69 protein-coding genes, 1 other RNA gene and 1 pseudogene (1 of these 71 running past the window's edge) are annotated in these 84,530 nt (G+C 59.6%); 37 read left to right on the top strand and 34 right to left on the bottom strand.

Going from position 1 to position 84,530, the window contains the following annotated elements:
- Nucleotides 1–340: 340 nt before the first annotated feature.
- From ACFIQF_RS15480 to ACFIQF_RS15470, 3 genes are read left to right on the top strand one after another with little or no spacing between them, the layout of a single operon-like run.
- The gene (locus tag ACFIQF_RS15480; RefSeq protein ID WP_393944182.1) at nt 341–1,498 is read left to right on the top strand and encodes a CaiB/BaiF CoA transferase family protein; all 1,158 of its coding nucleotides are present in this window, start codon (nt 341–343) and stop codon (nt 1,496–1,498) included.
- Between the two features lie 39 nt (nt 1,499–1,537).
- On the top strand, nt 1,538–2,515 hold the full coding sequence (locus ACFIQF_RS15475) for a Bug family tripartite tricarboxylate transporter substrate binding protein (RefSeq protein WP_393944180.1): 978 nt from the start codon (nt 1,538–1,540) through the stop codon (nt 2,513–2,515).
- 13 nt (nt 2,516–2,528) lie between these two features.
- Nucleotides 2,529–3,299, top strand: a complete 771-nt coding sequence (locus ACFIQF_RS15470) for an enoyl-CoA hydratase (RefSeq protein ID WP_393944179.1) — start codon at nt 2,529–2,531, stop codon at nt 3,297–3,299.
- A 75-nt stretch (nt 3,300–3,374) separates the two neighbouring features.
- On the opposite strand, the gene ACFIQF_RS15465 is transcribed toward ACFIQF_RS15470, so the two are convergent.
- Entirely contained in the window at nt 3,375–4,775 is a 1,401-nt protein-coding gene (locus ACFIQF_RS15465; RefSeq protein ID WP_393944177.1) for an aspartate ammonia-lyase, read from the bottom strand.
- A 451-nt stretch (nt 4,776–5,226) separates the two neighbouring features.
- Here ACFIQF_RS15465 and ACFIQF_RS15460 point away from each other — a divergent pair, with 451 nt between their 5' ends.
- Nucleotides 5,227–5,958 (top strand): GNAT family N-acetyltransferase, encoded by a 732-nt coding sequence (locus ACFIQF_RS15460; RefSeq protein ID WP_393944175.1) that lies wholly within the window; start codon nt 5,227–5,229, stop codon nt 5,956–5,958.
- Between the two features lie 22 nt (nt 5,959–5,980).
- On the opposite strand, the gene ACFIQF_RS15455 is transcribed toward ACFIQF_RS15460, so the two are convergent.
- Nucleotides 5,981–7,192: an MFS transporter gene (locus ACFIQF_RS15455; RefSeq protein WP_393944173.1), complete on the bottom strand. Its 1,212-nt coding sequence runs from the start codon at nt 7,190–7,192 to the stop codon at nt 5,981–5,983.
- A 163-nt stretch (nt 7,193–7,355) separates the two neighbouring features.
- Between ACFIQF_RS15455 and ACFIQF_RS15450 the strand changes: the two genes are divergently transcribed.
- Nucleotides 7,356–8,129: an AraC family transcriptional regulator gene (locus ACFIQF_RS15450; protein ID WP_393944171.1), complete on the top strand. Its 774-nt coding sequence runs from the start codon at nt 7,356–7,358 to the stop codon at nt 8,127–8,129.
- A gap of 19 nt (nt 8,130–8,148) precedes the next feature.
- Here ACFIQF_RS15450 and ACFIQF_RS15445 read toward each other — a convergent pair whose 3' ends face one another.
- The 4 genes from ACFIQF_RS15445 to ACFIQF_RS15430 all read right to left on the bottom strand — a co-directional run bounded on the left by ACFIQF_RS15445 (nt 8,149) and on the right by ACFIQF_RS15430 (nt 12,480).
- A complete protein-coding gene (locus tag ACFIQF_RS15445) occupies nt 8,149–9,312 on the bottom strand; it encodes a hypothetical protein (protein ID WP_393944169.1) in 1,164 nt (387 codons plus the stop codon).
- Nucleotides 9,309–9,908, bottom strand: coding sequence for a sigma-70 family RNA polymerase sigma factor (locus tag ACFIQF_RS15440; protein ID WP_393944167.1), 600 nt, complete (start codon nt 9,906–9,908; stop codon nt 9,309–9,311). Before ACFIQF_RS15440 ends, ACFIQF_RS15445 begins: the two co-directional genes overlap by 4 nt.
- 97 nt (nt 9,909–10,005) lie before the next feature.
- Nucleotides 10,006–11,043 (bottom strand): hypothetical protein, encoded by a 1,038-nt coding sequence (locus ACFIQF_RS15435; RefSeq protein WP_393944165.1) that lies wholly within the window; start codon nt 11,041–11,043, stop codon nt 10,006–10,008.
- A 222-nt stretch (nt 11,044–11,265) separates the two neighbouring features.
- Nucleotides 11,266–12,480: an ABC transporter substrate-binding protein gene (locus ACFIQF_RS15430; RefSeq protein WP_393944163.1), complete on the bottom strand. Its 1,215-nt coding sequence runs from the start codon at nt 12,478–12,480 to the stop codon at nt 11,266–11,268.
- Between the two features lie 481 nt (nt 12,481–12,961).
- Between ACFIQF_RS15430 and ACFIQF_RS15425 the strand changes: the two are divergent.
- Nucleotides 12,962–15,019, top strand: a pseudogene (locus ACFIQF_RS15425) (VC_2705 family sodium/solute symporter).
- A gap of 366 nt (nt 15,020–15,385) precedes the next feature.
- On the opposite strand, the gene ACFIQF_RS15420 reads toward ACFIQF_RS15425, so the two are convergent.
- From ACFIQF_RS15420 to rpoD, 4 genes are all read right to left on the bottom strand, one after another.
- Nucleotides 15,386–15,739: an FKBP-type peptidyl-prolyl cis-trans isomerase gene (locus ACFIQF_RS15420; RefSeq protein WP_393944161.1), complete on the bottom strand. Its 354-nt coding sequence runs from the start codon at nt 15,737–15,739 to the stop codon at nt 15,386–15,388.
- 121 nt (nt 15,740–15,860) lie between these two features.
- Nucleotides 15,861–16,166: a winged helix-turn-helix transcriptional regulator gene (locus ACFIQF_RS15415; RefSeq protein WP_393944160.1), complete on the bottom strand. Its 306-nt coding sequence runs from the start codon at nt 16,164–16,166 to the stop codon at nt 15,861–15,863.
- 238 nt (nt 16,167–16,404) lie between these two features.
- Nucleotides 16,405–17,271 (bottom strand): formate dehydrogenase accessory sulfurtransferase FdhD, encoded by an 867-nt coding sequence (gene fdhD, locus ACFIQF_RS15410; protein WP_393944158.1) that lies wholly within the window; start codon nt 17,269–17,271, stop codon nt 16,405–16,407.
- 155 nt (nt 17,272–17,426) lie between these two features.
- Nucleotides 17,427–19,700 (bottom strand): RNA polymerase sigma factor RpoD, encoded by a 2,274-nt coding sequence (rpoD, locus tag ACFIQF_RS15405; protein ID WP_393944156.1) that lies wholly within the window; start codon nt 19,698–19,700, stop codon nt 17,427–17,429.
- A gap of 58 nt (nt 19,701–19,758) precedes the next feature.
- Between rpoD and ACFIQF_RS15400 the strand changes: the two genes are divergently transcribed.
- The gene (locus ACFIQF_RS15400) at nt 19,759–19,965 is read left to right on the top strand and encodes a hypothetical protein (protein WP_393944154.1); all 207 of its coding nucleotides are present in this window, start codon (nt 19,759–19,761) and stop codon (nt 19,963–19,965) included.
- Between the two features lie 219 nt (nt 19,966–20,184).
- On the opposite strand, the gene dnaG is transcribed toward ACFIQF_RS15400, so the two are convergent.
- The gene (dnaG, locus tag ACFIQF_RS15395) at nt 20,185–22,245 is read right to left on the bottom strand and encodes a DNA primase (RefSeq protein ID WP_393944152.1); all 2,061 of its coding nucleotides are present in this window, start codon (nt 22,243–22,245) and stop codon (nt 20,185–20,187) included.
- A gap of 240 nt (nt 22,246–22,485) precedes the next feature.
- On the opposite strand from dnaG, the gene ACFIQF_RS15390 reads away from it, so the two are divergent.
- Both ACFIQF_RS15390 and ACFIQF_RS15385 read left to right on the top strand, forming a co-directional pair.
- Entirely contained in the window at nt 22,486–23,520 is a 1,035-nt protein-coding gene (locus tag ACFIQF_RS15390; RefSeq protein WP_393944150.1) for an acyltransferase family protein, read from the top strand.
- A gap of 249 nt (nt 23,521–23,769) precedes the next feature.
- Nucleotides 23,770–25,416, top strand: a complete 1,647-nt coding sequence (locus tag ACFIQF_RS15385; RefSeq protein ID WP_393944148.1) for an acyl-CoA synthetase — start codon at nt 23,770–23,772, stop codon at nt 25,414–25,416.
- 97 nt (nt 25,417–25,513) lie between these two features.
- Here ACFIQF_RS15385 and ACFIQF_RS15380 read toward each other — a convergent pair whose 3' ends face one another.
- From ACFIQF_RS15380 to ACFIQF_RS15365, 4 genes are all read right to left on the bottom strand, one after another.
- The gene (locus ACFIQF_RS15380; protein ID WP_393944146.1) at nt 25,514–26,329 is read right to left on the bottom strand and encodes a carbon-nitrogen hydrolase family protein; all 816 of its coding nucleotides are present in this window, start codon (nt 26,327–26,329) and stop codon (nt 25,514–25,516) included.
- Nucleotides 26,330–26,355: 26 nt separating this feature from the next.
- A complete protein-coding gene (locus ACFIQF_RS15375; protein ID WP_393944144.1) occupies nt 26,356–27,177 on the bottom strand; it encodes a serine hydrolase in 822 nt (273 codons plus the stop codon).
- A gap of 9 nt (nt 27,178–27,186) precedes the next feature.
- A complete protein-coding gene (locus ACFIQF_RS15370) occupies nt 27,187–28,596 on the bottom strand; it encodes a gluconate:proton symporter (protein ID WP_393944143.1) in 1,410 nt (469 codons plus the stop codon).
- 76 nt (nt 28,597–28,672) lie between these two features.
- On the bottom strand, nt 28,673–30,175 hold the full coding sequence (locus ACFIQF_RS15365; RefSeq protein WP_393944142.1) for an N-acyl-D-amino-acid deacylase family protein: 1,503 nt from the start codon (nt 30,173–30,175) through the stop codon (nt 28,673–28,675).
- A gap of 83 nt (nt 30,176–30,258) precedes the next feature.
- On the opposite strand from ACFIQF_RS15365, the gene ACFIQF_RS15360 reads away from it, so the two are divergent.
- Entirely contained in the window at nt 30,259–31,212 is a 954-nt protein-coding gene (locus ACFIQF_RS15360) for a LysR family transcriptional regulator (protein WP_393944140.1), read from the top strand.
- Nucleotides 31,213–31,303: 91 nt separating this feature from the next.
- Nucleotides 31,304–31,783, top strand: coding sequence for a cupin domain-containing protein (locus ACFIQF_RS15355; protein WP_393944138.1), 480 nt, complete (start codon nt 31,304–31,306; stop codon nt 31,781–31,783).
- A 12-nt stretch (nt 31,784–31,795) separates the two neighbouring features.
- Here ACFIQF_RS15355 and ACFIQF_RS15350 read toward each other — a convergent pair whose 3' ends face one another.
- From ACFIQF_RS15350 to ACFIQF_RS15340, 3 genes are all read right to left on the bottom strand, one after another.
- A complete protein-coding gene (locus tag ACFIQF_RS15350; protein ID WP_393944136.1) occupies nt 31,796–32,278 on the bottom strand; it encodes a MaoC family dehydratase in 483 nt (160 codons plus the stop codon).
- A 174-nt stretch (nt 32,279–32,452) separates the two neighbouring features.
- Nucleotides 32,453–32,593, bottom strand: a complete 141-nt coding sequence (locus tag ACFIQF_RS15345; RefSeq protein ID WP_393944134.1) for a hypothetical protein — start codon at nt 32,591–32,593, stop codon at nt 32,453–32,455.
- Nucleotides 32,590–34,026 carry a glycosyltransferase family 2 protein gene (locus ACFIQF_RS15340; protein WP_393944132.1) on the bottom strand — a complete coding sequence of 479 codons (1,437 nt, stop codon included), beginning with the start codon at nt 34,024–34,026 and terminating at the stop codon, nt 32,590–32,592. The genes ACFIQF_RS15345 and ACFIQF_RS15340 overlap by 4 nt, the downstream gene beginning before the upstream one ends.
- Before the next feature lie 83 nt (nt 34,027–34,109).
- Between ACFIQF_RS15340 and ACFIQF_RS15335 the strand changes: the two genes are divergently transcribed.
- Nucleotides 34,110–35,078 (top strand): ATP-grasp domain-containing protein, encoded by a 969-nt coding sequence (locus ACFIQF_RS15335; RefSeq protein WP_393944130.1) that lies wholly within the window; start codon nt 34,110–34,112, stop codon nt 35,076–35,078.
- Complete coding sequence (locus ACFIQF_RS15330; RefSeq protein WP_393944129.1) at nt 35,066–35,671, top strand: histidine phosphatase family protein; 606 nt, start codon at nt 35,066–35,068, stop codon at nt 35,669–35,671. The genes ACFIQF_RS15335 and ACFIQF_RS15330 overlap by 13 nt, the downstream gene beginning before the upstream one ends.
- Here ACFIQF_RS15330 and ACFIQF_RS15325 read toward each other — a convergent pair.
- From ACFIQF_RS15325 to gyrA, 11 genes are all read right to left on the bottom strand, one after another.
- Nucleotides 35,649–36,674 (bottom strand): PIG-L family deacetylase, encoded by a 1,026-nt coding sequence (locus tag ACFIQF_RS15325; protein ID WP_393944127.1) that lies wholly within the window; start codon nt 36,672–36,674, stop codon nt 35,649–35,651. The two genes, ACFIQF_RS15330 and ACFIQF_RS15325, sit on opposite strands and share 23 nt — an antisense overlap.
- Entirely contained in the window at nt 36,665–37,768 is a 1,104-nt protein-coding gene (locus ACFIQF_RS15320) for a hypothetical protein (RefSeq protein WP_393944126.1), read from the bottom strand. Before ACFIQF_RS15320 ends, ACFIQF_RS15325 begins: the two co-directional genes overlap by 10 nt.
- A gap of 558 nt (nt 37,769–38,326) precedes the next feature.
- Nucleotides 38,327–40,213, bottom strand: a complete 1,887-nt coding sequence (locus ACFIQF_RS15315; protein ID WP_393944125.1) for a gamma-glutamyltransferase family protein — start codon at nt 40,211–40,213, stop codon at nt 38,327–38,329.
- A gap of 91 nt (nt 40,214–40,304) precedes the next feature.
- Nucleotides 40,305–41,972 carry an alkaline phosphatase D family protein gene (locus ACFIQF_RS15310; RefSeq protein WP_393944196.1) on the bottom strand — a complete coding sequence of 556 codons (1,668 nt, stop codon included), beginning with the start codon at nt 41,970–41,972 and terminating at the stop codon, nt 40,305–40,307.
- A gap of 186 nt (nt 41,973–42,158) precedes the next feature.
- The gene (locus tag ACFIQF_RS15305; protein WP_393944123.1) at nt 42,159–42,494 is read right to left on the bottom strand and encodes an integration host factor subunit beta; all 336 of its coding nucleotides are present in this window, start codon (nt 42,492–42,494) and stop codon (nt 42,159–42,161) included.
- 124 nt (nt 42,495–42,618) lie between these two features.
- A complete protein-coding gene (gene rpsA / locus ACFIQF_RS15300; protein WP_393944122.1) occupies nt 42,619–44,301 on the bottom strand; it encodes a 30S ribosomal protein S1 in 1,683 nt (560 codons plus the stop codon).
- A 190-nt stretch (nt 44,302–44,491) separates the two neighbouring features.
- Nucleotides 44,492–46,597 (bottom strand): bifunctional 3-phosphoshikimate 1-carboxyvinyltransferase/cytidylate kinase, encoded by a 2,106-nt coding sequence (locus ACFIQF_RS15295; protein ID WP_393944195.1) that lies wholly within the window; start codon nt 46,595–46,597, stop codon nt 44,492–44,494.
- Between the two features lie 163 nt (nt 46,598–46,760).
- Nucleotides 46,761–47,651, bottom strand: coding sequence for a prephenate dehydrogenase (locus ACFIQF_RS15290; RefSeq protein ID WP_393944193.1), 891 nt, complete (start codon nt 47,649–47,651; stop codon nt 46,761–46,763).
- Between the two features lie 21 nt (nt 47,652–47,672).
- On the bottom strand, nt 47,673–48,773 hold the full coding sequence (gene pheA / locus ACFIQF_RS15285) for a prephenate dehydratase (protein ID WP_393944120.1): 1,101 nt from the start codon (nt 48,771–48,773) through the stop codon (nt 47,673–47,675).
- Between the two features lie 95 nt (nt 48,774–48,868).
- Nucleotides 48,869–49,972 carry a 3-phosphoserine/phosphohydroxythreonine transaminase gene (gene serC, locus ACFIQF_RS15280; protein WP_393944119.1) on the bottom strand — a complete coding sequence of 368 codons (1,104 nt, stop codon included), beginning with the start codon at nt 49,970–49,972 and terminating at the stop codon, nt 48,869–48,871.
- Between the two features lie 100 nt (nt 49,973–50,072).
- Nucleotides 50,073–52,937 (bottom strand): DNA gyrase subunit A, encoded by a 2,865-nt coding sequence (gene gyrA / locus ACFIQF_RS15275; RefSeq protein WP_393944117.1) that lies wholly within the window; start codon nt 52,935–52,937, stop codon nt 50,073–50,075.
- Nucleotides 52,938–53,165: 228 nt separating this feature from the next.
- On the opposite strand from gyrA, the gene ompA reads away from it, so the two are divergent.
- The 6 genes from ompA (at nt 53,166) to ACFIQF_RS15245 (ending at nt 57,877) form a co-directional block, all read left to right on the top strand.
- Entirely contained in the window at nt 53,166–53,822 is a 657-nt protein-coding gene (gene ompA / locus ACFIQF_RS15270; RefSeq protein ID WP_393944115.1) for an outer membrane protein OmpA, read from the top strand.
- 85 nt (nt 53,823–53,907) lie between these two features.
- Nucleotides 53,908–54,618 carry a bifunctional 2-polyprenyl-6-hydroxyphenol methylase/3-demethylubiquinol 3-O-methyltransferase UbiG gene (ubiG, locus tag ACFIQF_RS15265; RefSeq protein ID WP_393944113.1) on the top strand — a complete coding sequence of 237 codons (711 nt, stop codon included), beginning with the start codon at nt 53,908–53,910 and terminating at the stop codon, nt 54,616–54,618.
- Nucleotides 54,618–55,298, top strand: a complete 681-nt coding sequence (locus ACFIQF_RS15260; RefSeq protein WP_393944111.1) for an HAD-IA family hydrolase — start codon at nt 54,618–54,620, stop codon at nt 55,296–55,298. The genes ubiG and ACFIQF_RS15260 overlap by 1 nt, the downstream gene beginning before the upstream one ends.
- A 12-nt stretch (nt 55,299–55,310) precedes the next feature.
- Nucleotides 55,311–55,688: a transfer-messenger RNA gene (gene ssrA, locus ACFIQF_RS15255) on the top strand.
- Between the two features lie 92 nt (nt 55,689–55,780).
- Nucleotides 55,781–57,493: a DUF6538 domain-containing protein gene (locus ACFIQF_RS15250; protein ID WP_393944109.1), complete on the top strand. Its 1,713-nt coding sequence runs from the start codon at nt 55,781–55,783 to the stop codon at nt 57,491–57,493.
- A gap of 81 nt (nt 57,494–57,574) precedes the next feature.
- A complete protein-coding gene (locus ACFIQF_RS15245; protein WP_172727711.1) occupies nt 57,575–57,877 on the top strand; it encodes a hypothetical protein in 303 nt (100 codons plus the stop codon).
- On the opposite strand, the gene ACFIQF_RS15240 is transcribed toward ACFIQF_RS15245, so the two are convergent.
- Entirely contained in the window at nt 57,874–58,137 is a 264-nt protein-coding gene (locus ACFIQF_RS15240) for a hypothetical protein (protein WP_393944107.1), read from the bottom strand. The two genes, ACFIQF_RS15245 and ACFIQF_RS15240, sit on opposite strands and share 4 nt — an antisense overlap.
- A gap of 207 nt (nt 58,138–58,344) precedes the next feature.
- On the opposite strand from ACFIQF_RS15240, the gene ACFIQF_RS15235 reads away from it, so the two are divergent.
- From ACFIQF_RS15235 to ACFIQF_RS15190, 10 genes are all read left to right on the top strand, one after another.
- A complete protein-coding gene (locus ACFIQF_RS15235) occupies nt 58,345–59,763 on the top strand; it encodes a MobA/MobL family protein (protein WP_393944105.1) in 1,419 nt (472 codons plus the stop codon).
- Between the two features lie 119 nt (nt 59,764–59,882).
- Complete coding sequence (locus tag ACFIQF_RS15230; protein ID WP_393944104.1) at nt 59,883–60,500, top strand: Panacea domain-containing protein; 618 nt, start codon at nt 59,883–59,885, stop codon at nt 60,498–60,500.
- Nucleotides 60,501–61,184: 684 nt separating this feature from the next.
- Complete coding sequence (locus ACFIQF_RS15225) at nt 61,185–61,412, top strand: hypothetical protein (protein WP_334189740.1); 228 nt, start codon at nt 61,185–61,187, stop codon at nt 61,410–61,412.
- Nucleotides 61,413–61,617: 205 nt separating this feature from the next.
- The gene (locus ACFIQF_RS15220) at nt 61,618–62,799 is read left to right on the top strand and encodes a hypothetical protein (RefSeq protein ID WP_393944102.1); all 1,182 of its coding nucleotides are present in this window, start codon (nt 61,618–61,620) and stop codon (nt 62,797–62,799) included.
- A 428-nt stretch (nt 62,800–63,227) separates the two neighbouring features.
- Nucleotides 63,228–64,469 carry a tyrosine-type recombinase/integrase gene (locus ACFIQF_RS15215; RefSeq protein WP_011805660.1) on the top strand — a complete coding sequence of 414 codons (1,242 nt, stop codon included), beginning with the start codon at nt 63,228–63,230 and terminating at the stop codon, nt 64,467–64,469.
- A 226-nt stretch (nt 64,470–64,695) separates the two neighbouring features.
- The gene (locus ACFIQF_RS15210; protein ID WP_011805659.1) at nt 64,696–66,516 is read left to right on the top strand and encodes an ATP-dependent nuclease; all 1,821 of its coding nucleotides are present in this window, start codon (nt 64,696–64,698) and stop codon (nt 66,514–66,516) included.
- Nucleotides 66,513–68,273, top strand: a complete 1,761-nt coding sequence (locus ACFIQF_RS15205) for a UvrD-helicase domain-containing protein (RefSeq protein ID WP_011805658.1) — start codon at nt 66,513–66,515, stop codon at nt 68,271–68,273. Before ACFIQF_RS15210 ends, ACFIQF_RS15205 begins: the two co-directional genes overlap by 4 nt.
- A 777-nt stretch (nt 68,274–69,050) precedes the next feature.
- Entirely contained in the window at nt 69,051–69,320 is a 270-nt protein-coding gene (locus tag ACFIQF_RS15200; RefSeq protein WP_172734553.1) for a type II toxin-antitoxin system HigB family toxin, read from the top strand.
- Nucleotides 69,317–70,546 carry an ImmA/IrrE family metallo-endopeptidase gene (locus tag ACFIQF_RS15195; protein WP_011805656.1) on the top strand — a complete coding sequence of 410 codons (1,230 nt, stop codon included), beginning with the start codon at nt 69,317–69,319 and terminating at the stop codon, nt 70,544–70,546. Before ACFIQF_RS15200 ends, ACFIQF_RS15195 begins: the two co-directional genes overlap by 4 nt.
- Before the next feature lie 5 nt (nt 70,547–70,551).
- Nucleotides 70,552–71,655, top strand: a complete 1,104-nt coding sequence (locus tag ACFIQF_RS15190) for a beta family protein (protein ID WP_011805655.1) — start codon at nt 70,552–70,554, stop codon at nt 71,653–71,655.
- A 58-nt stretch (nt 71,656–71,713) separates the two neighbouring features.
- On the opposite strand, the gene ACFIQF_RS15185 is transcribed toward ACFIQF_RS15190, so the two are convergent.
- Together ACFIQF_RS15185 and ACFIQF_RS15180 are read right to left on the bottom strand one after the other, a co-directional pair.
- The gene (locus ACFIQF_RS15185) at nt 71,714–73,024 is read right to left on the bottom strand and encodes a HEPN/Toprim-associated domain-containing protein (protein WP_011805654.1); all 1,311 of its coding nucleotides are present in this window, start codon (nt 73,022–73,024) and stop codon (nt 71,714–71,716) included.
- 701 nt (nt 73,025–73,725) lie between these two features.
- Entirely contained in the window at nt 73,726–73,851 is a 126-nt protein-coding gene (locus ACFIQF_RS15180; protein WP_393944099.1) for a hypothetical protein, read from the bottom strand.
- 33 nt (nt 73,852–73,884) lie between these two features.
- Between ACFIQF_RS15180 and ACFIQF_RS15175 the strand changes: the two genes are divergently transcribed.
- From ACFIQF_RS15175 to ACFIQF_RS15150, 6 genes are all read left to right on the top strand, one after another.
- Nucleotides 73,885–74,874 (top strand): DUF932 domain-containing protein, encoded by a 990-nt coding sequence (locus ACFIQF_RS15175; protein ID WP_011805652.1) that lies wholly within the window; start codon nt 73,885–73,887, stop codon nt 74,872–74,874.
- A gap of 129 nt (nt 74,875–75,003) precedes the next feature.
- Entirely contained in the window at nt 75,004–76,032 is a 1,029-nt protein-coding gene (locus ACFIQF_RS15170) for a YqaJ viral recombinase family nuclease (RefSeq protein WP_313297042.1), read from the top strand.
- 84 nt (nt 76,033–76,116) lie between these two features.
- Entirely contained in the window at nt 76,117–77,208 is a 1,092-nt protein-coding gene (locus tag ACFIQF_RS15165; protein ID WP_011805650.1) for a recombination directionality factor, read from the top strand.
- Nucleotides 77,201–77,860, top strand: a complete 660-nt coding sequence (locus ACFIQF_RS15160) for a hypothetical protein (RefSeq protein WP_011805649.1) — start codon at nt 77,201–77,203, stop codon at nt 77,858–77,860. Before ACFIQF_RS15165 ends, ACFIQF_RS15160 begins: the two co-directional genes overlap by 8 nt.
- A gap of 247 nt (nt 77,861–78,107) precedes the next feature.
- The gene (locus ACFIQF_RS15155; RefSeq protein ID WP_393944097.1) at nt 78,108–78,455 is read left to right on the top strand and encodes a DUF4148 domain-containing protein; all 348 of its coding nucleotides are present in this window, start codon (nt 78,108–78,110) and stop codon (nt 78,453–78,455) included.
- A 159-nt stretch (nt 78,456–78,614) separates the two neighbouring features.
- Nucleotides 78,615–80,660, top strand: coding sequence for a heavy metal translocating P-type ATPase (locus tag ACFIQF_RS15150; RefSeq protein WP_313297052.1), 2,046 nt, complete (start codon nt 78,615–78,617; stop codon nt 80,658–80,660).
- Between the two features lie 36 nt (nt 80,661–80,696).
- On the opposite strand, the gene ACFIQF_RS15145 is transcribed toward ACFIQF_RS15150, so the two are convergent.
- Both ACFIQF_RS15145 and ACFIQF_RS15140 read right to left on the bottom strand, forming a co-directional pair.
- Complete coding sequence (locus ACFIQF_RS15145) at nt 80,697–82,082, bottom strand: heavy metal sensor histidine kinase (protein WP_313297055.1); 1,386 nt, start codon at nt 82,080–82,082, stop codon at nt 80,697–80,699.
- Nucleotides 82,079–82,768 carry a heavy metal response regulator transcription factor gene (locus ACFIQF_RS15140; RefSeq protein ID WP_313297239.1) on the bottom strand — a complete coding sequence of 230 codons (690 nt, stop codon included), beginning with the start codon at nt 82,766–82,768 and terminating at the stop codon, nt 82,079–82,081. Before ACFIQF_RS15140 ends, ACFIQF_RS15145 begins: the two co-directional genes overlap by 4 nt.
- 262 nt (nt 82,769–83,030) lie before the next feature.
- Between ACFIQF_RS15140 and ACFIQF_RS15135 the strand changes: the two genes are divergently transcribed.
- Together ACFIQF_RS15135 and ACFIQF_RS15130 are read left to right on the top strand one after the other, a co-directional pair.
- On the top strand, nt 83,031–84,365 hold the full coding sequence (locus ACFIQF_RS15135) for a TolC family protein (protein WP_393944094.1): 1,335 nt from the start codon (nt 83,031–83,033) through the stop codon (nt 84,363–84,365).
- A gap of 2 nt (nt 84,366–84,367) precedes the next feature.
- A protein-coding gene (locus tag ACFIQF_RS15130) for an efflux RND transporter periplasmic adaptor subunit (RefSeq protein ID WP_393944092.1) crosses the window boundary here: on the top strand, nt 84,368–84,530 show its 5' end (the start). It continues 1,154 nt past the right edge of the window; the window shows 163 of its 1,317 coding nt (coding positions 1–163); its start codon is at nt 84,368–84,370; the stop codon falls past the right edge of the window.

Raw genomic sequence — 84,530 nt, 5'->3', positions numbered from 1 at the left:
AACAGCCAACAGCCAACAGCCAACAGCCAACAGCCAACAGCCAACAGCCAACAGCCAACAGCCAACAGCCAACAGCCTGCGGGAGCTGTGCCATTTGGCTTCTCTTGCTGGTTGCTGAGCTTGGGGGCTCGGCCAAGCATGAGGGACGGCCTGCATCCAACTGACGGCACGATCTTCAAGGCCGCTTGCGCAGAGACCGCCAATGCGTGAGCGGCTATTTCCATGGCAGCCAGCCCGCATAGTCGGCTTGCAAAATCCACGAAGCAGGGCTGCAAAAATGGCCAATTGACCCCATGGGGCCAGGCGCCAAGAATAGCCAGCATGTTTTTGGAGACAAGCAATGCTGGTTGATGCACTCGAAGGCGTGCGGGTGGTGGATTTGTCGCGCATTCTGGCGGGGCCGTGGTGTACGCAGAACCTGGCCGATCTGGGGGCGCGGGTGTTGAAGGTGGAGCGGCCGATCAAAGGAGACGACACGCGCGCCTGGGGGCCGCCGTTTGTGCAAGCGGCTAGCGGCGAAAAGGTGGCGGCGTACTTTCTCTCCTGCAACCGGGGCAAGCACTCGGTCACGCTGGATTTTGCGCAGGCGGCTGAACGCGAATGGCTGCTGCGCCAGATTCAAGATGCCGATGTGCTGGTAGAGAACTACAAGGCCGGCACGCTGGCGAAATACGGCCTGGATTACGAGACGCTGGCCCGGCTCAACCCCGGGCTGGTTTACCTGTCGGTGACGGGCTTTGGCCAGAGCGGGCCGTATGCGCACAAGCCGGGCTATGACTACATTTTCCAAGGCATGGGCGGCTTGATGAGCTATACCGGCATTGCCGATGGCGAGGCCGGTGCCGGGCCTTTGCGCACGGGCGTGGCGGTGGTTGATTTGATGACCGGCATGTACGCCACCAGCGCAGTACTGGCCGCCTTGCTGCAGCGCGGCCGCACGGGCCGGGGGCAGCACCTGGACATTGCCTTGCTGGACGTGGCGGTGGCCATGAATGCCAACCAGGCGGCCAACTTTCTGGTGTCGGGCGAAAACCCCGAGCGCATTGGCAATACCCACCCCAATCTGGCGCCTTACGAGGTGTTCAGGTGTGCCGACGGCTACATCATTTTGGCCATTGGCAACGACACGCAATTTGCCGCCTTCTGCACGCTGATGCAGACGCAGTGGCACCTGGATGCGCAGTTTGCGACCAACGCCGGGCGGCTGACCCATATGCGGCAACTGCGGCCTTTGCTGCGTGCGGCGCTGCAAGCCTGGCCGGTAGCCAAGTTGGGTAGCGCGCTGGATGCCCAGGGCATTTCCTGGGGCAGCATCAACAGCTTGGAGCAGGTGTTTCAGCACCCGCAGGTGGTGCACCGGCAAATGCTGCAAACGGTGCAGCACCCGCAGCTGGGCGAGTTCAAGCTGGTGCGCAACCCCATGGTGCCAGCCAGTGCCGGCGCGAGCGTGGTGCCGCCGCCGGTGCTGGGCCCATCTGCTGTCCCAACCCTTGATTGACAGCGGCGGTGCGTCTTTGATTTGAAAAAGGAGATAAAAATGAAACCCCTGAAAAACCTGCTGGCCCTGGCCTTGTGTCTGAGCGCCGTTCCCATGGCGCATGCGGCTGGCGCTGCCAGCTACCCCGAGCGTCCGGTGCGGCTGATTGTTCCGTACGCGGTGGGCGGCGCTACCGATGTGATTGGCCGCGTGATGGCGCGCTACCTGGGCGAGGCGCTGGGCCAATCGGTGGTGGTAGAGAACAAACCCGGTGCCGGCGGCAGCACGGGCTCGCAGTTTGCATCCAAGCAGCCTGCTGATGGCTACACCTTGGTGATGATGGTGGAGAGCTCGCACGCGGTGAACCCCAACGTGTACGCCAAGCCTGCTTACGATCCGGTGAAAGACTTCACGCCCATCACCAATATCGCCAACGTGCCGGGCGTGATGGTGGTGAACGTGGCCTCCAGCTACCAGAAGGCGCAAGACGTGATCGATGCCGCCAAAAAAGCGCCGGGCAAGCTGAACTATGGCTCTTCCGGCAACGGCGGCCTGAGCCATTTGAGCGGCGCCTTGTTTGGTGCCAGTACCAACACGCAGATCACCCATGTGCCTTACAAAGGGCTGGGGCCGGCGCTCAACGATTTGATGGCTGACCAGATCGATGTGGTGTTTGACAACATGCCTTCCTCGGGTGGTCTGATCGCGGGCAAACAGCTGCGGCCGCTGGCGGTCTCCAGCCCCAAGCGCTTGGCCAGTTTGCCGGATGTACCCACTTACGCGGAAGTGGGGCTCAAGCCGATGAACGACATGTCCTGGTACGGCCTGGGTGCACCCGCCGGTTTGGATGCGGCGATTCTGGCCAAGCTCAGCGACGCGGCCAAGCGTGCTCTGCAGAACCCGGAGCTGGTCAAAACCATCGAGCAGCAAGGTGCGCTGGTCGACTTTCAGACGCCGCAGCAGTTCCGCGCCACGGTAGAGCGCTCCAACCAGGCCTGGGCCAAGCTGATCCAGGACATTCGCTTTGACAAACTCTGAGCCGAGGGTCCGCATGTATTCGCAAATTTCCTACCCCACGCCAACCACGGCGGTGCTGAGCATCAGCGACGCTGGTGTGCTGAACGTGTTGAGCACGCCCGTCATCCACGGGTTGATTGAGGCTTTGAACGAGCTGGCCGAGAACCCCGAGCTGCACTGCCTGGTGTTGCGCGGTTCGGGTTCGCGCGCTTTTGTGGCGGGGGCCGATATCAAAGAGCTGGCCACTTTGAACGCCAGCACGGGCCGCGTCTTTATCAGTGCGCTGCGCGACCTGTGCAATACGGTGCGCCATTTCCCGGTGCCGGTGATCGTGCGCCTGGAAGGGCACACGCTGGGCGGTGGCCTGGAGCTGGCCATGGCTGGCGATCTGCGCATTGCTGCCGACAACGCGGTGGTGGGCATGCCCGAGGTGAAAGTGGGCATCCCCTCAGTGATCCACGCAGCGCTGATGCCAGCACAGATTGGCACCACACGAGCAGCCTGGTTGCTGCTGACCGGGGAGAACATTCCTGCCAAGCAGGCCTGCGAATGGGGCTTGATCAACGAATGCGTGCCGCCAGACCAGCTCGATGCCCGCATTGCGCAAGTGGCTGCCGGATTGGCCGAGATTGGCCCGGAGGTATTGCGCCAGCAAAAGCGCTTGTTGCGCCGCTGGGAAGGCATGGGCCTGGATGCGGCGGTGGACGACAGCATTGCCGAGTTTGGCGCAGCTTTCAAGACCGGTGAACCTCAGCACCACATGCAGGCGTTTTTGCAGAAAAAAGCAGCTGGCGGCAGCGCATAGAAAGCACTGCGCGCCAGCCGTTCCGGGCCGTTCTGCCGTGCTGCTGCAGCACGGCAGAAGCCGTTGGCAAAGCGCTCAGACGGAGGTCAGCGCGCCGGCCTGGGTCAGCTTGTCGGCGACCAGGAGTTTTTTCATATCGGCCGCGCTCATGATGCCCAGCTCTTCGGCCACCACGGCAATCTGCTTGCCGTTGGCGATGGCGGTCTTGGCGATCTGGGCGGCTTTTTCGTAGCCGATCAGCGGGTTGAGCGCGGTCACCAGCGTCACCGATGCGGCGATGCGCTCGTCCAGCAGACCCTGGTTGGCCACAATGCCTTCAACGCAGTTGACTTGCAGCGTTTGGCAGGCGCTGCTCAGGTGGCTCAGGCTCTTGTGCAGGGCCCAGGCCATCAGCGGCTCAAAGGCGTTGAGCTGCAGTTGTCCGGCTTCCACGGCCATGGTGATGGCGGCGTCGTTGCCGATCACTTCAAAGCAGACCTGGTTCATCACCTCGGGGATCACCGGGTTGACCTTGCCCGGCATGATAGACGAGCCCGCCTGGCGCGCTGGCAGCTTGATGTCGCCCACACCGGCTTGCGGGCCGGACGAGAGCAGGCGCAGGTCGTTGCTGATCTTGGAGAGCTTGACCGCAATGCGCTTGAGAATGCCGGATATGTCGGCAAAAGCGCCGGTGTCGCCGGTGGCGGCAATCAGGTCACCCGCCTTGACCACGGGCACGCCAGAAATCTCTGCCAAGGCTTTGACCACGGCATCGGTATAGCCCACGGGGGCGTTGATGCCGGTGCCGATGGCGGTGCCGCCCATGTTCACTTCGCACATCAGGTAGGCCGATTCGCGCAGGCGCTTTTCGTCGTCGGCAATCATCGCGGCGAAGGCGGCAAATTCCTGGCCCAAGGTCATCGGCACGGCGTCTTGGAGTTGTGTGCGGCCGATTTTCAGGATGTGGGCAAATTCGCCGGCTTTGGCCTCAAACGCAGTGCGCAACGCGGCCAGGGCGGTCAGCAGCTTCTGGATGCCAGCGTAGGTGGCGAGCTTGACGGCGGTGGGGTAGGCGTCGTTGGTGCTTTGCGAGGCGTTGACGTGGTCGTTGGGGTGGATCACGTCGTAGCTGCCTTTGGGCAATCCCAGGTGCTCAAGGGCACGGTTGGCGATCACCTCATTGGCGTTCATGTTCGTGGAGGTGCCAGCGCCGCCTTGGATCACGTCGACCACAAACTGCTCGTGCAGCTGGCCGGCGATCAGCTCGTCGCAGGCATGGGCGATGGCGGTGGCTTGTTTCAGGTTGATGGCGCCAAACTCAAGGTTGGCTTGCGCGGCGGCTTTTTTGACAAAGGCAAAGGCGCGGATCAGCTCGGGCATTTGCGCGACCGAGTGTCCGGTAATGGGGAAGTTCTCCACCGCACGGGCAGAGTGAACGCCCCAGTACGCGTCGGGAGGGATGGTTTTGATGCCGATAAAGTCGTGTTCTTGACGCATGGGTCAGCTTTCTGATGGACAAAACAAAAGGCCAGTTGCGGCCAGCACAGCGGCTGCAGACGTGGCAATGCCCTGCGCCAGAGGTCTGCGGTTGCGCACTCGGGCCAGGGCATCGGGCTTTATTATGGATTCAAGTTATGCATACCGCTTAACGTTTTGTGCATAACGTGCCGCCTAGTGATGGGTGTCATCAAAAGCTGCCAAATCTCGTCAAAATGGAGGCATTGTTTGTCTTTTTTCGGTTTTTCCTTGTTGATGAAAATTCTTTAATTCGCACCAATTTGGTGCGAATTCGGCAGATGGGCGGCTTTGCTGCGTTGCTGCATAAAGTGGGCAGTGGGTTGGCGGGGCTTGTTGGCGGCGTGCGCTGTTAAATGCAGCTCAGTGGCAAGCCCGCCTTGGGCTTATGCTCGGCGCTTTCAAGCAAGCCGGCCTGCGGCCGGGTGTTGTCATGACCCAGAGATTGAATGAATTCCAGCAGCCCATAGGCGCTGCTTTGCCCGACTGGCAAGCGGCCCGGCGCCCTGGCGCTGCGTCTTTGTCGGGGCGTTATTGTCGGCTGGAGCGCATTGACGTGGAGCGCCACGCGGCCGAGCTGTTCGAGGCTTTTCAGACCGCCCCTGATCTGCGCCATTGGACCTATCTGTACGCCGGCCCTTTCCATAACCTGGACGATTACCGCGCCTACCTGGCCTCGCTGGTGCCGCTGGCCGATCCCATGCATTACGCGGTGATCGACCTGGCCAGCGGCAAGGCGGTGGGCACGTTAGCGCTGATGCGCATAGACCCGAACAATGGCGTGATCGAAGTGGGCAGCGTGACCTATTCGCCGCGCATGCAGCGCACCCGCATTTCGACCGACGCCATGGCCGTGTTGCTGCGCCACGTGTTTGGCGATCTGGGCTACCGGCGCTTGGAGTGGAAGTGCGATTCGCTCAACCAGCCATCGCGCACGGCGGCCTTGCGCTACGGCTTCAGCTTCGAGGGCATCTTCCGCCAGGCCATCGTCACCCGCGGGCGCAACCGCGATACCTCCTGGTACTCGATCATCGACAGCGAGGTTCCAGCGCTCTTGCAAGCCTACGAGCATTGGTTGGAGCCGGGCAACTTCAATGCCGCAGGCCAGCAGCGCCATACTTTGGCTTATTGCATCGAGCAGGCCAAGACCGCTTCTGTTCGCTGAGCTAGCAAAGCACGCCGAACGCTCAAGCCGCCCGCCGCGTATTCGGCAAAAACGCGGTAGCCAGGCCGAGCAGGGGCAGGAAAGCCACCAGCTGGTAGACCCAGACGATGCCGTGCCGGTCGGCCAGCTCGCCCAGGCCGGCTGCGCCAATACCGCCAATGCCGAACATGAGCCCGAACATCAGGCCCGAGACCATGCCCACGCGGCCGGGCACGGCCTCTTGCGCGTAAACCACCAGCGCCGCAAAGGCAGAAGACATGACCAAGCCGATGATGATGGCGAGAATGGCCGTGCCCACCAGCCCCACATGCGGCAACGCCAGCGCGAAGGGCGCCACGCCCAGGAAAGAGATCCAGATGACAGCCTTGCGCCCGATGCGGTCGCCCACCGGGCCGCCGGCAAAAGTGCCCGCCGCCACCGCGGCCAGAAAGATGAACAGAAACATCTGGCTGCTCTGCACGCTCAGGCCAAAGCGCTCGATCAGGTAGAAGGTGAAATAGTTGGTGAACGAGGCGATGTAGACGAACTTGGCAAACATCAGCACGCAGATCACCACCACCGCCTGCACCACGCCAGCGCGGCTCAGGCCGGGCGCATGGCTTTTGGCCAGGCTTTTGGCCTTGGCGCTGCCGTTGTGCAGCACCCAGACGGTCAGGCGGTAAAGCACAAAAATGGCAGCCAGCGCCACCAGCATGAACCAGGCGACAGCGCCTTGGCCAAATGGAATAACAATCGCTGCGGTCAGCAGTGGGCCAATCGCCGTGCCCGTGTTGCCGCCCACCTGGAAAGTGGATTGCGCCGTACCAAAGCGGCCGCCGGAAGCCAGGCGTGCAATGCGCGAAGCCTCGGGGTGGAAGGTGGCCGAGCCAATGCCCACCACCGCAGCGGCCAGCAGCAACATGGCGTAGCTGTGGGCGGTGGCGAGCAGGGCGATGCCGATCAGCGACATCACCATGCCTGCGGGCAGCAGGTAGGGCTTGGGGTGTTTGTCGGTGTACAGACCGATCCAGGGTTGCAACAGCGAGGCGGTAACCTGGTAGACCAGCGCGATCACGCCGATCTGGCCAAAGCTCAGCGCAAAGCTGGTTTTGAGCATGGGAAAGATCGCCGGCAGCATGGCCTGGATCATGTCGTTGAGCAGGTGGGCCAAAGCGGCGCCGCCCACGATGGGCAGCAAAAAGCCTTGTGGCGCGGGCGTGGCAGCAGGTGCAGCGCTGGCGGTGGTGGAGTTCATGGCAAAAGCAGAAGATAAAAGCAGGTAAATCGCATCAGTAAAGCGCCATGCGGGCTGCCATTAATTGCGGGAGCGCTTGCAGGGCTTGATCCGATGCTTGAGCGTATCCAGCTTGGGTATGGCTGTCTCGCGCTGATCTGCCAGCATCTGTAGAATTTCTGCCATGTCTGCCCATCCTTCTGACAAACACAAGCACTTCGACCAGCTGCCTTGGCCGGTGGTGGTGATGGAGAACCGCTGGCTCTCGGGCATGTCTACCGGCTGGCATGCACACCCGCGCGGGCAGTTGCTGTACGCCACTGAAGGCGTGATGGTGGTGCACACCGACGCCGGCTCTTGGGTGGTGCCGCCCAATCGGGCGCTGTGGATGCTGACCGGGCTGCGCCACATTGTCACCATGTCGGGCGATGTGCTGATGCGCACTGCTTATATCAACGTGGAGCAGGTGCCCGCGCTGCCGCAAGAGACTTGCGCCATCAACGTTTCGCCCTTGTTGCGCGAGCTGTTGGTGGAGGCGGTGCGCATCTCGCCGCAACAAGAGCCGCAAGGCCGCGATGCGCGTTTGCTGGCCTTGCTGATCGACGAAATCCGCATCTCCACCACCTTGCCTTTGCACTTGCCCATGCCGCAGGACGAGCGTTTGCGCACGCTGTGCGAGGCTTTGCTGGCGCAGCCTGCCAGTGCGGACAGCGCTGCGCAATGGGCGGCTTCCATCCATGTGGCAGAGCGCACCTTGCACCGTCTGTTCAGCAGCGAAACCGACATGGGCTTTGCCAAATGGCGCGAGCAGGCGCGCTTGCTGCACGCGCTGCGCCGCATTGCCAGCGGCGACAAGGTGATCGATATTGCGCTCGATTGCGGCTATGGCAGCGCCAGCGCCTTCACTGCCATGTTTCGCCGCCACTTTGGCGTAACGCCTTCGGCGTTTTACCGCTGAGGTATCAACGGCTGTCGTATCAGCGGCTGTCGATGGGCGGCGTGGGCGTTGGCACGGGGCTCAGCTTTTTTGGCCAGGGGCGGCAAGTTGGCGCAGGTTCGGGCAGCGGCTTATGGGCGGCCAGCGCATCGGCGCGGGCCTGGATGCGGCGCTCTTGCTCGGCCAGCGCTTGCTCGCTCATGGCGCTGTCGCAATAGGGCAGCTCGGCCTTGTTCGCTGTGGTTTTGGCGCTGGATTTGGCGGCGGCCGAGGGCGCGGCTTCGGCCAGCATTTCGGCCTTCACTTCGCCATTCACGCGGCTGTCTGCACGGCCTGCAACTGTTGCTTCTGCGGCTGCTGGTGCTGCCATGGCAGCGGGTGGCGCAGGCTTGCTGGCAGCGATTGCTGCGGTGCTGGGCTGCTTGGCGTCGCCCAACGCAATTTCGCGAGCGGGAGCGGCCGGGGCCGCTGGCGCGGGAGCAGGTGGTGCCGCTGCGATGGAGACGGACTTTTCGTCTTGGGCCATGGCCGAGCGGTCTTTGCCAAGGCTGGCTTCGGCGGCGCGGCTGCTGTTGGCATGGGAATCGGCGCTGGCTACCGCTGCGCTGCGGGCGCGGCGCTCGGCAGGCATGGTTTCTTTGGCGACTTCGGCAACGGCCTTGTCTTGCCCTGGCGCAGATTTGTCTGCAGAAACTGCAGCAATCTCGGTGGCGATTGTGGGCGCAGCATCTGCAGCCGCGTCTGCCGCTACTGGCGCGCTGGCTGTGGCAGCGGGTGCTGTGGCCGCAGGCGCTGGTTTGCCAGACGGCACTTGCGGTGCGCTGGCGGGTGCCGGGCTGTCGAGCTGTGGCGCACCGGGCTCGTCCAAATGGTGCAAGGTCAGCCAGCCCACCAGGCCAATAGCGGCCAGCCCGCCCAGCGCTTGGCGCAACCAGCGGCGGTCGTTGGCGGGCTCGCCGCTATAGCCCGTTTTTTGGCTGGGCGCTGTTGGCAGCTCAGGGCGTTCCACGGCGGCATCGCCTGCATTGGCGGCGCTGGCGGTGCGGCGCGCAGCTTGTGCGCGGGCATGGGCCAGAATGCGCTCGCTGGCGGCAGGGCTGGGGCCGGTGTTTTGCAGGTCTTGCGCGTTGGCCTCGTGGTAGAGCTGCAGCAGCGCATCGCTTGGCTTGTTGTCGGGGGTGTTCGGGGTGCTGCGGTCGGTCATGCGGGCACCTTTTGCGGTTCGGCGTCGTCGGCGCCCAGGGCTTGGCGCAGCTTGGCGCGGGCGTAGCGCAGGCGGCTTTTGGCGGTTTCGGCGCTCACGTCGGTGGCGGCGGCAATGTCAGCCACGCTCATATCGGCCTCGGCCTGCAGCAAAAAGGCTTCGCGCTGCTCGGGCGGCAATTGGGCCAACGCATCCAGCAGCGCCCGTGCCAGGTCTTTGCGGCCTTGCAGGCGCTCGGGGTCAAAGCCGGAATGGGCAAACAGGGTTTCGGCGAGGCTCATGCCCTCGGCGCTTTCTTCGTCCAGGCTGGCGTGCGCCTTGTGGCTGCGCCAATGGTCTACCAGCTTGTGGTGCGCCAGCGTGAAGGCCCAGGTGCTGAACTTGGCGCTGGGCTGGTAGCGCGGCGCGGCGTCGACCACGGCAAACCAGGTGTCTTGCGCCAGATCGTCAGCCAGTGCAGCGTTGCCGGTGTTGCGGAAAAAGTAGCGCCAAAGGCGCTGGCTGTGGCGGCTGTAGAGCGGCTCAAAAGCAGCGGCCTGACCGCTGGCATAAGCCAGCATCAGCGCTTCGTCGGTGGGTTGCTGCTCATCTGCCATCCAGCCGATTATGCAAAGCCCCAGCCGCTGCGCCAGCCGCTGTGGAGAAAAACGCACAAGCGGCACGGCCTGCCAGGGCCGGAGCGCGGTGCCGCCATCAGTAAGCGGGAGGGTCGGGAACATAGCTGCGCTGCGCGTCGGCCGGGAAAGCATTGGGGCTGCGCTCGGGCTGCGGGCGCGGCTGGCGGATCACGCCTTTGGCCACCAGGTTGGCGTAGCTGTCGTAGCGGATGCGCACCACCTGCTCGGGCCGCTGCGTGGCGCTATCGAATTCGACCGTGCGGGTATGCGATGTTTCCAGCGCGCCATGGCCGGTGCCCAGGCTGGGTGTGCGTGGCGCGCTGCTCGGTGCACGCTTTTCAGCACGCGCTGCTTTGCTGTCCGCATTAGCGGCAGAGGGCATGGCTGCTGAGTCAGCCGCTATTTCGGAGTTGGCTGCGGCTGGTGGCATGGGCTTGGCCGCTGGCGCTGCCTGCGGGGCGGGCATGGGGGCGGGTGTTGGCATGGGCGCTTCGGCTGCTACAGAGCTGGCCATGTCGGCGTTGGCCGAGCTGGATTTGTCAGACTCGTTCATGCGTGGGCTGTAGCGCTCGTCCACCGGGCTGCGGCGCGTGACTGGCGGTGGGCGCACCGGCTCGGGCATGCGCTCACGGAACAGGGCCACGCCAATCACGCCCACATCGCGTGGGCGGCCGGTGCGGCTGGCGTACGAGGCATCGCTTTCCGAAAAGTAGAACGCCGCCACCTGGCTGTCGCTCTTGCGCCAGCCGGTGATTGCCCAGCTCTGCCAGGGGTTGAGCACATAGCCGTCGTCCGGCGTGGCCGATGCGGTTTGGCCGTTCAAGGCATTCACGCCATCGACGCTGATCACCGCCAAGATGCGCTTGCCGGTGCGGTTGCTGATGTCTACCGAATAGCTTGCCCCCGGCCGGCCCGCCACCCAGTATTCGCCCTGGTGCTGGTACACCGTCAGGCGCTGGCCGGTGTTGCGGTCTACCAGCTTCACATCGGCCAGGGTGGCGCTGTAGCCCAGGCTGCTGCAACCCAGCAACAAGGCAGAAGACAGCGTGGCAAAAGCCCAGCGCGTGCGTTGTTGGGCGCGCTGGGCTGGCTGGAATGTAGAGACAGTTTTCATGGTGGCTTGCTCCGAAAGTGTTGGTTGACACTGGCTGAATCGAAGCAGCGCTGCGGATGGGGTTAAAGCGGCGGCGGCAAGTTGTGAGGGTTTGTAAAAAACAGCGTCGCTGCCAAGAAAAACGCCTCGCTGCAAGCGGCAGGCGAGGCGTTGGGAACTGCTGGCAGCAGTTGGGCGGCAACGGCCCAAAACGGGGAACCGAAAGCCCCCGTCAGGCAAGCATTATTTCTTGGTCACCAGCGAGCAGGTGCTCTTGGACAGCGGCTGGAAGGCTTTGTCGCCGGGGATGGTGTCCAGGATCTTGTAGTAATCCCAGGGGCCCTTCGATTCTTTAGGCGCTTTCATCTGGGCCAGGAACATGTCGTGCACCATGCGGCCGTCTTCGCGCACGTAGCCGTTTTGTGAGAAGACGTCGTTGATCTTCATCTTTTTGAGCTGGTTGGTGACGGTGAGGCCGTCGTCGGTGCCGGCGGCTTCTACCGCTTTGAGGTACTGGGTGACGGCCGAGTAGATGCTGGCCTGGTTCATGGACGGCATTTTCTTCATGCGGTCCTGGTATTTTTTCGACCAGGCGCGCGATTCGTCATTGCGGTCCCAGTAGAAAGCGGTGGCGAAGGTCAGGCCCTGGCCCAGCTCCAGGCCCATGGCGTGGGCGTCGTTGATGTAGACGAGCTGCGGCACGAAGGTGACGTTCTTGGTCATGCCAAACTCGCGCGCGGTTTTGATGGAGTTGACCGTGTCTTGCGTGGCATTGGCCAGCGCCACTACGTTGGCTTTGCTGGCCTGGGCCTGCATCAGGAAGGACGAAAAATCGCTGGCGTTGAACGGGTGGTAGACGGTGCCCAGCACCTTGCCGCCGCCTTCTTTGACGAAATCGGTCACCGTGGCGGCGGTGACTTTGCCGTAGGCGTAATCGACCGCCAGAATGAACCAGTCTTTTTTGCCCTGGGCCATCACGGCGTCGACCGCTGATTTGCCCAGCGAGTACGAATCCACCGTGTAGTGCACCGTGGTGGGCGCGCAGAATTCGTTGGTCAGGCCGGTGGAAAGAGCGCCCGTGCTGATAGCTACTTTGTTGCGCTCTTTGGCCAGCGTGAACACGGCGCCGGCAATGGCGGAGTTGTTCAGGTCGACGATCATGTCCACGCCTTCGGCATCCCACCACTGGCGGGCTTTGGTGCCGCCCACGTCGGCCTTGTTCTGGTGGTCGGCAAAGACCAGCTCGACCGGCTTGCCCAGCACTTTGCTGCCGTAGTCTTCAATCGCCATCTTGGCCGCCTCGACCGAGCCTTTCCCGCCCGAATCGGCGTACTGGCCCGACATGTCGGTGAGCACGCCGATACGGACCTTGTCATCCGACAGGCCGGCCGCCTGCACAGCAAAGCTGGTGGCGCAGGCCAAAAGGGCGGCTGCGGCCGTGGTGGTTAAACGGTACATGGGGTCTCCTTCGCTATAGGTTGGGATGCGGCTGGTATGCGCTTGCCTGCACCGATGGACGGCGCCTGGCGCAACAGTTGGCTAGACTATCAAGCGCGCCTTCCCGATGGAGTACGGTGCTTCCCCCTAGAAGCAGCCCCAAGCAGTCCCTTCTGCGACAAAATGGCGTGGGCAATCTGCGCATCATCCCAAGCTTCCACAGCGACACAACCATGGACCAGCACCACCATCACCACGCCGAAACCTCCGGTTTTGAGCCCATGCGGCTCAACGCCATGAAGCTGCTGGTGCTGGCCATTTTGCTGGGCAGCACTTTTGGCGTGCTGTACTTTGCGCCACAGCTCGATCGCTGGGGGGCGAGGGCACGGCGTATCGCTATGCAGCCTCTTTCTTGCCACTGTTGTATGTGGTGTTGGTGGTGGTCTATGCCTTGTACATGCGTATGCGGCCAGCCAAAGACGTGCAGTAGGCCGGGCCGCCCATGCTACGAAGCCACAAACTGTTTGCGCTCTACCTGCTGGGGCTGGCCGCCTTTATCGGGCTGATGGCCTGGGCCGAGCACGCCGGCCTGTCGCGCCAGTGGATAGGGCCGATTTTTCTGTTTGTGCCAGTGATGATGTATGCGGCCATTGGCGTGTGGGGGCGCACGGCCGACTCTGAAGAATATTACGTGGCCGGCCGGCGCATTCCGCCGCTCTACAACGGCATGGCTACGGCGGCCGACTGGATGAGCGCGGCCTCGTTCATCAGCCTCTCGGGGGCGTTGTATTTGCAAGGCTTTTCCGGCACCAGCCAGACCGCTGGCGGCCTGGCCTACCTGCTGGGCTGGACGGGCGGCTTTGTGATTGTGGCGCTGCTGATTGCGCCGCAGCTGCGCTCGCTCAATCTGTACACCTTGCCTGATTTTTTCCAGCTGCGCTACGGTGGCCGCTGGCCGCGCGTGATTGCAGCGCTGGCGGCAGTGTTGTGCTCGTTCTCTTACGTGGTGGCGCAGATTTACGCGGTGGGCCTGATCGCCTCGCGCATGACGGGTGTGCAGTTCGAGATCGGCATCATGCTCGGGCTGGGCGGGGTGCTGGTGTGTTCGTTTCTGGGCGGCATGCGCGCCATCACCTGGACGCAGGTGGCGCAGTATGTGGTGGTGTTGCTGGCTTTTCTGGTGCCGGTGTCGTGGCTGGCCTATCAGCGCCTGGGCAACCCGGTGGCGGTGGCCGCTTATACGCAAGAGCTGGGCAAGATTGCCGAAGTAGAAAAGCGCCTGCTGACTGACCCGGCCGAGCGCGAAGTGGCCCTGGTGTATTGGCAGCGCGGCACGGTGTACGAATCGCGTTTGCGCAATATTCCGGTGGCGCTGGCGGCCGAACGTGAGCGCCTGCGCGAAGTGGTGCACCAGCTGCGCATTAGCAATGCCGACTTGGGCCAGGTATTGGCCGCTGGCCGCTAGCTGGCCAACCTGCCGCAAGACGAAGCCACAGCCCGCGAGCAGTGGACGGCGGCCATGCAAGACAACTACGCCCGTGCTCGCGCCCTGGGCGGTGTGCCGCAGCATACGGTGCCGTATGCCGCCATCCCCGGTTTGAGTGGCGATGCGCAAGAGCAGGCCGATGTGTCGCGCCGCAATTTTCTGGCGCTGATGTTCTGCCTGATGCTGGGCACCGCCGGCTTGCCGCATTTGCTCACGCGCTACTACACCCTGCCCACGCCAGCGGCAGCGCGCAGCTCGGTGGCCTGGACGCTGTTTTTTGTGGCGCTGCTCTATACCAGCGCGCCTGCGCTGGCCGCTTTGGTGAAACTGGAGGTGATGCAAACCTTGGTGGGCAGCCAGTTTGATGCGCTGCCCACCTGGATTGCGCAGTGGACGCGGGTGGACAGCTCGCTGCTGTCGATTGAAGACGTGAACGGCGATGGCCGCGTGCAATGGGGCGAGATACGGCTGGGGGCCGATCTGATCATGCTCGCCACGCCTGAGCTGGGCGGCCTGCCATTTGTGGTGTCGGGCCTGGTGGCAGCGGGTGGTTTGGCGGCAGCGCTTTCTACGGCCGACGGGTTGTTGCTGACCATCAGCAACGCGCTGGTGCGCGACTTGTACTTGGTGGAGCGCGGCCACGCGGTTACGCCGCAGCAGCGGGTGATACTGTCCAAGTTCACCTTGCTGATGGTGGCGCTGGCGGCGGCGGCCGTGGCCTCGGTGCGCAGCTCGGGCATTCTGGTGCTGGTGTCGGCTTCTTTCTCTATTGCCGCTTCGGCTTTTGTGCCTGCCATGTTGTTGGGCCTGTACTGGAGGGGCGCAACCCGCCAAGGCGCCATCTGCGGCATGCTGGCCGGCTTGGGGCTGACGCTGTATTACATGGTGGTCAACACGCCCTCGCTACGCGCAGCGGCGTTGGACCAGGCCCATCCTGCGCATTTGTGGTGGGGCATACAGCCCACCTTGGCGGCGGTTTTTGGCGTGCCGCTGGGCGTGCTGGTGACCTGGGTGGTGAGCTGTTGCACGCGCCGCAAAAAACAAGCGATTCGCTCCAGCGCCGAGAACCCATAAAAAACTGCACCGGCCTTGCGGCCGGTGCAGTTATCGAATTCGCGGTTTGCCGGGAGAGAAGTTTGATCAGCCGGTATTTCAACAGCATGGCTTTGCAGTGAAGCGGGCGCTGGAATAGTTCACCGCAATGGTGAGATGGCCGCTTAGGCGCGACGCCGGGCGGCAGACAGTACCTGGGTACGGCAAGGCCAGGCAACAAAGCATAAGCGGTCATATCGCCACCTCAAAACGAAGACTCCCAAAACAGGCATTGGCGCTGGTTTCGTCACAGCACTGGTGCACCTGCAAGTCCATGGTGGACTATAAAAAACTGCACCGGCCTTGCGGCGGGTGCAGTTGGGGGATGTGCGGTTTGCCGGGCCGAGATCAGACTTTGAGCAGTTCCACGTCAAACTTCAGCGTGGCGTTGGGAGGAATCACGCCGCCGGCGCCGCGGGCACCGTAGCCCAGCTCGGCGGGGATGATCAGGGTGCGCTTGCCGCCCACCTTCATGCCTTGCACGCCTTCGTCCCAGCCCTTGATGACCATGCCGGCGCCCAGCGGGAACACGAAGGGGTCATTGCGGTCCTTGCTGGAGTCGAACTTGGCGCCTTGTTCGCCGTTGTTGTAGAGCCAGCCGGTGTAGTGCACGGTGACTTGCTGGCCTTTGCCGGCTTCAGCGCCGGTGCCAACTTCGGTGTCTTCGTATTGCAGGCCGGAGGCGGTGGTGACGATTGCCATGGGTTTCCTTTGATAAAAATGCTTGCAGCAGACGAGCATCATACCTGCCCGTCCATAGCAAAAAACCCGCTGACAGCGGGTTTTGAACAAGGGGACCAGGCTGGGGGCCGGCAGCGCTGTTTTATTTTTTGACTTGCGCGGCGACCCAGCGGGTGGCGAAGGCTTGCACGTCGGACAGGCGCTTGAGCAGATCCTGGCCCGAGGGGGTGACGGTGTAGCCGTCGCTGTTGTGATCGAGGAAACCGGCTTCGCGCAGCTCTTTGATGCGCGTGTTGAGCGTGTTGGGGGTGATACCACCCACGCTGTCTTGCAAGAGGCGGAAGGTTTGCGGATGACCGTCACGCAATGCCCAGAGCACACGCAAAGCGTATCGGCATTCCAGCCGCTCGAACAGCTGGTTGATGGCGGTATTTTCCTTGGCGCTCATGTATGGTTCTCCTTGCGCTGTGTTGAAGAGCGAGGGCGGGCCTTCGCCGTCAATTCCACGATGGGTGCGACCATAGTCGCGAGACATTTCTGCTACAAGTTTAATAGCTCTTGATTGCCTGTGTATAGGAGCACCGGCCGAATATGGCGCTATGGCCGGCGAAGTGTTGTTGAATTGCTACGGTTTTTGATGGTGCCCGCGGCCCGGAAAAGCCCGCCAGACGGGGCTTTGACGGGGCTCAGACGGCCCGGGCATTGCGGCTGTAAGCTACCGCACGCTCCCCTCGGCAGAGGCCAAAAAGGCGGATGCCGGAGCGGTTGGCCACGTCGATGGCCAGGCTGGTGGGCGCCGAAATCGTGGCCAGCACCGGCAACTGCAGCCGGGCGCATTTGCGCACCAGCTCGTAGCTGGCGCGGCTGGTCATCAGCACCAGGCCGGGTTGGCCCAGTTGCTGGCGCTGGGCCAGGTGGCCGATCAGCTTGTCGAGCGCATTGTGGCGGCCCACGTCTTCCATCACGGTTTGCAGCTCGCCATCGGCCGTGGCCCAGCCGGCAGCGTGGATTGCGCCGGCTTGCTGGTTGAGCAACTGCAAGGCGGGCAACTGGGCAAAGGCACGTTGCAGTACAGCTAGGTCGATAGCCTGTGCCCAAGCGGGCACGGCCACGGTTTCGGGCACCAGATCGAGTGCTTCCATGGAGTCAATGCCGCAAACGCCGCAGCCGGTGCGGCCGGTGAGGGCGCGGCGCTTTTCTTTCAAGCGGGCGAAGCAGCGGCTGGCTATCTCCAGCTCTACCGCTATGGCGGGCAGTTCCGGGTCGCTGCCGCAGGCGCCGCTGGCACTGGAGGCCTGTACTTCGATGCCATAGCAATCCGCCGCCTGGTCGATGATGCCTTCCGACAAGGCAAAGCCCAGCGCAAAGGCTTCCAGGTTTTGCGGCGTGCACATCATCACCGCATGCGAGATGCCGTTGAAAACCAGGGCCACCGGCACCTCGGCAGCGACAGCATCCATGCGCTCCTGCGCGGCGCCAGGCGTCAACACAGTGGCGGGCAGCGGCAGCACGGAAGCGGGCAGGGGGGCATCAGCGGCAGGTGTTTGGGGCATGGAACAAGTGTACTGCGCCCAGGTGGCGGGCATGATGCGCTCTGGTTTTGATAGCTCCATGCGCAGGCTGACGGGCAAAAAACAAACCCCGCACACAGGCGGGGTTTGCTGAGGGAGCCAGGTGCAGCGCAGGGCTGCACTTGTAGCGGCGCGGCTTAGATAAAGCTGCGCAGCTTGTCCGAGCGGCTGGGGTGCTTGAGCTTGCGCAGCGCCTTGGCTTCGATCTGGCGGATGCGCTCGCGCGTCACGTCAAACTGCTTGCCCACTTCTTCCAGCGTGTGGTCGGTCGACATTTCGATACCGAAACGCATGCGCAGCACCTTGGCTTCGCGGGGCGTCAGGCCGTCGAGGATGTCCTTGACCACGTCGCGCAGACCGGCTTGCATGGCGGCATCGACGGGCGCGGTGTTGGCGCTGTCTTCGATGAAATCGCCCAAGTGGCTGTCGTCGTCGTCGCCAATCGGGGTTTCCATCGAGATGGGTTCCTTGGCGATCTTCATGATCTTGCGGATCTTGTCCTCGGGGATCTCCATCTTCTCGGCCAGGATCGAGGCATCGGGCTCAAAACCGAACTCCTGCAGGTGCTGGCGGCTGATGCGGTTCATCTTGTTGATGGTCTCGATCATGTGCACCGGGATACGGATCGTGCGGGCCTGGTCCGCGATCGAGCGCGTGATGGCCTGGCGAATCCACCAGGTGGCGTAGGTCGAGAACTTGTAGCCGCGGCGGTATTCGAACTTGTCCACCGCCTTCATCAGGCCGATATTGCCTTCCTGGATCAGGTCGAGGAACTGCAGACCCCGGTTGGTGTACTTCTTGGCGATCGAGATCACCAGGCGCAAGTTGGCCTCGATCATCTCTTTCTTGGCGTTGCGCGAAGCACGCTCGCCGTCGTTCATGCGCTTGTTGATGAGCTTGAGCTCATCGAGCGGCACCACCACGCGGGCTTGCAGATCGATCAACGCCTGCTGCAGCTCTTGCACGGGCGGAATATTGCGGCCCATGATGGCAGCCCAGCTGTGGCTCGATTGCGATTCCTTCTCGATCCACTGCAGATTCAGCAGGTTGGCGGGGAACAGTTCGATGAACTTTTCCTGGGGCAGACCGCACTTGTCGACGATGATCTTGCGCAGTGCGCGTTCTTTTTGGCGCACGCCGTCGACCTGCTCGCGCAGCATGTCGCACAGCTTCTCAATCGTCTTGGCGGTGAAGCGGATGGTCATCAGCTCGGCCGACAACTGGTCTTGCACCTTCTTGTAATTGGCAGAGCTGTAGCCTTGCTTGTCATAAGCCTGGTGCAGTTGCTCGAACAGCGAGTGCAGCTTGTCAAAGCGCGACAGGGCTTCGTTTTTCAGCTCTTCGAGGCGGCGGGTCATGGCCTTGGAGCCGCCCTTGCCGTCGTCGTCGTCCTCTTCGTCGTACTCGTCGAAGTCTTCTTCGGCCACGTAGTCGTCGTTTTCGTCGGCGTCGGAGAAACCGTCCACCACCGAGGAGATGACCACCTTGCCGGCACGAATTTCTTCGCCCATGGCCAAAATTTCGGCAATGGTGGCGGGCGAGGCGCTGATGGCCAGCATCATGTCTTGCAGGCCGCCCTCAATGCGCTTGGCAATCTCGATTTCGCCTTCGCGGGTGAGCAGCTCGACCGTGCCCATTTCACGCATGTACATGCGCACCGGGTCGGTGGTACGGCCAAATTCGGAATCCACGGTCGACAGCGCCGCTTCGGCTTCTTCTTCCGCTTCTTCTTCGGTGGTAGCCGACTGGCCGGTGTTGTTCAGCAGCAGGGTTTCTGCGTCTGGCGTTTGCTCGTACACCGCCACGCCCATGTCGTTCAACATGGAGATCACCACTTCGAGCGTCTCGGCATCGACCAGCTTGTCGGGCAGGTGGTCGGAGATTTCGGCGTTGGTCAGGTAGCCGCGCGTCTTGCCCAGCTTGATCAGGGCCTTCAGGCGCTGACGGCGGGTGGACATTTCCTCTTCGGTCAGCACGGCTTCGTCCAGACCGAATTCCTTCATCAGCGCGCGCTCTTTGGCCTTGGAGACCTTCATGCGCAGCGGCTTGACCTTCTCGGCAGGCGAATCGGGCGTGGCCTCGGCCTCTACCGATTCTTCGCCTTGCAGATCGTCTTCGATGTCGGAGAAATCGGCGTCATCGTCCAGACCTTCGTCTTCGCCCTTGCCTTTGGCCTTGGCTTTACCTTTGGCGGCCGTCTTCTTGGGGGCCTTGGGCTTGTCTTCGGCGGCGGCCTTGGTCGTCTTGGCCTTGGCAGCCGTCTTGGTGGCGGCCTTGGCCTTCACCGGGGTCTCTTCGCCATCGACATCGGCCTTCTTGGTGGCGCGCTTTTTGGGGGCACCTGCGTTGAGCAGGGCATCTGCCGCCTTCAGCAATTCTGCTTGGGACAGGCGTTGTTTACTTTCGGACACGGGGCTAACCTTCTTCGTCGCTGCCTTGGCTGGTGCGGCAGCACTGGCTTTTACGGTTTTGCCTGCAGCAACCGGCTTCTTGGCGGCCGCGGTTTTTGCGGCGGCCTTGGTGGCGGTTGCAGCCTTGGCACTGGGTACCGCGCTGGTTTTGCTTGGCAACTTGACGGACTTCGCGGACTTTGTAGCTGGCATGGACACCCTCAGAGCAAAGAAAACACACAAAGAAAACTGGCAAGCGCCATTACCGGCGCATAAAAAACAATAGCGGCTGCCAGCAAAGCAGCACGACTATCCGAGGTACGGAGCCTCTGGGCAAGATGGTGGGGCGAACATTTGGAGTGCAGTCCTTGCGGTATGTTGGGCGCTTGCGCTGGTGGCAAATCGCGTAATTCTTTACGCGGGCCCGGCCCGGAGGTGCTGCTGTCGCTCTTGCCGATGCAACAAATATTATACCTTTTTCGCCAATGTCAAGGGCTTTTCGCAATTATTTGTTGAGTTGGCGCTTGAGCGCCCCGATGCGGTGGAAATTGCTCTGGAAAGTACGCAGCGCCTGCGGGTTGGACGATTGGCTCACCAGACTGCGGTTTTGCGCCTCCAACTGATCGAGCACGATGCGGCTGAGCGAATCGCGCAGCTCGGCACGGATCTCGTCGAGCGGGCCGTCGACTTGCGCGTGCTGGCCTTGCATCAGCTGGGTGGCAAATTCTTCGATGGCATGACCGCGCAACTGCTCGCGCAACACAGCCCAGGATTGCGCGCCATGCGTGAGAAATTGCTGCTCCACCCAGGCAAACAACATGCCGTATGGCGCTGACAGCTGCGCCAGTGTGGCAATGTCCTCGGGCGAGAAATTCTCCAGAAAAGCCATGTGCGACAGCAATAGGCGTGCGGCCTGGTCTTCGCGTGTCACTGCCACGCTGGGCATGGGCGGCTGGGGGGCTGGCCGGTCTTTCCAGTTGCCGCGACCATAAGGCTTGTTGCGCCCCCAGTTGCCGCGCTGACCGCTGCTACCGTGCCCGGCATTGCCGCCACCATAACCGCCGCTGTTGCCACCGCTGGGCTGGCCGGGGTAGCGCTCCATCACCGCTTCGCCGTCCCAGGGCGGCGCGTCTCCGTACTGGGCGGAAAAATCGGGTGCCGCATCCCACGCCGGGCCGGCGGCACTGTGGCCGCCTGGCGCTTGGCGAGCTGTGGCTTGGGCGCCGCCCCCGCTTTGGCGAGCCAGCTCTTGCGCGGTGGTTTTTTGCCAAAGCCCGTCCAGCTCCGCGGTCGGCAACTGGGCTTTGTCGGCCAGCTCGGCCAGCAGCTGGCGCTTGAGTGCGCCGTCTGGCAGCAAATTCCACAGCGGCCGGGCATTGCTGGACATGCGGGCGCGGCCTTCGGCCTGGCCCAGGTCGCAGCCTTCGCTGGCCGCCTCCAGCAAAAAGCGCGACAGCGGCGTGGCATCGTGTACATGGCGCGCAAAGGCGTCGGTGCCGTATTCGCGCACAAAGCTGTCCGGGTCGTGCTCGGAGGGCAGAAACAGAAATTTGATGCTGCGCGTATCGGTGGCGTAAGGCAGGGCGGCGTCCAGCGCCTTGCGGGCGGCCCGTCGGCCGGCGCCATCGCCGTCAAAGCTGAAAACCACGGTGTCGGTAAAGCGGAACAGCTTGTGCACATGGTCGGGCGTACAGGCGGTGCCCAGCGTGGCCACGGCATTGGGAAAACCCAGCTGCGCCAGCGCCACCACGTCCATATAACCTTCGGTCACCAGCGCATAGCCGTGCTCGCGCAGGGCGCTGCGGGCCTCGAACAGGCCATACAGCTCGCGCCCTTTGTGGAAAACCGGGGTTTCCGGCGAGTTCAGGTATTTGGGCTTTTCGTCGCCAAACACGCGGCCGCCAAAACCAATGCACTCGCCTTTGACATTGCGGATCGGGAACATCACCCGGTCGCGGAAGCGGTCGTAGCGCTTGGCCTCGGCACCGTTTTCGCCTTCGGACTCGATCACCAGGCCGCATTCGACCAGCTTGGCATCGTCATAAGCTGGGAAAACGCTGGCCAGGCTGCGCCAACCCTCGGGCGCATAGCCCAGGCCGAAGCGCTTGGCGGTTGCGCCCGAAACGCCACGGCCTTTGAGGTAGGCAATGGCTTTTTGTGATTGCGACAACTGCTTGCGGTAGGCATCGCCAGCTTTTTCCAGCATGTCGGTGAGCGAAGCCTGCTTCTCCCGCGCCTGCGCCGCACGCTCGCGCTGTTGGGGCGACAGATCATCTTCGGGCACCTGCAGGCCCACGCTCTGGGCCAGATCGGTCACCGCCTCGCGGAAACCCATGCCGCTGTGCTCCATCAAAAAGCCGATGGCATTGCCATTTTTGCCGCAGCCAAAGCAGTGGTAGAACTGCTTGGACGGGCTGACGCTGAACGAGGGCGACTTTTCCCCATGAAAAGGGCACAGCCCCATGAAGTTGGCGCCGCCTTTTTTCAGCTGCACATACTTGCCCACCACGTCGACCACATCGACGCGGGAGAGCAGCTCTTGGATGAATGACTGGGGAATGGACACGGGGGCTATTGTCGCGCAAGCGGAGGCGCTCCGCGTGCGTTACGGAATGCTCTGATGTGCAGGGAATCCCCCAAAAAACACTCCAAGCCCCAGCAAAGCGGCCTATCGCCCAGTGTGATCGTTCGGAAGGTCTGGGGGCGTTCGGAGATGCCCGGTGCCGATGCCACGTTTCCAGCGGGCTATGATTGGTAGCACATCAATTAGCGGTTTTTCCTGTTGGGGCGGGTATTGAGGGAAAGCATGGGTAACGAAAACCACAGCAAGTCACGCGATTTCCGAATCGACAACATGAAGGTTGCCTTGATGTGCCTGGTGGTGTTGGGGCATCTGCTGGAGTACCGGCTAGACAACAAGGGCCTGTATTTCCTCTATGTCCTTGTCTACCTGTTTCATATGCCGGCGTTCGCCTTCCTGGCCGGCTGCGTGACCCGCTACCACGGTGAATCAAGCTATTGGACCAAGACGGTAAGCGATGTGGTCATTCCCTACCTGTTGTTTAACACGGCATACAGCCTGGTGGGTTTCCATGCTGCAGGAAAGATGGGGACGATCCAATACGCCACGCCTTATTGGCTGATGTGGTTTTTGCTGGCCCTGTTGCTATGGCGTTTGGTGCTGCCGATATGGAGTCAGGTTCGCTGGGCTTTTCCTGTGGCCTTGTTGCTGGGCCTGGCAGCCGCATTCAGCAAAGAAGTTGGTTACTACCTGTCGCTCTCGCGAGCGCTGGCTTTCTTTCCGTTTTTCTTGCTGGGCAGTTTGCTGGCCAATCGCGACTTGTTTCCTCATGTGCCCAAAGCAGTGGTTGCCATCGTCTCCGTAGTCATTTTGCTGGTGACTGCGTATTACCTGCAAGGGATGAACAGGCTGGTCATCTACCGCAGTGTGGCGTTGATCAGTTTGGGCTTGGGTACGCTCCAAGCGGTCTTTGTGTACACGGCTTTGACCATTGCGGCACTGGCCGGTATAGCACTGCTGCAGCTTGTGCCGTCTCGAAACATCAGAGGCATCACCTCTTTGGCTGTGGGCATCATCGGTGCCTACTTGATCCATGGGATGTTGGTGCGTTTTGTATTGCCTTCGTTGCTGAGCAGGGCTGTTGTCCCCAGTGATTGGGTGTTTTTGGCTACCAGTACTGTCGTGGCGGCAGCTATCGTGGTGGTGTGCAGCCATTTGGCCATCAAGCTTCCCTATTTGTTCAACTTCCGCTGGTTGAGTGCTTGGCTTTTTGTTGGGTCTGCAGAAAGAAAACCGGGCAAGTCCAATCGCAGCGAGTAGCTTCGAACTCCGAATTTGTACCTCGTGCAATTTCGTTTGGGGAAATGGGCAGAGCGTGTCTTATGCGCATTTGAGGGCTCTCTTGTAGTTTGTGGGTAAGCACTAGCATTTGCACTTGTCCAAATGCAAGCAGGAAATGGCCAGCCCAGCTTGGCAGCCAGCCTTGATTCCGGCTTGCAGCCCTGGGATATTTGCAATTTTCACGTCAGCGATCTGTGGCAAAGTGGTTGCAAAGGAGACTGAAGACCCATGACGAGCATGTACGACACGCAGCTGGACCGCAACGATGCCAACCACGCCCCGCTGACGCCGCTGAGCTTTATCGAGCGCGCTGCCGAGGTATACCCGGAGCGCCTGGCCATCGTCCACGGTGATCTGCGCCAGAACTGGAGCCAAACCTATTCCCGCTGCCGCCAGCTGGCCAGCAGCTTGCAAAAGCACGGCATTGGCAAGAACGACACGGTGGCGGTGATGCTGCCCAACACGCCGCCCATGGTAGAGGCGCACTTTGGTGTGCCCATGGCGGGTGCCGTGCTGAATGCATTGAACACGCGCCTCGATCCGGAAACCGTGGCCTTCATGCTCGACCACGGCGAAGCCAAGGCGCTGATCGTAGACCCCGAATTTGCCGGTGTGGTGGCCCGTGCGCTGAAGCTACGCAAATCGACCACGCCGCTGCTGCTGATCGATGTGGAAGACGCCATCTACGGCGAAGCCAGCGAGCGCCTGGGCGAGCTGACTTACGAGCAACTGCTGGCGCAGGGCGACGCCAACTTTGTCTGGCAATTGCCCGGCGACGAATGGGATGCGATTGCGCTGAACTACACCAGCGGCACCACTGGCAACCCCAAGGGCGTGGTCTACCACCACCGTGGCGCGGCAGTGAACGCCATCAGCAACGTGCTGGAATGGGATATGCCGAAGTTCGCCGTTTATCTGTGGACGCTGCCCATGTTCCACTGCAACGGCTGGTGCTTCCCCTGGACGGTGGCTTTGCGCGCTGGCGTCAACGTTTGCCTGCGTCGGGTCGAGCCGCAAGGTATCTTCAGCGCCATCAAGAACCATGGCGTCACCCATTACTGCGGCGCGCCCATCGTGCACAGCTTGCTGGTCAACGCGCCGGCCGCCATGAAGGCAGGCGTGCCCGCTGGGGTCAAATGCATGGTGGCTGGCGCAGCGCCACCGGCATCGATGATCGAAGGCATGGAGCAGCTCGGTTTTGACCTGACCCACGTTTACGGCCTGACCGAAGTCTATGGCCCGGTGACGGTCTGCGCCAAGCAAGAGGGCTGGAGCGAGCTGGATGTGGGCGAGCGCGCGCGCCTCAATGCCCGCCAGGGTGTGCGCTACCACTTGGAGCGCGGCACCCGCGTGATCAACCCCGAAACCATGGAGCCTGTGCCAGAAGATGGCGAAACCATGGGCGAGATCATGGTGCGCGGCAACATCGCCATGAAGGGCTATCTGAAGAACCCGAGTGCCACGGAAGAAGCTTTCCGTGGCGGCTGGTTCCACACCGGCGACTTGGCGGTGCAGTACCCCGATGGCTATATCAAGATCAAGGACCGCAGCAAAGACATCATCATCTCGGGCGGCGAGAACATCTCGTCGATCGAGGTGGAAGATGTGCTCTACCGCCACCCCGCCGTACTGGCAGCTGCCGTGGTGGCCAAGCCCGATCCGAAGTGGGGCGAGACGCCATGCGCCTTTGTCGAGATCAAGCCGGGCGTGGAAGTGACGGCCGAAGACGTCGTCGCGCACTGCAAAAAACACCTGGCCGGCTTCAAGGTGCCGCGCGCCGTGGTGTTTGGCGAGCTGCCCAAAACCAGCACCGGCAAGATCCAGAAGTTCGAGCTGCGCAAACAGGCCGGCTCGGCTGAGGCGATTGATGTGTAAGTTGGATTGAGGCTGGGCGTGCCCGACACAGCCCGAGCCACAAAAAAGCGCCAAGTGCTGCAGAGCACTTGGCGCTTTTTCTATGGCCCCTGAAGGCTCAGACCGTGTAGATATCCGTACGGCGGTGCGACCAGGCGGGCAGTTTGTCGCGCAGTGCGGCAACGCGCTCCAGGCTGATGTCGGCGCAGATGTGGCCGGTGGTGTCGGGCATGCAGGCGATCACGGTGCCCCAGGGGTCGATCACCATGCTGCGCCCCAGGCAAGGCAGCGCCGGGCCCGGGCCGCCGATTTGCGCGGCGGCGATGACGTAGCACTGGTTCTCTACCGCCCTTGCGCGCAGCAACAGCTCCCAGTGGTCGCGCCCGGTGTGCACATTGAAGGCAGCGGGCACGACGATCACGTTGGCGCCTTGGGCTCGAAGACTGCGAAACAGCTCTGGAAAGCGGATGTCGTAGCAAATGCTCAGGCCCATGCGCATGCCCAGCACATCGACCAGGCTGAGCGCCTGGCCGTGTACAAAGTCGTCGGATTCCTTGTACGGCAGCTCGCCCACCACCGCGTCGTACAAATGCAGTTTGCGGTAGCTGGCAATCAATTGGCCTGCGGGCGAAAAAGTCAGCCCCGTGTTGCCCAGCTTGTTTTGCTCTGCCGCTTGCTCGTGGATGGAGCCTACGTGCAGGTACACGCCATGGCTGCTGGCGATGCGGGCCAGACGGGGCAGCAGTGCCCCATCGAGCGGCGAGGCGTGTTTTTTGATGGTGGCGGCGTCGCCCCGGATGTCGGTGTACTCCGGGCTGACGACAAACTGCGCACCGTCGCGGGCAGCAGCGGCTACGCCGCGTTCCAGGGCTTGGATGTTGGCTTCCCAATCGGTGCCGCTGTCCAGCTGCAACGCGGCTACGCGAATACTCATGCGTGTCTCCTCGGCCAATTTGGCGTTTACAAACAGGTTTGGCATACCAGCGCGCCAATCTCGGCGAGCAGCAGCTCGCCTTGGCCGCCATAGAGGCCACGGCTGGTGAGCGGGTCCTGAAAACCGGTAGCCATCACGGCCAGAATCAGCGAGCTGTCGCCGCGGCGGAAGATGCCGACGTCGTTGCGCAAGTTGGCCAACTGGCCCACCTTGTTGCAGGCTTGCACGCCTTCAGGCAGCACTGCCGCCAACAAGGCCTGGGGACGCTCGGTGGCCATCAGGCGCAGGGCATGGCTTTGCATGGCCGGGCTCAGGTGGCCGGCTTGCTGCAGCCAATGCATGAGCAAGCACAAATCGCGGGCGCTGCTGGTGTTGTCGCGGCCGGCTTTCTGGGCTTCGGTGTCCATCATCTTGCGGCGCAAGGCCGTGTGCTGCAGCCCGGCAGTCTGGATGAAGTGGTTGATGGCATCCAGGCCCAGCAGGTCGATCAGTTGGTTGGTGGCCGTGTTGTCGCTCACCACCATCATCAGCTGGCAAAGCTCTTGCAGACTGAGTTGCTGCACGCTGGGCAAGCCGAACAACACACCGGTTCCGCCCACGCGGTTGCCTGCCGTGATGCGGATGCTCTCGTCCAACTGGTGCCGGCCTGCATCCACTTGCTGCAGCGCGGCCAGCAGAATGGAAATCTTGATGGTGCTGGCCGATGGCTTGCTTTGCTCGGCCTGGATGCTGAGCAGCTCGTCGCCATTGGGCGCCAGCAGGCACAGCGAGAGACCGGCGCCGTCGGCGCTGAGTCGGCGCCGGGCCAGTGCGAGGATCTGGGTTTTCAAAGAAGGGGTGGGTTGCATGGCTCTACCTTACACAAGCACGTAGAACACCGCCGACAGCACCAGGATGTTCAGAATCATCACCGCCCAGCCGTTGTAGAGCATGTACTTGAGCTGGTTCGAGCGCGCCAGGCCCATTTGGCCAAACATGTCGGAAGTGGGGAAGGGGCCGAACCAGTCGATCTGCGAGCTGCCCAGAATCACCGCCGTCGTGGCTGCCGGGCCCACGCCGGCTGCTGCCAGCAAGGGGCCAAAAATCTTGGCAGTGAAAGTCATCTGCGCCACGGCCGCACCGGGGATATGGCCGATCACGTTGAACAGCAAAATGATGACGCACAGCGCCGCGCCGCTGACGCCCACCAGATAGGGCTGCACGCTGTCCAGCAAGGCGTGGTAGGCGTTGAGCTTGTCCACCAGCACCAACACCGGATTGAACAGCCAGAACAGGAAGAAGATCCAGATCAGCTTGCCAGCACCGGCATACATGGCTTGCAGAATGTCCTTGGCGCGCATGCCGCCGGCCAGGCCGGTGACTGCGGCCAGCGACACCATCACCACAATCGCAAAAGCAAAACCTGCCTTGGCCATCACGCCCACGACGGCCAGGCTGACGATGGTGATGCAAAAGCCCCAGGCGGCACGCACGGCCGATGCGGCCGGCTTTTTCTCCATGTCGAAAGCGGCTTGGCCCAGGCTGGCTTCTTCGTACTGGAAATCCGCCTCGCTCATCTTCTGGATGCGGCCAGCCATGAACCAGCCCGCCAGCAAGGTGGCGGCCGCCATGGGCAGGCCAGCCACCATCAGGTATTCGCCATAGCTCAGGCCGGTGAGGCCGGTCACGGTCACCACGTTAGGCGTGAAAGGGCCCAACACCAGGCCGGCAGAGCCTGCGGTTTGAAAGAGGGCTGCCACGGTGGGGCGCGAGAGGCGTACGGCAGCCGCAATCGGTATCACCACGGCTGCAATGATGGCGTTGCCGCCGGCCAAGGTGCCCAGTGCGCCGCAAATCAGCACCGAGGTCACCATGATGCCCAGGCGCACGCGCAGCTGGTTGGACAGGCCGATCTTTTTGACGATGGCCCGCACCAGCTGCTCGGCCGCGCCGGTGCGTGAGGCAACTTCGCCCACGCCCGCGCCCAGCACGATGATCAGGCCCACGACTGCAATGAACGAGCCCAGCGATTCGGCCAGCAGCTTGCCCATGCCGATGGGGGTAGTTCCCGTCATGATGGCGCCCAGCACAATTGCGCCAATGGTGGACAGCACAATGTCGACGCCAAGCAAAGCGATGACGGCAAACACCACCACGGGCGTCAGCCCCCAGAGGCTGGTCTGGCCGGGAATGGTGAAGTGGGTGGTGATGGCAATCGCCAACCCGATCAGAAATACGGCGATGGCCGCAAGGCGTTTGCCTGAGGTTGCCTCAGCGGTGGCAGTCATTGGTTGTTTCTCCTTGTGATCTCTCGAAAGCCCGTTGCGCTGCCCATGGCAGGCACCGAGCGCGTGGTTTTTTGCTTCAGCTGGTGCTGCCGGGTTGGCGGCGCAGCACCTGGCCCGGGCGAGTGGGCGCAGCAGGCGCTGGGAAGACCACTTGCCCGTTGACGGCTACCAGCTCTATGCCTTCGGAGGGCAGGGTCGGTTCGTCCCAGGTGGCGCGGTCGATGACCGTGTCCGGGTCGAACACCACCAGATCGGCCCAATAGCCAAGCTGGATCTGGCCGCGCTCGGCCAGGCCGTAGACCGAGGCTGGCAGGTTGGTGATCTTGCGCACCGCTTGCTCCACGCTCATCAGCTGCGCTTCGCGCACGTAGCGCCCCAGAATGCGGGTGAAGGTGCCCCACAGGCGCGGGTGCGGGTTGCTGTCATTAGGCAGCCCGTCTGAGCCCACCATGCAGCAGGGGTGTTGGAAAACCCGCTGCACTTCCTGCTCGTCCATGGCGAAGTAGATGGCACCGGCGGGCAGCAAGCGTTGCGCGGCCTCTTGCTTGTCGCAACCCCATTGCGCGGCCACGTCGGCCAGGTACATGCCATTGCATTCGGGGTGGGGCGTGCTCCAGGTGATCTTGATGTCCTGGATCAGGTGCGCGCGCTCGGGGATCAGAATCGTGGAGCTGCCGGAGTAGGGGTAGATGTCCATGGCCACCTGAGCGCCCTGGGCCCGCGTGGCGTCGATGTTGGCGATGGTGCGTGTGCTCTTGCCCCAGTTGGCGTTCATCATGCATTTGTGGTGCGAGATGACCATGGCACAACCCGTCTTGCGGCTCACGCTCAGCACTTCTTCCACCGCTTCTTCCACCTGGTCGCCTTCGTTGCGGATGTGGCTGGTGTGCAAGGCTTCAAACTCTTTGGCCACGCGGGCCAGGGCTTGCAGCTCGGCCTGCTCGGCGTAGCAGCCGGGCTCATACGCCAGGCCGGTGCTGAAGCCAACTGCGCCAGCCGCCAGCGATTGTCGCAGCAAAGCCTGCATGGCTTGCAGCTCTTGCTCTGTGGGATCGGCCTTCGGGTCTGGCATGACGGCCAGGCGCAGGTTTGCGTGGCCCACCAGCGCGGCCACGTTGATCAGTGGCTGCAGCGATTCGAGCGTGGCGAGATAGCGCGCCATATCGGCGTACAAGGGAATGTCGCCCAGCAAGGCCAGCGAAGCTGCCGTGTTGTTGGCCAGCGGTGCGGGCGATGCGCTGACGCCGCAGTTGCCCACCACCACGGTGGTCACGCCTTGGCTGGTTTTCCAGGGCAGGCCGGGCTTTTGGATGAACATCAGATCGTCGTGGCCGTGCACGTCGATAAAGCCTGGTGCAACCAGTTTGCCGCTGGCATCCACGGTTTGGCGGGCGGACCGCTGGCCCAGATCGCCGATGGCCACGATGCGGCCGCCCAATACGCCAATATCGGCCCGGTAGCGTTCGTGGCCGCTGCCATCGACTACCAAGCCGCCAAAAATCTTCAAGTCCAGGACGTCGTTTGCGTCCAGAGCCGCATGTGCTCCAGAAGGCGCGGTTGCAGCGTTGGGGTTTGCCATGTTCACACTCATGGGAGGCGATTATCAAAGCAGGCGATTCATTACAATAATTTTTTAAACTAATCGATCAATCTCATTTTGAAATGAATAGACTGCCCAAGCACATCACCCTCAAGCACCTGAATGCTTTTGCCATGGTGGCGCAGGAGAGCAGCTTCACGCAGGCCGCAGCGCGCCTGTTCCAGACCCAGTCTTCGGTGACCACGCTGGTGAATCAGTTGGAGACGGCCTTGGGCTCGCGCCTGCTCGAGCGCACCAGCCGCAGTGTGGTGCTCACGCCGATTGGGCGGGATCTGTTGCCTCGGGTGATGCGCTTGCTGACCGATTTTGATGGCGTGCTGGAAGATGTGATGCGCTACGGCGGCCAGGCTTTTGGCAAGGTGCGGGTTTCGGCGGCGCCATCGGCCATCACCGAGTTGGTGGCACCTGCGGCCAGTGAATTTGCTCGGCGCTACCCTGCGGTGCGCCTGTATTTGCGCGACGACAATTCCGGCCGGATTCAGCGCCAGGTGTTGGCCAGCGAGGTGGACTTTGGCATCACCAGCCGCTGGGCGGATACGCGCGGCCTGCAGTTCGAGCCCTTGGTGGACGATTGCTTTGGTGTGCTCTACCACCTGGACGATCCGCTGGTGCAGCCGGACGCCAACGGCGTGGTCGATTGGCAAAGCCTGGCCGCTTGCAAATCGGTCGGCGTGGTCGATGAAACCGGTATTCTCGCCTTGCTCCAGGCTCGCTCTGATTTACCGGCGAATGCTTCCACGCCGTTTTACGAGGCATCCAGCACCACCTCGCAGGCTGCGCTGGTGGCGCAGGGCCTGGGCGTGGCGTACATGCCGGCGTTGGCTGCGCAGCGTGTGCTGGAGCCACGTTTGCGCTTTTCTTTGCTCAAATCGCCTCAGGTGTTGCGCTCCATCTGCACGGTCAAACGCAGCGATGTGCCGATGACCGATATCGCCAAGGAGTTTGAAGCTTTGGTGCGCGCTACCACCGCAGCTTTGGTGCTGCCTGCTGGCTGCCAGCCACGCACATCGGCCTGAAACTGCGGCGCGGGTTTGCCGCAATGGCGGGCGCCGGTGGCTCTGCCTAGAGTGGGTGCTCAGACAAACCACCGACTCCGGAGACCCCCGTATGCGTTCATTCTTTGCTGCCTCTGTTCTCGCCACCCAGCCTGCCAATCGGAAACTGGCCTGGCTGGGGGCTTCTTTGGTTTTGCTTGCTGGCGCTTGGCTGGTGGCTGCGCCAGCGCATGCCGAGGTGTATGCCAAGGAGAGCATGCTCAAGCAGCAAAAGGAAAAGGCCGGCGGTGGCCAGGGCGTGTTGCTGGGCGAATACGCTTTTACCCGCGACAAGGCCAAGAAGGACGAAGCCATCAAGGAGATCAGCTGGCTGACGCTGAAACCCGGTGATTCGATTGGCTACCACCCGCACACCACCAATGAGGACACCTACATCATCGTCTCGGGCACCGGTGTTTTCAAAGACAAGGATGGCAAGGACGTGCCCGTCAAAGCCGGTGATGTGACGATTGTTCGCAAGGGCGAATCGCACGGTTTGACGGCCACCGGCACCGAGCCGTTGGTGTTTATCGACGTGATCGCCGAGCAATAAGCACTGGCTCCTTCAGCGCTGCGCTGGTGCTGCGGCGGCAGTGCCGCGTTTGAAGGCGAGCACCTTGCTGGTGAGCTTTTGCAGCGGCTCGCCGCGCTGGTTGCGGGTGATGCTTTCGATCTTCACCATGGCGCGATCGGGCTTGGAGCGCGAGGGCGTGATCTCCAAGATGGTGCTGGTGACCTGCAGTACATCGCCGGGCCGGGTGGGTTGCGACCAGCTGACTTCTGCGCCTGCGCCAATAATGCCTTGGGCCATGGGCAGGCTTTGCACAATCAGGCGCATGGTGATGCCCACGGTATGCCAGCCGCTGGCCGCCAGGCCGCCAAAGGGGCTGTGTTGCGCGGCCTCGTCATCCAGATGGAAAGGCTGGGGATCGTACTGCGAGGCAAAGCCGATGATTTGCTCGGCATCCAAGGCGTGGCTGGCGCTGACGAATTGGTCACCCACGGCCAAGTCTTCGAGGTAGAGTTTGGCGGTGCTGGTAGGGGGCATGGTTCGCTCCTGAGGGCCGGGCGGGTGTCCGGCTGTCTTGAACAGTTGGCGAATTGATCTTACTGGCCGTGCCGGGCGCAGCCTCGTCGCCAGCGTGTCAGCCCTGCTTGGCTACTGCTTTTGAGGCCGGCGCCGCCTCGCGCGCGCCTGCAGGTCCGGGTCTGCTGTGCCCTTTCAACGGTTGAGCAGCCAGGCAATCCCGATGGCGGCCAATACCAGTGTCACCAGCACCAGCAACTCGGCCCAGGCCAGGCGCCGTTCATTGCGGGTGTCTTCGGCCTGCAGCTTGGCAAATTGGGAGTTGAGATCGTTCATTCCAGAATTCTGCCTTTGCCGGATTTTTCAGTTTTGTCCCAGCGCCGGTCCAGGCCTTTCCATTCGGCCACATAGGCGGCACAGGCCACCGCGCCGTTGAGCGCGCCGTAGCCGATAAGAATGACCATCAGGTTGCGCAGCCAGGAGGGCAGGCCCAGCTTCTCGGCCCGGTAAAGCGCCCAGATGAACAGCATGTTGAGGCTGCTCCAGGTGTAGGCGAGGTACTTCACGCTCTCGGGGATCAGGGACAGGCTGCTGTCTATCACCTGGATGGCCGAGGCCAGCATGAAGTACAGGCTGATGAGCCCGGGGTAGATCAGCCCTTCGAACCACGAGCGCTTGCCGGTGTTGGGGTCGATCAAGATGGCAAACCAGGTGATAAAGCTGAACACCAGGGCACTGAGCATCCAGAAATGTTTGAAAACCGTGCTCGCCAAGCCCGGGTTGGCAAAGTGCAGTCCCAGCAGCCCCAGAGATGAGCCAATGGCCAGCAAAGGTACGGCCACCGTCGCAAACCATACGGTGCCAAACCACAGGCCGCCCAAGCGCTGGTGCACGCTGGGGCGAAACCACAATTTGCGGTAGAGCTTGGTGAGTTGCAGGTTGCCGCGGGCCCAGCGCAAGCGCTGTTTCCAAAGCGATTCCAGGCTTCCCGGCTCCTCGGCCCAGACCACGGCATTGCCATCGAACAAGGCCTTGTAGCCGTTGAGCTGCGTTCTGAGCGTGGTGTCGGTATCTTCTGCGAGCGATGAAGTCTTGATACGCCCGCCCATGGCCACCAGGTTTTTCCGGGTGTGCAGTTGCGCGCCGCCTGCCATGCACAGCAGCGCACCGGTGATGTTTTGCGAACGCCGGGCGGCCGCTTGCGCCGCAACGTATTCAAACGCGATGAAGCGGGCGAGCATGTTGCCGGGGCGGCTGCCTTCCTTGATGTAGGCGGTGACTGCGCCCACCTCGGGGTCTGCCAGGTGGCGCGTCATGCGCATCAGAGCAGGGGGCGGAAAGAGCACGTCTGCATCCATGATGACGACGGCCTCCATCCAGCTGTCTTCCAGCACTTTCTCCAGCCCGTAGTTGAGCGTGTGGGCCTTGCCTTGCCCGCCATTTTTGCGCCGAAGGTGGAAGACGCGGCCTGGATACTTGGCTTGTGCCTGTTGCAGGATCTGGGGCGTGTCGTCGGTGCTGGCGTCGTCGACCACGACCACCCGCACCCGGTCAGGCGGGTAGTTGAGCTGCATCAAACATTGGATGGTTGCCTGGATGCTCGGGCCCTCGTTCCAGGCCGGCACGATGAAGGCCACGCGGGGCGTGCAGTTGCCGCAATGCGAGTAGGGCGCGCGCAGGCCATGCAGGCCCACCAGCAGGAATTGCCCGCAGGAGACCAGCATGGGGATGGTGCCGCCAAACACCAGCACCATCAGCAGCCATTCCATACATTGCCTTGCCAGATCCATTTTGTTTGTTCGTCAGCTATGAAGCACAATGAGGGCAGACCATCCACCCAGCTATTTTGATCATGAAAATATTAATCACCGGGGCCGGTGGCCCTTCTGCCATCAGTGTTTGGAAAAGCCTGGGCGCCGAGCACCAGATTTTCATGGCAGACATGGATGCTTGCGCAAGCGGGTTATTCCTTGTGCCCGCAGCACAGCGCTTGATCGTGCCACGTGGCGACGCGCCCGGCTTTGCCAGCCATGTGCTGGAGCAGTGCCAGCGCTTGGGAATCGAGCTGCTGATTTCCACGGTGGACGCCGAGCTGGTGCCGCTGGCCCGCCTGAGCCAGGAGTTTGCCGCGCAAGGTATTGCGCTGCCGCTCTCGCCGCTGCCAGCGCTGGAGCGCTGTGCCGACAAGCTGGCGCTGCTCAGTGCTGCCCAAGCGGCTGGGCTGGCGACAGTACCGTACTTTGAGGCCTTGACCGCGGCATCGAGCCGCGAGGCTTTTCCTGTGTTTGCCAAACCTCGCCGCGGCGCAGGCGGGCGGGGTGTGCAGCTGGTGCACAACCGCGAAGAGCTGGACGCACTGCCGCAAGACGGCTCGTACTTGCTGCAAGAATGGCTGCCGGGCAACGAGTACTCGGTCGATGTGTATTTGCGCGCCGACGGCACCGGCATTGCTGCGGTTCCCCGGCTGCGCATGCGCATCGATTCCGGCATTGCCATGGCCGCGCGCACGCAGCATTTGCCAGCGCTCAGCCAGGCAGCCATCGAGATGGCGCAAGCCATTGGCGTGCGGTATGTGGCCAATGTGCAGTTCCGCGAAGACGCGCAAGGCCAGCCCAAGTTGCTGGAGATCAACCCCCGCTTCCCGGGCACGCTGCCGCTGACGGATGCCGCCGGCATCAACCTGCCAGCCTTGCTGGTGGCCGAGGTGCAGGGGCAGAAAATGCCCGATGCGCTGTTGCCTTTCCAAGAAGTCATGACGGTTCGGTATCTGGTGGAACAAGTGGTCGATATAGCAGAGTGGCAGGCGCTATGCCCGAAATGACGCTGTGGCTGGCGCGCCATGGCCAAAGCACGGTCAATGCTGGCGCGCAATCGGACATGGACGCGCCGCTTACCGAGCTGGGTTGGCAACAAGCGCGCGATTTGGCGGTCACCGTGGACAGACAGCCCGATCTGGTCATTACCTCGCCCTTGCTGCGCGCGCGCCAAACCGCCGCGCCTTTGTTGCAGCGCTGGCCCGACACGCCGCAGGAAACCTGGCCGATTCAGGAGTTCGTCTACCTCAGCCCCGCGCGTTGCGCCGGCTCCACCGTTCAAACCCGCCGCCCCTGGGTGGCCCAATACTGGGAGAGCGCAGACCCGGCTTATGCTGACGGCACCGACGCCGAGTCTTTTGCCGCTTTTATCGCGCGGGTGCAGGCGTTTGAGCAGCGGCTGCGCCAGCTTGCGCCCGGGTTTGTGCTGGTGGTCGGTCATGGTCAGTTTCTGCGGGCCTTTCAAATGGTGCTGACCCAGGGGCTTGATGACAGCGCCGGGTCCATGCGTCAGTTTCGCGCGCAAGAGGTGGCCCAGCCCGTGCGCAATACGGAAGTGCTGGACCTGAGCGCGGCTTTCAGGCTTCGAGCTGGCGGATGACTTCCAGCGGCTCCACCAAAGCGTAGTTGGCATGGCGGCCCCAATAGCGGGCCGTGGCCTCGATAAAGTCGCCTTCCAGGCCCGCGTGGCGTACCACCTGGCTGCGGTAGGCTTCGATCATTTGCACCTTGGTGGCTATCTGCTCCGAGATGTCGACAAACAGGCTGGGGCGAAAATCGATGGTCGTGGACGGCGATTGGTAGCAGTAGACGTTGGGGGGCTGCCGGGTTGCCACCATCGTGGCCAGGTGCACGTTGCGGTGGTCCTGGTGGGTGTCGTGCCGGGAATGGGTGTAGACATGGGTTGGCCCCACCTCGCGCACGGCTTGCTCGATCAGGTCGATGGTCTTGCTGCCGTCGGTGATCCCTGAATCGGGCAAGTCGCAGACCTTGAGCTTGGCGCCCAGCAGGCGCGAGGCGTTCCAGGCTTCTTTCAGGCGCAGGTTCACGTCGCCACCCTTGCCACCCTGGCTCAGGGTCAGTACCACCACTTCGTGGCCCAGGGCACGCTTTTTGAGCAAGGTGCCGCCGCAGCCAATCTCTACATCATCGGGGTGCGCGCCAATGGCGAGGATGACTTGCTTTTGCGGCGGCTTGTGCTTGCGCTTGGCCTGGGCCAGCGCGCTCACCTGATCGAAAAACTCCTTGCGCGAATAGGGCCGGCCCAGCACGCCGTTGACGCGCTGCTGCAATGCCACCCGCATCAGCTCCGGGCTGAACTGGCGGGCAATGGCCAGTACCGGCAGGTTGCTGCTGCCCGCAAGGGGGGCACTTGCTGTGGTTTGCGCCGCTGCCAGGTCTTCGAGGTTGACCACGACCAGATCCCACTGGTTGGCGGGCAGCAAACGGCGCGCCTCGTCAACCGATGCGCATTGCGTCAGCCGCATGTCCGCCCGCTCGGTGAACCAGCCAAAAATCAGGCGTGCGTGCACCTCGTCACTGTCAACCAGCAGAATGCTGAATGGTGTCTGCGACGAAGCAGCCGGTTTGTTCCCTAGTTCCAATACTTGCGCCACCCTAGTTCCACCTGCGTTTCATGGTTGAGAGAAAGTCGCCGAAGCGTTGCCAAAATCGCGTCTTGCCGCCCGACGGGGAAGACCGTGCGGGCATAGACGTCGGTTGCGCTGGGCGAGGTGCCATGGCTGGCGCCCACCACCCAGAGCATGTGCCCCGGCCCGTGGCGAATGGCTTCTACGGCCACGGCATTGCGGTTGGTGTCGAACTCTTTGTTGTGCTCGGAGTAGACACGTGTGGCCACTTCCCAGCCGTTGCCCAAGGCATAGCTCAGGCCCACAATGCGCAGCTGCGAGCGCCAGCCAGTGCCAAAGCTTTGGCGGATGCCGGCGGACACGCGCAAACTGGTCGTCAGCTGGTAGTTGCCTTCGATGCCCAGGCGCTGCTGCGTTGACAGGCCGCTGCGATCCACGTGCTCCGCCTCCACCCGAACGCCGTAGCGCTGGGGAATCTGCCAGCCATAACCGAGGGCCACCGCCGTGGAAGGCCGCAAACGCGTGCTCGTAAGCTGATCGAGCAAGCCTATATCTGCGCTGTTGCGGCGCAAGGCCACATCTACCGTTTGCCGAGAGTCCAGTGCAGCCACCAGATTGGCGCTGGCGCCCCAGAGATGGCCGTAGCGGTTGTTGAGCCAGCTGCCTCGGACATCCAACTGGTAGGGAAAGGTTTGCGCTGCGTGCTGCAGGCCGGTTTGCGCTTCGGCGTTGTCCGGGCTCATGGCCAGAGCTTGTTGAAAACCCGTTTGCGCCTCGCGCACCTGGTTGTTGGCCAGTGCGAGCCAGGCCATGCCGTTGGTGGCATCGACGTCCGAAGCGTTGTTGGCCAACAGTTGCGCGTAAATGGCGCGGGCATCCGACAGGCGGTTTTCCGCCCTGGCGACCCGGGCCAGGCCCAGCAGAGCCCCTCGCTTTTCCTCCGCTTGCGCGAGCTCTGCCACTTCGGCGTAGCCTTGGCGCGCAGCCGCCCACTCGCCCTTTTGCTCCAGGGCGACGGCACGCTCCAGGGCCGGTGCGTAGGAAGGTGCAGCGAAGGCAGTCGCTGAGACAGCGAGTGCCGAAGCTGCAAAGAGGAATCGAATGTGCATGGATGGCGTAGCTCGTATTTGAATTGAAATTTGTTATATTTGTTACAAAATTGATAGTTTAAACATTTATTGATGCAGGCGGGTGTAAGGAACTGCAGGCATTGATCTAGGTCAATGTTGCTTGTGAGTGAATCCACACTGTTTAACAATGTCGTTGCGTACGCACTGCATCCTTTGGCGAAAAACCGCCAAGACGAGGTGGTCGTGAGCGCTACTGCCCATCAGCTTCGAATGGAGCGCATTGCAGTCATTGCCGCTGCTTATTTTCAGTGGTTGCCGGAATGCTCAATAACAACGTGGTCTTGTCGCTCCGCAAGCATTTCGCTAGTTTGCAGAGAAGGCTCGCCCAGGCGCTAGTGGGCGAGATCAGAAGAGCAACCGGCTGCAGTCCCTGACTTGCATAAACATGGACAAGGTCAAAACTGAAGGCTTCGGGGCACCCAAGCTGCAGATCTTGCCGTCACAGGCTTAGCTTTTAACAGACGAAGAAAGTTTTTGAAAATGAAGAAGCCGCAAAGAAGCGGCTTCTGGGGCTGGCAAGGGTTGTCGCGTACGGTTTTACTGCCCCATCACCACGCCTTCGCGGCGCGGGTCGGCGCCGCCGAACCACAGCGATTTGCCATGCGCTTCGCCGCGCGAGAGCGCTTGCAGGCCGCTGGTCAGGTTCTGCTCTTTTACCTCGGCGCCGCGCGCGCCCAGCGCTTGCACGGTGGCGGCGGGGAAGCGCTTTTCTTCCATTATGGTGGGGCCGTTGAGGCTGCCGAAGTTGGGCAGGTTGATCGCTTGTTGCGGCATCAGGCCCCAGTTGAGCATGCCGTACAGCGTTTTGGTGGTGTAGTGGATGATCCAGGCGCCGCCGGGGCTGCCGGCGCTCACCAGCAGCTTGTCGCTGGCCTTGTCGAACACCAGCGTGGGCGCCATCGACGAGCGTGGGCGCTTGCCGGGCTCTACCCGGTTGGCAATGGGCTGGCCCTGGGCATCGCGTGGCGCCAGGCTGAAATCGGTCAGCTCGTTGTTCAGCAAAAAGCCGCCAGACAGGCCGCGCCCGGTATTGACCATCTGGCGCGAGCCAAACTGGTCTTCGATGGTGGTGGTCATGGCAATCGCGTTGCCATAGGCATCGACGATACTGATGTGGCTGGTTCCGTATTCCAGCTGGTAGGGCTGGGTGGCGTAAGCGGTTTGCACAGCGCCGGGCTGACCGGGTTGGGCCTGTTTCATGCTTTGCGCGCCTATGAGTTTGGCGCGTTCGGCCAGATAGCCGGGGCGCAGCATGCTGCTCCAGTCGCCGCCGGGGGCTTTCACGAAAGCCGGGTCGGCCACATATTGGTTGCGGTCGGCAAAGGCCAGGCGCGCGGCTTCGGCGTACAGATACAGCCAGTCGGCGCTTGGCAGGCCGTCATTGCCCAAGGGGATTTGCTGGGCCTGGGTGTTGGCCAGAATGCCCAGAATCTGCCCCACAGCAATCGCGCCCGAGCTGGGTGGCGGAAAGCCGCAGATGCGGTAGCTGCGTGCTGGCACTGCATTGGCTTGCGGCGTGTAGTCGCTGCACAGCGCAGCACGTTTCACCGGTTTGTAAGCAGCCAGATCGGCGGCCGTGAGCTTGCCCGGGTTGGTGGCGTGGCCTTGCACTTTTTTGACGATGGCATCGGCCACCGGGCCTTCGAGCAAAGCTTTGGAGCCGTTTTGGGCAATGTCCTTCAAGACGGCTGCGTACTCGGGGTTCTTCAGCACATGGCCTACCGGCCAGGGCTTGCCATTGGCATCGAGAAAATAGCTGCTGGCCAACGGGTCTTGGCCGAGGAACTTCTCTTGCGCGGTCAGCGTATTCAGGCGCGGGCTGACCTTGAAGCCATCGCTCGCCAGGCGAATCGCTGGCTCGAACAGGCTGGCCCAGGGCAGCTTGCCGTGCTCCTGGTGGGCCAGCTCCAACATGCGGATGGCGCCGGGCACGCCCACCGAGCGGCCGCCGACGACAGCGTCGTGAAAAGCCATGGGCTTGCCGTCTTTCATGAACAGGTTCTCGTCGGCCGCAGCGGGCGCTACTTCCCGGCCGTCATAGGCCTCGACCTTGGAGCCTTGGGCGTGCAGCAAAAAGGCGCCGCCGCCGATGCCGCTTGATTGCGGCTCTACCAGGCCCAGTACCAACTGCACGGCAATGGCGGCATCGATGGCGCTACCACCGGCTTTCAACACCTGGTAGCCGGCATCGGTGGCCAAGGGGTTGGCGGCCGCCACGGCGAATTTCTCATTGGCCCAGCCGGGCTTGTCGGTCCAACCTGAGCTGCCTTCGGGCTGGTCTGCCACCTGGGGCGGCTGGTAGTTGAGCGTTGGCGTGCTGGTACAGGCGGCGAGCAGGGCGGCTGCGGCCACGGCGCTCAACTGCCAAGCCCAACGCTTGAAAGGGCGGCGGACGGAATCTGCTTTGGTTGCTGGACGGGCCATGGATGCTGCTCCTCTTTTTAGTGGATCGCAGCATCCTAACGCTTATGCGCGCTGCTCTCCAGACGCTGCATTGTCAGACGGCAAGCCGTCTCTACGCTGCTTGTGGCCCGGCCAGCCGGTCTTGCACCACAAAGCGGGCCTGGGTGCGGATACCGCTGTCAGCACGCAAGGGGTCAACGACGGTGCGCAACTGCGTGGTCCAAAGGCTGGGCGTGATGTCGCAAACGCCGTAACCGCGCTCTTCGCAGCGCGCAAACAGCACTTGCGGATTGCGGGCGACGATGGCGTCCACCTTCGCTTGCGTGGTGCCAGAGTGCGATGTGATCGAGGTGCCGCAAAACTCGCTCGCCACCACGCGGTAGGCGGCATCCACGGCCTCCGGGTTCTCGATGCGGCAGACGTAGTTCTGGTGAATATCGCCACCCAGTAGCACGGTATTGCGTGGCGCGGCCTCGGCAATGGCGTTGATGAGGCGCTGGCGTGCAGCTGGGTAGCCGCCCCAGCTGTCGGTACTGGCGCGGCCATTGGGGTAGTTGCGCTCGCAGAACAGGGTCTGTTGGCAAATCACGTTCCAGCGCTTGCTCTGCGGGCGCGAGCGGGCATTGTTTTGCAGCGCCTGGGCCAGCCAGCGCTCTTGCTCCCAGCCCAGAAAGCTGCGGGTATTGCTCTGCAGATCGGCGCAATCGGCGGGCTTGACCGAGCCTTCGTTCTTCTCACCCGGCATGCGGCAGGCCTGGATATCGCGGTGCTGGCGCGCGTCCAGCACCTGCAGATCGGCCAACTGGCCCCAGGCCAAGGGGCGGTACAGCAGCGGGCTGGAGAAATAGTGCGCCAGCTCTGTGGCGGCCAGTTTTTGCTTGGCGGCCACGGTGGCGCGCAAAGGCATGTTCTCGAAAAACGCCTGGTAGGCGGCCAGGCGCTTGCGGGCAAAGGCGGTGGCATCGCCCACGCCTTGCAGGGCGGCATAATCGTTCTCCACCTCGTGGTCGTCCCAGGTCACCAACCAGGGGCAGTGGGCGTGCATGGCTTGCAGATCCGGGTCGCTTTTGTGCAGCGCGTAGCGGTCGCGGTAGTCTTGCAAGCTGCGCGGGTAGTGCAGCGGGTGCAGGCGCGCCATGCTGGCCAGCTGTTCCAGGGCTCGGGCGTTGCTGCTATTGGCTTTGGGCGATGCGTATTCGTAGATGTAATCGCCCAGAAAAAGCACCAGATCCGGGTTCTCATTGCGCGCGTGGCGCCAGGCGGCATAGTAGCCGTGCTCCCAGCGTTGGCACGAGGCAAACACCAGCCGCAGGTTTTGTACGGCGGCGCCAGCGGCAGGCGCTGTGCGGGTGCGGCCGGTGGCGCTGGTTTGGCCGCTGCAGTGAAAGCGGTAAAAGTACCAGCGCTCAGGCTCCAGCCCCTGGGCATCGACGTGCACGCTGTGGCCCCAGTCCGGGCTGGCCGTGGCTTCGCCTTTGTGCACCAGGTGTTTGAACTGTTCGTCGTGGGCGATTTCCCACTGAACAGTCTGGCTTCGCAATAAGGGCTCGGCGCTGCTGGGCAACAAGCGCGTCCACAGCACGACGCTGTTGCTGGTGGGCTCGCCACTGGCTACGCCCAGGCCAAACAAGGCGTCGCTGACCGGCCAGGGGCTCAGCGGCAGCTCTGCAGCGCGGGCAAGAGGCAGTTGGCTGGCCGCGCCCAAGGCCGCCAGCCATTGCAAATGTTGGCGGCGCGTGATGGTGATGTTGGACTGGGTGTTTGGCGTGGATTGGCGCATGGTGGTGCTGCGTGCGTTTTGAGCAGCATAGCGCGCCGGGCTGCTGCCAACTTTGTCGCGCTGGTAAAGCGTGGACGTCTGCGCTTTGCCCATTGGCCTGCTTGCCTCGCCATGAGCAAACAGGCAAGAAAAAACGCTCCAGCGGAGCGTTTGAATGGTGGGGTGCAGCGCGCGGGCTTGCCGTGTTTACGGCGTTTCTTCTGCGTTGTTTTGTGCTCGCGTGCTGGAGGCCTGGATGTTGGCCGGGTCATCGACGGCTTCGCGCAAGGCCTTGCCGGGCTTGAAGTGCGTCACGCGCTTGGCGGGCACTTGCACGGCTTCGCCACTGCGGGGGTTGCGGCCCAGGCGGGGCTGGCGGTGCGTGATGGTAAAGCTGCCAAAACCGCGAATCTCAATGCGCTGGCCGCGTACCAGCGAGTCTTCGATGGCCTCGAGAATCGTTTTGACAGCCTGCTCCGCATCCCGCTGGGTCAGCTGGTGAAAACGTTCGGCAAGCTCTTCAATCAGATCGGATCGGGTCATACGAATGGGAATCTTCAGTAATCAATATCTACAAAGCATTGGTGGGCGCATTGAGCGCCCACCTTTTGCTGGCAACCGACTATACCAAGCATCGCTTGGCATGGTCGGCAGCAGGGGCCGTCAATTACTTGTCGGCGTCCAGCTTGGCGCGCAGCAGAGCGCCCAGGCTGGTGGTACCAGCGTTTTCCTTGGACGACTGGGCCGACAGCGAAGCCATGGCTTCTTGTTGCTCAGCGTGGTCCTTTTGCTTGATCGACAGGGAGATGCTGCGGCTCTTGCGATCCACATTGGTCACCACGGCGGTCACTTCGTCGCCTTCCTTCAGGACGGAACGAGCATCTTCCACGCGGTCTTGCGAGATTTCGGAAGCACGCAGGTAGCCGACGATGTCGTCGCCCAGGTCGATTTCAGCGCCCTTGGCGTCCACGGTCTTGACCTTGCCGGTCACGATCTGGCCCTTGTCGTTCACGGTAGCGAACGTGGTGAAAGCATCGCTGTCGAGTTGCTTGATGCCCAGCGAGATGCGCTCGCGGTCAACGTCCACTGCCAACACGATGGCTTCCACTTCCTGACCCTTCTTGTAGTTGCGGACAGCAGCTTCGCCAGCTTCGTTCCACGACAGGTCAGACAAGTGCACCAGGCCGTCGATGCCCGAGGCCAGGCCCACGAACACGCCGAAGTCGGTGATCGACTTGATCGGGCCCTTCACGCGGTCGCCGCGCTTGGTGTTCTGAGCAAATTCTTGCCATGGGTTGGCCTTGCATTGCTTCATGCCCAGGCTGATACGGCGCTTGTCTTCGTCGATCTCGAGGACCATGACTTCGACTTCGTCACCCAGCGACACCAGCTTGGAAGGAGCCACGTTCTTGTTGGTCCAGTCCATTTCGGAGACGTGCACCAGGCCTTCGATGCCGGGTTCCAGTTCCACGAATGCGCCGTAGTCGGCAATGTTGGTGACCTTGCCGAACAGACGGGTGCCCGAAGGGTAGCGGCGCGACACGCCCAGCCATGGGTCGTCGCCCATTTGCTTCAGACCCAGAGACACGCGGTTCTTCTCGGTGTCGAACTTGAGGATCTTGGCGGTGATTTCCTGACCGGCTTGCACCACTTCCGAAGGGTGACGCACGCGGCGCCATGCCATGTCGGTGATGTGCAGCAGGCCGTCGATGCCGCCCAGGTCCACGAACGCACCGTATTCGGTGATGTTCTTGACCACGCCTTGAACGATGGAGCCTTCCTTGAGGGTTTCCATCAGCTTGGCGCGCTCTTCGCCCATCGAGGCTTCCACCACAGCGCGGCGGCTCAGCACCACGTTGTTGCGCTTGCGGTCGAGCTTGATGACCTTGAATTCCAGGGTCTTGTTTTCGTAAGGGGTCAGGTCCTTGATCGGACGGGTGTCGATCAGCGAGCCTGGCAGGAAGGCACGGATGCCGTTGACCAGAACGGTCAGACCGCCCTTGACCTTGCCGGAGGTGGTGCCGGTGACGAATTCGCCAGATTCCAGCGCCTTTTCCAGCGACAGCCACGAGGCCAGACGCTTGGCGGTGTCGCGCGACAGGATGGTGTCGCCGTAGCCGTTTTCGATGGAGCCGATGGCCACGGACACGAAGTCACCCACTTGGACTTCGACTTCGCCCTGGTCGTTCTTGAACTCGTCGAGGGGCACATAGGCTTCCGACTTCAGGCCGGCGTTCACCACGACAAAGTTGTGCTCAACGCGCACGACTTCAGCGGTGATGACTTCGCCAGGACGCATTTCGGTGCGTGTCAACGACTCTTCAAAAAGGGCGGCAAAAGATTCAGACATGTATTTCCTTAGACACAGGCAGGTTTCCGTTAGCACTATTGCTATCGTTTCTAAGACTGGCTGTGCAGGTGTGCGGAGGGTTCCGCGGGGTTAAAAGTTAAACAACCCGGCAACCCATGGTGGTATGGAACACACCAGTGGAAGGCAGCCGGGGCCTGCCAAGCTTTGTATCAGGGCAAAAGCGGCGCTTTCAAGAGGATTCTTGCGAGCGGCTTTGCACTGCGGCAAAGGGTTGGCGCTTTTCCCACCAAGACAGCACCTGGGCCACGGCTTCATCGACCGTGGTGTCGGAGTTGTCCAGCAAGAGAGCATCTTGCGCAGCCTGCAAGGGGGCGGTGGCGCGGTTCATGTCGCGCGCATCGCGCGCCTCAAGGTCTGCACGAAGGTCGGCTATTGTAGCCGGTATTCCTTTTTCTATCAACTGTTTATGCCGGCGCTCGGCGCGCTTGGCGGCGCTGGCCGTCAGGTAGACCTTGAGCGGGGCGAGCGGGAAAATCACCGTGCCCATGTCGCGGCCATCGGCCACCAGACCGGGCAGCTGGCGAAAATCGTGTTGCGTCTGCACCAAAGCCTGGCGCACGGCGGGCAGGGCAGAGACGAGCGATGCGTTCATGCCTGCCTCTTCGGTGCGGATGGCCAGGCTGATGTCTTCGCCGTCGAGCAGCACGCGCTGGTCGGGGGTGAACTGAATGTCGAGCTGCGCAATCAGCGCGGCAATCTGGCTGTCGTGTTCGCTGTCGATGGGGATGCCTGCCCGGGTGGCAGCGAGGCCGGTAATGCGGTAGAGCGCACCCGAATCGAGCAGGTGGTAACCCAGCGCCGAGGCCACGGCTGATGCCACTGTGCCCTTGCCCGAGGCGGTCGGGCCGTCGATGCAGATCACCGGCACGCTGCCGGGCACCGGGCGCACGGCCGAGAACAAGGCTTCGAAATAGCCGGGGAAAGTCTTGGCCACGCACTTCGGGTCTTCAATGCGTACCGCCAGTCCGGCCGGGTTGAAGGCTGCCAGCGAGAAGCACATGGCCACGCGGTGGTCGTCGTAGGTATGGATGCTGGCGGGCTTCCAGGCTTCGCGGTTGGCGGGTGGGGTGACGCTGATGTAATCCGCGCCTTCTTCCACGGTGGCGCCCAGCTTGCGCAGCTCGGTGGCCATGGCGGTGAGCCGGTCGGTTTCTTTGACGCGCCAGCTGGCGATATTGCGCAAAGTGGTGGTGCCGTTGGCGTACAGCGCCATGGCGGCCAGCGTCATGGCAGCGTCGGGAATGTGGTTGCAATCCAGATCAATGGCTTGCAGCGGCCAGCTGCCGCGACGGATTTCGAGCCAGTTCGGGCCGCTGATGATGGCAGCGCCCATGGCGCGTGCAGCTTCGACAAAGCGGATATCGCCCTGAATGGATTGCGCGCCCACGCCCAGCACTTTGACCACGCGGTCCACCACCGTGGTGCTGCCTTGCGCATTGGGCTTGCTGCCTTTGCCTGCAGCGATGGCGCCCAGCGCGATGAAGTAGCTGGCCGACGAGGCATCGGCCTCCACATGAATCTCGCGTGGCGACTGGTACTGGCTGCCCGCCGGGATGGTGAAGCGCTGCCAGTTGTCGTTGCGTACCGCAATGCCAAAGCGCTTGAGCAGCTCCAGCGTGATGTGGATGTAGGGCTTGGAGATCAGCTCGCCCACTACCTCAATCGCCACATCCTGCTGGCGCGCCACCAGCGGCAAAGCCATCAAAAGCGCGGTCAAGAACTGGCTGGAGACATCGCCGCGCACGGGGATGGGCGCTTGCAGATGCAGCTGCGCGGCAGTGACGGGGCGCAGGCGCAGCGGCGGGTAGCCTTCGTTGCCCAAATAGTCGATCTGGCAGCCGAGCTGGCGCAGCGCATCCACCAAATCGCCAATCGGGCGCTCGTGCATGCGGGGCACGCCGCTCATCTCAAAATTGCCACCCAGCAAGGCCAGCGCTGCTGTCAGCGGGCGCATGGCGGTGCCCGCGTTGCCCAGAAAGAGGGCGGTGGTGCGGGCGGCCAGCGCAGGCGCCAGCTGGCCGGCAATGCCGGTAACGTGGTAGCTGTTGAGGTGCGCCGGGTCGGTGCTGCGCACCACGGCGCAGCCCAGTTGCTGCAGCGCTTGCAGCATGACCTGGGTGTCGTCCGAATCGAGCAGGTCGTGGATGGTGGTGGTGCCCTGGCTCAGCGCGGCCAGCAGCAGCACGCGGTTGGAGATGCTTTTAGAGCCGGGCAACTGCACTTCGCCATTGGCGCTTTGCAGGGCGGGAATATCTAAAAACGCGGTGCTGAACATGGCTTGCTCTACTGTGTGCGGGCTGCTGGCGCGGTGTGCGTGGGCGCTGGCAGCGGGTTGGGTCAAAAAACTGTGGCGCTACGGTGAGGTAGCGCCACGGCATATTATCGGCCCGAATATCGGCCAGAGGCGGGGCCTGCAGCCAAGGGCGGCGGGCAGGCGCTCAAGCGGCCTTGTTCTTGGCCAGCGATTCGGGCGTGTACAGCTTGCCGGGCTTCCACTGGGCGCGGGTTTCGCTGGCGCTGCGCACCAGTTGCTCTACGGCGGCGGTGTTGTCCGTCATCAGCGCTGCCTCGTAGCGGCCCAGCACATGTTGCAGGTAGTGCACTTGCTTGAGCACTTCGTTGCGGTTGGCCATGAAGATGTCGCGCCACATATTGGGCTCGCCCGCTGCGATGCGGGTGAAATCGCGGAACCCCGGGCCGGCCAGCGACAGAATGCGGTGGCCGTCTTCCTGCGCCAGGATCGCGTTCATGAAAGCCATGGCTATCAGGTGCGGCGCGTGACTGCTGGCGGCCAGCGCGGTGTCGTGCATCTCGGGCGACATGCTGGTGACATGGGCGCCAATGCCGCGCCACAGCGCTTCGGCATTGCGCAGCTGCGCTACCTTGGTCAGCTCGGTGGGTGTGAGCACCACTTGCGCATCTTTGTAGAGCGTGGCGTCGGCGTGTTCCACGCCAGAAACCTCTTTGCCGGTGATCGGGTGCGCAGGCACAAAGCAGCCAAAGCGGTCTTTGAGCGTGCTGCGGGCGGCGTTGACCACATCAACCTTGGTGGAGCCCACGTCCATCACCAAAGTGTCGGGCTGGATCAGGTGTTTGATGGTGCGCAGCGTTGGCTCGGTAGAAGCCACGGGAATGGCGAGCACCACCAGATCGGCGCCCGACACCGCGATCAGCGCCGAGCTGGCCTCTTCGTCGATGGCGCCCATCTGGCGTGCGCGGCTGGTGGTGGAGGGCGATTTGCTGTAGCCCACAACGCGCTTGACCAGCCCGGCCTTTTTGGCAGCCAGGGCAAACGAGCCGCCCATCAGTCCGCAGCCGATCAGGGCCATGTGTTCAAACTTTTTCACCCTTTAACTCCCTACAGGGTAGGCACCGAGCACCTTGTAGAAGGCGCACAGCGCTCGCAGTTCTTCGAGGGCCTTGGCCACATTGGGCTGGGCCGGGTGACCATCGAGGTCGATGTAGAAATAGTATTCCCACTGGCCGGTGCGTGCCGGGCGCGATTCAAAACGCGTCATCGACACGCCGTGCTTGGACAGCGGCACCAGCAAATCGTGCACTGCGCCTGGCCGGTTGGGCACCGACACCACCAGGCTGGTGCAATCTTTGGCCGACGGCTCGGGCATGGCCAGCGTGTGCGGCAGGCAGATGATGGCAAAGCGCGTGCGGTTGTACGCGTCGTCCTGAATCGCGTGGCTGATGATGTGCAGCCCGTATTGCTGAGCAGCGCGCTCGCTGGCGATGCCGGCAAAGTTGGGGTTGAGCGCGGCCAGGCGTGCGCCTTCGGCATTGCTCTCCACCGGGCGGCGCTCGGCGTGCGGCAAATGTTTGGACAGCCAGCCCTGGCACTGCGCCAGCGCTTGTGGGTGCGCGGCCACCACTTCAATGCCTTCGAGCGAATTGGTGGTGCGCATCAGGTTGTGGCGGATCAGCAGGCTCACCTCGCCCACCACATGGCAAGGCGTGTGCAAGAACATGTCCAGCGAGCGCGTTACCACGCCTTCGTTGGAGTTTTCTACGCCCACCACACCAAACTGCGCGCTGCCGGCGGCGGTGGAGTGAAAGACTTCTTCAAAACTGTTGCAGTACTTGATGTCGGCCGCGCCGCCAAAATACTGAATGGCGGCTTCTTCGCAGAAGGTGCCGGCCGGGCCGAGCACGGCCACGCGCTGCGGCGATTCCAGCGCCAGGCAGGCCGACATGATTTCGCGCCAGATGGCCGAAACGTGGGCGGCCTTCAAAGGGCCGGGGTTGGCTTGCTCGATTTTGTGGATGACCTGGGCCACGCGGTCGGGGCGGAAAAACGGCGTGCCCTCGCGCTTTTTCAGCTCGCCGACACGCTCGGCCACCAGGGCGCGCTGGTTCAGCAAGGTCAGCAGCTGGGTATCCAGGTTGTCAATCTGGACGCGCAGTGCGGCGAGTTCGGGGGACGCTTGGGGTTGGATGCTCATGGGTCTGAATGGGCGGGTCTGGCAGCTCGGAGGGCGCTGCCAACCACTAAGAATAGCTCAGGAATGTCTCCGGGTAAAAGATTTTGTGCGGCGCCTCAGGCCTGCTTTTCGAAACTTTGCATGTAATCGACCAGCGCTTGCACGCCTGCCAGCGGCATGGCGTTGTAAATACTGGCACGCATGCCGCCCACCGATTTGTGGCCCTTGAGCTGCAACAGGCCGCGCTCCTTGGCACCGTCCAAAAAGGCCTGGTTCAGCGATTCGTCCTTCAAAAAGAACGGCACGTTCATGCGCGAGCGGCAGTTGTGCGCCACGCGGTTCTCGTACAGCTGCGATCCATCAATGCTGCGGTAGAGCAGCTCGGCCTTGGCGATATTGCGGGCTTCCAGCGCGGCCACGCCGCTGAGCGCGCCTTCTTGCTGGCGCAAGATCCAGTCGAAGGTGAGGCCGGCAATGTAAATGCCCCAGGTGGGAGGCGTGTTGTACATCGACTTGTTGTCGGCCACCAAGCGGTAGTTGAAAGCGCTGGGGCAAACGGCCAGGGCGCGGTCGAGCAGATCGTCGCGCACCACCACCAAGGTCAGGCCGGCCGGGCCCAGGTTCTTTTGCGCGCCGCCAAAGGCCAGGCCCACACGGCTCCAATCCACGCTGCGCGAAGCCACGTGCGAAGAAAAATCGATCACCAGCGGCGCCTTGCTGCCCAGTGCGGCCAGATCGGGCAGTTGCTGAAACTCCACACCGTGAATGGTTTCGTTGCTGCAAATGTGCACGTACTGGGCGCTGTCGCGCAGCTTCCAATCTTTGGCTTCGGGAATCTGGGTAAAGCCCGAGCCCTCGGCAGACGCTGCCGCCGCTGCGTTGCAGAACTTGCCCGCTTCCTTGACCGACTTCTGGCTCCAGCTGCCGGTCACCACAAAATCAGCATCGCCGCCTTGCGACAGGTTCAGCGGCACGATGGCGTTCTCGGCCAGGCCGCCGCCTTGCATGAACAGAATGTGGAAATTCTGCGGCACGGCCAGCAGTTGGCGGAAATCGGCTTCAGCCTTCTCGGCGATGGAGATGAACTCCTTGCCGCGGTGGCTCATCTCCATCACGCTCATGCCGCTGCCGTGCCAGTTCAGCATCTCGGCGGCTGCGGTTTGCAGCACTTCTTCAGGGATGGCGGCCGGTCCGGCCGAGAAGTTATAAGGGCGTTGCATATCAGGCTCGGGGCGCCCGCATGGTGGGCGCAAGTAGCTATAAATAAAGGAGCAATTCAGCGCAGAAAAAGCCATGTCGCAACATGGCTTTTCTGGCGCTTTATTCGGCGGCTGGCGCTTCGCCGGTGTTGTTGTCGCCCTCGGCGCCTTCTGCACCTTCGGCGGCATCACCGTTCTCGTCGGCCTGCGCATCGTTTTCCACGATACGTTGCAGGCCGCTGAGCTTGGCGCCGTCGTCCAGGCTGATCAGGGTCACGCCTTGGGTGGCGCGGCCCATCTCGCGGATCTCGCTCACGCGGGTGCGCACCAGCACGCCGGTATCGGTGATCAGCATAATCTCGTCGTCTGCGCTCACCAAGGTGGCAGCCACCACCTTGCCGTTACGCTCGGATTGCTGGATGGCGATCATGCCCTTGGTGCCGCGGCCGTGGCGCGTGTACTCGCTGATCGAGGTGCGCTTGCCGTAACCGTTTTCGGTGGCGGTCAGCACGCTGTGCATGGTCTCGCGTGGCAGTTCGGCCAGCGCAGCTTCGGCTTCGCGGTCGGCAGTATCCAGTGCGGCACGGGCTTCGTCCACTTGCTGGCGGATGGCTTCGATCTCGCTGCTCGAAGCCTGGGCTTCGGTCAGCTCCTTCTCGCGCGCTTGCAGGCTCTCGAGCAGGTCCTTGGCCTTGCGGGCGTTCACCTCGGCCGGGTGCTGCTCGGCCACCAGCATGGCGATCAGGTTCTGGTTCTCTTCGATGTTCATGCCACGCACACCGCGGGCATTGCGGCCCATGGGGCGCACATCGTTTTCGTCAAAACGCACGGCCTTGCCGCCGTCGCTGAACAGCATCACATCGTGGCGGCTGGCCGTCAGCGCTGCGCCAATCAGCACGTCGCCATCGTCCAGGCCCACGGCGATAATGCCGGCCTTGCGCGGGTTGCTGAACTCGTCGAGCGAAGTCTTCTTGACCGTGCCCATCTTGGTGGCCATGAACACATAGTGGTCGGCCGGGAAGCTGCGGTACTCGCCCGTCAGCGGCAGCACCACGTTGATCTTCTCGTCGTCCTGCAGCGGGAACATGTTGACGATAGGGCGGCCGCGCGAACCGCGCGAGCCGGCCGGCACTTCCCAGACCTTGAGCCAGTACAGGCGGCCGCGGTTCGAGAAGCACAGCAAATAATCGTGCGTGTTGGCGATGAAGAGCTGGTCGATCCAGTCGTCCTCTTTGGTGGCGGTGGCTTGCTTGCCGCGGCCGCCACGCTTTTGCGAGCGGTACTCGGACAGCGGCTGGCTCTTGATATAGCCGGTATGCGACAGCGTCACCACCATGTCGGTCGGGGTGATCAGGTCTTCGGTCGACAGGTCTTGTGCGCTGTACTCAATAGTGGAGCGGCGTGCGCCCAGCTTGGTTTGGCCGAACTCGGTCTTCAAAGTCACCAGCTCTTCGCCGATGATGGTCGACACGCGCTCGGGCTTGGCCAGAATATCCAGCAGGTCTTCGATCAAGGCCATGATGTCCTTGTACTCGGCGACGATCTTGTCCTGCTCCAGGCCGGTCAGGCGTTGCAGACGCATCTGCAAAATCTCTTGCGCCTGGGTTTCGGACAGGCGGTACAGGCCGTCTTGCTGCATGCCGAAATCGACTTCGAGGCCCTCGGGGCGGTAATCGTCAGCGTTCACCACGCCGCCGTCGGCGCGGGTGCGGGTGAGCATCTCGCGCACCAGCTTGCTGTCCCAGCTCTTGGCCATCAGCTCGGCCTTGGCCACGGGTGGCGTAGGCGCGTTGCGGATGATGGCGATGAAATCGTCAATATTGGCCAGAGCCACGGCCAGGCCTTCCAGCACGTGGCCACGGTCGCGTGCCTTGCGCAGCTCGAACACGGTGCGGCGGGTCACCACCTCGCGGCGGTGCTCCAGGAACACCTGCACCAGATCGCGCAGATTGCACAGCTTGGGCTGGCCATTGACCAGGGCCACCATGTTCATGCCAAAGGTGTCTTGCAGCTGCGTCTGCTTGTACAGATTGTTCAGCACCACCTCGGGCACTTCGCCGCGCTTGAGCTCGATCACCAGGCGCATGCCGGACTTGTCGGACTCGTCCTGGATATGGCTGATGCCCTCGATCTTCTTCTCGTGCACCAGCTCGGCCATGCGCTCTTGCAGCGTCTTCTTGTTCACCTGGTAGGGCAGCTCGTCGACGATGATCGACTGGCGCTGGCCCTTGTCGATATCTTCAAAGTGCACCTTGGCGCGCATCACCACCTTGCCGCGGCCAGTGCGATAGCCCTCTTTGACGCCGTTGATGCCATAAATAATGCCGGCGGTCGGGAAGTCAGGCGCGGGAATGATCTCCATCAGATCATCCACCGTGGCGTCGCTGTGGTGCAGCAAATGCAGGCAGGCATCCACCACTTCATTCAGGTTGTGCGGCGGAATATTGGTAGCCATACCCACTGCAATACCGGCCGAGCCGTTGACCAGCAGGTTGGGCAGGCGCGTAGGCAGCACCAGCGGCTCTTGCTCGGAGCCGTCGTAGTTGGGGCCGAAATCGACCGTCTCTTTGTCAATATCGGCCAGCATCTCGTGGGCGATCTTGGACAGGCGGATTTCGGTATAACGCATGGCCGCAGCGCTGTCGCCGTCGACCGAGCCAAAGTTGCCCTGGCCGTCGACCAGCATGTGGCGCAGCGAAAAATCTTGCGCCATACGCACAATGGTGTCGTACACCGCAATGTCGCCGTGCGGGTGGTACTTACCAATCACATCACCAACGATACGGGCACTCTTCTTATAAGGGCGGTTCCAATCGTTGTTGAGTTCATGCATCGCAAACAGAACCCGGCGGTGCACAGGCTTCATGCCATCGCGAGCATCTGGCAGAGCCCGGCCGACGATCACGCTCATGGCGTAATCGAGGTAGCTGCGGCGCATTTCCTCTTCCAGGCTGATCGGCAATGTTTCTTTAGCAAACTGGGTCATAGGTCCTGACGTGATAGACGAAGTACAGCAAGCATTTTAGGCGCAAGGCGATGTTGCATGCTGGCAACATTCTAGGCCCAATGCGCTTTTGTCTTACCCCTGGTGCTACAGATAACTATGGCGATTAGGGCCGCCTATGGCACAATAAGTAAGAACGTTTTTGGTGATGGTCACTGACGACGTCTTGATTCGCAGCGCGGCTGCGGCTTTTTCCCCAAGAGGAGAACCATGAAGAAACTGAACAAAGTGGCGATGTTGTTTGCCTCTGCAGCGCTTGCAACCGCCGCTGGAGCACAAATTAAGGCTGCTGATGGCGGCAAGGTAGTGGACAACTGGCAAAACGGCACCGGCGAGCTGGTCTGGAAGAACGGTACCAACGAACTGTGCTGGCGCGATGCCAACTGGACGCCTGCAACCGCTGCTGAAGGTTGCGACGGCGCTCTGGCTGCCAAGGCTGCTGAAGCTCCTGCTCCTGTGGCACCTTCCACCGCTGCTCCTACGCCTGCTGCTCCTGTGGCTCCTGCAGCTACCGTGCAAAAGGTTACCTACGCTGCTGACGCATTCTTCGACTTCGACAAGTCGGTGCTGAAGCCAGAAGGCAAGGCTAAGCTGGACGATCTGGCTGGCAAGGTCCAAGGTATCAACCTGGAAGTCATCATCGCCGTGGGTCACACCGACTCCGTGGGTACCGATGCTTACAACCAGAAGCTGTCGGTGCGTCGCGCTGAAGCTGTGAAGGCTTACCTGGTGTCCAAGGGCATCGACAAGAGCCGCGTGTACACCGAAGGTAAGGGCGAAAAGCAACCCGTGGCAGACAACAAGACTGCTGCTGGCCGCGCCAAGAACCGTCGCGTGGAAATCGAAGTGGTCGGCACCAAGAAGTAATTCTTCTGCCCTCACACAAAAAAGCCCCAGCAATGGGGCTTTTTTTATGCCTGCGTGCGCCGGCAGATCGTGGACAATCAAGCCCATGAACCAGACAGTGAACGCCGATCCGGCCGAATTGGCCAAGTTTTCCGAACTCGCCATGCGTTGGTGGGACCCGGAGAGTGAATTCAAACCCCTGCACCAGATCAACCCGCTGCGCCTGGAGTGGATCAATGCCATCAGCCCATTGGCAGGCCAAACGGTGCTGGACGTCGGTTGTGGCGGCGGCATCTTGACCGATTCCATGGCTCGCAAAGGTGCCACGGCCACCGGTATCGACCTTGCAACCAAAGCCCTGCGCGTTGCGCAACTGCACGCGCTAGAGGCGCAAACGCCCAACATTACCTACAAAGAAATCGCTGTAGAGACGCTGGCGCTGCTGCAACCCGAGTGCTTTGACACCGTCACCTGCATGGAAATGCTGGAGCACGTGCCCGATCCGGCATCGGTCGTCAAAGCCTGCTACGACCTGGTCAAACCCGGCGGCTGGGTCTTCTTCTCCACCATCAACCGCAACGCCAAAGCCTTTGGCCTGGCCATTGTGGGTGCTGAATATGTACTGCGCATGTTGCCCAAAGGCACGCACGAATACGCCAAGTTCATCCGCCCCGCCGAGCTGGCCAGCTACTGCCGCGCCGCCGGCCTGGTGGTAGAGCACAGCAAAGGCCTGCAGTTCAACCCGCTCACGCAGCGCTACTGGTTGGACGAAGACACCAGCGTCAACTACATGATCGCCACGCGAAAGCCTGCCTGATGCCCATCGCCCAGCTGAAACACCCCATTCGCGCCATCTTGTTCGATCTGGATGGCACCCTGATCGACAGCGCCCCCGATCTGGGCGCCGCAGCAGACCAAATGCGCGTCAGCCGTGGCATGCCCTCGCTGCCCATGGCTGATTACCGGCCCCATGCTGGCTCTGGCGCGCGCGGCATGCTGCGCGTAGCCTTTGGCATGAGCCCGGAAGACGCCCAATTTGCCGATATGCGCGAAGAATTCTTCCAAAACTACGAACGCCGCATGACGCAAGACACCGAAATCTTTGACGGCGTCGAAGAAATGTTGACGAACATTGTTGCGCGCCAGCTGCAGTGGGGCGTTGTAACCAACAAATCCAAGCGCTTTACCGAGCCGCTATCGCGCCAAATGGCCTTGTTTGCCAGCGCTGGCGCTGTTGTCAGTGGCGACACCACGCCGCATGCCAAGCCGCACCCCGAACCTTTGTTTGAGGCCGCACGCCGCATTGGCATTGCGCCCGAGCACTGTGTGTATGTGGGTGATGACGAGCGCGACATCATCGCTGGCAAAGCCGCAGGCATGTACACCGTGGCTGCCGTCTATGGTTACCTGGGCGAAAAGCAGTCGGTTGAGCACTGGCAGGCCGACGATGTCATCGAATCTCCTCGCGAGCTCTTGAAACGCCTGAAACTGGCCTAAAATATCATGCATGGGGCTGTCCTGGTTTCGACGTGGGTTCGGGATCGGTGTGGTGCATGTCGAGCTTGAGTGACGCTCGTAAATCTCCATTCAAAAAACTAACTGCAAACGACGAACGTTTCGCACTCGCCGCTTAAATCCGGTGAGCCTTGCAACAGCACGTTGATGGGCTGGGCAAGGGGGTAGCAATACCTCCAGGCTGCAAGGGAATTTACATCAGCTGGCCGCTTACCGGGTACCTTGGTAAGGGGCGAGATCTAAGGGTACTGGCTTGCTGCAGAGCGTGTGTCTGTGCGCTGCAGCAGGTGAGATCCAAACCAGAACACTAAACATGTAGATCTGCTCGACGAAGGCTGACGGACGCGGGTTCAATTCCCGCCAGCTCCACCATATTTATAAGCTGTTGTTTCTAAAGGGATTTTTAGGGTACTGTTACAGAAACACTGCGGGGAGACACCAGGGGGCACACTCGGAGCCCTCGAATGCTGTCCTCGTCGTACCTTCAAAAATCCCGCAACGGCGTCTATTTCGCGCGGTTTGTCATACCCGCGCCCCAAAGAAGTCCTACCGAGAGTAGGGACTTCAAGCTATCCACCGGCACCAAAGACCCACGCCATGCCAAGAGCACGGCGCGCTATCTGCGTGTCTTGTTCGATAGCTACTTGATGGAAAATGCAACGGTCACGCGCACCAGCGCGATTGCATACCTTCAAGCACGCATGAAAAAGCCAACAACACCGCCCATGCCCTTCGGCGTGAAGATAAAAGGGCAGGGTTTTGATATCGAGTTGACCGACCTTGGCCCGGAGGATGTGGGCAACATGGATGAGTTGATTGAGGGCGTCATGAATGGCGTGGCTCGTACGTCTCTGTCAACAGTGGCTCTTTGGGATAGACCTGCCGAGCCTGCACCCGCACCCCCACCAGTCCAAGAAGTTCATGCCCCTACTATCAACGAGCCAGGACGCCTATCACCCGCTGCGTCAAAGACCGTTGGGCGACTGGTCAAAGAATATTTGAAGTACGAGGAAGAGCGGGCGACCGAGAAGGAGATCGGCGTCAAGAAGGTTCCCCAAGTTCGTACACGCCTCAAACCCTTCATTGACCGTTTCAGCGCCCGGCATGTGGGCACCCTCACGCCCTTGGATTTGGAGCAGTACCGGAAAGACCTTGCGTACTACCCCAAGAACATCGACAAGTTGCCCGCTGCTGCCGGGCATCCTTTCGATACGCTCATCAAACGGGTACGCGCCAAGACCCTGTTGGGGCGAGATGGCCAACCAGCCCAAACCATCACGCAAAACACCTTGGATGGTTATTTGACGGTGGCGGCAAACTTCCTTGAGTTCTGCAAGCGTCAATACGCGGTCAACCCCTCATTGCTGGATGGCTTCAAGGTCAAAACGACCCAAGCCCGAAAGGGCGTCACGCGCCGCGCCTTCAATCAAAACGAGCTTCAACAAATATTTGGCTCAGACTATTACCGTGACGGCTTATACAACCGAAGCTATCAATATTGGATTATCCATCTGGCCGCATTCACGGGTGCCCGAGTCAATGAGCTGTCACAACTGACGACCAGTGACATCAAGCAAGATGATGAAGGGCTATGGTATTTCAATATCACCGCAACGGAAGATGATGGAAAAACGGTCAAGAACGAAGAGAGCCGCAGAATTATCCCAGTCCATCAGAAACTGATTGAACTGGGTTTTATTGAATACGTGGAAGCTAAAAGGGCGGAGGTTGAAGAAGCTGGGAATCCTATCAACCTTTTCGACCTGAATAAGGCGAAGGCCGATGGCTATGGTAAGGCTGCCAGTCAGTGGTTCAACACAAAATATCTTCGAGATTATTTGAAGGTCGATGATAAGAATGTGGTGTTCCATTCCTTCCGCCATCGCTTCATCAGTTCTCTGGCCCAAGCCATCTTGGACGCCTCTGGTTTATCGGAAGAGACGGCCAATAAAGAGCGAATCCCCGAGGCTTTGATTCTCCGTCGTCTGGCGGGTCATTCTGTGGCGCATTCAATGACCGCAGGCCGAGGACAATTTGACGTTCACACCGACACCTATACCGGAGCGTTTTCTATCAAGAGCATGAAGCGGGTAATTGATAGGTTGGACTATCCGGGGGTGGAATTCTATCCGTATCAGATGCCCGATGATGGTGTGAAGAAGCGGATGAAATCCTAAGAAAAATTAGACATTGAAAGTTGCATTTGGTTGAAAAGATATTTTGATTTGAATATACTGTGTTGAGTAGGAGTTCAACACATGCGGATAATCAATACTTTTTTAGCTTTCTGTCAAAAACGTATTTCTCTGATAAAGGAAATTCTCGTGACAAAGGTAACGTTGGACGACGGTGGTAGTGGATTTTCTTTTGATCTTTCAAAGTTAACTGCTGTTGGTGTGGAGGGCGCTAATCTTGTTCTTTTTGTTGAAGGAATTGGCAAAATTCGATTGCCTATGACTTCAAGGAATTTTCAATTCTTCATTCAGCAGATGGGGGTTTATTCGAGTTTGGCCACCGCCGCTCTTCTGGGAGATGGCCCCGCTGTCCCTTCTTCTCGCTAGTTTTCAATCCTGACGGATTGGGTAGAAATACTGGCATCTTCAAAAGCCCTTGGCTTGTCTTTCTGACCCATCGCCCACGCCTGCTTTAATACCTCATATGCCCTTGGGTCGGTCGCCGCTAATTTGAGCAGCGCACCGCCAAGGGCATATTTTCTGGCGTCAGAATTTTTTCTCGCAGTCTCAGACACCTTGGCGATAATTGCAGCTTTCTCCGCTTCGAGTTGGCTTAGTTTCTTTTTCATGGCATTTATACTTGTCATGCTATATTTCTCCTTTTGCTCCGTTAAATTAACATTTTCTTTTTGATTCTGCTAATATATATATGGTGACTGAGCAGAATATATTATTTAGACATACCCCCATAAAAGCCCCCTGCAAGGGCTCACCTATGCATTTCCTGCGGAAATGCGTTCGCCAAGGGCTGCGCCCCTGGACCCCAGCGCGTCGCGCCCTTTTTGGGAGGGGTTATGTCTAATCTTGCCACTTGGTTTAATCCCTCTCTCCAAGTCATGCAGCGGTCTAAGGGGCGCAGTGCTGTCGCTGCTGCTGCTTATCGTTCCTGCACCTTCTTGCATGACGAGAGGGTAGATATACAGCATGACTACCGTAAAAAAGGCGGTCATGTTTCCACCGAGCTATTTGGCGTGGAAGGTCTCAAACTAGGGATGGAGGATATTGGCACGCTATGGAATGCCGCCGAGAAGGCAGAGAATCGGAAAAACTCAGCAGTCGCACGCGAACTAATGGTTCCTCTGCCTCACGAATGGACAGATGAACAGCGCCTTTTGTGTGTTCGTGGTTTATCTGAAATGCTGGTATCTCGCTATGGTGTGGCCGTAATGGCATCTATCCATAGACCTTCTGAGGGAGATAACGACCACGTGCATATCATGTTCACGACAAGAGAGGTAGATTCCCAAATGAATTTTGGGAAGAAGACCCGCATTCTGGATGATATGAAAACTGGCGAAGTCTCAAAACTCCGGGAAGAAGTTTGCCGGGTCGTGAATGAGCATGCCAAGGCCAACGGTTCAGACTGGTATGTCTACGCAGGGAAGTTTTCAGACGTTGATGCCTCTCATATTCCAACCAAGCATATCCCCATAAACTCCACTCAGGAATTTAGAGGGTTGATGGAAGTTGAGAACAAGGAAATTATTGAAGCCCGCGCCGAGTTAAAGCGAATAATGACTGAATCGCAACAGGTGACCAGTCAATTAAATTTGGCTTTGGAGGCAATCGCTACCGAAGCGAAAAAAGAACCCATAGCGCCAATCATTGAACCCGTAGTTCCATCGACCGAAGTTATCAATGGTGTGCCTGACTGGGTGGCAACTTCGTCCCCATTCTCTGAACCTACCCCTCAAAAGCCAACCCCTAAAAAAATACAAGATGTGAAGGCTGATGCCAGCCCTTCACCGCTATTCATCTCGCTAGATTACAGACATGCTTATCAAGAGGTGAGGAAAGCATATACCAAGCGTAACGAGGTAAGGGATATTGCGAGAGCTTGGATTGAAGAACTGAAAGAACTTGAAGATGACCCGCCAAGTCCTGGCGCTCGTATTTTTGCGAAGGTAGTGAAAGGACTTGGGCTTAGAGACACTGTAAGTATCTATGAAGAAAAAATCGCCAAGGCGCACGAGCAATTAGCAAAGTGCAAAAAACACGATGAGCGTTTGACGGGAATCATCAATGACCCGGAACGCAAGAGAAAATATCTTGAGTGGCAGCAATGGCCGGAGCACCGGATGAGGGTGGAGGAATACGAGGCGACATTACCGGATGCTCCCCGTAGGAGTCAAAAGCCTTTGGCAAGTAATTTGAAGAATCCATCTACTGGTTCACCTCAACCCGTGCTAATTATTCCTGAACCTTGGAGGTGACCAGCATGTGCTGATTGGATAGATGAAGTATTTTCTTGAGATATCAAATGGAATATTGACGGAATTTTTGTGAAATGTTATAATAATAAAGAATTTTTCTCTATATAAAATGCCTAAGTATGTCCCAGCTTACTGATAAATATTTTGATGTAAAAAAAGCAGGCCAGTTGGTCTATTACTTTCTGAGCAAAGCTGGTGAGCGAAAAGGTAATATAACCAAGCTTCGATTGGCTAAATGGCTGTATCTTGCGGAGAGAAATTCGTATAAGGAGTTCGGTGAGCCAATGATAGGAGATAGGCTTGCTGCAATGAGGCATGGTCCAGCAACTTCAGAGTTGGTTGCTATCATTGAAGGTAAGAGCCGAAAATTCGATGCGAATATTTACAAGGACATAATTTCTGTTGTCCGAGAGAATGGGCATCAATATGTGAAGTTGGTGCCGGAGTGCCCGTATAAGTCTATCGATGACTTGGATAGGTTTAGTGAGGCAGAGATAGAATTGCTTAACTCTATATGGAATGAGTATGGGCGGTGGTCTGCTGTAAGGCTTGAAAAGCATTTGCATGATACAAAATTCTTTCCTGAATGGAATTGGAAAGAAGGTGATGGAACAAATTGGATTGATATCGAGACTATTTTACGTGTTGTAGGGTTTTCTCAAGATGATATCGGGCCAATGGTTGATAATATATTGGCATTCAGCTTGGCGGATAATGATAATTTTTCAATCCAATGAGTTCCCTGCCAATAGCTGCAAGTGTGCCGGTGGTTGTGGCCGGTGCAACAATGCTCATCCCCAGTGGGGGTAAAAATCATCTATTCGTGGTTGTTTACAATCCAAGGGTTGTAAATGGTGTTCAAAAAGTCCTACTTGTTCCGTTTGAAACAATAATTCCTAAATGTGATAACTCATGCTTAATAAGCGCAGGAGAGCATCCATTTATTAATCATTCATCTTATATGGGTTATCCCCATGCTAGGAGTGAGCTGCTAAATCATGTTGTTCAGTGTTTGAGCAATGGGAGTTATGGGGCAAGTTACCCTCCTGTCTCTAATGGACTTCTCGCAAGAATTCAATCAGGATACTCTTCGACTAAGAGGGTGCCGCGCTTTATTAAAAGTGATTGGCCATAGTTTTTGACTATATAATATTTGAATGGGCCGCCTTTGGGTGGCTTTTTTATTTGCAAAATTTCGCTTTTGAGGGATTTTTTTGATGGAGGTGTGGTGTTAAATATATTTGACAGAAACTTGATGTTGCATTCTTAGGGGGAGTAGGAGTGTTCCGGTAAAGGTATTGCCTTGGGAAGAATAGGAGTACTCCGACAAAAGTATCACCCTGATATCAATTGTTTGTTTTGATGGCGTTCTTGATTAGCTTAAAAAGTTTTGCTATTTTGGTTAAACAAGGATTTGAACTATGAAAAATGCAACTAAACGCCGTAAGCAAGCGATGCGAGAAGCAACCTCTAATGTGGCCTTTAATATCAAATTGGCAAAAATTCAACAGGAGTTGGATGAGGAAAATATGAAGGAAATGGATAGGATGGCCGATGCTTTGGGGATTGAAAGCTGCTCAGACTATGTGAATAGAAAAATGGAAGAAGATAGGCGCAATGGTTTATGTGCCTGTCATAGAAAGAATTAAAAAAGGCCGGTTTATACCGGCCTTTTGCTTTTAACTTGCTTTTTGTTTGATGAATTGTTATCTTGATTGGGCAAAGAAAAAGCCCCGCATAGGGCGGAGCTTTTATATCGCATCTCATTCAGACCGGGCTGCGATATCGGACACATAATCATGATACTAATTAATCATCCATTGTCAAGTAAACAGGTCGGCATGAAAGCCGACAATGTCAAATAAGCATTCAGCAACGCTTAAAAGCCCAAATCGGGAATACATACGTGTAACCATGGCATCACGCCTTATGGCGGGCTTTTACGACCAAAACAAGCGCAACCTTAAAGGTTCATCCGTTATAGGCTGTGGAAGATGGAAAGCCTACGGACGTGATTCGACCACCGCAGAGATACAGGTTGACCAGGATGGAGCCCGGTTTGATGGCCATTTCATATGCGGGAATGTGTGGACTTGTGACCGTTGCGCCCGTGCTCGTGTATCTCAATCACGTTCATGGATACGTGCGGCCTTTATTCCATCCCTAGAATTGCATCAATTAAGCGCCGCCATGATGACTTTTACTATGGCGCACACTTACCATGGTGATTGGAAAGAGTCAATCGACAAGTTGCACGACGCCTATAAGCTATTCGACAAAAACATGTCTAGGCACTATAAGGCCATCGGTAGTATGGGAAAACTCAAAAGCTTAGAAGCCCCCGTAGGAAAAAATGGTATTCATGGTCACTTCCATATACTTTTAACCTATGGAGCAGACATAGATATGTCAGCCTTTGAGGCGACGGCCCGTAAAGAATGGAATAAAGCGGTTAAAAAGGTGGGTGGTCAATGTAATGAGCACGGCTTTGACATCAAATTAAACGCGGCGGCAGACTATTTGGCAAAGCACGACCTAGCGCATGAAATTTCCAGCCACGACACTAAGGCAGCTAGGGAAAAAGGTTCATCCCTATCGCAGCTATTAGACCGGGCAGCACGGGGCGATAAAAAATCATCCGCCGAATGGCTCAGAGCTATTGAAGCCCTGCAAGGCCGTAGGCGCTTCCATGCTGGTGATATCGCCTCTAAGTTGGGCATTCCAACATGTTCGGAATGGGAGGACGAAGAGCATCAAACCGAGCTTATGGAGCATAACGCCAACGCCCCAGAGCCCGTAAAAATCACTTATCCGCTACGTGACCACCTAAGAGCAACCGCTATTGACCATCCAAGGTTTGGATTGGCGCTTATATTGCGTGCGGCAAGGGGCGGAGACGCTGAGAAGGTATGGTCTATCGTCAAGAAGCTTTGCGATGAGTATGACGCATTTAGGCGAGCACAAGCCATAACGCCTGAGCAACAGATAGAAGAAAGGCTATTTGCTGAGGTGGGGAAAGATTTGAACTTTGACTAGGCCAATTGCGGAATTGAACCCGCGTCCGCAGTTTGGCACCCGCACAGGCGATTGACAGGGGGGACACCAAGGGCGACACTTTGGGGGCACACTGCCAACCTCCCTTGGAAATCTCAAACGTAGTGGAGTTTTGTTGCAGCGCTCTAACTTGCTGAAAACAAACAGCTTTTTGGTAGGGGAGACACTCTCAAAGTGTCAAAATCTGGCTCCCGCCAGCTCCACCATTACACTGTCCTAAGGCGTTCATTGAAGTCCAATGAACGCCTTTTTTCTTTGTTAAATCAATCACTTGCAGTCCTATTTGGTCCAATGACGTCCCATGGAAGCCAAGTGTTGACCGGGGAACGTATCGGGGAACAAATCCCTGTAAAGTGTGCGTAACGGGGGCTGTTCCCCGGTTTGCCTGTTCCCCACCTGGAGACTTGGACATGTTGACCGACAAGCAATGCAAAAACGCCATCTGCCCACCCGATAAGAAGCGAGCGCGCTTCACTGACTCGCTTGGTCTGTACCTGGAGGTCAGCCCATCTGGTTCCAAGCGGTGGTTCTGGAAAACGTACTTTGATGGCAAAGAGGGGCGAATGGCGCTCGGAAGCTATCCCACTCAAAGCTTGGCCGATGCGCGCAAGGCTCGCGATATCGCCAAGTTGAAGAAGGCGGATGGCGTTGATCCCGTTCAAGAACGTAAGCTTGAGAAGCTGAAGGGCTCCAGAAGTGGCGGAGACACCTTTCAGGCCATTGCGCTCGAATGGCATGGCCGACAGGTTGATCAATGGAGCGACACCCATGCAGGTCGCACCAAGCGCCAATTGGAGCGTGATCTATTCCCTTGGATTGGTGACCGGCAAATGACCAGCATTGAGCCAATGGAGTTGCTGGCGACACTTCAAAAAATTGAAGAGCGTGGCGCCATGGAGACGGCAGATCGGGCCTTGATGCTGTGCCGTCAGATTTGGCGCTACTGGTTGCCCACGGCGGGGAACACTCAGCGTGATATCACCGTTGGGTTGAAGAACCGACTGACGCCGTACCGGGGAACAAACTTCCCAGCCATTGTTGAGCCAAAGCGGTTTGGCGAATTGCTGCGGGCAATGCATGTCTACAAAGGCAGTCACACCGTACGAACTGCGCTTTTGCTGGCACCTTTGCTGTATCAACGGCCTGGAAATTTGCGTGCTATGGAATGGGCTGAGGTGGACCTCGATGCCGCTCTTTGGACAATCCCTAGTATGAAAATGAAGCGCACAAAGACCGAAAAAGAGCAGGGTGAGCCGCATGCGGTTCCATTGCCAACACAGGCCGTAGAGCTGTTGCGAAACCTGCAAGCGTTGACGGGACGTGGCACCTACGTTTTCCCAGGACAGCGTGATCATGAAAGGCCGATGTCCGATAACTCGGTTCGCAGCGCGCTGTATTCACTAGGGTTTGGAACGGAGCAGTCATGGCATGGCTTTCGAGCCAGCGCCAGGACAATGCTGGTTGATCAGCTGGATCTCGATCCTTTGGCTATTGAAGCCAATCTGGCGCACGCGGTCAAAGACTCCAACGGGCGCAGCTATAACCGGACTCAGTATCTGAAAAAGCGGTACGACCAAGTGCAGATGTGGGCAAATTACCTTGACCGGCTGCGTTTGGGCGCGGAGGTTGTTCCTTTGGTGCGACAGGCGTGATTCTCTGGCGAACGAACTGTGAACGCGGATAGCTGAGTTGGATAGCGTGCCGCAGGCGAATTGACCGGTATGCAGCGGTTGCTGTCAGTCGTTGCTGCGAGATCAACTGACGCTGACTGCCACAAAGCGGCCGTTCCAGGCTGGCTTGAGCAGACGGACCATGCGCGCCTCTTTATGATGACCACCACACCACCAAACTAAGGCTTACGTCAATACGGGAGAAGACATGAAGGTTGTCCGGCTGACCATCTCGAACTTTCGCGGCATCAAGTCGGTGGAGCTCCTGTTCGACGGACACACCCTGATGGTGGGCTCCAACAATGTCGGCAAGAGCACGCTCTGCGAAGCCCTCGACCTGGTCTTGGGCCCCGACCGGCTCAACCGCTTCCCTCCGGTCGATGAGTTCGACTTCTACAACGCTGAATACCTGGCCCCCGCCACCGAAGAAGGCGCGGAGCAGGCGCCGATTCCGCTTCGGATCGAGGCCGTCCTCATCGAGCCCGGCGCCGAGATCGGAGCCAAGTGCGGCGGCAACATCGAGTTCTGGCATGTGGCCGAGCAAAGGCTGCTCGGGCCGGGAGAAGCCGACGCCGCCAATCCGCCTGATGCCGTGCCCTGCCTACGGATCGAGACCATCGGCCAATACAACCCCGAGGAAGACGAGTTCGAGGCCCGGACCTACTTCTCGCACAGCCCCGATGCCCCTCCCGGCGAGCTGACCAAGGTCCCCAAGGGGATCAAGAGGCTGTTTGGTTTCCTCTACCTGCGCGCGCTTCGGACCGGCTCGCGGGCGCTGAGCTTGGAGCGCGGGTCGCTTCTCGACATCATCCTGCGGACCAAGGGCGTGCGCACCAGCCTGTGGGAGAAGACCATCGAGCGCCTGCGCGGCCTCGACATCGAAGCCGACGCGACCGAGATCGCGCCGGTTCTGCGATCCGTGGAGAGGCGGCTGGCCCGCTACATCGCATTGGAGTCGCCCGGCAACGCCACCAAGCTGCATGTTTCGGAGCTCACGCGTGAGCATCTGCGCAAGACGATGACGTTCTTCTTGGCGCTGTCGGCGGACCAAGGACACGTCCCATTCCCCCACGCCGGCACGGGCACCATCAACACGCTGGTGCTCGCGCTGCTCTCCTTCATCGCCGACCTCAAGCCCGACACGGTCATCTTCGCCATGGAGGAGCCCGAGATCGCGGTGCCGCCGCACACCCAGCGACGCATCGCCCAATACCTGCTGACCAAGACGACGCAGGCCTTCGTGACCTCCCACTCGCCATTCGTGATCGAGAAGTTCGAGCCATCCAAGACACTGCTGCTGGCTCGCAATGCCGGCGTGGTCACGGCGCGAAAGGTCTCCGACGCCACCGGCCTCAAAGACAACGACTACAAGCGCTTCTCTCGCTCCGGCCTGTCTGAATGCATGCTGGGACGAGCAGCCATCGTCGTCGAAGGCGTTACCGAGTTGCATGCGATGCCCGTCGTCGCGCGGCGCATGGAGGAGAGCGATCCCAACTTGCAGCCGCTGGACATCGCGGGTGTGGCCTTCTTCGACGCTGATGGTGAGTCGAACATGCCCAAGTTCGGAAAGTTCTTCAAGACGCTGGGGTTACGCACCTTCGCCTTCTACGACCTTGACTACAAAAAGAAGCGCAAGGCCGAGCAGGCGCAGGCTCTGGCGGACAACTTCGAAATCAATGTCGAGCACGCCTACAAGGGCTTCGAAGACCTCGTCGTTGCGGAGGTGCCCGTGGATCGGCTGTGGTCCTTCCTGTCGGGCCTAAAAGCCAATGATGAGAACGGCAACGTCGCCATCCCCGATGCGCGCCCGAACGACGACGCGGTCAAGGCCATCGCCAAAGAAGCCCTCGGCGGCAACAAGGGCGCCGGCTGGTCGGCGCGCCTGTTCGAAGAGTGCGAGCTCCACGAGCTGCCGGCCACGGTGACGAAGTTTCTGTCGTCAGTGTTCGCACTGTTCCCACCTCCACCCCCGATCGAAGACGGCGATGGAGCAGCACCCGAACCGGCCGCCGCTGCTGCCGCTCCATGAACGAGCCTTGCAAGCTGCGCGAAAGCGTCATGGCTTGCGAGGGCCATGCCTTGGTCATCGGCGGCCCCGGCAGCGGCAAGACGACGCTCGCGCTGCGCAAGGCGGTCAAGCGGATTCGCGACGGCATGCTTCCGGGTCAGTCGGCCTTGTTCCTGAGCTTCTCGCGGGCGGCAGTGGCGCGCATCTTGGATGCCGCCAAGCTCGAGTCCACCAAAGCCGAACAGGAGCAGCTCTCCATCCAGACGTTCCATTCGTTCTTCTGGGACATCCTCAAAGCCCACGCCTACCTGCTTGGGGCACCGCATAGGCTCTCGATCTTGCTGCCACACGACGAGAAGGCCCTGTCGGGCGGCCTCGGCGACGAAGACGAAGGCTGGGACGAGTGGCTCGTCGAGCGTGAGCGGCTGTTTCGCGAAGAGGGGCGGATCGCGTTCGACCTGTTCGCGCCCAATGCGACAGCTCTGTTGGCTCGCAGCTCGCATCTTTTGGCGTCGATCGCCCATCGGCATCCCATCATCATCGTGGACGAGGCCCAGGACACCGGCCAGTACGCGTGGCAGTGCATCCAGATGCTCGCACCACACACGCAGGTGCTGTGCCTGGCAGACCTCGAACAGCAAATCTTCGACTACCTGCCAGGCGTCGGCCCGGAGCGCGTGATCGCCATCCGGGAGGCGTTGAAGCCGCACGAGATCGACCTTGGGACGCAGAACCACCGCAGCCCGGACTCCGAAATCTTGGCGTTCGGCAATGACATCCTGACGGCCAAGCCACGCGGCGCGCCCTACAAGGGCGTATCCGCCCTTGCCTACCGCCCCGAGAAGCCACCGCCGAACTGGAATCATCTGCTGCGCCGAGCCCTCGGGGAGCTCTTGAAATCAATTCGGGCTCAGAGCGACAAGAAGGTGGAGACGATCGCGATACTGGTCACCAACAACCGCAGTGCGTTGAAGATGTCCAACGCCCTCAACGCGTTGGGGGCCAATGTCGGGAAGCCGGTTCGGCACAAGCTGCTGTTCGACGAGGCCGAAGCGCTGCTGTCAGCCCGTTTCGCGGCCTTTCTGCTGGAACCCAAGGACCTCGCCAAACTGGAGGCCGATGTCGCCACCAGCATGGAAATGATCGCCGCCGCGAGGCGCGCGACGGGACAGGGCCGGAAGGAAGTCGCCAAACTCTTGGAGCAGGCCAACAAAATCAAGGGTGGCAAGGCCCTGAACATCAACATCGCCAACGCCCTGCGCGGCCTGATCTCAGGCTTGGCAGTCAACGATTTCAGCGGCGATCCCGCCGAGGACTGGCTCACCGTCAAACATGAGCTGCGGGCGACCAATCAAGACGAACTCACGCGGGTCGCTGCGCAGTTAGACTTCTTGGTGGCGTTCCGTCGGGGACATCGCATCTCGGCTGCCCTCTCTGATGAATGGCTTCGCGACGGCGCCTACACCAATGCCCGCACCGCCCTCGACCTGGCTCTCGCACAGGAGCAAATCCTCGACGGCGTGGAGCCGCCGATGGGCTTGCAAGTCATGAATTTCCACAAGGCCAAGGGCAAGCAGTTCGACGGAGTCATCCTCGTCCGCGAAGCTCGTCGGACCGGCCCCGCCGTCGAATCATCTTTCGTTTGGCGAGGCGACACCGCTCTGTATCCCAAAAGCCGACGTGTGCTTCGAGTCGGCATCACGCGAGCAAAAGTCCACACGCTCATCCTCGATCCGCTTTGGCCCCAATGTCCCCTGCTCAAGGGGCACAAGCTCTAAGGAAAACTCCTCGTCAGTCGGACTGGCGCGTGGCGTTATGACGTAGGACGATTGGCGACGGAGTTCTGCACGAAGACCAAGGTCATTCCCTCTTGAGCCGACCGGGCTGGTTACAGATTCCGACTGAGAGTTGTCGTTGACGAGGGGAATCGCTTCGCACGAGAAAGGTCAATGACAGGTTCCGGCAGCCGCTGACATTTGCTTTAGAACGGCGAACGACCGTGCCCAGCCTGAAGTGACCTCTGCCGTCCCCGGGTCGCCTTTGCAGCGGTTGCTGCCAGCCTCCGTCGAGGCTCGAAGGAACGCTTCGTTCCTGATTGCGGCCATTCGTCTGCGCTGCGGAACTGGCGACAGGTATCAAAGATGCGCTCGACTTCTTTTGTGATCACGCTAAGCGGCTCCAAGCTAGACCAATTGCGCGCAACTCGTGTTTGTAATACTGACCGCAGCGGTCGCCTGCCTGGCTGAGCGCAAGGGTTGGACATGCTCCACTAGTTTGATTTGAAGCCTCTGTATGGTCAAGGTGAAGAGATAGAACCCGGGATCTCGGCATTGCTGAGGTTCTGGGAGGTAAGTGATCCCGCTCTTCAATTGCTCGCTATACCTATAAAACTTCCAAAAGACGGCCTTGCGTGCGATTTTGTATTCACGACTTAGCGCATGCGCACATGACAGCTGACTTTGGCCGACGGCGGGGTTTCGGTTTATCGCGTAGTTTGATTTTTCCCAGATTGAATTTCGATGTTCCCGTTTTGGGAATGTGGTAGAGTTCTTGCCATGAAGCTCGTTGGAAAAAACGCTCTTGCAGACTTTGAGGCACCTGTACTCGCGAAGCGCCGACTGACGCTGTGGTGCAAGGAAGTCAGCGCAGCGAAGTGGCGCGACCAGAAGGATCTACTGGAGCAGCATCCTAGTGCGCGTGCAAGCGGCAATACGGTGCGCTTTAGCTTCGACGCGCAGGGCGTATACGTGGATGCGTTGGTTTGCTATGCGGCTGATGTAGTTTGTATCGAGCGAGTTGGAGTTGTGGAAGGACTTTCAGTGTGAAGAGGGCCGAAAACCCCGTTGCGGACATTGAGATCCGTGTAATTCGTAACGAGCGCCAGTACGAGGAATGCCTGCAATTGCTGCGCTCCCTCATGGCCTCTGCCAGCAACGGCGCCAAGCCGAACGATGAGCTGGAGCTATTGGCCATGGTTCTTGAGCGTTACGAAGAAGAGCGCTATGCACTCACGTCCATCGATCCGGTGGACGCCATTGCTCTCAAGATGGCTGAGTTCGGCTGGAGTCAAAAGGATTTGGCAACTGCGCTGGGAAGTGCTTCTCGCGCCTCCGAAATCCTCAATCGCAAGCGTGCGCTGAGCATTGAGCACATCCGGGTGCTGCATCGTGAACTGAAGATTCCCGCCGAGGTGCTGATCGGCCAGTCCCAGCCCAGCGACACGTTCACGGACGAGGACCTTAAGAAGCTGCCTCTGAAGGAGATGATTCGGCGTGGCTGGTTAGGCAGCCAATCCCTGGATGCTCAGGGGGCCTTGGCACAGGTCAAAGACTTTCTCGCACGGGTGTCGCTCGGCGCGACGCCTGTTTTCATGCGTCGGTCAGTATACGGCGGGATCGACGAGAGCACGCGTCTGAGCACTTACGCCTGGCTTTCCCGGGTCGTTTTGCGTGCACGCCAGGAACAGCGCCATAGCACGCGGTTCATTCCCAACTCATTGTCGACGGAGTTTATGCAGCAGGTTGCTAAGCTGAGCTGCACGGACCAGGGGCCGGCCCTAGCGCAAGAGTTTCTGGCCATGAAGGGCATCTCACTCGTGGTGGAGCGAGAACTTTCTGGCATGAAGCTGGACGGTGCGGTGGTTCGCGACGACGACGGTTCGCCCATCATCGGCATGACGTTGCGGCATGATCGGCTGGATTCATTCTGGTTTACCTTGATGCACGAGCTGGCCCACTTGCAAAGACATCTGGGGAGCCAAGCTATTGCCTTTGTAGATGACATCGGCAATGTCGATTCAACTGACCAGAGAGAGCGCGAGGCGGATGCGATCGCTGCTGAAGTCTTAATTCCGCGTGCCGTATGGGGGCGCTCAGATGCGGCACGCCGTCGTACGGGTGACGCTATAGAGAGCTTGGCGAGTGAATTGCGGATTAGCCCCGCCATCGTGGCCGGGAGGATCCGGCGAGAAACGAACAACTGGAAAATTCTGACCAAGTACCTGGGTCAGGGCGAGGTTCGGCGTCATTTCCCGAACGTTGTGTGGGACTAGCAATCATGAAAATACTGATGCCCCCGGTCTATATGCCGGTACTTCGGACGAAAAACGGTGAGAAGCAGGCTCTGCTCAACCTTGAGCCGAAGGACAAGGCAAGGCTTCTGCCGCTGTTCGACGTGCAGGCGCCTGAATCCGGCGCGCCCGTTGACGATCAGCTCGACATAGCTGTGGAGTTCGTTTGCGAAGCCTGGGCAACCAAGCAGGAGTTTTTGCTGGACATCTCTCAGCTAGCGTCAGATCTTCGCACCACCAGCGGAATGCACCCACTTCAGTATCTGGCGATGGCATTTGAACAGGCCTCGTTCCAGCCGACGATGTGCTTTGCCTTTGACCGCAGTGACGACGCCTATGAAGCCGCGTTCTTAGCTGCAGTGGAGGGGCAGGGTGAATCGGCGAAAGCTGCGTTCCGGCTGCAACAACATGACCTGTTGCTGTGGGAGGAAACACTAAGCCGACTGAATGCCCTGCGTGCGGCATTACGCATTGCACCAGAGAGACTGACGGTCATTGCTGACATGCAGTCCCTCCGTGGCCCACAGTCGGTGGACGCGTCAGTGTTGAAGGGGCGTTTCAAGGACTTGGCGGCACGTGGCTTTGGGCGGCTTGTCATGTTGGGCTCGAACATGCCCGAGTCGCAAAATCTACCGAAAGACGAAGAGTTGGAGGTTCGACGACTTGAAGTTGACATCTGGGAAGCGCTTCGGCCCGACGTACCAGCACTGATTTTTGGTGACTACGGCATCGTCCATCCGACATCTGTCTACATCCCGCACTCTGGCATGGCCATCCCGGCACCGAAGGCGAAGTACACCTTGCCCACGCGTTGGCAGATTATCAAAGGGCACCTGCCTAAGAAAGGCGAAGCCAGCCAGTACTATAAAATCGCCCGGGCACTGGTCAATGCTGCCTGGTTTCAACCCAATGATTTCGGATGGGGAGCCGAGAACATTAGGGAAATCGCAACAGGAAACCGTGGCAAGCGGGGCAGCAACACAGATTGGGTGGCCTACACAACGGAGATCCACCTTGCCATGACGGTCCGGCAGATGCTAGTGGCAGTTCGGACTGCCACGGAATTGCCAGCTGCAAATAAAGTGACTTAGCAGGCCGCTGGTTGGTTGAGCCTCCAGCGAACGTAGCGGCAATCGAGTTACCGGGAGTTCAACGTGACTCTCGCCGCAGAATATCCGTGGAAATGGCGCAGCAGGTCGCAAACAAGGCGTCCAGCACGGCTTTAAGCTTACTGACGTCGTACGTGCCGTTTTCGATGGCCTCTATGCTCGCTCCGTAGAAGGCTTTGGCGTAGCTTTCCTTGAAGTCCAGCGCTCCTTGATAGATGCCCATTGACTCCTTGAAGTTGGTCCACGTTACTTGCGCTTCGGGTCGGCCGGCTAGACGTAGATCCAAATAGCACTCGATGGCCGCAGCCCGACCGTTGATGTCAGTGCGCATAATACCGCTTGGGCCGCGTGCTGGGAAATCGCGCAATTGATCGAGGTCAGGCAGCAGCATTGACCGCATGTTGACCGGGAAGCTGAACCGCTGCAGGCTGCGATACGCATCAGTACCCTCGGCGTCGTTGTCGAAGACGAACACCACACGGTTGTGGACGTCGATCTTGACAAGGCCTTCGGCGAACTTGGCTAGACTGCCTGTACCCGAGAAGGGATGTCGCTCCTCAATGTCAATGAACCTGAAGAAGTCCCCGACGTCTGGCCGAAGCAGCGAAAGGCCTCGCTTCAGGATGTGTGTGTCGGACGTCCCCTCGGTCGCCAGCAAAAAGGTCTGTGCACGACGGGCGCCGGCGACGAACTCTTCGTTCTTTGCCCAGCCGGCAGCAACGAAGTTCCCGTAATCCCAGACAACGTCCAGCGTTAGGTTTGCAGGGTTCTCGGCGAGAACGCGCAGCACTGAATAAGGACATAAGAAGCCGATGAGGCCACCGAAGTGGCTGCGTTCAGAGTAACCGTCGACGTCGCGATCCTGATCACCTTGAGGCAACAAATCCACGGCTGGATCGGCCGCCAATCGGGCGCGCCATTGCTCGGACCCGGACTCAGTGTCCGGCCGGTATTCGTCGTCAAGGTCAGATACCGGATACTTGCGGATGAACTCGACGAACTTCGCGAATTCCAGTCGCGCGGGCCGAGTGGGTGATGGCATTCCATCGTCCTCGTCATACCACTCTGCGTCCTGTGTCACCTGCATTTCGTACTCCGCCTTGACTGTGGCCAGCGAGTACCCGAGCAGCTCGAGCCGCGGCAACATCGAGCCGAGCGAACGACAAAAGCAAGTCTCGCTTTGCGCAGGATCCTCTTCAGGGTGCTCGTCGTAGTATCTGTAGTCGATGTCGGGATGGCGGCGACGCTGGCGATCAGATTCCTGAAACAGCATCCCGTGGTCGACGCCGATTTCCCACTTATTGAAAGTGAGAGTAATTGCACCCACAGTCAACGTGATTGGTGTTGTCATTGGCGGCTGAGCTTTTGAAGAATGGATGGAAACAGAATATCGCAGACTAAGCTTGGCAACTGGCACCGGAGCCAAGTGACGGTGACCACGTTGCTGGGCTGCCACGCTTGTGCAGAAGCGAGTGGCGCTCAAATGGAAGAATCGGCCGATGACCGCTTCCGTAACGCTCTCTCCAGTCGCGCAGTTGCTAGAAGGCACTTGGTAGATGCCCTGGTTGGGGTCCAATGTGCAGCGATGCAGTTAGCCGAAGGTCCTATGTGAACCGACTGGGCTGATCTAGATACTTTTGAGTCAATGGCCGAAATCGGACGGAGCGGACTTTGGCTGGAGAAATCCGAATGTCTCAGTCCAGCCTTTACCTGTCCCACAAATAAATAATTTTCAGCAATATATCCTTGACGGGATGCGAGACAGGCTCTCTTTGAACTGACGCAGCATCGATCTCAATTTGTAGTTTGTCCCTCATGTCAGCGCCCTTGGCTTCGTGCCCTGGGCGCTTTTTTACGTCAGGAGTTTTCATGTCACTTCAATGTTCTCGCTGCCAGTCAACCAATGTACGTAGCAAAGGCACAGCCAAGCGAATCGGCCAGCGAGTAGGTGGTGCAGCAGGCACTGTCACAGGCGTAGCTGGAGTAGTGCAAGGCGCGTCAACTGGTGCTTCCGTTGGAATGGTCGCGGGCCCAGTGGGCAGTGCCATCGGCTCATTGCTCGGCGCACTCATCGGTGGTGTCGTTGGCGGCACTGTCGGCCAGGAAGTCGGTGGGCGTATCGGTGAGCAAATCGATCAGACCTATCTCGATAACTATGTGTGCCAGGACTGCGGCCACACCTTTCATGTTTGATAAATAAGGAGTTCTTTCATGTCTCATCTCGTCGAAACCATGGCCTACACAGGCCAAACCCCTTGGCACCAATTGGGCCACGCGCTGCCCAAGAAGCAATCCATCGATGTTTGGGCGCAAGCCGCAGGCATGCAGTGGAAAATCCAGGAAACACCCGTGCGCTATATGGCAAACGGTGATGCTGATGAACTCTATGGCGAAGCCTTGGAGTTCCCAGAACAGAAGGTGCTCTACCGCAGCGATACCCATGCTGCTCTTTCGGTGGTCAGTCAACGCTACAAGGTGGTTCAGCCCCAAGAGGTGCTGGAGTTCTATCGTGATCTTTCCGAAGTCGCGGGCTTTGAGCTGGAAACCGCTGGCGTGCTCAAGGCAGGCCGTCGTTTCTGGGCGTTGGCGCGTACCGGAAAATCCGCATGCCTGAAAGGCAACGATGTCGTTCACAGCTATCTGTTGCTCGCCACATCATGCGATGGAACGCTTGCCACGATGGCGATTCCCACGTCAGTACGCGTTGTCTGCAACAACACTTTGGCGATGGCATTGCAAGGTGCAAATGCTGGGGCCATCAAAGTGCCGCATTCCACGCATTTCGATGCACTGGCAGTTAAGCGGCAGTTGGGCGTTGCTGTCGGCCAGTGGGACAGCTTCATGTACCGCATGAAGACACTGGCAGAGCGCAAGGTCAAAACCCACGAGGCGATGAACTACTTCCTCAAGGTGATCTGCCAGACAGATCAACTGGGGGAGGGCGGAGGTTCAGGTGTATCGGGACTTGCCAATGAGCGTGCTCTCAAGAAGGTGCAAGCCTTGTTTGAGGGACACGGTCGAGGCGCTGAACTGCAGGCCGCTAAAGATACTGCATGGGGTTTGCTCTGTTCCGTGACGGAGTTCGTAGACCACGAGAAGCAAGCACGCAGCCAGGACAACCGTCTGGACAGTGCCTGGTTCGGTCAAGGCGCGTTGCTCAAACAGCGTGCACTGGAACACGCCCTTCAATTGGTTGCGTGAGTTCAAGTATTCGGAGAACCTTGCTCGTTCATTTCCAATCAACCCATTCATTCACATACAAGACAAAGCCCTCGCCATTGCGGTGAGGGCTTTGTGCTTTGTGGGGATGTGAAATCTTCAGGAGGCACTATGCCTATTACCGTTTCAACACCGGCAGTGCAGGTCACTGCAGAGAATTCAACAAACTCCCGTCCCGCGCTTCGATTGGTATCCACCAAGAACATGCCGCGTGAAACCTGGCTGGATGTCCGGCGCAAGGGCATTGGTAGCTCGGATGCGGCTGCTGCGGTGGGGCTCAGTCCGTATCAGTCGCAATTGGAATTGTGGATGCATAAAACAGGCAAGGGCGATCTCTTGCCGCCAGTGGACCCCAATGATGAAACAAGCCCCATGTATTGGGGAACGCTACTGGAGCCCATCGTGGCAGCGCACTACACAAAACGTACCGGCAATCGGGTACGCCGTGTGAATGCGGTGCTCGGGCATCCAGACGTTCCATGGATGCTCGCCAATATCGACCGTGAAGTCGTCGGTGCACCGGATGTACAAATCCTCGAATGCAAGACCGCTGGTATCAACGGCGCAAAGCTATGGAAGGACGGTGTGCCGGAATATATCCAGCTGCAAGTCATGCATCAGCTTGCAGTCACTGGTAAGCAAGCGGCAGATGTAGCAGTGCTCATATGCGGGCAGGAATTGCAAGTCCATCGCATTGAACGCGACGAAACCATGATTGCCCAATTGATTGCCCTGGAGGCGCAATTCTGGGAACTGGTCAAGTCAGAGCAACAACCACCTGTCGATGCATCGGACAGCGTTGCAACTGCATTGCGATGCTTGTATCCGCAAGACTCTGGAGAAGATATCGATTTTTCTGATGACGAGGCTGCATCCAGTGCCTTCGCACAGCTTCAACAGATTCGACATCTGATGAACGATTGGGAGTCCCAGGAGGCATTGCTCAAGCACCAGATTCAACAACGGATGGGCGCAGCCAGCTTTGCCAGATTCGCTGAAGGCTCGGTGAGCTGGAAGCGAAGCAAGGACAGCAAGGTCTTCAATGCCGCGCTCCTTCAGCAAGAACAGCCAGAGATTGCCAAGGCCTATATGAGCACAAAGCCAGGTTCCCGGCGATTTCTGCTCCATGCAGATAACTGAACACTACATACAACCAACCCAACGCATAGGACCCGTCCGCCAGTGAAGGCAGACGGGTCCTATGCATTTTTGAAGGAGAGAAACATGATCAAAGGTCTGATGATGACGCCCCCGGTAGTGGGGCGCATTTCGATTGGTCGAGTTGTCGAACGCAACGGCAAACGCCTTCCGGAAAAGGACGACGAATTCACCATCACCACTCAGGTGCAAAGCCGCAATGGTTGGATGCTGCATCCCATGGATGGCATTCTGCGCAGAGAGTTGGATGATCGTCAGTTGATGACTACAGGCGTTGAAGTCAAAGAGCTTCCGCATTTGCCTGAAGAATTTTCTGCATCGGCACAAGCCCCCGCAACGCTCCGCTCCAAGCTGGCGAAACGGGCAACCGATGCAAGGAAAGCCCAGACCACTGCATCGGGTAGTGTGGAGATCGATTCTGCAAACGTGCATGAGGAAGCACCTTCGAAAGCAGCGGCGGTGCGAGCCAAATTGCGCAGCATTCCAGTGAGGGTTTTGTTCAATGATCCCGCGCTGAATCTTCGTGCCAACTACACATTGTTTGATCGAGCCACCGCACGACCTATTTGCGTGGGTGATGGTCAAACATGCAAGCGCATGACGGCCAAAGGCATCGAGTCCATGCCATGCGAAGGCCCCGATCTCTGTGCCTTGGCGATTGAAGGCGGCTGCAAACCCTTCGGTCGTTTCCATGTTCGCATTGATCATCCAGATTGCCAGGCGGATGCGTTGAGTACCTTTGTGCTGAGAACGACAGGTATCAATTCCATGCGTACATTGCTGACACGCATGCAGTACTTGCAAGCAGTGAGTGGAGGACTGCTGGCCTACTTGCCTTTGGAAATCCGCCTGCGTGCCAAATCAACGGCGATGTCTCGCAGAACGCCGATCTACTACGTGGATATCGGTATTCGAGATGGGATCTCGTTGGATACGGCCATTGGTCAAGCCATGGATGCTGCAGAGAACTCCAAGAAAACGGGTCACAATCAGGATGCATTGGAGAACGCTGCAAGAACGGGATATGCGCTCGGATTGTTTGAAGAACTGAGCGCGGAAGCTGCTGAGATTGTTCAGGAGTTTTATCCATCCAGTTCGGACGCAGTCATTGGCAGTGAACCGTCAAGAAGGATGCGGCAGGAGGTCCGTCATGGCTGACGACGTCCAATTTGAAGGCGTGCAGCACCACTACATGCGTGGCCTGTGCTTTGACAGTTTGTGGAGCTATCAAACACGTTCACGATCTGGCAGAGCAGTTTGTTCGTATCTGGACTTGGGGGCGGATGCTTATCCCTGGTCGCAAGAAGACGATCCCGAAGGAGCAGGGTGGTGTGTACGTTGCTGTGCATCTGTTCTGAGCCAGCGTCTTGTGTCGCTGACTCACATGCAAAACGTGGCAATTCCAACTGGAGAGCCCGCGATTCTGGTCTCTGTCTTGCATCAGCTACTGCCAAAATGTGAAATCGATGTTCGTCACACGATCGATAAAACGGCAATGGCCGAGATTCTCAACGTTATTGGAAGTGGAGGGGGTGTGCTTGCACGTATGGAGCGACAGCATCAACTGCGTCAGATATTGCCGTATTGGGTGTGGATCGTTGGCGTGGAAACAAAGCCGGTTCCACTTTGCTTATCGGGTATGCAAACCCAAGCGCTTTTGATGGTCGGGCGGGAGCTAAGCCCGCCATGGACGTCGGGCTACGGTGCCAAAGCTAGATTGGTTGGCATAGGAGAATGGATGATCCGCAGCGTGGATGGTCAAGCATGGAGTGGGGCATTCAGTTCAATGATTTGTTTGCGGCCGAGGTGAAACTATCTGAAAAAATTCCATCCTACAGCTCGCTCTCGGGCAAGTGATGGGTGGATTTTTTTTTGTTGAATATGCTCATCCTCCAGAATTAGAAATCAAGGCGTAGATTGAGCCTGTTGAGCTGGCAAACATTGCAGCAATGTCATCTTCCAGTTGTGATTTGGTCAGGGTGATTTTTCAACAATGGAGCCATCTCGAAAGCAAGTGCTTCGAGGTGAAGTCAACCAACTTGAAAGGCTCCCGAACCATGAACAAGACCCGCAACTCTCTTCTCGCTGTAGTGGCTGTCGCTGCGATGTCCCTCCTCGGTGCAAACGCAGCTTTCGCCAGCGGCTACGTTCACTCAGCTAACTCAGAGAAGGGCTATGTCACTCAGCCAGAGCATTTCAAGAGCGAGCGCTCTCGTGCAGAAATACAAGCGGAGGCAGCGGAATTTGCCAAGAAGGGTGGCTCGGATCGCTTCCGTGATAGCAACTATCCACCGAACGATATGACTCAGGCGTCTACCAAGACGCGCGCTGAAGTCACCAGTGAGTTCCTCAACATGTCTGCTGCACAGCGCAAGGCGATGAACGAGATGTATCGAGGCAATTGAAGCCTGGAGTCTCAAATTTCCGTCTTCGCATGACCGGGTGGCAGGGCGCTTGACCTACAAAGTCTTTGACAGGGTTTCTGCCATCATCCATCACCAAGTTCATGGTCGTAGGCATTGCGCCTGCGACACGCGCAAAAACCAACATATCGAATGCCCGACATGACCGAGAAACGCAAGCTGGATAGACCCGCTTCTTCACAGGACGCTGAAGACTCGCATGACGAGTCCGGTGACCATCAACATGAACATGGCGGTCTTTTCGGTGCCAACACCGAGATGATTTTTGCATTGCTGTGCGGTGCATTGCTTGGAGTTGGCGCGCTTCTTCCGAAGCTGACCAATGTTCCAAGCTGGTTGCCGCTGACGTGTTTTGTCTTGGCCTACTTTTTCGGCGGTTTTTACACGCTGCGCGAAGCCATTGACAACATCAAGCTCAAGCGGTTTGAAATCGACACGCTGATGCTCGTTGCTGCCGCAGGCGCTGCTGCGCTGGGTTCATGGGCAGAAGGTGCCTTGCTCTTGTTTCTGTTCAGCCTGGGACATGCGCTGGAGCACTATGCAGTGGGTCGTGCAAAGCGTGCCATCGAAGCCTTGGCCGAACTGGCACCCGACACGGCGACCGTTGTGCGTGATGGGCAGACCATGGAGATTCCAGTTGCAGAATTGGTGGTTGGCGATACCGTTGTTGTCAGGCCGAACGAGCGTCTGCCTGCGGATGGATTCATCGTCAAAGGCTCATCGGCAATCAACCAGGCGCCAGTGACCGGGGAGAGTATTCCTGTCGACAAACGCCCTGTTGATGACGCTGCTGTGGCGCGCACCAGGCCTGATCTGGTGGATTCCGCCTCCAAGGTTTTCACGGGAACCATCAACGGTACTGGCAGCATCGAGATTGAAGTCACGCGCAAATCCAGCGACTCGGCATTGGCTCGTGTGGTGAAAATGGTCAGTGAAGCCGAAACACGCCAATCTCCGACCCAGCGTTTCACCGACAAGTTCGAACGGATTTTTGTGCCAGCGGTACTCGCACTGGCGTTCATTCTCTTGTTCGCCTGGGTGGTCATTGACGAGACATTCAGGGACAGCTTCTATCGCTCCATGGCGGTGCTCGTGGCAGCAAGCCCATGTGCACTGGCGATTGCTACTCCGAGCGCGGTGCTCTCGGGCATTGCACGGGCAGCACGAGCGGGTGTTCTCATCAAAGGCGGTGCGCCGCTGGAAGAACTGGGCTCACTCAATGCGATGGCATTCGACAAGACCGGAACGCTCACCGAAGGTCGTCCACGGATTACGGATGTTGTACCTACCTCGGGAACCACTGAACAAGAGCTGATGACTGTGGCTGTGGCCGTTGAATCGCTGAGCGACCACCCACTGGCAGCGGCAATCGCTCGTGATGGATTGGCTCGACTTGGCGGGGTTCAACCACCGGCAGCGGATGGGTTGAACAATCTCATCGGACGCGGTGTAACAGCCAAGCTGAATGGAGAAACAGTCTGGATCGGCAAGGCTGAAATGTTCGGCGTCGATGGCGTTCCTGCACTGAGGGCCGAAGTTCAAGGTGCAATCCAGAACTTGCGGGATAACGGTCGTACCACCATGGTTGTGCGCAAGGGAGACAGAGATCTTGGTGCCATCGGATTGCTCGATACGCCGCGTGAAGGTGCGCAGCAAGCATTGCAGGAACTGCGTTCGCTCGGCATCTCCCGGATGATCATGATTTCCGGAGACCATCAGAAGGTGGCCACGGCTGTTGCCAAACAAGTGGGACTTGACGAAGCCTGGGGCGATTTGATGCCTGAAGACAAGGTGGAAGCCATTCGCAAGCTCAGGCAGGAAACCAAGGTCGCCATGGTGGGCGATGGAGTGAACGACGCGCCTGCAATGGCCAATGCCACGGTGGGGATTGCGATGGGGGCCGCTGGCTCGGACGTGGCTCTAGAGACCGCAGACGTAGCGCTCATGGCTGATGATCTGCGCCATCTGCCATTCGCTGTGGGGCTGAGTCGTCAGACACGCTCCATCATCCGGCAGAACGTCTTCGTGAGCCTTGGAATCGTGGCGGTTCTGGTGCCTGCAACCATCATGGGAATGAGCATGGGTGTTGCGGTGGCTGTGCACGAGGGATCGACCTTGCTGGTCGTATTCAATGCTTTGCGGCTCTTGGCGTATCGGGACAGCCGCAGTTCATCGGCATTGAAGTGAGGCGGCCTTGAGCTTGGCAATGTAGCCCGCAAGACGTCATGTTGTTGCGGGCAGACTGTTGTGACTCGATGATGGAGACGGCAGCACCATTCCAAAGGTTGTCTTCCCGACCGCGGACTGTGCAAATGCCGTTCCCCCGTGCATCTTCGCGATGGCTTTGACGATGGCCAGTCCCAGTCCGTGGTTACGGTCGGTGTTGTGGCGCGATGTGTCCGCGCGATAGAAACGTTCGAAGAGATGGCGCAGGTGCTCGGGTTCAATGTCCGGGCCTGAGTTGGTCACCGAGATGACTGTTTCTGCGTGATCTCGTTGTTCACGGGTTTCAATCTGAATGACGATGCTGGACGCAGCGGTGGCGTAGCGAGTGGCATTGCTGAGCAGGTTTGACAGTGCGCGGCGCATCAGCGGGGCATCGATTTGCGCTTGCGCATCGCCGTGGACTTCCACTGTCAGATTGGCTTCCAGCGTGACGGCTTCATAGAACTCGACAACATCGTTCGCAACGGTGGCGAGACTTTGTACTTTGGTTTCTCTGGCACCCACTCCACGGTCGGCGCGAGAGAGAAACAGCATGTCGCCCACGATTCCTGCAATGCGCCGCAAGTCCTCCAGATTGGACTCCAGCACTTCACGCATTTCTTCCACCGATCTTGGTTTGCGCAGCACGACTTCGGTGCTTGAAATCAACGTGGCAAGTGGCGTATTCAATTCATGCGCCACATCGGCGTTGAATGATTCGAGTTGTCCGTAGGCATCCGAGAGCCGATCCAGCAATGCATTGAACTGAGTGACGAGCGGCAGAAGCTCCTGCGGCAAGGCATGGCCTTCCAGGCGGCGTTCAAAATCCTTGGCTGAAAGTTCGCTGATTTGCGTGACCAGCGATTGGATGGGGCGAAGGCCGTTGCGCACCAGCAGGCCGCCAATGACCGACAGAATCAGCGAGCCTGCAATCATCGACGCAAACAGTGTCCACGCGAGGGCTTGCAGCAAGGCATCGTCGGGCCGTCGATCCATGACGAGCGTGGCAGTCGCGTCGTGTCCATGATCAGCTTGAGACGACGAGATTCTTACCGCAAAGCTCCGTTGCAAGGTGTGCTCGGCACCCAGCGAGGGAACCCGGCTGTCGAACAGAACGCGTCCGTTGCTGCTGACGATCCGGATGGAGTAGTCCGCATGTCCGGCCAGAAAATCGGTCAGCATGTGATCCAGGGATTTGTCCTTGTGCTCGATGCTGTCATCGGCAAGAACATGCATCAGTGCTTGCTGCTTTTCATCCAGCATTTCCTTTTGTCGCGCAGCGAGTGTCGTGTCGAACACCAGATAGACGACGATGCTGACCACCCCCAGGCCCAGCATCGTGAGCAATGCAAGCCAGCGCGAAAGGCGTCGCCTCAGGTGAGGCACTGCAGCCGCCGGCTTCATGATGGGTCCCGACGTTCCAGCACGTACCCCATGCCACGAACCGTGTGCACGAGCGGAAAGTCAAAGGGGTTATCCACCTTCATGCGCAGTCGCCTCACGGCCACTTCCACCACATTGGTTTCACTGTCGAAATTCATGTCCCACACTTGCGAGGCAAGCTCGGTGCGGGAAAGCACTTCGCCTTTGCGGCGCAATAGCAAAGCCAGAAGATTGAACTCCTTGGCGGTCAAATCCAGACGCACTCCGGCCCGTGTGGCTTTGCGACGCACCAGATCAACGTCCAGATCGGCTTCTTTGAGCAGCGTTGGCTCCGAGGAAGTCTGGCTTGATTGGGCTCGTCGCAAAAGTACCTGAATACGTGCAACCAACTCGGAAAAGGCAAATGGCTTGATCATGTAGTCGTCGGCACCGCTTTGCAGCCCACGCACACGGTCTTCGACAGCGGATCGCGCCGTGAGCATCAGCACCGGCGTGGACTTCGATTGGCGCAGGGCGGCCAGCACTGCAAATCCGTCGATTCCTGGCAACATGCCATCCAGAACAATAAGGTCGTAGTCCATCTCCATCGCGAGATGCAGTCCGTCGATACCGTTTACGGCGACATCGACCGTATAGCCTTCCTCGGCGAGGCCCTTGCGCAGGTACTCGCCCAGTTTAGCTTCGTCTTCAACAAGAAGTAGTCTCATGTACACCATTTTCACGGATGTACCTGCATTTCGTAGATTACAAATTTGTCATCTTCCAGACGGCATTGTGTTCACTGCCAGTTTCTAAAGTTCGCGCAATTGCATCAGGAAACGGTCCGGACGGAAGTCATCTCTCGTGCAGTCGGCGGACTCTGATGCTGCTGACGACGCACGCTTTGACAGCCTCCATCCAGACATCGTGCGGCCAAGTTGGTCGCATGAAGTTGCCCTGTGCGCAAAACCAGGATTTCAGGAGTAACACATGGCTTCACCATTGCGTGGCCCGCTCGGGGCACGGTCACAGCGCAAACCCTATCCATTGCTTGTGGCATTGACGATCGCTTGCGCCTTTTCGGCCAATGCGGCAACCGATTCATCGACGCCTGAGTCCGTTGCTGCAACGGCTGCCAGCGCGTCACCTGCAAACATCTCGACCACCTTGGCAAGTGCATGGGACAAGGCCTTGTCTGCCAATCCCGGCCTGCGGGCAGCCCAGTTCGGTGCGGCTGCAACCGAGGGCGCGATCTTGCAGGCCAAGGCGAGGCCGAATCCGGAGTTGTCCTTCACCCAGGAAGACACACGCTCTTCGACGCGGACCAGCACGGTTCAGATCAATCAGGTGATCGAACTGGGCGGCAAGCGCGAGGCGCGTGTGCGCGTTGCCGAGAGCGAAAAGGCCGCTGCCAATGCCACGGTTTTTGAAACGCAAGCGGCACTTCGGCATCAACTGGTCAGCTATTTCAATGAACTGCTGCTTGCGCAGCAGCGTGTGTTGTTCGCGTCGAAGACCCACGAGTTGGCGACACAGGCATTCGATGCGGCGCAAAAGCGCGTTCAGGCGGGCAAGGTTGCTCCACTCGAAGCCAGCCGTGCGCAAGTCGCGCAAGCCAATGCGGCGCTGGAGCTGGAGCAGGCCAAACTGTCGATTGTTGTGGCTCAGCAGCATCTGGCGTCCTTGTGGGGCGGTCGGGCGTCTGAAGTGGGTGAGGCAAAAGGGGATTTCTCCAGCACGGCCAAAGTACCAACTGCCGACCAGCTGGAAACATTGATTGAGGAATCTCCAGCCATCGTTCTGGCGCGTCACATGCTTGACCAAAGCCGAGCTACCTCAGAACTGGAGCGCGCAAAGAGAGTGCAGGACCCGACGGTGAGCGTGGGCGTCAAGCGGGCGCAGGAAGTGGGCCGCAACCAAGTGGTTCTGGGTGTGAGCATTCCACTGCCGCTGTTTGATCGCAATGCAGGCAACCAGCTGCAAGCACTCAGAAGGGTGGATCAGGCCGAGCAGAAGCTGCAGGAGCAGCGGCTTGTGATTCAGTCCCAGGTGTTCGCTGCACGCCAGAAGCTGCTGTCCAGCAATCAACAGGTGGCGCTGCTCAATGACAAGGTCATTCCCACTGCGCAATCCGCTTATGACGTTGCAGTACGTGGATTCACATTGGGCAAATTCAACTTTCTGGATGTGCTGGATGCACAGCGCACCTTGTTCGACAGCCAGCGTCAGGTGCTTGACCAGCTGATGGCATCGCACACAGCGCGAGCAGAAATCGACCGCCTTTTGGGAACATCAGCCCAGGCCTTTGCAAACAATGGAATTTGAAAATGTCCGAAAAAACTAAATTCGATTCATCTCTTTCAGCGCCCAAACACTGGATCGCTGTTGCTGTGATCCTGGCCTGCGGCATGGTGGGCGGCGCGCTCATTCTGCGCTCGCCTGGCACATCTTCACCTGCGGCTGCCTCTGGTCACGCGGATGCAGACAACC

The organism is Comamonas trifloxystrobinivorans (genome assembly GCF_043359985.1).
GTDB lineage: Bacteria > Pseudomonadota > Gammaproteobacteria > Burkholderiales > Burkholderiaceae_C > Comamonas > Comamonas trifloxystrobinivorans.
This window is presented reverse-complemented; position numbering and strand designations above follow the sequence as displayed.

Bases quoted from the DNA above. Each gene is read 5' to 3' on its own strand.
- ACFIQF_RS15480 (WP_393944182.1), top strand. From the start codon at position 341: ATGCTGGTTGATGCACTCGAAGGCGTGCGGGTGGTGGATTTGTCGCGC.
- ACFIQF_RS15475 (WP_393944180.1), top strand. From the start codon at position 1,538: ATGAAACCCCTGAAAAACCTGCTGGCCCTGGCCTTGTGTCTGAGCGCC.
- ACFIQF_RS15470 (WP_393944179.1), top strand. From the start codon at position 2,529: ATGTATTCGCAAATTTCCTACCCCACGCCAACCACGGCGGTGCTGAGC.
- ACFIQF_RS15465 (WP_393944177.1), bottom strand. From the start codon at position 4,775: ATGCGTCAAGAACACGACTTTATCGGCATCAAAACCATCCCTCCCGAC.
- ACFIQF_RS15460 (WP_393944175.1), top strand. From the start codon at position 5,227: ATGACCCAGAGATTGAATGAATTCCAGCAGCCCATAGGCGCTGCTTTG.
- ACFIQF_RS15455 (WP_393944173.1), bottom strand. From the start codon at position 7,192: ATGAACTCCACCACCGCCAGCGCTGCACCTGCTGCCACGCCCGCGCCA.
- ACFIQF_RS15450 (WP_393944171.1), top strand. From the start codon at position 7,356: ATGTCTGCCCATCCTTCTGACAAACACAAGCACTTCGACCAGCTGCCT.
- ACFIQF_RS15445 (WP_393944169.1), bottom strand. From the start codon at position 9,312: ATGACCGACCGCAGCACCCCGAACACCCCCGACAACAAGCCAAGCGAT.
- ACFIQF_RS15440 (WP_393944167.1), bottom strand. From the start codon at position 9,908: ATGGCAGATGAGCAGCAACCCACCGACGAAGCGCTGATGCTGGCTTAT.
- ACFIQF_RS15435 (WP_393944165.1), bottom strand. From the start codon at position 11,043: ATGAAAACTGTCTCTACATTCCAGCCAGCCCAGCGCGCCCAACAACGC.
- ACFIQF_RS15430 (WP_393944163.1), bottom strand. From the start codon at position 12,480: ATGTACCGTTTAACCACCACGGCCGCAGCCGCCCTTTTGGCCTGCGCC.
- ACFIQF_RS15420 (WP_393944161.1), bottom strand. From the start codon at position 15,739: ATGGCAATCGTCACCACCGCCTCCGGCCTGCAATACGAAGACACCGAA.
- ACFIQF_RS15415 (WP_393944160.1), bottom strand. From the start codon at position 16,166: ATGAGCGCCAAGGAAAATACCGCCATCAACCAGCTGTTCGAGCGGCTG.
- fdhD (WP_393944158.1), bottom strand. From the start codon at position 17,271: ATGCCCCAAACACCTGCCGCTGATGCCCCCCTGCCCGCTTCCGTGCTG.
- ACFIQF_RS15390 (WP_393944150.1), top strand. From the start codon at position 22,486: ATGGGTAACGAAAACCACAGCAAGTCACGCGATTTCCGAATCGACAAC.
- ACFIQF_RS15385 (WP_393944148.1), top strand. From the start codon at position 23,770: ATGACGAGCATGTACGACACGCAGCTGGACCGCAACGATGCCAACCAC.
- ACFIQF_RS15380 (WP_393944146.1), bottom strand. From the start codon at position 26,329: ATGAGTATTCGCGTAGCCGCGTTGCAGCTGGACAGCGGCACCGATTGG.
- ACFIQF_RS15375 (WP_393944144.1), bottom strand. From the start codon at position 27,177: ATGCAACCCACCCCTTCTTTGAAAACCCAGATCCTCGCACTGGCCCGG.
- ACFIQF_RS15370 (WP_393944143.1), bottom strand. From the start codon at position 28,596: ATGACTGCCACCGCTGAGGCAACCTCAGGCAAACGCCTTGCGGCCATC.
- ACFIQF_RS15365 (WP_393944142.1), bottom strand. From the start codon at position 30,175: ATGGCAAACCCCAACGCTGCAACCGCGCCTTCTGGAGCACATGCGGCT.
- ACFIQF_RS15360 (WP_393944140.1), top strand. From the start codon at position 30,259: ATGAATAGACTGCCCAAGCACATCACCCTCAAGCACCTGAATGCTTTT.
- ACFIQF_RS15355 (WP_393944138.1), top strand. From the start codon at position 31,304: ATGCGTTCATTCTTTGCTGCCTCTGTTCTCGCCACCCAGCCTGCCAAT.
- ACFIQF_RS15350 (WP_393944136.1), bottom strand. From the start codon at position 32,278: ATGCCCCCTACCAGCACCGCCAAACTCTACCTCGAAGACTTGGCCGTG.
- ACFIQF_RS15345 (WP_393944134.1), bottom strand. From the start codon at position 32,593: ATGAACGATCTCAACTCCCAATTTGCCAAGCTGCAGGCCGAAGACACC.
- ACFIQF_RS15340 (WP_393944132.1), bottom strand. From the start codon at position 34,026: ATGGAATGGCTGCTGATGGTGCTGGTGTTTGGCGGCACCATCCCCATG.
- ACFIQF_RS15335 (WP_393944130.1), top strand. From the start codon at position 34,110: ATGAAAATATTAATCACCGGGGCCGGTGGCCCTTCTGCCATCAGTGTT.
- ACFIQF_RS15330 (WP_393944129.1), top strand. From the start codon at position 35,066: ATGCCCGAAATGACGCTGTGGCTGGCGCGCCATGGCCAAAGCACGGTC.
- ACFIQF_RS15320 (WP_393944126.1), bottom strand. From the start codon at position 37,768: ATGCACATTCGATTCCTCTTTGCAGCTTCGGCACTCGCTGTCTCAGCG.
- ACFIQF_RS15315 (WP_393944125.1), bottom strand. From the start codon at position 40,213: ATGGCCCGTCCAGCAACCAAAGCAGATTCCGTCCGCCGCCCTTTCAAG.
- ACFIQF_RS15310 (WP_393944196.1), bottom strand. From the start codon at position 41,972: ATGCGCCAATCCACGCCAAACACCCAGTCCAACATCACCATCACGCGC.
- ACFIQF_RS15305 (WP_393944123.1), bottom strand. From the start codon at position 42,494: ATGACCCGATCCGATCTGATTGAAGAGCTTGCCGAACGTTTTCACCAG.
- rpsA (WP_393944122.1), bottom strand. From the start codon at position 44,301: ATGTCTGAATCTTTTGCCGCCCTTTTTGAAGAGTCGTTGACACGCACC.
- ACFIQF_RS15295 (WP_393944195.1), bottom strand. From the start codon at position 46,597: ATGTTCAGCACCGCGTTTTTAGATATTCCCGCCCTGCAAAGCGCCAAT.
- ACFIQF_RS15290 (WP_393944193.1), bottom strand. From the start codon at position 47,651: ATGGCCCTGATCGGCTGCGGACTGATGGGCGGCTCGTTTGCCCTGGCT.
- pheA (WP_393944120.1), bottom strand. From the start codon at position 48,773: ATGAGCATCCAACCCCAAGCGTCCCCCGAACTCGCCGCACTGCGCGTC.
- serC (WP_393944119.1), bottom strand. From the start codon at position 49,972: ATGCAACGCCCTTATAACTTCTCGGCCGGACCGGCCGCCATCCCTGAA.
- gyrA (WP_393944117.1), bottom strand. From the start codon at position 52,937: ATGACCCAGTTTGCTAAAGAAACATTGCCGATCAGCCTGGAAGAGGAA.
- ompA (WP_393944115.1), top strand. From the start codon at position 53,166: ATGAAGAAACTGAACAAAGTGGCGATGTTGTTTGCCTCTGCAGCGCTT.
- ubiG (WP_393944113.1), top strand. From the start codon at position 53,908: ATGAACCAGACAGTGAACGCCGATCCGGCCGAATTGGCCAAGTTTTCC.
- ACFIQF_RS15260 (WP_393944111.1), top strand. From the start codon at position 54,618: ATGCCCATCGCCCAGCTGAAACACCCCATTCGCGCCATCTTGTTCGAT.
- ACFIQF_RS15250 (WP_393944109.1), top strand. From the start codon at position 55,781: ATGCTGTCCTCGTCGTACCTTCAAAAATCCCGCAACGGCGTCTATTTC.
- ACFIQF_RS15245 (WP_172727711.1), top strand. From the start codon at position 57,575: ATGCGGATAATCAATACTTTTTTAGCTTTCTGTCAAAAACGTATTTCT.
- ACFIQF_RS15240 (WP_393944107.1), bottom strand. From the start codon at position 58,137: ATGACAAGTATAAATGCCATGAAAAAGAAACTAAGCCAACTCGAAGCG.
- ACFIQF_RS15235 (WP_393944105.1), top strand. From the start codon at position 58,345: ATGTCTAATCTTGCCACTTGGTTTAATCCCTCTCTCCAAGTCATGCAG.
- ACFIQF_RS15230 (WP_393944104.1), top strand. From the start codon at position 59,883: ATGTCCCAGCTTACTGATAAATATTTTGATGTAAAAAAAGCAGGCCAG.
- ACFIQF_RS15225 (WP_334189740.1), top strand. From the start codon at position 61,185: ATGAAAAATGCAACTAAACGCCGTAAGCAAGCGATGCGAGAAGCAACC.
- ACFIQF_RS15220 (WP_393944102.1), top strand. From the start codon at position 61,618: ATGTCAAATAAGCATTCAGCAACGCTTAAAAGCCCAAATCGGGAATAC.
- ACFIQF_RS15215 (WP_011805660.1), top strand. From the start codon at position 63,228: ATGTTGACCGACAAGCAATGCAAAAACGCCATCTGCCCACCCGATAAG.
- ACFIQF_RS15210 (WP_011805659.1), top strand. From the start codon at position 64,696: ATGAAGGTTGTCCGGCTGACCATCTCGAACTTTCGCGGCATCAAGTCG.
- ACFIQF_RS15205 (WP_011805658.1), top strand. From the start codon at position 66,513: ATGAACGAGCCTTGCAAGCTGCGCGAAAGCGTCATGGCTTGCGAGGGC.
- ACFIQF_RS15200 (WP_172734553.1), top strand. From the start codon at position 69,051: ATGAAGCTCGTTGGAAAAAACGCTCTTGCAGACTTTGAGGCACCTGTA.
- ACFIQF_RS15190 (WP_011805655.1), top strand. From the start codon at position 70,552: ATGAAAATACTGATGCCCCCGGTCTATATGCCGGTACTTCGGACGAAA.
- ACFIQF_RS15185 (WP_011805654.1), bottom strand. From the start codon at position 73,024: ATGACAACACCAATCACGTTGACTGTGGGTGCAATTACTCTCACTTTC.
- ACFIQF_RS15175 (WP_011805652.1), top strand. From the start codon at position 73,885: ATGTCTCATCTCGTCGAAACCATGGCCTACACAGGCCAAACCCCTTGG.
- ACFIQF_RS15170 (WP_313297042.1), top strand. From the start codon at position 75,004: ATGCCTATTACCGTTTCAACACCGGCAGTGCAGGTCACTGCAGAGAAT.
- ACFIQF_RS15165 (WP_011805650.1), top strand. From the start codon at position 76,117: ATGATCAAAGGTCTGATGATGACGCCCCCGGTAGTGGGGCGCATTTCG.
- ACFIQF_RS15160 (WP_011805649.1), top strand. From the start codon at position 77,201: ATGGCTGACGACGTCCAATTTGAAGGCGTGCAGCACCACTACATGCGT.
- ACFIQF_RS15155 (WP_393944097.1), top strand. From the start codon at position 78,108: ATGAACAAGACCCGCAACTCTCTTCTCGCTGTAGTGGCTGTCGCTGCG.
- ACFIQF_RS15150 (WP_313297052.1), top strand. From the start codon at position 78,615: ATGACCGAGAAACGCAAGCTGGATAGACCCGCTTCTTCACAGGACGCT.
- ACFIQF_RS15145 (WP_313297055.1), bottom strand. From the start codon at position 82,082: ATGAAGCCGGCGGCTGCAGTGCCTCACCTGAGGCGACGCCTTTCGCGC.
- ACFIQF_RS15140 (WP_313297239.1), bottom strand. From the start codon at position 82,768: ATGAGACTACTTCTTGTTGAAGACGAAGCTAAACTGGGCGAGTACCTG.
- ACFIQF_RS15135 (WP_393944094.1), top strand. From the start codon at position 83,031: ATGGCTTCACCATTGCGTGGCCCGCTCGGGGCACGGTCACAGCGCAAA.